This window comes from Gemmatimonadales bacterium (assembly GCA_019637315.1).
Taxonomy (GTDB): domain Bacteria; phylum Gemmatimonadota; class Gemmatimonadetes; order Gemmatimonadales; family GWC2-71-9; genus SHZU01.
The window spans coordinates 115,058-220,529 of record JAHBVU010000006.1 but is presented as its reverse complement, the minus strand read 5'-3'; the positions used below and the strand labels follow the sequence as shown (position 1 = coordinate 220,529).

The following is a 105,472-nucleotide window of genomic DNA, read 5'->3' as shown; positions in this document are numbered from 1 at the left end:
AAGTAGCCCCAGGCCTCGTCCAGGTCCTGAGTCGCCAGGGCAGCCTCATCATACCCGCCGCCTCGCAGGATATTCCTGATCTGCATCCCCGGCCCGAAGTGGTTCCTGTCCTCCCATTCACTCGGCCCGTTCTCAGCGATCGCCTCGATCAGGCCGGCACGGTCAGCGGGCTAGATGAACTTCCGGAGATGCGCCACGGCGGCGTCCCACTGGTCGCGATTGACCCGTTCCCAGGCAAGAATGCGGTCGAGCAGGTTCCAGTCCATAGGGCAGTCCGTCAGAAGTCGCCCTGATCGTACCATGGACGCGCGTCGTACTAAAGCTTCTTCAATGTCCGCTCTGCGCCGCGTGGCAACCGGGGCCCTCTGTGGCGGTTGGAGTAGCGAGGTCGTCGTGTCGTGTCGCCGAACGCCGTTTCGCGTATAGCGACCACCGTTCCGAATGGTGTGGGCCTCGTTGCGAGTTGCCTGACTGACGTTTCCGGTCGTGTGACAGGCAAAACGGCTCGTGTAACCGACGTTTTCGGGCTCTGTGACAACGATTTCGGTCGCGTGACACTCGTTGAGAGTCGCCTGACCCTCGGTGCGGATGGCCGAGGATGCCGTTCGGGTGGCCTGACGGGTCTGTCCGTTTTTTTTGTGTGTGAGGCCGGGACACCGGTCTCAGCCCTCCACCAGAAACCGGTCGCCAAACAGCACGGCGAGATGCGGCAGCGCGGCTTGCCACGGCATCGAGGGCGCCTTCCACTTCGTGATGATATTCCGCAACGCGAGGTAGAGCAACTTGGTGGCCGCCTCGTCGCTGGGGAAATGCCCGCGGGTCTTGATAATCTTCCGCAGCTGCATGTGCAGACTTTCGATCGCATTCGTCGTGTACAGCAAGCGGCGGATCGCCGGCGGATAGGCGAACACCGGCCGGATGTGCGCCCAGTGACGGCGCCACATCGTCGCGATGGGTGGGTAACGTTCCCCCGCCGGACTGTGGGCGAACGCGTCCAACGCGGCCGTGGCGGCCGCCTCGGTGGGGGCGCGGTAGATCGCCCGCAGCTCGGCCGCGACGGCGCGGCGAGTGCCCCACGGCACGTAGCTCAAACTGCCGCGGACCAAGTGCACCATACAGTGATGGACCTGGGTCTGGGGAAAGACCGTCGTGATCGCCTCGGGAAAGCCGGCCAAGCCATCGATCAGCGCGATCAGGATGTCGTCGACGCCGCGGCTCTTCAGTCCCGTCATCACCCGCAACCAGAAGGCGGCCCCCTCGGTCTGTTCGAGCCAGAGCCCCAGCACGTCCTTCGTGCCGTCGCGGGCGACACCAATGGCGAGGTAGGCCGCCTTGTTTGCGAACGACACCTTCGTCGCGAATTTTGACCCGGAAGGCGTCGAGAATCACCACGGGGTACATCCGGTCCAGCGGGCGCTGCTGCCACGCCGTGACTTCGTCGAGGACCGCATCCGTGACCGTGCTGATCACGTCCGGCGCGATCGCGATCTGATAGAGGTCCTCGAGGTGGCCTTGGATCTCCCGAACGGTCAGCCCCCGGGCATACAGCGAGAGCACCTTGGCGTCGAAGCCCGGCAACCGGCGCACATGTTTCGGCACCAACTGCGGCGCAAACGTCCCCGCCCGATCCCGGGGGATCTCCAGAGGCAAGGCCCCGTCGTCGGTCAGGACCGTCTTGGGCGTCGACCCATTGCGATGATTCGCTTGCCCGGCCGGCTTCTCCTCCCCAGGGGCGTAGCCCAGATGGTGCGTCAACTCCGCTCCCAGCATCCGCTCCACGATGTGCTTCTTCATCACCCGGAACAGGGCCTCGAGCTCGTCCGCCGTCCGGCGCTCCCCGATCAGGGCATCCAGCGCGTCCGGTGCGAACACGGGCTCGGGCAAGGCCGGCGGTCTCTTCTTCGGTCGGGCCATCACTCCTCCTCCTCCAAGAGTATGGCCTCACACACAGAATTCCAGACAGGTCCGGCCTGACCGCCGGCTTCGGGCGTGTCACAACAGCTTCCGGCCAGCGAACGCCGTTTCGACCGGGGTGACCGCCGCAACGCGCGCCGTGACACCCGTTGCAGGTCGGGTGACCGCCCGAATCCGCACCCTGACCGCGGCTTTGAGTCGCGTGATTGTCCTAACGTGCACGCTGAACGCCGTATCACGCGGCCTCACCGTCCGTTCGAGACTCCGAAATAGCATTTCCGCTGTCTGACCGCCGTTACGGGCCACCTGACCGACGTTGCGAGCCAACGCCCAGGACATTCCCGTTGGTCCATGAGTCGGTTAATTGTGCCGTAAGAAATCGATCTTGAAGTAGCGGGGTGTTAGCGGTACCCGTCAGAATCGCAGCCATTCATATCCGGCGGTCAACTGCAGAGCCTGATTGCTGATTCGCTTCACACTAGTCGCGCGAAGCTCCATGACGACCCGGGAACGCGCCGAAACGCGGTACCGAACCCCACCCATCGCGGCAATCGACACCCCACTCTCAAAGGCGCCAGCCATACGAGCGCCATAGCCGCCTGCGGCCCCGACGTAGGGTTGGACGGTCGCGCCTGGATTCTGAACTGTCACGCCGACATTGAGCAGAAGTGCGTCTATCCCATCCGGCTGGAAGAACGTGGCTACGACCTGAGGACTGACGACCTGGTTCGTGGAGTATCGCAGGACGCCGCCGAAGACGAGCGCGTCCCGTTCGCCTCTGATGTATCGATCGAAGTCGAACCGCGAAATGCCCAGATATGCCATGGTACTGGCGCGCGGCGGCGTGTCCCGGTCCTGCGCGGCGAGAGATACGGCCGGGGCGGTCAGCCATAGCATCAGGCCAATGAGTTGGTGGCGCACGGTTGTCTCCCATGGCGTGGGTACCCCGATAGTACCTCCCAACCTCCAGAGTCGATACCCGGGCAGAAAGGTCCGTGCTGCGCAGCGGCGGGGAGTTGTCCACGAACAGACACCGGTGTCCACTGTTGACACCCTGATAGTGACACTGGTCGATCGGTGGCCCGCAAGTTGTGCTAACCTTTCGATGGCGGTCCGGCCACTCCAGTCGCTGATCTAACCTCCTAATCAGTCAGCGACTTACGCACGCACCTACCCATCTTGCGCGGTGGCCGGATTCCGCCATGACCGAAATTGTGGCACCGGAAATCCGGTAGGGCCTGCCCGTCGGAGGCGTACACGACGCCGGTTGCGGCGAAGGAGGACACCATGCTGTCGCGCTTCCGAAGAATCGTTGGATCCCGGTCGCGGCCGAGATGATGAACCTCCTCCGTCGACTCGATGGGCTCAATCGCCATCGCTACGCCGACGATTCAGCTCGGCTCACCGCCTGGCTGAGCGGTTCCTGGTCAGCCGCGCCGGCAAGTACTCGCTCGGCCGCGCCAGCTTGCCGCCGAGCACCACCCAGCTGATCCGCCGCGTGTTGCGGATGTCGGCAATCGGGTCGGCATCGAGCACCACCAGGTCCGCTCGCTTACCCACCGCGATCGTTCCGATCTCCGACGTCAGGCCCAGCGCCAGCGCACCGTTCCGGGTCGCCATCCGCAGCACCGCATCGTTCGGTATTCCCGCTCCCGCCAGCAGTTCCATCTCGTGATGAAACATCCACGGATTGGCATGGTCGACCCCAACCGTCAGCGGAACGCCAGCCTGGTGTAGCCGCCGAGCCAGCTCCTGCATCCGGGGAAACTGCTGCCGCGCATTGGCATACTCGGCCGCTGTCCACCCGCGCATGCTGTTCATCGATGCCCACTTGGCAAGAAAGCTCGGCGGCACGAAGGTGTCCGCTTCCTTCGGATAGTGATCCGGCTGGTCCCACCAGGCCGTGCCCTCGAACGCCACCAGCGTCGGGTCGATCGAGATCCGCTTGTCCACCAGCGTGCGAATCATCTCGGTAATTTCGGGCCCGTCGAAGTCGACCAGGCGAAACCAGTCGAACATGAACTGACCGTTGAGGTACGTCTTCCGGTACTCTTCCCGCTTGGCCGCGGGCAGCAGACGCTCGTTGTTGACGATGATGTGGGTGATGCCGTCGATCCCGATTCGCGCCGCGTCGGTCCAGGACGTCTGCCAGAGATGCCCAACAACCGGAACGCCATGCTTGTGCGCCTGATCGACCACGGCGCGGATCAGAGTCGAGTCGAGACTGGAGTAGACCTTGATGAAGTCGACGCCCGCCGCGACCTGCCCATCGACCGCAGCACGCGCTTGCTCTGGTGTTCCGGCGCCATCCACCGCGGTGTTGGGACCGGGCGCATCGATCGGCGCCCCCGAGGTGATGATCCGCGGACCAATCAGGTCGCCACGTCGGACCCGATTTCTGAGATCCACGTTCTCCCTCGTGAGCCCGGCGGGATTTCTGACTGTGGTGATGCCGAAGGCAAGCTGGCTCTTGGTCAGCTCCTGACTTGCCGGCTCGTCGTAGGCGTAGACGAGCTGCCGCTTCGGGCCGCTCGAGTCCACTTCCCACGCACCGATACCGACATGGCCGTGCATCTCGATGAATCCGGGCAGCAGGTAGCGTCCACTCAGGTCGACGACGCGCGCACCGGCAGGGACCCGGGTGTCCTTGGCATTACCAACCGCCGTGATCCATCCGTTCCGGATGACTACGACCGCGTCAGGTTGCGGCGGGCGTTCGGTGCCGTCGATCAGGGTGGCGCCTTTGAGAACCAGCGTCTGCGCCGCGGCTGCTGCCGGGGTTCCCAGCGTGAGCAGCAGCAGGGCGGGGAGTAGCGGAGATACGAGGGTTCTCATCGAGCCGGGTTCGGTTGGTTTGGAAGGCAGTCACACCGACCGGCAGAAACCTTACAACGATCGACTACGGCAGATTCGCGAAGAGTCGGGCCAGATCGATCACCACCTCGGGTTGGCCAGGGGCGACGCGCTTGTCAGGGAGTTGTCGCGCTGGACAGCCGGCGCATCACCGTGTTCCAAAACTCCAGCGCGTCGAAGAACGATCGGACCGGAACCCGCTCGTCGAGCCCGTGGGCAAACTGGTCGCTGTCCTTTATGAAGACACCCATGATCCCGTAGGTGGGAATCCCCGCCGCGCGGATTTCCTTCCCGTCAGTGCCGTACGGCGCCATGTAGGGAATGATCGGGGTCCCCGGCCGGATCCGCGCCACGCCCTGCGCCACCGCGTCCCAGACATCATCACGGATGGGAGAGGCGGGGCTGGCCATCGGGTCACCCAGTACGGTCAGCTGGACCTCGGGGTCGCCAGCTACGCGGATCAGCGTTTCGCGCACCTCCGCCACCGCCACACCCGGAAAGATCCGACAGTTCACCGTGGCCGTCGCTGACTGGGGCAGGGCATTCTCGGCGTGACCGGCCCGCAGCATGGTCGCTACGCAAGTCGTGCGGGTGATTCCGACGTGCTCCGGCTCATGCCACAGCACCTCGGCTGCTGCGGAGTCGCTCGGATTGCGTGCCAGGCGTCCCATCGCATCGCCAACCTTGCCCGGGCTGAGCTTTGACACCGCCTCGAAGTAGGCGCGCGTGGCCTCGTTGACCTGCACCGGGAATCGGTGCGCCTCGATCCGCTTGAGCACCGAGGCCAGCTGATAGATGGCGTTGTCCGTCCGGGGCGTGGAGGAGTGCCCGCCGGGGTTGGTGACCGTCAGCTCGAACGTGGCGTAGGTCTTCTCCGAGGTCTGCACCAAGTAGCGTTCTGGCTCCCCGGCCTCGTTCAGTACCCCGCCGCCCCCGTCTGCGTTCAGGGCAAACTCCGCGTCCGTCAGCGCCCGATGCGTGGTGACCAGGGCGCGGGTCGAGAGCATGCCTGTCTCCTCGTCCCCCGAGAAGGCGATGATCAGATCGCGATTCGGCACGTAGCCGGACCGCTTGAGGCGGAGGAAGGTGGTGGTCAGCGTGGTGATCCCGAACTTGTCGTCGAGAATGCCACGGCCGTAGAAGTAGCCGTTCTCCTCAGTGAGCTTGAAGGGGTCCCGCTTCCAGTCCTTGGGCAACGCATCCACCACGTCCATATGGGCAGTGAAGAGAATGGGCTTGGCCCTGGACGACGGCTCGCCGCGGTAGCGGACGATCAGGACGGCCGTCCTTTCGCCGTTGGGGAGCGCCATCGGAATCACGTGGACGTCGGAGGCCGGGAACCCGCCGGCCTTGAACTGTTCCGCCAGGTACCCGGCGACCTCCGGAACCTTGCCATGACCCTCGGCGCTGCGATGCGTGATGATGTTCCGGAAGATCTCCAGCGCCTGTCGCTGGTAGGGCTCCTTGTAGTCGTCGCTCGAGGTCTGTGCGGTCAGCGCCGGGGCCAGGGCCAGCAGGGCGAGAGGGATCAGGACTTTGGCGGACACAGGCGGACCTCGGGTCGGTGGACGGGGGACAGAGCTCCAATATCCTGGATTGTGACCGCGAGGGAAGAGGTGCCGTTCCGGACCCTTGCGGCAGACGCTTTAGGATCGGACCCACGTGACCGCATCTCGTGGCTCCGCTAAACGCCGACAGCCGATTCGTTCGCGATCATGCGGAGCTGCTGGAGCGGCGGATTGGATTCCAGCTCCCGTTTGAGTGGTTCCCACCAGATGCGGTCAGCCGCAGTCTCCGCGGCTTGCTCGTCTGCCAGAGCCCGCTCGATCTCGTCCGTTGCCCCGCGGCGTGCCGCGTGAACCGCCGTGCGCTGCGAGGCGCTGGCTGCTGCAGGCTCCGACGCTGCCAGCTCGATCAGCAGGGAGGGGCTTCGGAGCTCCTCGAGCCAGAACGCGACTCGTGCCGCCGTCGGATCCGAGCGATGGGCGAAATAGTCCGCCTCGACGCCGGCGGCAGCGCAGCGAAGATGCGCGGCGTGGCCCCTGGAGAGGTAGTCAATGGAAAGGGGTGGGACGGCAATGGGCGACGCCTCGAGTTCCGCCATTGCTTCCCGGAGCCGAGTCAGGTTGTCCGGCTCGGCGAGCAGCGCGAGATCGATGTCGCGGCTAAACTCCGCCGCGCCGTACAACACGCAGGCCTGGCCGCCCATCAGCAGGGCCCGGACCTGGTGCCGTCGGATCGAAGAAAGGACTTTGGGTATCGGGCTCGGGATCAAGGGAACCTCCGAGTGCCAGATATGCCGACCATAGCCTGCAGCTTTCTACCCACCGCTCGGCAGGCGTCTTTCGGTACCATTCGGCCCACTCCGGGTCGCAGTACTCCTCGAGCACAAGGGGCTTCGTCGGCGCCATGAGAGCAAGGTAGCGTGAGCGGCGACCGATCTCCAAGACGCAGCCAAGCTTGCCTGTACCGACACTCAGCGGGGACGGGACCCGTTTACCGGTACGGCAACCCGGTCCGCGAGCGATCGCGCCTCGAGCGCCGCTGACGCGCGCAGCGTGGCATCGTGCAGGTCCACGCCGATTTCCTCGAACAGATCGCCGTACGCCTCGGCCAGGAGCGGCAGGAACTCCTGCAGCTTGGTCGCCTGCACCCGCCCCGCTCGACTCAAGCGCACCACTCTGACCCGCCGGTCATCGGCGTGTGAGGCACTCGTCACGAAGCCTGCCCGCACCAGCCAGTTGACGCGTTGCGATGCAAGTTGGTGAGACAGCTTCAATTCCTGCGCAAGATCCGAGATCGACTGCGGCCCGCCGTGGTACAGGGTCTGGACGATGCTCGTGGTGTAGCCCGGCAGCTCGATGCCGTGCGCCGCCAGGCAGGCGTCCATGCCGTCGTACAGCGAGGTCGCGAGCTGCCCGACCCGCATCGCGAAGGCCGAGGTCGTTGCGAAAAAGGGAATCTCGTTCAAGGGGCGCGTCCTCTTCGTCGGAGCCGATTTGCCAAACCTCAGGTGGTATTATACAATCAATTGCGCAATTGATGGAAGTTGCGGGCTTCTGACAGGAGGTACCCATGCGTCGCACGTTCTCCGTTGCCGGCTTGGTGTCACTGGTGTTTGCCGCTCCCGGAGCGGCACAGGCGGGCCCTCAGGGGCCGCCCGATGCCGTGGCGCTCGGGGCTCTCGACTCGGTCGTCGCGTCGTACGTTGCCCAGGGGCTGGCGCTCGGCGGCGAGCTGCTGGTGCTGCACCATGGCAAGGTCCTGTTGCACCGGGCTCACGGCCTGGCCGACCGCGAGGCGGGCCGACCCTGGACCGTGGGTACGATTGCCAACATCCGGTCGATGACCAAGACGCTGACCGGTGCGGCCGTGGAGCTCCTGATCGACCGGGGGAAACTCTCGCTCGATGACCGGGTCAGCAAGTACCTGCCGAGTTTCGACAATGACCGTTCCCGCGCGATCACGGTGCGGCAGATCCTGACACACCGGGCCGGTTTGCCGCTGACCAACATCGAGCGCCTCGATCAGTACCCCAACCTGATGGCCCAGGTAGACGCCGTCGGCGAAAAGGGGCCCGCTCACGCCCCGGACAGCAAATTCTGGTACAGCGACGCCGGCACCGACGTCGCGGCCGCCCTAGTCCAGACCGCCGGCGGAAAGCCCTTTGCTGAGTTTGTGCGTACCGAACTGATCGAGCCGCTGGGCATGACGGACACCTTCTTCGGCATCGATGCGAGCGACTCCCGCTGGCCGCGGATTGCGAGCGCCTACTACGGATCTGGCGGGTCGTGGACTCGCTTCTGGAATCCGGCGGATGGCAAGCCGCTTTACCCCTTTGCCTGGGGCTCGCAGACGCTCTACTCGACCCCGCGGGACTACGCCCGCTTTCTCCAGCTCTGGCTCGACGAGGGGCGGGTCGGGGGCCGGCAGCTCCTGTCGAAGGAGGCTGTCCTGCGGCAGACGACGCCGGCATCGCCGATGTCGATGCTCGGCAGCGATGCGCGAGTACCGACGGGGTTCCGCGGGCTCGAAGTCTGGTACGGACAGATGTCCGTGCTGCACGTCGAGACCGCGCATCCGACTCGCGTCCGCATTCTGGGGCACAGCGGGTCGGACGGTACCAACGCCTGGGCCTGGCCCGACCGTGATCTGATCGTGCTCTACTTCACCCAGTCGCGGGGCGGCACCACACCGCTCCGGTTCGAGGAGGCGCTCGAACGCTTCGTCGTCAATCCCGGCACGGCTGCCGAGCCGGCGCCGGTTGCGTACCAGGGACTCGTCGGTCGCTACGTGGCCAACTTCGGGCCTTTCACGAACGAAGTCTTCGAGGTGCTCTGGCGGAACGGCAAGCTCGTGCTCGACGTGCCGAGCCGGCTCGCGTTCGATCTCGTGTGGTTGGAGGACGCTAAGCGCTGGGGTGCCGAGATCGCGCGTGAAGGGTTGCAAGTTGCTTTCGAACCGAGCGAAGGTGCGCCGGCTGCCAAGCTGGTCTTCTATCAGGCGGACAAGGCGTATGACGTTCCACGGGTTGGCACGCCGCTGGCCGATTCGCTCCGGATCGATCGCGCTGTGGCCCCGTCTGAGCTTGCGGACGCTGCTGGTCGCTACGAGGTCACCGGCTCCCAAAACGAGATCGAGATCATCGTTCACGAGGGCGGGCTCGCCATTCGCGGGCCCGATGGCAGCGTCAATCGCCTTCGACCCTCCCGACAGGCAGGCCTTTGGCATGTTCGCGATGCGCCGAACGTCGGCATCGTGTTCAACCGTGACGCTTCGGGCCAAGTCGTCTCGATGACGCGCCGGACCCGCACGGACGTGACCTGGCCCAGGCGGCGCGCGGACGACCCCGCACCGCGCTGAGCCGCGTGCCTGCCCGATGACCCTAGCTCGAGGTCTGGGCGACCGGGCGAACTGGCAGCTTCGATTCCGTTCGGTACGCTGCGCCGCGGGTCATCGCCCCGCGGTACTGCCGCACCAGTTCATCGTCTACCGCAGCCCACGTCCGCGTCTCTGCCGTCGCGCGACCGCCAGCCGCCAGGTGCCGGCGTGCGCGTTCGTCGATCAGTAGCTCGTCCAGCGCAGGCAGCAGCGAAGCCTCGGGCGACACCAGGCGCACGTTGTCGCCGTTCCGGCCGTAGTCGAGCACGCCGCCGGCTGCCATGGCGATCGAGGCTGCCCCCGAGGCCATGGCCTCCAGGAGGACGTTGCCGAAGGTCTCGGTCGTCGACGGCAGGACAAAGACATCGGCGGACGCATACGCGGTTGCGAGCTCGGCCCCCCGCCGGACGCCGGTCAGGTGGGTTCGCGGCAGACCTCGCTCGGCAATGGCCTGTTCGAGCGCGCCGGATCCGGTAAAAGCAAGGTGCGCACGAGGGTGCCGCGCGCTCAACGCTGCCCATGCGTCGAGCAGTCGATCGACGCCCTTCTCTGGCGCCAGCCGACCGACGTACGCCACGAGGAGGTCGCCCGGAGCGATGCCCAGCGACTGCCGGTACGCCTCCGAGCGGTGGCGCGGATGAAAGCGATCGGTATCGATGCCTCGGCTCCAGACCCCGGTATGCCGAACCCCCCGACGCTGCAACTGTTCCTGATACGCCCGGCTCGGCGCCAGCACGACCTCGGCATGGCGGTAGAACCGGCGCAGGTAGATCCAGCCCGGCGTCACGGCCCAGCCGAAGCCGTACCGTGCTGCGTAGCTCTCGTAATCGGTGTGCGCCGACGCGACGATCGGGACCCGGAGCCGGCGCGCGGCTTTGAGGCCCGCTCGACCCATTGGAAACTCGGTGGCCAGGTGCACCACGTCGGGACCGAACGCCGCTAGGTCTGCGGTAATCTCCGCCTGCCGCGGCCGGGCCCATTCCACCTCGGGCGAGAGGGCAAACGGCCGGGCCGGCGACCGGTGCGCCTCGGGGCGGTCGGTGACACCAGCGGGCAAGGCGTAACGCGCACTGTAGACTCGAACCGAATGACCTCGGCTGATGAGCGCCTGTACCGTTCGATCGAGAGTCTGGGCCACCCCGCTGATCATCGGCCAGTAGACTTCCGAGAAGATCGCAATCCGCATCGGCTACCTCCTGCGCTCAAGTCTCGCAGTCGGTCGCCCCGATGGGATCACGCTGGCGTCAACACTCGGTAAAGGCGGGTTCGTGGCATTGGTACAATCCGGCGTGGGCCGGGTGACGCACCAGTCGGCGCCACCCGGGATGCCGCGGGGCTTACTGCGGCAGCCGCGCGGTCACCTTGCCGTTGGCGTCGAGAAACTCGAGGCTCGGATTGCCGAGTGAGTCGACCTGGATCAGAATGCGTGGCTTGCCGTTCGGATCGGCCAGCCGGAGCACTGACGCCTTTTGCACGTTGCGGCCGAGATAGGCGCGCTCGGCGTACATCGGAACGCCGTTTCGCGGCTCGGCAAACGCCTTCTGCGCCGCTTCCTTGGCAGGTCCGTCCGGCATGGCCCGGATCTTCTCCAGGTCTTCAACGAGGTCGATGATCGGGATCGGGGCCCGCTCAGCGAACGTGATACCGGTTCGTTTGGTGTCCGTGTCGTCCTGGTAGTTGAGGACCATGACCTGGTCCTGGTTGTACTGATCGAACGACATATGCAGGCTCGACTGGTAGCGGCCGTTCGCGTCGGTCTTGCCGGTGAAGGTCAGGCCGCCGTTCTCGGTGCCCTCATCGTTGAAGAAGATGATGCCCGGCCGAGTGCCGCCCGGATAGCCGAAGGGCTTGCCTTTGAAGATCGGGCCGATCGAGCGCGGCCGGTTGGCAATCACCATCCGGTAGCTGCCGTCGGGCTCGACAACGTTGATGCGCTCGACGTCGATCTCGGTAAAGCGGACCTTGTCGGGCTGCGATTGAAAGGCGCTCAGGCTGAACCAGGTAAGCAGCAGGGTGGCCATCAGGCCGTAGACCCGCAGGATGCGCAGCTCGCGGCGCTCAGAACTAGACATGGATCGATTCCCTCGTCGGGGTGAAACGGCTATCGGGTTGCAGGAGTGTTGGCCTCGACCGCTGCGGCAAAGCGCCGCACCAGTTCGGCCCATGGGTACGGATGCCAGCTGTGGCCCTTCATCGGCCGCCCGTAGATGAACTCCGCGTCACTCGCGGGCTGGGCGCGTTTCAGGAAGTCCTCGAACCGGTACATCGCGACATTGAGATAGAAGTCGTCCATGTCCGGCAGGAAGAAGCGGAGCTTGCCGCGCAGCTTCGGCTCCAGGGTCGCCCAGTTGCGCTCGGCGTAGTCGCGGAGGTCGTAGTCGTTGTCCCTCCAATAGGCCGCGACCGACTTGTCGATCACCCCGGTCAGCGGATCCCAGAGTGCCTTCGGATAGCCCTCGCTGTCGGTCGGGCCGTAGACCGCTTCCCAGGCGTTGAACTGAAAACCCGAGCGGCCCTTCGAACCGAGCACCGCCTCGAAGCGGCTCAGCTGGCGGACGCTCCAGATCGGCTGCCCTTCGACCGTACGGCGCATCGGGCGCTCTGCCGTGATGAATTGACCGATCGGAATCGAAAAGGCATTCTCGTCCTTGTAGATGTCGACGAGCTGATGGCGGCTGAAATCGATCGGGTCGGGCTGGAAGATCCACGCACCGCCAAAGTAGTCGGGATAGCGGAGCTGGAGGGCGAGACTCTGCCAGCCGCTCGTCGAGGCGCCCTCCAGGTGCCGCGCATGCGGGGCCGCAATGATTCGGAAGCGGCGTTCGAGCTCCGGAATGATCTCTTCGACGATCGCGTCGCCGTAGGGACCGTTGTTGGCCGAGTTGGTCGAGTACGAATCAGGGAAGTACGGGGTCTGCTGCTCGAGTGAAATCGCAATCACCCGGGGGAAATCGGGCGCGTTCCACGCCTTGTAGAAGTCGAAGCCGGTCTCAACGCCCGTGACTGGATTGATCTCACCGATGCCCCGGCCGACCGAATCGGTGCGAAACTGGAACGGAACACTGTGGCCCAAGGTGTAGATCGCAGGATACTGCCGACTCGTTTCCGTTGCGTAGCCTCGAGGCAGCAGGATCGTCGCATGGACGTAGATCGGCCGGCCCCAGAACGCCGTCAGCGTCTTGCTCTGGAGAGTGACGCGCTTGACCCAGTCCGTGTCGGCGGGGCGGGGCGGTTCCGGCAGCGTCCGGGTCAGGGTAATGGCGACCCGCGCGCTGCTGTCGATGCGCACCTGCTGAACCTCGCTGACCAGCGAGCCGGGCGTGTTGTTGAACGGCGCAATCCGGCCGTCGTTCATTGGCAGCCAGAGGGTCTTGCCGTCGGCGCGCCGAACCTGCGAGTACACCCGAACGAGCGCCTGGACCCAGTACTCGCCTGGCGGAAGCGAGTCGAGGCTCGTCGGGTAACCGATGGCGCGACTGTCGACCGTCACGGCGCGACCGGGCGCCACTCCTTCCAGGTCTACCCCGAAGATCGCCGGCCCCGACGGCGAGATCAGCAATCGAGGCTCGGCCGGATTGGTCTTCGAAACGGCCACGATCAACCGACCGGTCAGCGGACCGCGGTGCGCCGATGCTGCGACGGTCACGTCGAATCGCGGTCCCGTCTGAGCGGTCGCGACATTCGGCGCAGCAACCAGCGCAAGGACGAGTACGAATCGCAGGTTCAGGAGCAACGGTGTAGTCTCCGCCTAAGAGGGATCCTTCATGATGACACCGTGCTTCATCACGAAGGTGACGTCTTTCAGGGTGGCAATCTCGCTCAGCGGCGAGACGCGAGTGGCAATCAGGTCGGCGTAATAACCAGGACGGATCAGGCCGCGCTCGCGCTCCATGCCAAGCAGGGCGGCTGCATCGCTCGTCATGGCACGAAGAATATCGCGCGCCGGAATCCCGGCCTCGACCCAGGCGTCGACGACCGACATCGTTACGACGCCTCGCGAGACGTCCGAGGGCGCCCGGATGATGTCGGTGCCGAACGCCAGCTTGGCGCCAGTCTTGTGCGCGCGTCGGAGCCGCTCGATGGTGCGGCTGTCATGCTCGGTCCGCCCAAACCGCTGCATGAACACGCCAGGCGACTCGGTGCCCACCAGGACGATGCCACGGTCGCGCGAGAGTGCCAGTGTTTCGTCGCTCATGACGTAGCCGTGTTCGATCGATGCGACGCCGCCATCGATGGCAATCCGCGCTCCGGCATCCGTGACGCAGTGCGCCGTGACCCGCGCACCTGCCGCCGCGGCCTCGGCGACTACAAAGCGCACATCGTCGACGGTGTAGCGGTACGGATAGTCGTCGATCGTGATCTTGATCCAGGTGGCGCCGTGGTGCACGTTCTCGCGAATGGCACGCCGTAGCTCGTCGCGCGTGTCGGCGTAGGCGTAGTCCTGCCGGCCGATGTCGGGATGCTCTGGCGAAAGCTGGAACTGGCCGCCGTAGGGCGTCACGATCTTACCCGAATAGACGATCGTCGGGCCCACGACCTTGCGGCCGAACAGTCGGGTATTGGCGAGAGAGGCGCCGCCGTAGACCGCAGCGCGCCGACGGTCGCCGCCCCCGAAGAACATCGCGAGCGCCGCGTCTGCATGGTTGCCGGCGTTGCCGAGGTCGCGCACGGTCGTGAAACCCGACTCCAGCATCTGCCACGCGTTGGCAACACCCTGCAGGGCGCGTTCGGCAGTCGAGACCGAGACGGTATACTCGCGGAGCCGCGTGGCGCCTGGTTCATAGGCAGCGGCAAGGTGCGTGTGGGTGTCGATCAGGCCTGGCGACACGATGGCGCCCGACAGGTCGACGACCTCGGCGCCGGCAGGAATCGGGAGGTTGGGTCCGACCGCCGTGATCTGGTCGCCGGCGACAATGATGACGGCGGGGCCGCTCGTCGTGCCGGTGCTCGGGTCGGCGATGCCGCCGGCGCGGATGGCAATCGTTTGGGCGGAGAGGGAAGCGGTCGCCGCAAAGAGCAGAAACACGCCAGCCGCCGCTCGACGCCAGGCCCGTGCTGTTGTGGATGGACGTGGCGTTGGCAAGAGGACCGCCTCCGATTCAGGTGTTCGCAGACTTCCAGATCCCTTCCGCCTGCCAGAGGTGCCGGTGCTGGTGGCGGGGCAGAATGCTGAAACACGAGTACAGGTTGTAGGTCCGACCCGGCGCAAAGGGCGACGCCACATGGATCTCGCTGATCGGCTTGCCATCCACCGCTCGCAGCAGATCGACCTGCGCAGTTTGCAGGCGATCGAACTCCTCGAGCAGCGTTGCGGGCGGCAGGTCGGCTGCCGGTACGAAAGCGGCGGGTGTCGCGATCGCAAAGCGAACCGGCGGCCCCATGGTGCGCCAGAGCAGCCAGCCAAAAACGTCGCGCCGGTAACGCACCTGTGGCGGACTCGACATTGCCTGCGCCTGCTCGACTGCCGCGGTGAGCAGGGGCAGGAACGCTTCACTCGTCACATTGAGGTGCGCCACACACTCGGCGACAGACCACCGCTCCGGGTTGCGCCGCTTCGGCCATTGCTCGAGAGGAATCTGCGCCGAGAGCGCCTGCAGCCGGGTGCTGGCAGAGGCGAACTCATCGAGGATGGCCTGGAGCTTGGGATGCATGGCGATCTGGCTGACGCCCCCCGGTTCGAGTCTTCAGGCGGTCTCGCGTTGCAACAACGTGATCAGGTCCGCCGGTGTTTCAAGCCAATAGTCCGGTTGAGTTCGCGTCAGATCGCTCTGACTGAACGGTCCCCATAGTGCAGCTGCCGTTCGCATTCCTGCCGCTCGGCCGCTCTCCATATCATGGACGCTGTCGCCGACGTAGATGGCGCTCCGCGGGTCGACCGCAAGATGGTCCGCTGCCTTGATCAGCGGCTCCGGGTGCGGTTTCGGATTGACCACATCGTCCGCGCCGACCAGGACGTCCATTGCCGCATCCAAGCCGAGCAGGCGAAGGCCGCGTTCGGCCCCGGCCCGCTGTTTACTCGTGACCAGGCCGGTCCTGAGGCCGCGGTTGCGGATGGCCTGCACCATCTCCACGGCACCCGGATAGCCGCAGCAACGGGCGTCATGGTTCGAAATGTTGTATTCGCGATAGGTCGCGACGAGCGCGTCGAACAACGCCGGGTCGTGGGCCCAGTCGCGAAACTGGACCCGGAGCGGCGTGCCGATGCCGGCGAGCCATTCCGCATCGCTCCGCGCGGGCAGGCCATGGGTGGCCAGACTGTGGTGGTAACTGTCGATGATCAGCTGGATCGAATCGAGCAGGGTGCCGTCGAGGTCGAATAGTACAGTGGTAGTGCGAATCATACGCTGAAGGTAGCGACGTCATCGGACGGTCTGTAGGTCGCCTGATCCGGGATGGCCGCCGAGCGCGGCACGGCCAGCACCAGCAGCTCGGCGAGCAGGGTGTCCTGCTCGCTCTCCCTGGCCCCGATTCGCCCGGCCAGATCGAACGCGGCGGGGTCGCCCCTCGCGATCCGGTCGACCAGGGCCGCCTCGGCCGCCGAGTGGCCGCGCCGGAGAAAACGCAGCGCTCCCTCGCACCGAGTCAGGCCCGCCACGTTCCGAGTGCGACGGCAGCGGGCCGCTTCGGTGCGAAGGTAGTGCAGGGCTGCCGCCTCGATCTGAAGGTCGCCAAGGCGGGCCGCGCCGATCCGCTCGACGGCCTGACGTACCGGATCTGCCAGTGACACGAGGATATCCGGTATGGCGTCGGGGCAGGGTAGTCCGCCCCCGATGAAGTTCATCGGCGGCAGAGGATCGTTCTCAGCCTGATGCCAGCCGGTGTCGGCGGTGCGGACCAGAACGAGCAAGCCGGTTGCTCCGGATGCGAGGCTCCGAAGTCGGAACACTGCGACTGATTGATCTCCGGTCACCAAGCACCACCCGGCGCCAACTCCGTCCGCGGCTGGCTGTCCGATTGGCGCCAGGTTCGAGACTTCCCGCTTGCGCGCCAGGATACTCTCCACCCCGATCCGCGCCTCGATCGGGGCCGGCAGTTCGAAACGCACGACCTCGATATCGGGATGCAGTGATCCGGGGCGAAGAGCTCGCCCGTCGCGCTGCTCGAGCCGGATCGGGGTCCAGGGGAGATCATAGTGAACGATCCTGGCTGCGCTGCGGAGGTTGAGTCCCTCGGCGGCAACGTCGGTCGCGAGCAGCACCGTCGTGACCGGCAGCTGCCGGCCGTGGCGTGCCGCCGGGTCGAAGGAGAGGAGGACGAGCGATCGCGGCATTCGCCGCCCCTGGTAGCCGGCATCGCTGCCCGTCAGCCAGGCCACCCCCGTTCCGGTCAGGCGTCGACGAAGGTGCTGTACCGTTGCGGTGAACGTCGTGAACACGAGCGTTGGCTTGCCATCTGCCAGGATTGCGGCCAGACGGGCGGCCTTGGCGTCTCCCACCTGAATCCAGCGGCGGGTGGTGTCGGACAGGCGCTCCACCAATCCAAGGTCGCCAATCGCAAGGTCCGCTGCGGTCTCACCGTGATCGATCAGATCCCACATCACCAGTTGGTCGATGTCGCCGGCCACGATCGACTGGATCGCCGAGCGGTTGAGCGGGTGCCCCGCCCGACGAGCGTCGGCTGCGTGGCCGAGCAAACGGCGGTAGCCCTCGAGTGAGGCCAGCAGCGCACTGGGGCTCGATGCCAGCGCGCGGAGCAGGCTGCCGCGAATCAGCGTAGCAATCGAGTTGCTTCGTGACAACCGGAGTCGGTCGATCCGTGCCACGGTCCGAGCAAACCCGGTGTCGCCATCGTGCCAGCTCCGCACGGTGGTGTCGCGGCGGGGCGGTCGATCCGGCGGAGCCGCACTCTGTACGATCAGCGGTGTCAGGCGGATACCTGGGTCGATCTCGACCCGTTGGCGGAGCGAGGGGGTCCCATACAGCGCCAGGGCGTCGTCGCGGACGGCCAAGGCAAGTTGCGCGGCCAAGTCCTGCCGTCGATTGACGATCGGCGTTGCCGTGAGCAGCACGACCCGCCGCCCGAGCAACTGGGGCGCCAGCTCGCGATAGCGTCGGGTTGCCTGGTTTCGAAAGCGGTGGGACTCGTCGATCAGTACCGGCCCAGCTCCGTCGATTCGGCCGCCGCGACTGATCATCTCATGACTCGTTACTCGACCGCACGCGCCGAGCTCCGTGGCGATCCGCCCCCACTGGGGGAGCAGGATGGCGGGTGCCACGATGTCGATTGAGCCTCCAGGGTCGAGCGCACGGCAAACCGCCAGCCCGACATACGTCTTTCCGGAGCCGACCGGCGTCGCGATCATGACGCCTCCGAACGCCCGCGCGATGCCCAGGGCGGCGCGAAAGATCCCGACTTGATCTGGACGGAGCCAGGGTGGCGGTGCGTCTGCCGCCGCGCCTGGACCAGCGGCGCAGCTCAACGCCATAGCTGCGCACTGCGGGGTGATCTGGGAGAACCCTTCTGGTACTGTGAAGTCGAGTTGTCCGGCGTCACACCCCACGCGGTGGCGGCTACCACCCGCCCCGACGCCCCCGACGATGGTCACGCGCTGCCGTTGTTGAGCAGATCGAGGACGCGCTCGGCCAGTGCGGCCTCGTCGATCGGCATGCCCTGGTGTCCCGCCTTCCCGATCGCGATCAGCGCCGCGTCATTCAGGACGCCGGTCGGCAACGGCAGCGCGCCAACCAGCGAGGCGTTGAAGCGGAAGTAGCCCGAGGCGGCCACGGTCGCCTGCTGGCGCGCCAACCGACGGATTGGCTGGCTGTTGAGCCACGCGGTCAGCGCAAGGGCCGACTCGAGGGTCGGCGCAGCCAGCCAGTAGCAGGTGTTGAGCGGTGCCGTCCGCTGCTCAGCTTGTGAGAGCAGTGCGGTGGCGGAAAGCTGCCGGGCCAGGTCGGCCCAGACGACCCGGAACAGCGGACCGACCGCGTCGGTGCGGAACACCGCCCAGAGCGGACCGCTCCGGAAGTCGGCTCGCCGTTCGAGGAGCGGCCGATGCCGGCCGATCCAGGCACCGGCCAAGGGGGGCAAGCGGTCGAGCGGATGGCCGCGTCGGTCGTAGGCCCAGAGCAATCGGACCGAGGCGACTGTTCGAAAGGGTCGAATGTCGCGCCCGCGGAGGGCCGGCCGCAGCAACTCGGGCTCACAGACGTCCTTGGGGTCGACGAATACGGCATCAGCACCGGTTTTGACACCGAGCCCGATCCGAAACTGGTGACCGAGCCGAGGGGCGACGGCGGTCTGGCGGATCAGGGCGCTGTCATCGCCGCTGCGGATGGTACTCCACGGAGCACCCGACAGGCTGTCCTGCGGTACGAAGCGGCCGCCCCCGTTGAAGGTCGTGGCGGTCAGGTGCCCCGCTGCCGCCTCTCCGCGCCCGACGATCAGGGCGAGCGGATAGACCAGCGCGTCGAACCCGGCGGCCGCCTCGGGCAGGTCCGCAGCAAGGTGGATCGTATGGCGTTCGGCCAGGCGGTGGCGGGCCAGGGTGCCATACTGGGCGGTCAGCAGCTTGGCAGGCAGGAGCAGGCCGACCACGCCAGTCGGGTGCGCCAGCTCGAGGCTCCGTTGCAGGAACGCTACCGCCAGGTCTGCGACGGGCGCAAAGCCCCGACGCGAGGACGGCCGGGCCCGGAACCACTCGTAGCGTCGCTTGAGCCCTTCCCGCTCCCGAGGCGAAAGGCTCTCGGCGCGGACCCAGGGCGGGTTGCCGACGATCAGATCGAAACCGCCACGCCCCATCAGGTCGGCAAACTGTGACCCGAAGTGAAACCAGGGAAGAATCCCGTTCGACACGAGCCGGCGGCGGGCGGCCCGCAGACGGGATCGCTCGGTGCGGAGGCGGCGGAGCTCCGTTCGACCCGCGCGCGACAGGGTCGAGGCGTCGCCGAAGAGGGATTGCCCGGTTCCACTGGCGACGAGATCTCGGATCCGTCGCTCCAGGCTTTCGATGGCAGCCTCCAGCGCGCGGTCCATCGCATCGTGTTCAGCCCGCCGGAGCGCCCGAACCGCGGCGCGTTTCGCTTCGCCGGTGGCGGTCAGCACTCGATTGCGCAACTCCCCAAGCCGGTCGGTGCCGGAACTGCGGAGCGCTACCGGGAGGTCGTGGCGCTCCAGCACACTGTCGCCCTGGCGGATCAGGGCATCGAGGTTGGGCAGCGGGGGTATCGCTTCCGGTGGCGCATCGCGATCCGCTCGAATCACCTCGAGCCAGAGTCGCAGCTCGGCCAGGTGCACCGCGTTGGGGTTGATGTCGACGCCGAAGAGATTGCTGGCAATCACGCTGCGTGTGGCGGTCGCAGCGTCCTCCCCGTTGCGGACCCGGAGCCTGACGAGCAGGCGGAGCGCGCCGAGCAGGAAGGCGCCACTCCCGGCCGCGGGGTCGAGAACGGTCACCCCCCGCAGTGCTTCGAGTGCCCTCGGCGTGAGCTCGGTCAGTTCGGTGCGGGCTTCGTCGATCGGGCAGCCGAGCTTTCCCGCAAGCCAGGCTTCGAAGGAGGAACGGATCAGCGTGTCGACGAGCGCGCTCGGTGTGTAGAAAGCGCCGGTGTCCTTGCGGGTGTCGGGGTCCATTACACCTTCGAAAACGCGCCCGAGCATGTCGGGGCCGATCGCGGCACGCGGGCCGGCCTCGGACCCGATGGTAAAGTGATAGCGTTCGAACAGCTGCTCGAACGCGTCGACCCAGAAACCGTCCAACAGGTCTGCCTGCCACCGACGCTCCAGGGGGTGCGGCTCGAAAAGCCCGCCGTTGAGGAAGGGAATCTGCCCGAAGTGACGGGCTGCGGCGGAACGTCGCTCGATCGGTCGGTTGAGGGTGCCGAAGAACAGCGGGCGCAGCAAACGACGCGCGACCCCGCCCCCGCTCTGGAGCACCCGATCGAGCTCTTCAGCCAGGAATCGGGGCCGGCCGTCGAGCCAGCCGCGCTCTTGAACGAAGTAGAGAAAGAGGATGCGAGTCAGGTCGAGCAGTGCCAAAGCGTGCCGATCCCGTCCTGGAATTCGGCTGGGGAGCTCTGCTACGGCGGCAGATAGGGTGGCGCGGAACTGCCGGAAGAAACGCTGATCGAGGGTTCGGCCCGCGAGCGCGTCGGCCCAGGTCAGACAGCGCGACAGCGCCAGACCCTCATCGTGGCTCGAGCCGCGCTCGAGGATTCGGATATCCACCGGGCGCAGGCGGGTCGTCGTCATCACCGCGACCGGAGCGTCAGCCACGCTCGCTGCGAAGGCGAGACGCCGCCTGAGCGGATCGAAGCTCGCAATCAGCGCCAACAGACCGCGCTGCGACGTGGACCTGGCCAGCCGTTGTACCGCTGCTTCGGGCTGGCCGGACTGCGCAGCGATCAGCTGCAGACCGCCCTGACGACCCACCAGGGCGAGGCGGGGAACGGAGGTGTCGTCCAATCCGAAGCTGGCAGGACCGATTTCATGCCAGGTCGGATCGAATCGCAGCTCCAGCGCCAGGCCCGGCAGGTCTTCGAGCCTGGCTATCGATTCCAGCGTGTCGATCAGAGTCACAAGGTCCTAGTGCGAAGCGGGACGCTTCACACTAGGACCGATGAGTTGGAGTGGGACAACCGAAGAACTGCGAGGCGGAGCGTTTCTATGCCTCGACGCGGGCAAACGGCTTGACGATCTCCTCGAGTTCACGCCGGAGCGCGCTCACGCTGCCCAGGCGATCGGCGTCCGGCACCGAGTCGGCGCCATCGCCGTCGGGTCCGGGAATCAGGGTGGCAACCATCGCGTCGGTGTAACCCACCACCGCATGCGCGACACCTTTGTCGACCAGGCGGTTGAGCCGCAGCAGGAGCGCCATGCCCTGACGCGGCCGCAGCGCGGCAATGGCCGGAGCGAGATAGCGAATCAGGAGCTCACGCAGGTACTGCAACTCTTCGACGACCTCGCCGGCCGCAAGTCCGCGCGCGGCCGCGTGACGGCCATAGCGCTCGGTCACCCTGGTCCAGAGTGGGCGAACCTCACGGCGAAGCGGGCCAACCATGGCGCCGAAGACATCGAGGATCAGGGCAAACTCCACTTCGACGGCTTCGCGCGAAGTGGCGGATGTCCAGGTGGCACGATCACCCAGCCAGGTGATCCACCGCGAAACCATTGCGTCGCGCTGCTCGATGATAGCTCGGCTCGCGGCGACCAGGGTAGGATGGGATGCGCGCAGTGGGCGAGTCTCCCGTTTGAAGCGTGAGGCCGAACCGACCCGGACAGACGGCGTTCAGCGTGCTGACGATCACTGGCGATGCATTACCACTCCGGACACATTATGTCGATGGCAACTCCGATCCTGACCAAAAGTGTGGTGCCCGGCGCCCTGGGCGACCTTCTCATCGATGTGCGCTCCACCGAACGCGAGGCGCCCGGTCCTGCTGTAATTATCGTCCATGGCTTCAAAGGCTTCAAGGACTGGGGCTCTTTTCCGTTCTTTGCCGAACGACTGGCCCGAGCCGGCTTCTCGGCCGTGTCGGTCAATCTGAGCGGCTCGGGGTACGATGACAACGGCGACTTTGCCTGGCCCGACCGATTCGGTCATAACTCGTTCTCGGCCGAACAGTACGACATCGATCGGGTGCTCGAAGCTCTCGACCGCGGCGGGTTGTCGCTGGCGCCGCCCACGCAGGTCGCGCTGCTCGGCCACTCGCGCGGCGGCGGCGCGGCCATCCTCGCGGCTGCGCGGCTCGAACGCATCAGCGCGCTGGTTACCTGGGCCGCCATTGCCAGCGTAAGGCGATGGTCGCCGGCCGACATGGCCAGGTGGCGCGAACGCGGCCAGATCGACGTGCTCAACACCCGGACCGGTGTGACGTCGCCGATCTTTCTGGAGGCGCTGGAGGATATCGAGGCCAACGCCGGCGGGTCCCTCGACATTGAGGCGGCAGCGGCCCGAGTCACGGTCCCCTGGCTCCTGGTCCACGGCGATGCTGATCCGACGGTCCCCATCGAGGAAGCGGATCGCCTGGCCCGGGCGGCCGAGGGCCGGTCGACCGTCGAGCGATTCAATGTCCAGGGGGCCAACCACACGTTCGGCGCCGTCCATCCATATCTGGGTGCGCCGGCCGCGCTCGAGCTCGTCTTTGACCGCACGGTACGCTTTCTGTCCCGGGTGTTCTAGTCTGCGCGCCTTGCCATGAGTCGGATCGACCAGTTGGCCCAGGCGCTCCAGGCCCGCCCACCAGTGCTGGCTGACCCTACTGGCCGAGCCCGCGCAGCAGTGGCCATAGTGCTGGCCCCGCATCCGGATGCCATCCTGCTGATTCGGCGTGCCGAGCGCGCCGGCGACCGCTGGTCAGGACAGATGGCATTTCCTGGAGGCCGGTGGGCCGCCGAAGACCCCGACTTGCTGACGACCGCCAAGCGAGAAACCAGTGAAGAGGTTGGCCTCGACCTGACCCGAGCCCGAGTCCTGGGCCAGTTCGACGACTCCGCGCCGCGCTCCCCATCGCTCCCACCCGTGGTCGTGACACCCTACCTGTTCGCCGTCGATCGTGCCGAACCCCTCAATCCCAATCTCGAGGTGGCGGCAGCAGGGTGGGTACCCCTCGACGAGCTGTTGCGGGGCGAGGTGTACCGCCCGTTCGAGTATCGGGCCGAAGGTACCCGGTACCTCTTCCCTGGCTACCATCTCAACCTCGGTGTTGTCTGGGGCATGACCGAGCGGATCCTGACCCCTGTCCTGTCGCTACTCCGCTGACATCCTCATTGTAACGCGTTGTAAATAAATCGTTTATGGTACATTCGACGACGGGAGCCCTCGCGAAGGAGCCAGGGTTGCGCCCTGTCGAAGTCAGCGTTGCGGTTTGACAAATTAGAAAATTAGGTTATCCTAAATCGTTGATTCGGACTACCGTGATAATTCTCCTTCGCTGAGTTGTCGCATGGTTTCGCCTCTCGAGGCTCTCGCCTGGTTCGCCGGTCTTCTCGTTGTCGTTGCCGCGATTGCGTGGCCGCGCCGCGGTCTGGTTGCCCAGTGGGTTCGTTTTCGGCGAACCACGGAACGGGTGCGGATCGAGGATGCGCTCAAGCATCTCGTCAATTGCGAGCTGAGCGAGCGGCCGGCGTCGCTGGCCAGCTTGGCAGGGATGCTGGAGATCTCGACGAGTAAGGCCCATCTCCTGATTGCGCGCCTGGCAGGCCTCGATCTGGCGCGTTCCGAACCGACCGGCATCGTCCTGACCGAGAGCGGACGTGCCTACGCGTTGCGAATTCTGCGGACACACCGTCTGTTGGAACGCTACTACGCCGACCGGACCGGTGCGTCACCGGCCGATTGGCACGACCTTGCTGAGACGGCCGAGCATGTGCTGTCGGAAGATGACGTAGAGGCGCTCGCTGCCCGGATGGGTCACCCCGTCTACGATCCCCACGGCGATCCGATTCCGACCGCTGCGGGAACCCTGCCGCCCAACGAGGGGGTGGCTTTGGTGACGCTGCAGCCCGGTCAGACCGGCACCGTGGTGCACGTTGAAGATGAGCCCGTGTCTGTCTATCGAGAGCTTCTCAGCCTGGGCATCGACGTCGCCGTGCCCATTACGCTGGTCCGCAGCGAACCGAACCGGGTCGAGATCCTGGTTGCCGGCGAGCCGCGACAGATCGATCCGCTGATGGCCTCGGCCGTTTCCGTGGTTCACCGCGCAGCTGACGACGCCCAGTCGAGCTTCGAGCGACTCGATACCTTGCGCCCCGGCGAAGCGGCCGAGGTGGTTCAGATTGCCGCGGCGGTCCAGGGCCCCCAGCGACGGCGCTTGCTCGACTTGGGCCTGCTTCCGGGAACGGCCGTCACGGCGGAGTTGCGGAGCGCCGCAGGCGACCCGACTGCGTACCGGATTCGCGGCGCACTGATCGCGCTCAGACGAGCCCAGGCGCATGCGGTCTTCATCCGCCGTGTCGGGGAGGCTGCGCAATGAGTTCGCTGACGGCGATCAAGAAGCGCCTGGCCCCGTCGCTTCGCCGCGGAGAGCTGGTCCAGCTCGGCGGTCTCTCCGGCAAGTGGGACTATCTCGTCGCGCTCGCCGGCAATCCCAATACCGGCAAGAGCACCGTTTTCAACGCGGTGACCGGCTTGCGCCAGCATACCGGGAACTGGCCGGGCAAGACCGTGACCCGTGCCGAAGGAACCTTCGAGAACCATGGCAAGCGGGTTCGGATCATCGATCTGCCAGGAACCTATTCGCTGCAGGCCGGCAGCACCGACGAAGAGGTTGCCCGCGACTTCCTCCTGTTCGGTCGCCCCGATGTCACCATCGTCGTGCTTGACGCGACCCGGCTCGAACGGAACCTCAATCTGACCCTGCAGGTACTCGAGATCACCGACCGCGTCGTTGTCTGCCTCAACCTGATGGACGAGGCCCGCCGGCACGGTATTGCGGTCGATCCGGCCAAGCTCGAAGCCGAGCTGGGCGTGCCCGTCGTGCCAACATCCGCCCGTCGTGGCGAGGGCATCGACGCCCTGCTCGAGGCGGTGCATCAGGTTGCCTCGGGAGCTCGACGGACCTCACCGTTTCGGATTCAGCAGCATCCGCCCCAGGTCGAGGCGGCCATTAGTGCGCTGGTTCCGCTCATTTCCGCCGCGTTCCCGTCGCTGCCCAACATCCGCTGGGTTGCGCTTCGCCTCTTGAACGCCGACCAGCGGGTTCTGGACGCGGTCCGATCCGGCGAAATCGGTGCCCTGGCCAGCGGCGAGTGGCGCGCAACCTCGGCGCTGCCAGACGTCGTTCCTGACGAGCTTTCGGAAGCGCAGCAGCACCTGCTCGATGCGGTTGCCGCGGAGCGTTGGCGGTTGAGTCCGGACTTCCACGATGCGGTAACGGCCAGCGTCTATGACGCGGCGGAGAGTATCACATCGCGGGCGGTCCTGACCGGCGGCAAGAAGGCCAAGTTCAACATCGATCGGACCCTGGACTACCTGCTGACCAGCCGCTGGTTCGGCTTTCCCATGATGCTGGCGATCCTGATGGTCGTCTTCTGGCTGACCATCAGCGGCTCGAATGTGCCCTCGCAGGCACTGGCAACGCTGCTGATCGATGGCGGGCATCCCTGGATCAAGGGCTTGATGGAGGGGATTGCCGCTCCATGGTGGCTGACCGGGTTTCTGGTCGATGGCGTCTACCTGGCAACCGCCTGGGTCGTCAGCGTCATGCTACCGCCGATGGCCATCTTCTTTCCGCTGTTTACGCTGCTCGAAGACTTCGGCTACCTGCCGAGAGTGGCCTTCAACCTCGATCGCTACTTTCACCGAGCCGGTGCGCACGGTAAGCAGGCGCTGACCATGTGCATGGGCTTCGGCTGCAATGCGGCGGGCGTGGTCGCGACTCGGATCATCGACAGCCCGCGCGAGCGCCTGGTCGCCATTCTGACCAATAATTTCTCACTCTGCAACGGGCGCTGGCCCACCCAGATCCTGATCGCGTCGATCTTTCTCGGCGCTCTTGCTCCAGCGCACTTGGCGGGCCTGGTCTCCGCGTCGGCGGTGGTCGGCATCGCGCTGCTCGGAATCTTCTTCATGTTCCTGGCCTCGTGGTTGCTCACCCGTACCGTGCTCAAAGGCGAAGCAACCACCTTCAGTCTCGAGTTACCGCCGTACCGCCCGCCGCGGCTGCTCCAGACCCTGTACACCTCGCTGATCGATCGCACCCTGATCGTGCTGTGGCGGGCCGTCCTGTTTGCGGCGCCTGCGGGTGCCGTGATCTGGCTGATCTCGAACCTCCAGATCGGTGGCGAGAGCATTGCCTCGCATCTGGTGACCGGGCTCGATCCGTTCGGACTCCTGATTGGTTTGAACGGTGTCATTCTGCTGGCGTACATCGTGGCGGTACCCGCAAACGAAATCGTGATTCCGAGCATCCTGATGCTCACCGTCCTGACCGGGAAGATGGTCGGCCTCGGCGCTGGCGATGGCGTCATGTTCGAGCTGGAGAATCCGGGCGAGGTCGGCGACCTGCTGCGTGCGGCGGGTTGGACCACGCTGACCGGTCTCAACGTGATGCTGTTCTCACTGCTCCATAATCCCTGCTCGACCACCATTTATACGATCTACAAGGAAACGCGCAGCTGGCAGTGGACCGCCCTGGCCGCGCTGCTGCCGCTGATGCTCGGTTTCACCGTCTGCTTCCTGGTCGCCCAGATCTGGCGACTGGTGAGCTGAGGAGGACACCATGACCGCTGCCGACGCGCGAGAACCGCTGACCCGCTCGATCGAAGACTATCTCAAGGCGATCTACAGCCTGTCCTCGGCCGACGCCTCGGTGGGCACCAACGACCTGGCGTCTCATCTCAACCTGACCCCGGCCTCCGTCAGTGGCATGATCAAACGGCTGTCGGGGCAGGGGCTGGTAGAACATCTGCCCTACCGCGGTGCCAGGCTGACTGACGAGGGCCGCCTGCTGGCGTTACGCATGCTGCGCAGGCATCGACTCATCGAGGCCTATCTCGTGGCGTTTCTCGGCTACACCTGGGACACGGTGCACGAGGAGGCCGAGCGGCTCGAGCACGCCGTCAGCGACGAGCTGGTCGAGCGGATGGCGCATGCCCTCGGCAATCCGCGGGTCGATCCCCACGGCGACCCGATTCCCGACGCCGATGGCACCATCGCCGACTTCATCCATGTGCCCCTGGTCGACATCGAACCTGGCGAAACAGTCACGATCGCGCGAGTCGACAGCCGGGATGAGGGTCGTCTTCGTTTTCTGGCAGTCGAGGGCCTGGTGCCAGGTACGGAGCTGACGGTAGTCGACTGCTATCCCTACGGCGGGCCGGTGGCCGTACGAATCGGTACGGATGAGCGGATGGTCGGGCGGGAGCTGGCTGGGATGATCCTCTGTACCCGGGACGTCGAGGGTGAGGGTCGTGTCCGGTAGCCGATTGTTTTCCGGGCTGCTGTTTGCCGCGTCGCTGGGCGTCGGTGTGCTGGCCGCGCAGGAAGAGGGTGGAATGCCTCCCTCGATCGGCGCCGAGGGCTACGGCTGGCAGCTGACGACCACGGCCGGAACCGTCGTCAGCCTCGAGGCGTGGCGCGGTCGCGTCGTGGTTCTCAACCTCTGGGCTACCTGGTGCCGGCCGTGTGTCACCGAGCTGCCGTCGCTCATGGCGCTGCGAGACTCGCTTGCCGAGACCGACGTTGTCTTTGCCGCAGTGTCGGCGGAGGCTCCGGCAACCGTCCAGCGGTTTGTGCGGGCACAACGAATCGACCTGCCGATCTACCTGGAACGAAGTCGAATGCCGGAGTCGCTCAGTGTGCTGGCGCTGCCCACCACGCTGGTGATCGATCGTGAGGGACGCATCGTGCTTCACCGCCGCGGTGCCGCAGAATGGAACAAGCCGTCGGTGGTGCAGTTCGTCCGGGAGATTGCCCGGCGGGGCTCGTGAGGAGGATGCGGTGAAGGGCGTGTGGTGGAGTGCATTGCTGTGGGCGGGCTTGGCGCTTGGATCTCTCGAGGCGCAGTCGATCGTGGCTGGCGTGGTCCGGTCGAAAGGGCTCCCAGTCGAAGGCGCAGGTGTGTCGATCGGTACGACCCGGGTCGTGACCGACGCAACGGGGCGATTTCGCCTGACCGTACTCGTGTCGGGTCCGGTGTCGCTGCGGGTTGCCGCGATCGGCTACAAGTCGACGGTTCGGTCCCTCACGATCGGCACCGCGACCGACGCCCTGGTGATCGAGCTCGAGGAGAACGCCCGTGAGCTCGACCCCGTGGTGGTCACCGGCACGCGACGCGAAACGCGGCTCTCGGAGTCTCCTGTCAAGGTCGAGGTCGTCTCGGCCCGATTTCTCGAGCGAAACCTGACCAACAATCTGATGGAGTCGCTGCAGACGCTGACCGGCATTTCCCAGCAGATCGACTGCGGCGTCTGCTACACCAACAGCATCCGCATCAACGGGATGGAAGGGCCGTACACGGCGGTACTGATCGACGGTGCGCCGATCATGAGCTCCCTCGCAACGGTCTACGGTCTCAACGGCATTCACCCGGCCCTGGTCGAACAGGTCGAGATCATTCGCGGTCCGGCCTCGACCCTGTACGGCAGCGAGGCCATGGGTGGCGTCATCAACGTGATTACCAAGGACCCGCGCTTTGCGCCCCGGTCGAGCCTGACGCTCAGTGCCAGCACGGATCGCGAACTCAGCACCGACTTTGCGGTGTCATCCCACCGCGGTGAGGTGCGCACCTTGCTGAGCGGAAGCGTAGCGCACAACCGGTACCGCTTCGATCGGAATGCCGACGGGTTTACCGATATTCCGGTGATGAGCCGTATTGCGCTCTTCAACAAGTGGTCGTTCGGCCCCGCCAGCTACCGCAAGGCCGATCTGGCGGCCAAGCTGTACTTCGAGGATCGCTTCGGCGGGCAGCTCGACTGGGCCCGGCGCGACCGCGGGGGCAGCCGGATCTACGGTGAACAGGTCGATACCAGGCGAGTAGAACTGATTGGTGCGGTGCATCCTGCCTTGCTGGGCCAGGGTCTGCGCTTCGACTGGTCCGGAAGCTGGCACGACCAGGACAGCTACTACGGCACGATGCCGTATCGTGCCTCGCAACTCACCGGGTTCGGGCAGCTGCAGTACGCCCGGGCCGTCGGTGAGCAGGCAAACCTGGTTGCCGGCGCAGGGGTGCGCTACCTCCGCTACGACGACGAGACCCCTGCGACTTTGGAGGCGGATGTCCGGGTCGTGCCCGGCGTCTTTGCTCAGCTCGAGCAGCCCCTTGGAAACGTGACCCTCCTGGGTGGTCTCCGGGTGGATCGGCATGGTGCGCATGGCCTGATACTGTCGCCTCGCGCCAGCGCCAAGCTGGACCTTGGTGACGCATCGGCCCTTCGCCTCAACCTGGCCACCGGGTTTCGGGTCGTCAACCTCTTTACCGAAGATCACGCGGCGCTGACGGGCGCGCGCACGGTCGTCATTGCGGAGCAGCTCGATCCGGAGCGGAGTGCGACCGGAACCCTCAGCGCCACCCACACCGCGGCGGTGGGGGACTATGCGGTCACCCTCGACTTAGATGCGTTCTACACCAGGTTCAGCAATCGGATTCTGCCGGACTACGACAGCGATCCGGACCTGATTCTGTACCGCAACCTTCGCGGACACGCGGTCACCCGCGGCATCTCCGCGACCGTCACCTTCGCTCCCGGCGAGGTTTTTCCCCTTTCGTTCAAACTCGGCGGGACTGCGATGGACGCCTTCGAGGAGAACGAGCGGGTCCGCAGCGACCTCGTCTTTGCCCCATCGTTCAAGGGCGAGGCAACCGTTTCCGGTGAGATCGCACCGATCAGGCTCACGCTCGACTGGACTGCCCGGCTGGTGGGGCCGATGGCGTTACCGTCCTTTCCTGATCGCCCCGACCGGTCGCCCTGGTACTCGGAGCACAACGTTCAGCTGACCCGGGCGGTCGGGCTCAACTCGTTCCTGCTGTTCGGAATTCGCAATCTGCTTGGCTATCGGCAGCCCAGTCCGCTGGTACGGCCAGACGACCCGTTCGGCCCGGATTTCGATACCAGCTACGTCTATGGCCCGATTCAGGGCCGCCGCGCCTGGATGGCCGTTCAGTGGAACGTGCCTCGGTGACGTCAGGATTCGCTGCTGAAGAACTGCTGCAGTACGGACCAGGCGGGGTCTAGCGGTCCGAAGGGCGGGGAGTCCAACTCGCAACCCGAGCCATCACGATCTGGCGCTCCATCGGACTCATGCTGAGCCAGCGCCGGACTTCATCGAGCGACCGGCCACAACCGTCGCAATGATTGTCGCGGCCCAGAACGCAGATCTGACGGCAGGGAGACGGAATCACTCCCTTACTCCGGTACGGCCGTGGTACGGAAGTCGGCAAAGACGAAACCGTCTCGTTCGACGATCTCGCCCGGTATCAGCGGTACCGGACTCGCAAACATTGGCCCGTCGGAAACGACGGTGTGAAACTCGCCGTTCTCTCCGCACGGGTCCACCTCGGGCGGCAGCGCATCCAGGAAGGAGCGATCGATAGCCCAGCCGGCAAACCGGCTCGGCACCTTCGCAGGGTCGAGGGACACCACATTGGCAACGACACCCGCCCGGATCATGTTGCGCATCAGCAGATCGGTGCGCATGCCCCAGAGGGGAAAGAGGGGCTCCAGCCCGTGGGGCGCCAACAGGCGCTCGCGGTAGATGCGTACGTCTGCCAGGAACAGGTCGCCGAACGCAACGGCCGAAATGTCCTCGCGCTCCTTGAGACGGGCCAGGGCCGCCCCCATCGCAAACTCGTACAGGTCATTGGAGCACGGCCAGGGAAGCTCGACCTCGAGGAGGGGCAGGTCGACCCGGGCCGCCTGCTGCCGCAGCACGCTGCGACGTACCCCATGGATGGCCACCCGGTCGAAATCCCGGGTGACCGTCGTAATCAGCATCGACACGTCGTGGCCCTGCTGCCTCAGCAGATGCAGGGCCCACGCCGCGTCCTTTCCACTGCTCCACGACAGCGCAATGCTCATCGGCTCCGATCGAGGGAGATGCCGATAGTGGCCCGCCTCCCCAATGTCGGATAACCAAACGCTTCCTCGTACCGCTTGTCAAACAGGTTCTCGACCCGGCCCCGGACCGCGATTCCGGAGGTTGCCCGCCACTCCGCATAGACGCGGCCGTTCAGATAGTTCCCCGGATCCACCCGCACCGAGGGAAACGTGCTGAAGTCGGTGTCCTCACGGTCGAGCGCGCCGGACGCTCCCGCTCCGACCGTCAGCGCGCCAGGCGACCACGCCAGATCGAAGCCGATCGCATGCTTCGGTCGCCGGATCAGTCGCTTCTCAGCCTCGGCCACGCCTTCCGACATGTTTTCGGCCGTGAGCATGGTGTAGCTCGCCCGGACATCGATCGGGCCGACCGTCGCGCGCCCGCCGAACTCGAGGCCCGAGGTCTCTGCCTGATTCAGGTTGATCAGGCGGCCCACCCAGTCGGGCGGCCCGCCGGATTCGTAGGCCAGCAGGTCGGTCAGCTCGTTGCTGAAGTAGGTCAGACTCACCATGGCCCGCCCGGCCGCCAGGAACTGGTCGACTCCGACATCGAAGCCCTTCGACTTCTCGGGTCGGAGATCCGGATTGGCGCGGTAGAACGCCCCGCCGAAACGCGCCACCAGCTGGGGAGGCAGGAAGCCGGTGCCGTAGGTCGCGCGCAGCTTGGTCTGTGCCGCCGGAATGTACAGCCCCGCTGCGATCCGTCCGGTGGTCCGCGCCCCGAACGTGGTATAGTCGTCGTGCCGCAAGCCGCCAGAGAGGGTCAGGTTGCCTGTCGGGGTAACCAGTACCTCGGCGTAGCCGGCCCGCTGCTCTTCGTCGAGCTGGTTGCCGCCGTCCGTGACATCCGTCCACTCGGCCACCGCGCCGGCAATCAACGCCAGCTCGGGCACCAAGGAAAAACGGTGCTGCCAATCTGCAGTCCACCGATCGACCTTGAGATTCGAGACCGATTCGGGGCCACCGTTGAACTGGCTTCGGTTCCGGATGAAGTAGCCCTGGCCGCCCAGCGTCAATCGGGTCGACCAGACCGAGCCGGAGCGCCCGTCGACGAAGAAGGTGCCCAGGGTGTGATCGAAATCTGCATAACCGACCGGGGTTGTGTTGCTGGTCCGCAGGTCGCCGGGGCCGGTATAGGACTGCTGCAAGCCACGCAGCGACCCGCCCACCGTCAGCGCGGGCGAGGCGTAGTATTCGACCCGGATATGCTCGGTGCGCTGATCATACTGGTTGAATGGCCGCTGATTGTCGGTTTCGGTCGCGGTAATCGAACCGGTGATGCCTAGCTTCTCGGTGCGCACAGAGCCGTATGCCCGTCCACGGAACGTGCTGAACGCACCCGCCTCGGCTTCGAGTCCGAGCCGGCTGGCCTGGACCGGAACCCGCCCGCCAACGGCAATCACGCCGCCCATGGCGCCCCCGCCGAAGGAGGTGCTCTGCGGGCCGCGTGCCACCTCGAGACGATCGCCGAGCGAAAACTCGAAACCGCCCAGGAAGGACGACGGATCGGCGTTGGCGTCGTTGACCCGGATCCCGTCGATCAGCAGCAGGGTCTGATTGGAGTTGACCCCCCGCATGAACGAGGCGGTCGTTCCGCCAAGGCCGCCCGTGCCGACGAGCCCGGCAGCCGGAATCAGCCTGAGGGCATCGCTCAGGCGGCGCACCTGACGACGCTCGAGCTCATCGGCATCGAGCACATCGGCGGCCGATGCCCTGACCCGCGCCGAGGTGGCCTCTCGGCTCACCTGAACCACGATCTCATCGAGACGGACGGAGTCGCGCGCTTGTTGCGCATGGAGAGTGGCCGGCGCTACCAGCGCCAGCAGGATGGAACCAGCGAAAAGCCTCGACATGAGGAACGTTCCTGCACGGAAGTTCCACACGACAAGCGCCACCGGCGACGGTGACTCTGGCAGGGCTGGGAGGCTACGGCTGGCGAAACCCCGGCACGCCCCGCTCCCTCCCCCGAGGGAATCGTGCGGGCGAGACGAGGGCCGGTCTCCTGACTCGAGGATCCGGTACGAGCCTTCCCACGGACTCCAGCGTCCGCAGTGGCGTGATTCGTATCGGAACAGACTCCTCTTACAGTGGCGGGGCCGCGCCGGCTTTGCACCGGACTTCCGGGAGGCCCTGTCTCCTGATCTGTTCGGTCTCCAAGGTGTGGAAACCTGGCACAACGCTAAGGGATCGCTCCCCTTCCGGCAAGCAGGGCGGCACCGCAGCCCAAGCAATCCCCCGGGCCGATTAGCTTCCGGCCCATGCTGTCACTGGCTCTCGCGCTGCTCGTGGTCGTCGCCGATTCGATGCCGACGCTTCCTGGCGTTGCCGTCGAGCGTCGTCTGGCCGAACGCTTTGCGCTCTCGGTCGGCGACACCGTTGCCCTGACAGCCGAGCCGGGTGCGCCGGTTCGGCGGTTCGTGGTGGCCGCCGTCTACCAGCCGCGGCCAGATCCTGCTACGGCACTCCGCGGCGAATACAACGTCCGCTTTCACCTGCCCGACCTGGCGGATCTGCTCGGCCACCCGGATCGGATCGACCGGATGGGCGTCGCCGCAGTGCCGGGCATTGCGCCCGACAGTGTGGCTGCCCGGCTCAACCAGCGGGCCTTCGGATACCGGGCCTATGCCTCCGAGGCCATCGCGGCCGAGTCATCGAGAACCTTTGCGGTCGTGAGCCGATTCCATCGTGCCATTGGCGTCATTGCCATCGTGGCGAGCGCGGTCTTCTTGCTGTGCATCATGCTGCTCAAGGTCGAAGAACGGAGGCTCGATGCTGCCGTGATGCGCTTGATCGGCATCAGTCGCGCCACGGTCATCCGCGCCTTCGTGCTCGAGGCCATGCTCGTTTCCGCGGTAGGGTCGCTGCTCGGGGTGGGTCTTGCCGCGCTGGCGGGCCTGCTGACGAACCTGGGTTATCAGCGTCGCTTCGACACCAGCCTCGTGTTCTCCTACCTGACCTTCGACATCATTGCTCTCGGCGTCGGTCTCTCGCTCCTCCTGGGTGTTGGCGCGGGGCAGATCGCGGCGCGTCGGCTGGTGCAGGCCACACCCCTGGCCCTCTGGCGTCGGGCCGCATGACCGGGGCACTCGTCTTCCGCAACTTGGCGCGCCATCCGATTCGAACCGGCCTGGCCGTGCTCGGGATTGCCATTGCGGCCGCGCTGCTCCTGGACATGGTGATGCTGGCGGGTGGCATGGAGCGCTCGTTTACCCGGATGCTCCTCAGCCGAGGCTACCAGATCAGACTGTCGCCGCAAGGTACGCTTCCCTTCGATTCCGAGGCCGTCATTCCGGGGGCAACCCCTCTCGTCGTCAGCTTGCGGGCGGACCCTGATATCGAATCCGTCGGGCCGGTTGTCGCCGCGGCCGTGCATGTCGGAGTCGAAGGGTCGACCCTGAGCGTGGTGGCGTACGGCATCGATCCGGAGGGCCAGGGCCTTTACGAGTTGGAACGCGGCGCGGATCTGGCCCCGGGCGACACCACCGGGCTCTTGATCAGCGAACCTGCTGCTCGAGCCGCAGGCTGGGCCATCGGTGATACGGTGACCGTCTTCGGTCAGCTCGACCCGCAGTCGGCCGAGCCAGGCACCCAGCGGCAGCTGACGGTGCGTGGTGTCGTGCGATTTCTCTACGATGCGCGCGACCAGCGCTCGGTTGGGGCCGCATTCCGCGTCGTGCAGGGGCTGGGCACCCTGGCCGAGCGAGACCCGGCCTCGGTCGTGATGGTCAAAGTTCGGGACGATGCGCTGGTCGAGGCGGTCGCCGCCCGGATCGCGACATCTCATCCGAACGTCGAAGTCAACAGCATTGCCATGCTGGTGTCCCAGTTCCGCGGCCGACTGGCCTACTTCCAGCAGCTGTCGCTGATCCTGGCCACGATCAGCCTCGTCGTCGCCGTGCTGCTGGTCGGAACCATCCTGTCGATCACGGTTGGTGAGCGCATGGGTGAGTTTGCGGTCCTTCGCGGTATCGGGGTTCGCCAGAGCCGGATCGTTCGCATGGTGATCGTCGAGGGCGCCGCGCTGACCGGGATCGGGGTGGCCTTCGGGCTGGCACTCGGACTCGTAACGGCTCGTCATCTCGATAGCATCCTGACCTCGTTTCCCGGCCTCCCGGCCGCGATTTCGTTCTTCGTGGCCGATCGAGCCAGCCTGATTCGCGCGGGAGCAACGGTTCTCGCGGCAGGTACGCTTGCCGCAGCGTACCCGGCCTGGCTCGCGGCCCGAGCGCCGATTGCCCTGACGCTTCGCTCGGAGGCGGAATGACCGCTGTTCCCGTAGTCGTAGGTCGCGACCTGACGCGCACCTTCATGGTCAACCAGCAGTCGGTGGCTGCGCTCAGGGGCGTCTCGATCCAAGTCGACCAGGGCGAGTACCTGGCGTTTACCGGACCATCAGGCAGCGGCAAGTCGACCCTGTTGCAGCTGCTCGGGGGGCTCGACACGCCGACGTCTGGCACGCTCGAGCTGCTGGGCCGGTCGCTCGACGGGATGTCCGATGCGGCGCTCACCGATCTTCGGCTCCACCGGATCGGCTTTGTCTTTCAGCGGTTTCACCTGCTGCCGGTGCTGACTGCGCAGGAAAATGTCGAGTTGCCGATGGCCGAAGCCGGGCTCGGGCGGGCCCAGCGCGCCGCCAAAGCAAGGGATCTGCTCGAGTACGTCGGTCTGGGAGCCAGGGCCGGCCACCGCGCTACGCAACTGTCAGGTGGCGAGATGCAGCGAGTTGCCGTGGCGCGCGCGCTCGCGAATGATCCGGCGCTTCTGCTTGCCGACGAGCCGACAGGCGAACTGGACGTCGAAACCGGCAACCAGGTGCTCGATCTGTTCGATCGGCTCCATGCCGACGGAAGGACCCTGATCGTCGTGACGCATGACGAACGCCTCGCCAGCCGCGCTCGGCGTCGGGTTCGACTTCGCGATGGACGCGTGGTTGCCGATGAATCGATGGACCAGAGCTGATTTTCGCACCGTTCTGGTGCTTGCCTTCCGCCACCTCGTGGTCAAGCGGGGTCGGGCGGCGTTGCTGCTGTTCGGCTACGCCGTCGGCGCGGCGGTCATGATGGTGCTCTTGTCGGTCGGCGAGGCGATGCTGATTCAATCCCGCGACGTTCGACTGGTCGGGGGCGGCGAGGTCACCCTGCTGCCCGAAGGGATCGACCTGGAAGGGCTGCGCACCGGCTCGATGGGCGGCATGTTCTTCGGAATCGATCGGGCCCGTTTTCTCGATCGCCAGCTCGCCGGCGGACCACGACTCGACGACGTGGTGGCGGCCACCTCGCCGCTGATCGAACAGAAGCTGGTCTATCTCGTGACAGACGGGGCGTTGCACCCGCTCCGCGCAGGCGGCGAGATCCCGAGCGCTGCCGCCGCAGTCGGGTCGGCGCTCAACCTGCTCGCCGGCCGCTGGGAGGATTCGGACGCGGACCGCCGTTTCAAAGCGCCAACGCCGTCGCAGCTCCTCGATGAGATCGACCACTTTCACACCCCGATGGCCGACTCGACTTGGGCCGAGTGGCACTACTTCAATGTGGCGCCCAGCCCCGATGAGTGGTGGTACATCACCTTCCTGATCGGCGGACCGCTCTACCAGGGCAAGGGCGGGGGACAGTTGCTGGTCACTCGGCACCGCGAAGGAAGGCCGCCGGCGCGCTACGAGAGCTACGCCGGGCAGGATGCGATTCGATACGACACCAGCCGGGCCGATCTCGCGATCGGACCGCATACCGTCACTCAGCGTGACGGAGCCTATCGGATCCAGGGCGCGGCTGGGGGCGTGCGGTTCGATCTCGAAATCGTACCCGAGCGGCATGCCTACTTTCCGCCCCTCGAGCTGCGTGGCGACCGGTTCCGGTCCGGCTACGTGGTGCCCGTCCTTCGCGGTCTGGCATCCGGCACCATCTGCGAAGGAGGCGTCTGTCGCGCGATCGAGCGCGCTGCGGCCTACCACGATCACAACTGGGGCGTCTGGCGCGAAACGACTTGGAACTGGGGCCAGGCGCGCGGTCGGGACCTGACCTTCGTCTACGGCGGAGTCCTGACCGGCGACTCGCTCGCCGCGCCCTCCTCGTCACCCTACTTCATGGCCGTGGTCGATTCACTCGGCGTTCGCCAGGTACTCCGCTTTGCCGCGATCGATTATCACGGGGCGCGAACCATCATCGGAGCTCGAGGGAGCACGGCCCCCGAGCGATTCAACTTCCGGGCCGCTCGCCTCACGGATACGGTCGATGTCGCGGTTACCGTCCGCCATGCGCAGGCCACACCGGCGGCGCAAGCGGGTGGGCGCATCTTTCTCCAGATGCGCGGCGAGTTCACCCTGCGCGGCACCCTGCTGGGCCGGCCAGTGGCCGACTCCGGGCTTGGATTCTTCGAGACCTTCGTGGCCCCGAACGCCGACCGCCGTTAGGCAGGGTAGGTCGGGCTCTGCTTGATGCGCTCGATCTGCAGCACGTGCCGCTCACTGTGCAGCGCCAGGAAGTAGGCCCAGTCGAGGCCGTGAATCGGGCCGAAACGCGGGTGCGGGGCAACATACCGGGTCAGGTCAAGCGAAGTACCCTCGATGAAATCGATCGTTGCCGCTCGATTCTCTTCGAAGACCGCGAGCATCTCCTCCGCCGACTGCCAGCGCCCCTTCGGGAGAACTCGCTCTGGCGCCTGAAACGGCCCGCCCTCAGGGCCCAGCCGTGCCTCGATCCGCGCCGTCCCATCCTCGGCCTGTGCCAGCAATGCGGCATCCGCCTCGCTTTCGGTGAGCTTGGTACGGATCAGCTTGCCGGAGCCGAGTTCGACGATGGTGACGTGCTCGACGGTTTCCGCGATCGACCACTGGTTCGGCCCGGGCTTGGCAAAGAACTGCTTTGGCGCGAGTGCGCGAAACGCGTTGGTAAACACCGCACCGGAACGCGCAAGGTGGTCGAGGATTGCTGCCTTGTCCGGCATGAATGGCTCGGCGTGGGGCGCCCCAAGGGCGCGACGAGGGGTAAAGACGCTATTTTCCCGGCATGACTTCGCCATCTGAAAGTACTACGGATACCCGTCAGTTGGGCCGGCAGCTGATCGACACCTTCATCAAGGGGTGGTCCAAGGCCGACGTCAATCTGATCATGTCGGTCTTCTCTGAGGCCGCCGTGTTCCTCGAGACACCTTTCTCCGAGCCCCTCTCCACGCCGGAAGGGATCCGGCGCTATTGGGCCGACGTACCATATAATCAGTCCGAGATAACCGCGACCTCCGGCGAGGTCTATGTGGCGGGTCCCTGGTTTTCGACCGAGTTCAAGGTGGTGTTCCGGCGCCGGCGGACCGGGGAGTGGATCGAGGCTCGCGGTGCCGTTTTCTGTGAAACGACCGGAGACAAGATCTCCGAAATGCGGATGTACTGGCAGCGCAACGTCTGACCCCGGAGTGTCCCCGATTGTGTCGCCCGTTGAGAGCAGGTGTCACCCGGGGAGGACACAGGGCGGTTCCTTTTGGATGTCGGTAAGTCTTTTGTCGTGAACGACTTGCGTTGATGGTCGACGTGGCACGAAACTGGAGGTCCAGAGACCTGTCTCCGGGAGGGTCCCATGATCTCATTGACGTTGTTGGCGCTTGCCTTAAACCCGACAGCCGGTCCTCGGCTCGAACTCGTTCAGATCGAACGGACCGCCGACCTCGCAGCGAGCGACGGACCGATCCGTCTCTGGCTCGACAACGGTCGCCAGTACCGCGAAGGAGATCGGGCCCGAGCACAGGTCGAATCCCGGGACGACGGGTATCTGATCGTTTTCAATTACGACACAGAAGGTCGCCTGCGGGTCCTGTTTCCGGTCGATCCGGGCGACGACAACTTTGTCCGGGGCGGCCGGCGCTACGAGATCCGCGGGCGCGGCGACCGTGAGTCATTCCTGGTTGGTCGGGACGGCGTCGGTCTGGTCTACGCAGCCGTGTCGGCTGATCCATTCCGTTTTGGCGGATTGGAGCAGGCCGGCAACTGGGACTATGCCCGCGTCAGCATCCCCGAGCGCTCCAGCGACCCGGAAGCCGACATCACCGACCTGCTCGAGTCAATGGCGAGCAATCGCGGCTTCGATTACGACGTGGTGCAATATCAGGTCTACGGTGTGACCCGCCGGTACATCGTGGCCAATATGTGGGATCCTTATTGGGACGACTACTATTGCCACCCCTACTATCGGCCCAGCCTGTTCGGCTGCCGCCCCTACGGCGGGTGGTACTTCGGGGTCGGATACTCGCCGTACCGTTACGGTTACTACGGCTATCCCTATCGGTACGGCTACCGGTACCCGGTCTACTACGGCGGCGGGTCGGTGCGGCGCAACTACCCGGTCGTCGTCGGCCGGCCGCGCAGCTACACCATCGTGCGGCAAGGTAACCCGCCTTCCTCGCGGGTGGGCAGCCGCCCGGGCAGCTCGGTCGGCAATCCGCGGCCAATGCCGTCTCGCCCCCGCGATGCGTCGCGTCCGCGGCCCCAGGCTCGTCCTTCGAACGATCGTCCCGCAGCGAGCCCGTCCACCGGCGAGCGTCCGCGGCAGCCCGATGCGGCGCGTCCGCGGGGTCGGCGTTCGACTGCACCTGCGGCGATTCCGACTATCGAGCGTGAACGGGCCGGCGGTCGGCCGTCAGTCGACCTGACTGACCGCAGGGAAACCGGCCGACCCTCAGAATCGGAAGGTCGGGCCCGGCGCGCCGCCCCGCGCGACGATTCTCCGCGGGTCGAGCGGTCGGAACCCCGCAGTGAGACGCCACGCCGCGTCGATCCGTCTGAGCCGCGGGCCGACGGTCCCCGCCGAGTCGAGCGGTCGGAGCCCCGGACCGAGAGCCCGCGGGTCGAGCGCGCGCCCGATCGGCCACGCGGGGAGGGTCGCCCGAGCTCGTCGGCCCAGGACGCGCCGAGACGCGAAGCGCCGCGGGCGGAGGCACCGCGTCGTCAAGAAGCGCCTCGAGCGCAGTCGGCGCCACAGCGCTCGAGTCCGCCGCCCAGTGCAGCCCCGGCTCGGAGCGGAGGTAACGATCGCGGCTCGAGCAGTTCCTCGCCGCGGCGGCCGCGCGGCGGCTGAGCACACCGCAAGACGGAAACAACAACCGCCGGAGACCTCTCAGTCACCGGCGGTTTTCCGTTCTCCCAGCCCTCAGCTCAAACGGGGTGTGGCGTATCCAAGGCCCCACTCCAGCACCTCGCGACTCCGGAGGCCGAGCTGAATGGCACGCTCGGTTGCCTCATCCGCAGACAACCCGTGGTCGAGCATCAGGTAGGCAACCATTGGTCCGCCGACGCGATTGGCGCTGGCGCAGTGCAGCAGCACTTCCCGATCGGGGTTGGCTCGCAGCAGGTCGAGGATCCCGTCCATGGTGCTGTCGGTCATCGTCTCCGGAGTCACCGGCACATTGTGGTACGCCATTCCGAGCCCGGTCACCAGCTTTGCCTCGTCGAACGGGCGAGGCTCGGATCGGTCGCGCAGGTCGAGCACCACGGCGCCACCGGCAGAGCGGAGCGCCTCGAAGTGTGCCGGACTCGGCTGACCGGCGGTGGTCAGTCTCGGAAGCGCCTGCGCGGCATTGGGAACGCCGGCCAGCGCGTCAAGTGGAGTTGGCATGCCTGAAAGGTACCTCGATCGCGGCTCCCAGCTACCTTTCAGCATGCTTCGGCTTGCCATCGCACAGTTTCGCCCCCGCAAAGCAGCCTACCGCGCCAACCTCGAGCAGGTCGGGCAGCTCTTTCGCGACCTCGCTCGGAGTCCTGAGCCGGTTGACGTTCTGGTTCTACCCGAAACCGCGCTGACGGGGTATTTCGTCGAAGGCGGCGTTCGCGAGCTCGCCGTGTCGGCGGAGCAGCTTTATGCCGATCTGTCCGAGGTGCACGCCGCAAGCGGCGCGGCACCGGTCGACGTCATCGTCGGGTTCTACGAACTCTGGAATACCCGACTGTACAATTCAGGCCTCGCTGCGCGGCTGGGCGGCAGCGAGGCCGGGATCTGCCACGTACACCGCAAAGTCTTTCTCCCGACCTACGGCGTGTTCGATGAGGAGCGCTTCGTCGAGCCGGGGCGTTCGGTGCAGGCCTTCGACCTTGCCTGGGGGCGGGCGGCAATCGTCGTGTGTGAGGACGCCTGGCATTCGATCGTTCCGACCATGGCCGCGCTCGACGGTGCCCAGGTTGTCGTGGTGCTGTCTGCCAGCCCCGCCCGCGGCGTTCAGCCGGGCGAGAACGGAGACGGGCGGCCCGCCAGCACGGTTCGATGGGAGCGGGTGGCCCAGGCGATTGCTGCGGAGCATGGGCTGTTTGTCGTGGTGGCCCACCTGGTTGGCTTCGAGGGCGGCAAGGCATTTCCCGGAGGCTCGCTGGTGGTCGATCCGCGGGGCGGGGTCGTGGCCCGCGCCCCGATTTTCGAGGATGGCCTGACAGTCGTGACCGTGGATCTCGATGAGGTGCCCCGGACCCGTGCCGAGGAACCGATGCTGTCGGACCTCGAGACCCATCTCCCGCATCTGCTCGATGCGCTGACCGCGCGCCGTCAGGCCATCGCTGCGGGCGATCCGTCCACCGGCGACCGGGCCGCCAGCACGGTCGTCAAGCGCGCGGGCGCCGTCCCGCCGCCAGCCGGGCAGAAGCCGCTCGAGATCGATCCCGAGCTGACCGAACGCTGGCTGGTCGAGTTCCTCAAGGATGAAGTGAACCGGCGGCGCGGATTCGAACGGGTGGTACTTGGCCTGTCCGGCGGCGTCGACAGCGCCGTCGTGGCGTACCTGGCGGCTCGCGCCTTTGGGCCGACCAACGTCACCGCCGTTCGAATGCCCTACCGAACCTCGAGTCCCGCCAGTCTGAACGATGCGCAGCTGGTTATCGACGCCCTGGGCCTGGCTGCACGCACCGTGGATATCAGCGCCGGGGTTGACGGCCTGGTGGGCGAACTCGATCCGCCGACCCCGGGCCGGCTGGGCAACGTGATGGCACGGATGCGGATGATCACGCTGTTCGATCTTGCCGCGTCGCTCAACGGGATTCCGCTCGGCACCGGCAACAAGACCGAGCGTCTGTTCGGCTACTTTACCTGGCACGCCGACGACTCGCCACCGGTCAACCCGATCGGCGATCTCTTCAAGACACAGGTCTGGGCCCTGGCCCGGCACTTGGGCGTTCCACTCGAAATCGTCGACAAGCCGCCGACGGCCGATCTGGTTGCAGGCCAGACCGACGAAGGCGACTTCGGCATCAGCTACGCCAAGGCCGACCAGATTCTTCACTGGACCCTCTCCGGCTATCCCGCCGAGGCAATCGAGTCGCTCGGATTCTCGGCCGCCGAGATTGCGCTGGTTCGCCGGCGTTTGGACTCGACCCACTGGAAACGCAAGCTGCCCACGGTCGCGATGCTGAGCCCGACCGCCATCGGCGAGTTTTACTTGAGGCCAGTCGACTACTGACGACGGGTCCCTCAGGGTCCTCCTGCCTTATCTTGAGCTTATGACACCCGATTCCCGTCCGATGTCGTTCTCCCGCGGTGAGATCACCACCTTCGTGATGCCGCACATGCAGAACGTCCTCGGCGACCTCTTTGGCGGCGACCTGATGGCGCTGGTCGACCAGGCGGCCGCCGTGGCGGCCATGCGACATGCCGGCGGCCCGGCCGTCACCAAGTCGATCGACCGCCTCGACTTTCATCACGCCATCCCGGTTGGTGCGCTGGTAACGTGCACCGCCGAGGTCGATTACGTCGGCCGCAGTTCGATGTACATCACGGTCGAGGTGATCTCAGAGCACATCGCGACCGGAGCGCGCCAGCGGACCCATACCGCCCATCTCGTGTTCGTCGCGATCGACCTCGACCGGAAGCCGCGTCGAGTGCCCCGTCTGGTGCCCGGCTCCGACGTGGAGCGCGAGCGGTATGACGCGGCTGAGGCCCGCTACCTGGCTCGGAAAGGCTGATGGCTCCTCGGATTACCCTGGTGCTGTCCGGCGGGGGCGCCAAGACCGCGGCCCAGCTTGGTGCGCTCGAGGTACTGGGTCAGGCCGGCCTCGTGCCGACTCGGATCATCGGCACCTCGATGGGTGCGGTCATCGGTGCCGGGCTGGCGGCGGGTGTGCCGCTGGCAGAGGTCACGGCGCAGTTGCGCACCGTCGATCGAGCCGCCGTGGCCGCGCTCGATCGGACCGCGTTCATTCGGGGTCTCTTTGCGCCATCGCTGTTCAAGGGGCAGCGCCTCCGCGACACCCTGGGCTCCTTGTTGCCCGTCGACCGCTTCGACCAGCTGCGCACGCCCCTGTCCGTGACGGCCGCCGATCTCGACACCGGCGAGCTCGTCGTTTTCGGGGACGGCGGGGTCGATGCTCCACTGGCCGACGCGCTTTTTGCTTCGTGCGCACTGCCCGTGTTCTACCCCCCCGTGCAACTGCTCGGCCGGCGCCTGGCTGATGGCGGACTTCGCGCGGTGGTGCCGCTCGACGTGGCGGCACGGTTCCCGGCCGATCGGGTCGTGGCAATCGACGTTGGGCCGGGGTTCGACTCGGAACCCTCGCGTGAGCGGCCCCCCCCAGCCTTGATTCGGGCCCACAGCGACACCCAGTTCGTCCTGATGGCGAGCAACACGGCCCTGCAGGTCGCACTCTGGCGGGCGACCCCCGGTCGGGTGCCGCTCACCTACATCCGGCCTCGCGTCAACCGCGGGGAGACATTTGCGGTCGATCAGCTCGATGCGTATCTGGAAGCCGGGCGGACAGCCGCTCGAGCGGCACTCGAATCCGGTGCTTGACCGGACCCCGGTCTCGGGCCGATGTTCTCCGAGCGCGGGTCGCCCGAAACGGGCCTCATTGTCCGGCAGGGGGTGCCATGGCCGAGGTGCGGATCTTCAGTCTGGAAGAAGCGGAGAGGACACTTCCGCTGGTGCGGCGGATTCTCAGCGACCTCCAGGGGGAGTACGATGTCTGGCGCCATGCCATGGCGGACTACGAGCTGCTGGCCGCCGGGGCTCGGGCCGATACCGGGGAGACACCGGAGCTGGTGTCGGCGCGGAACGTCGTGACCGTTGCGGCCGACCGCGTCAACGAGCTGCTCCTGGAACTCGAGGGGATCGGCTGTGTCTTCAAAGGCATCGATGAAGGGCTGGTTGACTTCTACGCCCTGCGCGACGACCGACTCGTGTTCCTCTGCTGGCGGCTCGGTGAGGAACGGATATCCCACTGGCATGAGGTCGATTCCGGATTTGCCGGCCGGCAAGAGATCGACCCGTCCCTCTTCAGTGAAATTGTCCCATGATTCGATTCTGGGTTTTCGTTCATCTCCTGGGCATGGTCCTCTGGCTGGGTGGCGCCGCGGGGGCCATGGCGGTCAGTATTGCCGGCCGCCGAGAAGCCCGCGAGCAGCTCGCGACCGTGGCGCGCCTGCTGCGGACGATCTACAACTCGGCCGTCTTTCCCGGCAGCCTCGCAGTGGTGGTCTCCGGCCTGGTGCTGACGCTCACGATGTACGGCAGTCCGGGCGCCATGGCGGCCATCACACACCAGTTGATGACGATGCAGGTGGCGGGGTTGGCTGCTGCGCTGATCACCCTGATCGTGCTGGTGCCGAATTCCAGCCGGCTGGCCCGGCTCGATCCGGTTTCCCATGCCGCGCAGTTCGACCACCTGCGTAAGAAGCAGGCGCGCCTCGGCATGATCTCAGGCCTGCTTGGTCTGCTTGCCCTTATTTCGGCGGTGATGGGCTGGCGTTGAGCGGGTCCGTCGCTTGCCGGTCGAACAGTCGGTTCGAACCGGGCAGGCGGGACAGAGTGCCTTGCGTGCGGTGCAGACCGTGGCACCCAGTTCCATGATGCCCTGATTGAAGGCCCAGGCGGCCGGGCCGGGCGCGGGAACCAGGGCTCGCGCGGTTCGCCAGAGTTTCTCCTGATCCGGAGCCTTCGTGCCGGCCCGAGGGTGGAAAGCCCGCCGAACCACCCGGGCGACGTTGGTGTCGACGCAGGGCTCGGCCGCCTCGAACGCAAAGGTCGCAACGGCGCCCGCCGTGTACCGCCCGACGCCCGGTAGGGCCCGAAGTGCCTCGATGTCCTGCGGAATGGTGCCGTCCAGCTCGCCGACGACAACCTGTGCCAGCCGGTGCAGGTTGTCGGCCCGCCGATAATAACCCAGCCCCTGCCAGCTTTCCCGAACCGTGCCAGGACTGGCCGCCGCAAGCGTCTTCAGGTCGGGGTACTGCTCCAGGAATCGGGCGTAGTAGCCCTCGACCCGGCTGACCTGGGTCTGCTGGAGCATGAATTCCGATACCAGGATCCGATACGGGTCACGGGTCTGCCGCCATGGCAGGTCTCGGCCGTGTTTTCGGAACCATTTGACGATCCGGCGCCTGAAGCTGGTCAGGGTGGACTTCGACGGCATGGGGGGGCAAGATACAGACATGGCCAATGCCGTGCTCGGTTTTCCACGTCTCATCGGTAGGGTAGTTCTCGGGGCCCTGGCCCATTTCGGCCGCTTCAGCCTGATGTGCCTCGAAATCATTCGCGGCTTCCGCGATGTGCGCGGGTGGCTTCCCCGCACGATCTCGGAGGCAGCTACCATTGGTGGTGGCAGCCTTCCCATCGTGGTGGTGATTGCCGCCTTCGCCGGCGCGGTGACGGCTTTTCAGTCGGGGTACCAGTGGCAGACCAGTCTGCCCATCTACGTCCTCGGTACCCTGATCGTCTCGACCGTCGTTCTCGAACTCGGGCCGGTCCTGGTCGGACTCGTGCTGGCCGGCCGGATCGGCGCAAGCTACGCAGCCGAGCTCGGCTCGATGCGGGTGACCGAGCAGATCGATGCGCTCGAGAGTCTGGGCCGGTCGCCCGCTTCGCACCTGATCATTCCGAAGGTGCTGGCCGGCTTCATCATGGTTCCTATCCTCGTTATCGTCGCCGACGTGATAGCGGTGCTGGCCGGCTGGTATGGGGTCAAGCAGGTCCTGCCGATGACCAACGAGGACTTCGCATATGGTGCGCAGTACTACTATCGGGCCTTCGATGGATACTACTCGGTCATCAAAGCCTTCTTCTTCGGCGGCGCGATTGCGCTGATTTCCTGCTACATGGGCTTCAACGCCAAACAGGGGGCGCAGGGCGTCGGCCAGGCAACCACGGCGGCGGTCGTCACCAGTTCCGTGGTGATTCTGCTGCTCAACGTCGTGCTCGCAAAAGTCTTGCTGAACTAGATGATCGAGCTACGCGGCGTCAAGAAGCGCTTCGGCGAGCAGGTGGTGCTTGCCGGTGTTGATTTCACCGTGAATGACGGCGAAACGGTGGCCCTGCTCGGTCCGTCGGGCACCGGCAAAAGCGTGCTGCTCAAGCATATCAACGGCTTGATTCACCCGGACGAGGGCGCCGTGCTCGTCGACGGCAAGAATGTCGGGCTGCTCAAGCGCGAAGAGTTAGCCAAATTGCGCACCACCATCGGCTACGTGTTTCAGAACGGCGCTTTGTTCGACTCGATGAATGTATTCGAGAACATCCGGCTAGGTATCGTCAACCCGGAGCAGTTCCGCGACCTCGAGTACTGCGAGCAGCGGGTGGACGAATGCCTTCGCTTGGTCAATCTGGCGCCTGAGACCCTGCGCAAGTTTCCGGCGCAGCTTTCCGGCGGGATGCGCAAGCGTGTCGGAATCGCACGGGCCATTGCGGGAGCGCCGAAGTACCTGTTGTACGACGAGCCAACCTCCGGACTCGATCCGGTCAACTCCGACGTGATCGACAAGCTGGTCAAGCGGCTCTCGGACGATCTGGGCGTGACCAGTGTGATGGTGACTCACGACGTGCGGGGCGCATTTCGCGTGGCGGACCGGGTCGCCTTGTTGAGTGACGGGCGAATCCTCTTGCAGGGCACCCCCGCCGAGTTTCGGGAGTCCGACAACGAGAAGGTGCGCGCCTTTCTGGAACGGGATTTCGAAACCCAAGACGCTGGGTAGGCGGCTATATGGATCTTCATCGCAAGCAGGAAGTCACGGTCGGCGTACTGGTGCTGGCCGGCATCGGGCTGTTTCTCGCCGGGACCATGTGGCTTCAGGGCAAGAGCTTCGGCCGCGGCCATTCGGCGGTTCAGGTCTCCTTCGCGGATGTCGGAACGCTGAAGCGCGGATCGGCGGTGCGCGTTTCGGGTGTCAATCTGGGGTCGGTGGAAGAGATCGACTTCCGGGGCGTCGGTGACGTCGTCATCACGCTCTCACTCTCGCCGCGAGTAGAGCCGCGTATCGACGCGAGTGCGGAGCTTGCGACAGTCGGGCTGGTGGCCGATGCCGTGATCAACTTCAACCCCGGGCGTGCGGCAGAACCGCTGCCGGCGGGGCAGGTCATCCAGGGCTCGGTTGCGCTGGGTCTGATGGATATGGGGAGTGACCTCGGAGCCTCTGCCAAGGAAGCGCTCGGGGGCATCAACGAGATTGCCAACCGTCGCTTGGCCGACAATCTCAATGCGACGCTCGAGGCAATGCAGCGGCTGGCCTCGGTGTTCTCCAACACCCGGACTGGTCCAGCCGCGGAGCTGACGGCGACCATGGCCTCGCTGCAGCAGCTCTCTGCCCGCCTGGATACCACGCTGGCGCAGGTGGAGCTGGCCACCACGCTCCGCAAGAGCGATACGCTCCTGACCAACCTGGCGCTCACCAGCAGCGGCTTTACTGCCACCAGTGCCCGGCTCGACACCCTGCTTCAGAAGATCAACCGGGGCGACGGGACCATGGGTAAACTGGTCAACGATACATTGCTCTATCATGACCTGCGCCGTGTGTCGATTGCTCTCGAGGAACTGGTCAACGAGATCAAGAAGAACCCCGGCAAGATCACCATCCAGATCAAGGCATTCTGATCCGGCACGTGGGGGCTGGGGCTGTTAGTTTTGCGCCATGCTTGCCCTCACGTTTCTTGGTACCGGCGCCGCGTGTCCCACGGTCGACCGCAACGTCACCAGTATAGCCCTTGCTCGCGAAGGCGAGACGCTCCTCTTCGATTGTGGCGAGGGTACGCAGCGGCAGATGATGCGGTACGGCGTCGGGTTCACCTTTACCGAGATCTTCTTTTCGCACTACCACTCGGATCACATGCTCGGTGTGATCGGGCTCTTTCGTACCATGGGGCTGATGGACCGGCGCGAAGGTGTGACGCTCTACGGACCTCGGCCCGCCCGTCGGATCCTGGAACATGCCCTGTCGGTCGGGATCGAGCGAACCAAGTTTCCCGTCGAGATCATCGAAGTCAAACCCGGCGACCGACTCAAGCGGGCCGAGTACGACATCCTGGTCTTTCCGACGGAGCATCGGATGGATACCGTTGGCTACGCATTGGTCGAGCAGGACCGCCTTGGCCGCTTCGATCCGGAAGTCGCCCGCCAGCTCGGCGTGCCGGAAGGCCCGCTCTGGGGCCAGATTCACCGCGGCAAGGCTGTGACGCTGCCGGACGGCCGGATCGTGACGCCTGAGGGCATCGTGGGGCCGACCCGCCCGGGGCGTACCGTGGTCTATAGCGGCGACACTCGACCTTGTGCCGGCGTTCGCGAGGTATCCCGCGGTGCCGACCTGCTGGTGCACGAGGCCACCTTCGGCGAGGACGAGCGTGCCCGTGCCGCCGAGACCGGTCATTCGACTGCGCGGGAGGCGGCGCTGCTCGCGCGCGAGGTCGGTGCCCGCCGCCTGGTCCTGACCCATATCAGCGCCCGCTACAGCCGTGATGCCCCCGAACTGCTGGCCGAGGCAAGCGCCGTCTTTCCGGCCGTGAGGATCGCCCGCGACGGCATGACCGTCGACGTACCATTTCCCGACTGAACCTTTCAGCCGCGTGCCGCGGTCGCGGCCGCCTTCGGTGCCGGGGGTACGCCGGTCGGCAGGGATCCTGACAATCCGAGTGCCCGACCGGCACGAATCCTCCGGCGCCAGCTCATCAGTTCGTCGGCACTCTCGAGTGCGATGATATCGCCCCCCGATTCCCAGACAACACCGCTCTGCGACAACCCGGCCAGTCGAGCTTCCTGCGCAACCGCGGCTCGGAACCACGCCAGGCTCAGTTCGAGGTCGGCGGGGCTCAGGCAGTGCACCACCGCGCGGAAACGATCGGGCAGGATGGCGAACTCGTCGATGGTGAGCTCCCGGAAGGCCGAGGCGAGCTGTCCCCAGCGCTCGAGGACGAGGCGGCCCAGCAGACTCACCGCTACCCCGCGCCGGTCGAAACTGACCAGGGTTGGCATTCGGCCTGCGGTCCACAGTGTGACGGCGTAGATACCCGAGCTGGCCCCCATACGACTCCTCGATAAGGTTCCTCCGAAGCTGGGGTGCACCCTGTCTGCGGTGATAACCCAACCGACGCAGGCGGTGCAATTTTGAACGCAGTATTTCAGGCCGGGTTCGGCGGGTCGGCGTGCCGGTCGGGCCAGGCTCGTTCGTCCTCGTGGTCAGGAGACCTTACCTGACCAGGAGGCATCGTTGAGTCCCAGCGCGTCGAGTAGCGGCCCCCTTCGGGGGGCGCGGACAGGGCAGTTTCAGATCGCGATCGTCGCCCTCGTTGGCACCTTCCTGGTGCTGGCAGTCGGTGCCCTCAGGGTCGCGGCACCCCTGCTGGTGCCGATTGCGGTGGCCTGGCTATTGAGCCAGCTCTTTGCCCCGATGGTTCGCGGGCTTTGCCGATTTCGGATTCGTCCTCCTATTGCGGCGGCAATTGCGGTGTTCGGCTTTACCACCATTACGCTGGCGGGCGTCGTCCTCCTTGCCACCCCTGCGGCGGCCTGGGTTGCCAGGGCACCGGAGACCCTGTCGCGGGTCGAGCGTAAGGTTCGCAACCTGATTCAGCCGATTCAGCGTCTCGAGCGAGCTGCGCAGAAAGTCGAAGCGGCCACGGGCGGCGGCGCGGCACAAACAGTAGCTGTGCAAAAGCCGGGAATGGTCCAGCGTCTTTCCGGAACCACCGCGAGTATGACTGGAGCTGGCCTGAGCGTCATCTTTCTGACCTACTTTCTGTTGGCCTATGCGCCCCTGTTCCGCAGCAAGCTTGCCGACCTGCTGCCCAAGCGGGTCGAACGGGCCAAGGTCGAGGGCGCCCTGCAGGAAATCGAAGTGCAGATGTCGCGCTATCTCCTTCTCAATACCGTTGTGTCCGTCATGGTCGGACTCGCGACGTGGCTGGTGCTGCTCGCGATTGGCATGCCGAACGCCGCGCTCTGGGCCGTTCTGGCCGGCGTGCTCAACTTCATTCCCTACCTCGGGGCTGTGGTCACCATCATCGTGATCGGGCTCGCGGCACTGGTGTCCTTCGACACGCTCCGGGAGCCGATGCTCGCGGTCGGTGGATTTGCGGTGATCAACATGCTCGAGGGTAATCTGCTGACGCCGTTGCTTCTGGGTGCCAAGCTGCCGCTCAATCCGGTGGCGCTGTTCGTCGGCTTCCTCTTCTGGAGTTGGGTCTGGGGCATTCCGGGGGCCATTCTGGCGGTGCCGATGACCGTGCTGATCAAGGTCGCCTGTGATCGGATCGAAGCGACCAGGTCCTTTGCGCTGCTGCTCGATAACTAGGCCGAGTGCCGTATTGACGGCCGGGTGCACCAGCCGAAGAGGCCGTACTACACGGCGCTGGGGATTTCGGGCCGGATGGCAGTGAGATATCTCTTTGCCCGGAAATGAGTTAACGGATCCGGCCTGTCCTAGCCTTCGCCGGGAGGTCCTGGCTCGGGAATTGCTTTGCTATGGGTCAGCAATCAGCAGCGAGCGATGAGCAGGGTGCTGGCGACGGGGCTATAGGACTGAGTTCCCCCCGTCTCGGCTGCCTCTCATCGCTCGCTACCTCTTTCTGCCATGCCATAGGTGATTGATTTGCAATGAGATAGGGCCACGCAGGTTCGGGCGCGGCTGGTTGACGCGAGCCTGGCGGGCCACTACTTTAGTCCGCCTGCTCGGGGCTGTAGCTCAGCTGGGAGAGCGCTGCAATCGCACTGCAGAGGTCAGGGGTTCGATCCCCCTCAGCTCCATCTGGTGCCCCTTGGTGTAACTGGCAACACGTCTGACTCTGGATCAGAAGAGTCCTGGTTCGAGCCCAGGAGGGGCAACTTTGAAAGCCGCCGCGAGGCGGCTTTCTAGTTGTCCCTCCTGGGCTCCGTCCCTTGGCTCCGCCTGCGGGGTCGAGCCCCGGGCCTCCGACTCGCCGCCGCGAGGCGGCTTTCTAGTTGTCCCTCCTGGGCTCCGTCCCTTGGCTCCGCCTGCGGGGTCGAGCCCCGAGGCTCCTGGGCGCCGTCCCTTGGTTAGCGCTGAAACGACTCGTGTTCGTGGGCGAGTCCCCAGCGGCCGTTGCGGCGTTCGAAGACACCCGTCCAGCTGCCGCGCAGGGTGTCTGCCGCAGTGCCGGTCGGGGTTCCAGGAGCCAGACGGAGCCGGCCGGTGACCAGCACGGCATTCGGGCCCAGAGGTTGGTACCGCAGGCCGTCGAACGCCAGGAAGGTTCCCTTGGTCCGAGTCGAATCCCAGGCCAGGTAGATCGCGTGGAGTGAGTCGCGCTTCGTGATGAACATGGCGTGGCTGCTGAAGATCAGCGGATCCTCGAGCACATACACGCTCGTCATCAAGGGGCCATCCTGCCGTTTGACCGCATCGGTGAGCCGTTGCATCAAGGCTTCGATCTCTCGAACCGGCGCGGTCTGCTGGGCTGAAACAGTCCCGATCGGGATCACAACGAGCGCGGCTACCGCCAGCCATCGAATCATCGTTCTCGTCCTGGGCTTCCGGGTTGGTGAAGCAGGCTACGCCCCAAGGGTATCATCGCAGGGAGGCGGAGGCTAGCGAGGGTTGGCATTCGGGACGACCCGCGGCTGTTGCTGAAAACCACGGACACGGCTGTCGGCGCCATGGCTACCTCCCCGCTGCGGCGTTGCCGGCCACACCCGGGCCCTCGCGATCGGACTGCTGCGTCGTACCTGACTCTGTCTGGCGCGCGATAAAAATAGAATCTAGATTCTATTTCACGATCGGAGGGGTTCGCGAGAGAACGCCCCCGAGCGGGACCCACTTCAAGGAGCATGGATGACGGAGCCGTCGCTCGCAGCAGTGGAAACGGAGCTGCTATCGGCCTACCAGGCGCGAACCCCGCGTTCCCGCGCCCTGTACCAGCAGGCGCTCGCCCGACTGCCGGGCGGCGATACCAGAAGTTCCTCGTTCTTCCTGCCGTACCCCCTGTTCCTGGCCAAAGGAGTCGGTTGCCGAGTCTTTGACGAAGACGGCAACGGCTATCTCGACTTTCTCAACAACTTCACCTCGCTGATCCACGGTCACGCCCACCCGGCGACGACTGCGGCCATCCAGGCGCAGGCGGCGCTCGGCACCGCGTACGGCGGAGCGTGCGAGCTGCAGCTGCGCCTTGCCGAGCTGATTCAGCGGCGCTTTCCCTCGATCGAGTTGCTCCGCTTCTGCAACTCCGGTACCGAGGCAACGCTCGGCGCAATCCGCACGGCTCGCGCCTACACCGGTCGCGCCAAGATTCTCAAGATGGAGGGCGCCTATCATGGTGCGCACGACAGCGTCCAGGTCGGGGTGGACGCGCCGTATCGAGGCGGCCTCGAACTCGGACTGACGCCGGGCGTGCGGAGCGAGGTCGTGGTGGGGCGCTTCAACGACCTGCCGGCCACCCTCGATCTCTTGCGCGAGCACCGCAACGAGCTGGCGGCCGTGATCGTGGAGCCGTTTACCGGCGCCGGAGGAGGCATTCCCGCCGATCGGGACTTTCTCGAGGGACTGCGCGAGGCAACCCGTGAGTATGGTGTCGTGCTGATCTTCGACGAAGTCGTGAGCTTCCGATTCGCGCCGGGGGGCGGGCAGGAGTATTTCGGCGTTCGCCCTGATCTGACGGCGTTCGGAAAGGTGATCGGAGGCGGTCTGCCGGTGGGGGCCTACGGTGGCCGCGCCGATCTGATGGCAACGGGCGACCCGACCAAGCCCGTCAGCTTCGCACAGTCCGGCACCTACAACGGCAACCCGCTGACCATGGCGGCGGGCCTCGCCACCCTGGAGGCGCTCGATGCCGATGGCATTCGTCGCCTCAACGCTCTGGGCGACGCGCTCCGCGCAACGCTCCAGACCAGCTGCGATCGCGCCGGCCTCCCCGCCACCGTGACGGGCCTCGGCTCGATCATGAAGCTCCATCTGGGCGTCAGCCAGGTGCGCACCTCGGCCGATGCCGCGGCGGCCGATCAGCGGCTCGGTCGACTGATGCACTGGGCCTTGCTCGATGCCGGGATCTACACCCCCTCCCGGCAGATGTACGTGCTCTCGACCCCGATGACCGAATCGGAGACGGCCGCGTTCGCCGACGCCTTCGGGCAGGCGATCGACCGGATCCGGCCAGGCATCGATCGGGCGGCCTGAAGCAGGGTGGCAGTCGCCGCACGTCGTGCGCCTCGACAGGACCGCAGCCGAGACACGCTGAATCGCTTGCTCGAGGCGGGGAAGGCGGTTGCTGCGGAGCGTGGATTCGAAGGCGTCGTCCTGGCCGAGGTGCTGACGAGGGCCCGGACCTCGGTCGGGTCCTTCTATGCGCGGTTTGCGAGTCGTGAGGCCTTCCTCGAGGCGGTCTGCCTTCGCGTTGCCGACGAACGCGCTGCAGAGATCGATCGCTTTTTCGATCCGGTCGCATGGCAAGGGGTAGACGCCGCCGCGATCGTCGCTACCCTGGTGACCAATACGGTGCGCTGGCATCGCAAGGGGCGGACCTTGCTGGGTGCCGTGCTCGGCTATACGAGGCAGCAGGGCGCCCGCGGCCCGTTGCAGCAGGCCAGAGAAGCGCTAAATCGGCAGATTGCTGACCGGATCACGACGTTGCTCCTGGCGCAGCGTACCACGATAGATCACCCGAACCCGGAGCGGGCAGTCCGATTTGCCCTCCATCTGCTCTGGCACACGGTTCGGGAGCATATCGTCTTTGCCGAGCAGCTCGATGGTCGTCCGGCGCCGTCCGACGAGGACCTTGCCGAAGAGCTGACTCTCACGCTGACCCGTTACCTTGGAATCGTTCCCGGGCACCGTCGGGGCGCCGTCCGTCTGCGGCCGGGACGGCGGTCGCAGCGCTCGAAACGCTGAGCGGTGGTGCTGGCGGCACATCGGGGTAAATTGGATACCGATACGGATGCAATCCGTCCGATCGTCTCCCACGTCATCCTACATCCCCGGAGTCTCCGCTCGATGTCCACCTTTCGCACCTCCGTGGTACCGTCCCTGGTCGCGCTGCTCGCGGTCACGGCCTGTCAACCGCCCGGGAAGCCCGCCGAGACCCGCGGTGGCAACTATGACCTGATCATCGAAGGGGGCCGAGTCGTCGACGGTACCGGCGCCGCGTGGTTCTATGGCGATGTTGCCATTCGGGGCGACCGGATTGCCCGCATCGTACCGGCCGGTGCGCTGGCCGATGCCAACGCGACCAACCGCCTCGATGCGCGCGGCATGGTGGTGGCGCCAGGCTTCATCGATATCCAGAGCCATTCCCGTGGCCCATTGCTCCGCGGCGATGGACGGATCGTCAGCAAGGTGACGCAGGGCATCACGACCGAAATCATGGGCGAGGGTTCGACCAACGCGCCGGCCAACGCCAAGACCCTGGCCGGCGCCGACATTACGGATCCCGAACTCCAGAAACTCTCGGAATCGTTCCAGGGTGAGGGTGGCTTCGGTCGCTGGCTCGACGCCATGGTCGCCAACGGCCCGTCCGCCAATGTCGGGTCCTTCGTCGGTGCGACCACCATTCGCGTCTACGGTATGGGCGAAGCGATGGGGGCGCCCGATGCCGCGGCGCTCGACTCGATGCGCAAGGCGGTGCGGTGGGCCATGGAAGACGGAGCCTTCGGGATTGCGTCGGCTCTGATCTATCCGCCGGGCAATTTTGCCTCGACCGAGGAGTTGATCGAGATCAGTAAGGCGATGGCGCCATACGGTGGCGTGTACATCACCCATATGCGGTCGGAAGCGGACCAGGTGCTCGAGGGCATCGACGAGGCGATCCGGATCGGCAAAGAGGCGGGTGTGCCCGTCGAGATCTACCACCTCAAGGCCGCGGGCAAGCGGAATCACTACAAGATGCCGCTGATGATCGCCAAGATCGACTCTGCTCGCCGCGCAGGGCTCGATGTTCAGGCCGATATGTATCCGTACATTGCGGGTGGCACCGGTCTCTCCGCCTGCATGCCGCCATCCGCCTCGGAAGGTGGCAAGCTGTACGAGCGGCTTCGGGATCCGGCCGAGCGAGCCAAGATCCGGGCCGAGATCCTCGCGCCCGGGATGAAGGACTGGGAAAATCTCTGCGAGCTCTCGACCCCGGAAAACGTGCTGGTGCTCGGCTTCCGGAAGGACGAGAACAAAAAGTGGTCGGGTGAGCGGCTCTCGGAAGTCGCCAAGGAGATGGGGACCGACTGGGTTACGGCCGCCATGGACCTGCTGGCGTCGGAAGATCAGCGCATCGGGACCATCTACTTCATGATGAGTGAAGAGAACGTCAGGCTTGGCCTGCAGGCGCCCTGGATGAAGTTCGGCACGGATGCCGGCGGTATGGACCCGGACTCCTCGAGCGGCCTGGCCCACCCGCGCACCTACGGTACGTATACGCGGATTCTCGGCAAGTACGTTCGCGACGAGGGCGTGCTCAGCCTCGAGGATGCCATCCGCAAGATGTCGTCCGCGGTCGCCACCCGCCTCTCGATACCGGATCGCGGCTTGCTTCGGCCGGGGATGTACGCCGACATCGTCGTCTTCGACCCCGCCACAGTGGCGGATCGTTCCACCTTTGAAGATCCGCACCAGCTGTCCGTCGGGATGAACCACGTCTTCGTGAACGGTGTCGCGGTGGTGCGGGATGGGGTGCACACTGGCGCCAAACCGGGTCGGGCCGTGCACGGTCCCGGATACCGTCAGCGCAGTCGGTAGGGAGCGCCGTTGCAGGGAAGACTGGAGCCGGGCGGAGGTCACCGCCCGGCTCTTGTCTTTGAGGCGGGGCTTGGCCCCAGGTGACGGCCGAGCGTCGGATTTCACGTAATCAGGAGGCACGACTGCACCAGACGGTGTAACCGTTCACTCGGCGAGGGCTCTATGCTCAGGCAATTGATCCGTGTCGTTGTGGTGTTCCTGGTGGTTTCGCTTCAAGCTCCTGCTCTTCGTGCTCAGCCCGCCGCGCAGCTCGCCAGCCTCTTCAAACAGTACCTGGGCCTCGGCCTGCCAGCTGATTGGCGCGGGATCGAGGGGTTGAGCGGCGTTTCGTGGGCGCCCTTACCTCCGACTTCACTGCAGAACTGCCTTCCCAATGGCGACTGCTACGCACGGCAGGGCACAGTCACGATCGACGGCGCCCGGCTGGCGGTGGTGGCGAGCGGGGCGCGAACCATGGTTATGACGCTCTTCGTCCGAGCTGCATCGGGCGGAGTCGGCGACTCGGCGATGGTGCTCGGACTGCGCGAGGCGGGCATTGCGGCCGCGCTGGCGCGCTGTCCGGTCCGGGAGGGTGTTGGAGGAACTCGCTGGTATCGGCTTACCGGGGGCGCCGAGGCGGGATTCCTCTCGATCCAGCCTCCCGGCCCGGGCCGCCCCGGGGCAGGATACATCCTCACCTTTGGCGATGAGTTGCCTTCGCTCCAGCCCAACCAGCTCGCGGCCTACACGGAACAATGCGGGCCGGGAGAAACTCGTGCGCCTGTGTCCACCGTACTTCCGCATCAGCGGCTCGCTGTCATGCTGGTTCAGTTCCTGGTTCCTGCGAGTGGCGCTCCGCTCTACGACTGGAAGACGCTGCGGGAGCTGCCAACTGAGATCAGTTGGAATGCTGAGACCCCGGTCGCGGCCAACCTGTCGGCCCTGGGCGATCCCAATCCGATGATGCTGAGCGGCAACGTAGCTTACGCTGGCCGAAAATTTTCGGTCAGGGCCAGTGGGACAGCTACGCAGGTCAAGTTGGTCGCGTTCGATGAACAGGGATTGCACCCCAAAGGGGAACACCTGCTGGGTGTGGTGTACGAGCAGGGAATTGCAGTCCGATTGGTGCGCTGCGGCCCGATCTACACCGAGGCGACCAACAACTGGTACAGTCTGATCAGTGCGCGAACTCGACCGGCGCACGTCCGGCAGTCGATTCGATACGAGGGCAATCTGGTTCAGGACAGCTACGAGCTTCGGCTCGACGGATCCCTGCCGCCTCGCGATCCCCGCGACAGGAATCCAGGCACCAACGGTTGTTGAGTGCCCCTTTTGGGGCGGAGCCGACCTAGTCGGCCCGCCCCGGGACAGTCAGGCTCGGGTTACGTTGACGCTGCCGTTGCCGGTCCTGAGGACGAGACGCCCGCCTCCTGAGCCGATTCGGCCCCGAACGCTGGATTTTCGGACACGGCCCACCACCTCGAGGGGCAGGTCGACGGTCACCCGCCCGCTTCCAGAGCTCGACACCAGCTCGGCGCCAAAGCCCTCGGGAACGCGGACCGTGATTCGTCCGTTGCCGGTGGTGAAGCGCATGTCGGGTGAACCCTGGACCCGGTCCATCGTGACGTCAATGGAACCGTTGCCGGTGGTCGCGTCCACCGGGCCCATGGCGGTCGCGATTCGGATCGCGCCGTTGCCTGTCGATGCGTCGACGGCGCCTTTGGCCGAGGTGATCGTCACCCGCCCGTTGCCGCTGTGAGCCTCGACTTCGCCCTCGGTATTGGAGATGTCGATGTTGCCGTTGCCGGTCGAGGCCAGGACGGTCGGGCCCGCGCCCTCGATGGTGATATCGCCGTTGCCGCTTCCGGCTTTGACTCTGGCGTTGGACGGAATCGAGACTGTGAAGTCGGTCCGAACCTGAGGAGAGTTGGGCCATGACCGCCGATTGCGACTCCGATAGCTGCCGTCATTGCCGCACTCCGCTTCATCCTCGTAGACCGCGCAGACCGTGACCCCATCGCCGGTGCGCCTGACCACGAAGCCGACATCGTCGATTGATCCGCGCCGGACTGTCTTTTCTGCGCGGATCCGAACCTCTGAACCGGTGGTCTGCACGATGCGGATGGTTCCGTTGGGCGAAGCGATTCTGACCCAGTTGCCGCTGCTGAGCTGGTGTGCCACGGCAAAGGTGCTTTCGTTGCGCCCGACGACCTGGGCCAAGGCATTGGCGGGTATGAGGATAGCTGCGGCGACCAGGATAGTGCGATGCATTTGTCCGAGCCTGTGTTCAGGGTGGTGAAGGTTCGATACCTGAACCGGTTCCTGCGTTGGATCGGCGGATGGGCTGGACCCGGAAGGTGCCCCTGACCCGGACGGCCTTGCGCTGTCCACGAGTGGGTATATCTTAGTTCTAAGATTCTTACGATGGGATTGAAATGGGCAGGCCTCGTCGGCAGGACACCGCGCTCAAACTCTGGGTCGTCCTGGCTCGGGCTCATCGGGCCATCGAGGAGCATGCTCGGATTCAGGTGGCACGGCATGACCTGACGTTACCGGAGTTCGGGGTGCTCGAGGCGCTGCTTCACAAGGGCCCGTTGCTGCTCGGTGAGCTGCAGCGGAAGATCCTGGTGTCGAGCGGGGGAATCACCTATGTGGTGGATCGGCTCGAGGGGAAAGGGCTGGTCGAGCGCCAGCCGTGTCCCGACGATCGGCGGGCCCGCTACGTGGCGCTGACGGCTTCGGGGGTCCGGCTGATCGAGTCGGTGTTTGCCGAGCATGCCGAGACCATCGAGCTGGCCATGCGAGGGCTCGGCGAGACCGAACAGCGCGCCCTGGCCGATCGGCTCCGGACGCTGGGCACCTATGCGGCCGGCCGGCTGGGGGTGCCGCTCGACCCGGTCTGACCGGTTCTGACCTGACCATTGTCTTAGTTCTAAGATTCTTTATATTGTGATAACGCCGCGTCGGGTGCGCGGCCCCAGAGTGAAGGAGCCAGAGTATGACCACCAACGACACGGTAACCGGCCTGCACCACATCACGGTGATTGCGGGAGATCCCCAGGAGAATCTCGATTTCTACGTTGGCGTGATGGGAATGCGCTTCGTGAAGAAGTCGGTCAACCAGGACGTACCAGGGACCTACCACCTGTTTTACGCGGACGGCGAGGCGCACGCCGGTACGGATCTCACCTTCTTCCCCTGGCCGGATATGGGGCCTGGCGTCTCTGGTGCGGGCCAGACGATCGAAGTCGCGCTGGCCATTCCGAAGGGAAGTCTGCCGTACTGGACTGAGCGACTGGCCCGCGCGGGCGTCGCGATCAGCGGCCCGGTTACCCGGTTCGGCGAGGCGCTGATCACCTTTCAGGATCCGCACGGCCTCAGCCTCGCACTGGTGGAAACGGCCGATGTCCGGGAGTTCACACCGTGGGCCGAGAGCCCGGTCCCGGCCGATCGGCAGGTGCTGGGTCTGCACGGTGCACGGCTCCTGGTGCGGGCTGCGGAGCCATCGGTCCAGTTTCTGACCGATGGATTGGGCTTTCAGGAGGTCGGCACCGAGGATGGCTGGCGGCGGTTTGCCGTCGGTGCGGGCGGGTCCGGTCGGGTGCTCGATCTTGCGGAGCGACCGGATGAGCGCCGTGGCGCCTGGGGGCGCGGCAGTGTGCACCACATTGCCTGGCGGGTTCCTGACGACGACAGTCATGTCGCGGTTCAGCGGCGGGTGGCGAACACTCGGCAGTCGCCGACGGAAGTGATCGACCGTTTCTGGTTCAAGTCGATCTACTTCAAGGAGCCGGGCGGGGCGCTCTTCGAGGTTGCGACCGATGGCCCTGGATTCACGGTCGATGAGCCGCTGGAGTCGCTGGGTGAGAGCCTGGTCCTGCCGCCCTGGCTCGAGTCGCGTCGGGGCGCCATCGAGGCGGGCCTCCAGCCCCTGCGCGAGCCGAAACTGCTCGAGGGAGGAGTGTCCCAGTGACGGGGCTGCACCTGGGCCAGCCGGTCCGCACGGCTGGCGTGCCGCTCGGTGAGGCCAAAGCGGCCGTGGTGATGATCCACGGTCGCGGCGCTACCGCCGAGAGTATTCTGACGCTGGAATCCGTCATCGACCGGCCTGAGATTGCCTACCTGGCGCCGCAAGCTGCGGGCAACACCTGGTACCCGTTCAGCTTTCTGATGCCGCTCGAGCAGAACGAGCCGGGGATATCCTCGGCAATGGCGGCGCTGGAGCAGTTGCTGGCGACGATTGCGGCTGAAGGCGTCCCGGCGGAACGGACCGTGCTGCTGGGATTCTCTCAGGGTGCTTGCCTGGCGGGCGAGTTCGCAGCCAGGCATGCGCGGCGGTATGGCGGGGTGGTGATGCTGAGCGGTGGGCTGATCGGCCCTGACGGTACGCCGCGCGACTATCCCGGATCGCTCGACGGTACCCCGGTTTTTCTCGGCTGCAGCGATGTCGACCCGCACATCCCGGCCGATCGGGTCCGTCACTCGGCCGAGGTCTTGCGGCGGCTGCATGGCAACGTGACGATGAAGCTCTATCCCGGGATGGGGCACCTCGTCAACGAAGACGAGATTGCCGCGATTCGGGACGTTCTCGCCGGGGTCATTTGACCGCTCACGCCTGCCGACCGGTCTTTCCGCTGTCCGCGCATCGGCGGGCTCAGGGGTTCAACAGCGCCTTGAGCCCGCCGATCAGCATCTGCACCGCCACCATCACGAGCAGCATGCCCATCAGCCGTTCCATGGCGATCAGGCCCCGTTCGCGCAGGATTCGGTAGAAGAAGGTCGACGAGAGCAGGATCACGGCACTGAGTGCCCAGGCCACGGTCATGGCGCCCAGTAGCGCGAGGGTCGACCCCTGCGCCGATCGCTGCAGCAGCAGGACGGCCGCAAGGGTCGAGGGCCCGGCAATCAGCGGGATGGCCAGCGGAACGACAAAGGGTTCGCCTTCCGGCGTGTCTCCCAGCATGCCGCCCTGAGGGGGAAATACCATACGCAGCGCAATCAGGAACAGCACGATGCCGCCGGCAATGCTGATGGTTTCCTCTTCCAGGTGCAGCAGTCGGAGCAGGTGCTCTCCCAGAAAGAAGAAGACCAGCAGTACGACGTAGGCAATCAGGATTTCCCGGATCAGGATCGTTCGTCGCCGAGCGGGGTCGACCGGCTGAAGCACCGACAGGAAGACCGGGATGTTCCCGAGCGGGTCCATGATCAGGAACAGGGTGATGACCGCGGCGAAGATCTCCATGGCCGGGAAGATACCGAATTCGTCCGGGTTTCGATCGGGCCGGTCTAAGATCAGGCCGAGCCTATAGTATCTTCCAGGGATGGCCAGTGTTCCAGTCGCCAAGCCCCCAAGACTATCGGGAGTGGTTCCGTGACCAAACGGTGCGAGGCTGTCTCGGACCCGAGCCGGCGCGACTTCGTCAGGCAGGCTGCCTTCGCGAGCGCGGGAATCATGGCAGTCGACGCCGAAGCTGCGATGGCGGCGGCCCGAGCCCCGCAACCACGCCAGTCCCGAATCGACTGCCTGGCCATCGACTCCCCCCGGTTCGATGCCGGACGGGCGCTGGGCGGAGGCTTTACCAGTCTCGTCATCGACCTGCAGATGTACCCCCGTACCATGCCGGCGGCGTTCGAGGCGCTGGGCGGGTGGAGCGCCGCGGTCAGCGATCCGGCCAGTCGATTTCACCTGATTCGTCGCGGCGCGGATTTCGATGCAGCCGCGGCGTCCGGGAAGCTGGGGATCGTGCTGACCTGTCAGGATGCGGCCATCCTGGGGTCGCCGTCACGGTCGGTCAACGATGCGAACCTGGCGACCCTGCGGAGTTTCCATGGCGTCGGGCTCCGGATGCTTCAGCTGGCGCACAACGATCGCAACGGGGTGGGCGACTCCTATCAGGAGCGCAGCGACGCCGGCCTCAGCCGTCTCGGCGAGGATGTGGTGGCCGAGATGAATCGGCTCGGGATGGGGATCGATCTTTCGCACTGCAGTGATCGCACGCTGCGCGAGGCGGTGGCACGCTCGTCCAAGCCCTGTCTGGTGACGCATGCGGGCTGTCGCGCTCTATATCCGACCCTGCGCTGCAAGGACGATCCGGAGATTCGGCTGCTGGCGGACCGAGGTGGCTTCTTCGGGGTCTTCTCGATGTCGCTTTGGCTGACGCGCGAGCCGACAGCGTCGGTCGACACGGTGATCCGGCACATCGATCATGCGGTCAAGACGGCGGGCGTCGATCAGGTCGGGTTTGCCAGTGATGGCCCGGTGCTCGGCGTGCCATCGCTGGATCAGGAACTCGCGGGGATGCGGCGCTACATGGAGAACAACCGCGATCGGCCGGGGTCGGAGCAGATCCCGACTCACATCAGGCCGGCCGAGCTCAACGGGCCCGATCGAATGCTGGTGCTGGCCGAGGGGCTGCGCAAGCGGGGATATTCAGCGGATCAGGTCGACAAGATTATTGGGCGCAATTTCGAGCGGGTGCTTACGGAGATATTGGGATGACGGAACTGGCATCGACACTGCGGTACGCGAGCCGGATGGATGGGGTCGGTCCTTCGATCCTGCGCGAGTTTGCTCGAGTCACGCTGCGCCCCGGCATGATCTCGTTTGCCGGTGGTTTACCGGCGGCGGAACTGTTTCCGGTAGCTGAGCTTCAGGCTGCAGCGGTCCAGACCCTCGAGAAGTACGGTCGTTCTGCCCTGCAGTACAACGACACAGCCGGCAATCCGGCGCTTCGGGCCAAGATTGCTGCGCGTATGACCGCGGCGGGCGCTCCGACTCAGGGCGACAACATCCTGGTCCTGAGCGGGTCGCAGCAGGGGCTCGAGTTTGCGGCCAAGCTCTTTCTCGATCCGGGTGATGTCGTGGTCTGTGAGCGTCCGACCTATCTCGGCGCCACGGCCGCGTTCAACTCGTTTCAGGCCCGCTTTGCCGATGTCGCAATGGACGACGATGGGATGGTGATCGACGAGCTGGTGGGGGTGCTGGAGCGCAACCCCCGCAGTCGGATCATCTACGTGGTGCCGGACTTCCAGAATCCGACCGGCAAGACCTGGTCGCTCGAGCGGCGCCAGGCCCTGGTGGATGTTGCCAATCGCTTCGACGCGATCGTTGTCGAGGATAGCCCCTACGGTGCCCTGCGTTTCGAGGGCAATCACGTACCGCCGATCAAGGCGTTCGATACCGAAGGTCGGGTGCTGTTTCTCGGCACCTTCTCGAAGATCTTCTGTCCGGGCTTTCGGATCGGTTGGCTCGCAGCGAGCGACGAGGTGGTGGCCCGGTTCAACATCCTCAAGGGCAACGCCGACTTGCACACCAATTCGCTGGCCCAGGCCGAGCTCAACGAGTACCTCGAGATGTATAGCATCGAGGAGCACATTGCCCGGATTCGTTCGCTGTACCGAAGCCGGCGGGACCTGATGCTCGGGATCATGGCGGAGAAGTTTCCCAAGTCGATCAAGTACAACCGGCCGGCGGGCGGCATGTTCACCTGGGCCGAGTTGCCCCAGGGTGTCGATACGCGGGTGCTGATGGATCGGGCGCTTGCCCGAAACGTTGCGTTCGTGCCCGGTGCGCCGTTCCATGCGGCGGGTGGCGGCGAGAATACGATGCGGCTCAACTACTCGAGCATGCCGGAAGACCGAATCGTGACCGGGCTCGACATCCTGGCAGAGGTCTTGACCGCTGAACTTTCCGGCTGAGGCAGTCGCAGGCCGAACCTTCGGAGTTTCTGATATGGCCACTCGTGTTCGCGCCCGTCTGGATACCTTCCTGGCGCGGCCGGTGCTGCTGCTCATCGGCCTTGGTATGGCAGGCGGTTCGACTGCCCTGCCGGCGCAGTCGTCGCTGGGGGGACGGTACCAGTCACGCGGCGTGATGATGGATCTGAGTGAAGGTCGTGCGGCGTTTTCCGGGGTGGGTTTGACTCGGTCCGCAGCTCGGATCCGGGTTGCGGGCGACACGGTCAGCATCGATGGGGCGGCGTTCGGTTGCTTCGCCGGCCCGGGCACCTACCGGTCGTTGGTCCGGGGCGACCAATTGAGTCTCGAGCTCGTCTCAGATCCCTGTCCGGGCCGGCGCGCCGTACTTGCGTCGGTCTGGGGCCGGGTCGCACCTGTGCTGGCGCTTACCGGAGCAACCGTGATCGATGGAACCGGAGCAGAGCCCCGGCCGGGTATGACGGTGGTGATCCGGGACGGCAGGATCGCTGCTGTGCATCCGGACGGTGCCGAGCCGTTGCCGGCGGGTGCCCAGGTTCGGGATCTGACGGGGCGTTGGATTCTGCCCGGCTTGATCGACGCTCATGTCCACCTCGCGACGGATCCGAGCGATGGCGATCGGCGTGATCGGACCGAGCGGCGGCTTCGCAACGCCTTGCTGGGCGGGGTGGTGGCGGTGCGCGACATGGGCGGAGATGGGCGCGCCCTGAACCTGCTCGCTCGCGACGCCGCGGTGGGCGACATCATCGCTCCGGTGGTTCGATACTCGGCGATTCTGGCAGGGCCGGAGTTTTTCGCGGATCCGCGGGTGCGGGCGAGCAGCGCAGGTGTCGAGATCGGTACTGCGGCCTGGGCTCGCTCGATCGATAGCAAGACCGATTTGCGTCAGGCAATGATCGAGGCGCGGGGCGCCGGTGTGACCGGGGTCAAGCTCTATGCGGCTCTCGACGGATCGACTGCTGCGAAGATTTCGCGGGAAGCGAAGCGACAGGGACTCAAGGTGTGGTCGCATGTGACGCTTCTGCCGGCTCGTCCGACGGAACTGGCCGCGGCTGGAGTCGAGGTCCTGTCACATGCGCCTTTGCTGGCCTGGGCTGCGGTAGCCGAGCTGCCTGCGTACACCAGCCGAGCGCAGATCGATACGGGCATCGGCCCCGAACACCCGGCTGTGAGCGATGCCCTGGTTCGGATGCGGACTCGTGGCGTCATTCTCGAGCCGACGCTCTGGGTCTATCACATTGGGGCTGGCGTTCGCGATACGGCCGAGGCACGGCGGCGGAGCGATCGTGCCCGGGACTTTACCCGCGCAGCGCATCGAGCGGGTGTGCGGGTAGCTGCCGGCACTGACTTTATCGGGACAGATGTCGAGGGTGACCTGCCCAACTTGCATGAGGAGCTGGTGCTGCTGGTGCAGGCGGGGCTTTCGCCGAGTGAGGCGCTGGTATCCGCCACGCGGATCAACGCCGAGTTGCTGGGCCTGGAAGCGACCCACGGGACGGTCTCGGTTGGCAAGGCAGCCGATCTGCTGGTGTTGGAGGCGGATCCGCTGGCGGACATCCGGAACACGCGACAGATCAGTTTCGTGGTTCATCGGGGTGTGGTGCGTTATCGACAGTGATCGGCAGGCCAAGTCGAAGGGGCCGACACAAACTGAGACCGTAGTCCGTAAAGGAGAGATTACCCCACACTTCACGGAGGCAGTGCATGGCGTGGACACGCCGACAGTTCTTGAATACCTCGCTCGGTGCAACGGCCGGAGCGCTTGCTATCCCGCACGTTCGACCGCTTGCGGCTGAAGCGAGGCCGTGGGTCCCGCAGCCGAGCGCATCGAAGTCGCTCCGGCTCCTGTTCCTGGGTGGAACGGGATTCATCGGGCCACACATGGTCCGGTACGCGATGTACCGCGGGCATCAGGTCACCCTCTTCAATCGGGGACGCAGCAACGTGGACCTGTTTCCGGGTGCCGAGCTGCTGACGGGCGACCGGGACGGCAACCTCGAGTCGCTCAAGGGCAAGAAATGGGACGCTGTGATCGACAACAGCGGCTACGTCCCGCGGCATGTCAACGACTCGGCCAAGCTGCTGGATCAGGCGGTCGGGCGGTACTTGTTCATCTCGACCGGGTCGGTGTATGCCCCGGATCAGGATGCGCTGCCCGAAGATGCCAAGCTGCTGCAACTGACCGAGCCTGGCAGCGAGGACGTCAACAAGCACTACGGCGCGCTCAAGGTTCTCTGTGAGAACGCCGTGATGGACCGCTTCAAGTCGCGCGGTACCGTTCTGCGCCTCCACATCGTCGCAGGTCCCGGCGACCCGACCAACCGCTTTACCTACTGGCCGGTTCGGATCAACACCGGTGGTGAGATCATCGCTCCCGGGCCGCAGTCGGCGCCGGTTCAGTTCATCGACGTGCGCGACCTGGCCGAGTTCACGATTCACTCGATCGAGCGGAACAATTCCGGGATCTATAACACGGCCGGCCCCACCCTCGACCCCACCTCGATGGCAGAGTTCGTCTATGGCATCCGGGCCACGACTCAGGCGCGGACCTCCTTCCATTGGATCGATGAGCCGTTTCTGACCGAGCACAAGGCTCGGTATCAGATGGTGGTGCCGCCGACCGGTCCGGCGCGGGGCCTGATGAATGTGAGGTCGCACAAGGCGGTGGCGGCGGGCCTCACGTTCCGTCCGCTCGCGGTGACGGCGGTCGACACGCTCGAGTGGTTTCAGGCGCTGCCACAGGCCGAGCGTGACAAGCTGCCGCTCAACCTCGAGCGCGACGCCAAGATCATCGCGGCCTGGAAGGCGCGAGCCGGCAAGTAGTCGCTGAGGCGCAGTCTGCTTCCCACCAAGCGCAACGCCCCCCTCGAAGCTCGAGGAGGGCGTTGGTTTCTTTCAGAGTGGCCGGGGCCCAGTCTTACCGCCGGAGTGCGCGGCTCTCGTTGGCGGCTGCGGCCGCTGCCACAGGCTTGCGTCAGGGCGCCTTGCCGGGACCGTACAGTACCATACCCGACCGGACCCCGGTGTGCTTGCCCCCCTCGGCCGCGATCTGGCCGTTGACGAGGACGTAGTCGATGCCGGTCGGGAGCCGGGTCGGCTCTTCCCAGGTGGCCATGTCCTGGATCTTGTCGTAGTCGAAGATCACCACATCAGCCCAGTTGCCCACTACCAGCGAGCCGCGATTGGGCAGCTTCATTCGGGTCGCGGGCCAGGACGTCATCTTCCGAATCGCATCGGGCAGCGTCAGGACTTTGTCATCTCGGACGTACTTTGCGATGATCCGCGGGTGGGTGCCGTATCCGCGCGGGTGTGCCAAGCCGGCGGCCTCGGTTGCGCCGAGTGAGAGCGAGGCGCCAGCATCGCTGCCGATGCTGACCCAGGGAAAGCGGAGTGCGGTCTTGACGTCCTCTTCGCTCATCATGTGGTAGACTGCCATGACTCGTCCCTGTCCGGCAAGGACCATGTCCCACGCAACATCAGCGGGATCCTTGCCCAGTTCCTTCGCAATGGCCGAGATGCTCTTGCCCTGGTATTTCTCGTACTCCTGGCTCCGTGCCGCCGTCAGTACGACGCCATCCCAGCTGCCGGCCGCCTCGATGATGTTCCACCATCCCGGTGAGCCCGTCTTCAGCTCATTCTTCAATCGGGCCCGAATCTGCGGGTTGGTCAGCCGGGCCCGAAGCGAGTCGCGCCCGCCTTCGAATGCCCAGGAGGGAATCGTGGCTTCGAGCCCGGTGCCTCCCGCAGTGTACGGGTACTGGTCGGCCGCCACGTCGACGCCGCGGGCGCGGGCGGCCTCGATCAGCTCGTAGGCGCCCTGCATCAGTGTACCCCACCCCGGCTGGTACGCGGCCTTGAGATGGAAGATTTCCACTGGGACGCCGGCCTTCTCTCCGATCTCGATAGCCTCGCCGATGGCCTCGAGCAACTCGGCGCCTTCGCCCCGGATATGACTGGCGTAGGTGCCGCCGTACGGCGCAAGGGCTTTGGCGCTCTCGATCAGCTCCGGGGTCGTGGTGTAGCTGCTGGGCGGGTAGATCAGGGCCGTCGTCATGCCCATCGCGCCGGCGCGCATGGCGGAATCGATCGAGGCGCGAATCCGAATCATCTCCGCAGCTGTCGGCGCTCGGCGGGTCGAGCCGCCGAGCACGGGGGTGCGGGCCTGCGTCTGGCTGTAGTAGGAGCCGAAATTGATGCTGATGCCCTGGGTCTCCAGGGTCTGGAAGTACTTCGGAATCTCGCTGGCCGAAACCGGGAAGCCACCTTCACCGCCAATGGCGGTGGTAACGCCCTGGAGGACTTTGTTTTCAGCCAGGCCGTTGCGGAGGAGGACGCTGCCAGATTGGTCCATCATGTCGATCCAGCCCGGGGTGACGTATTTCCCGGCAGCGTCGATTTCCCGGGCGCCCTTGGCGGTGATCAGGCCGATTGCCGCGATCTTGCCGCCCTTGATGGCGATATCGGCCCGAATCCAGGGATTGCCCATCCCATCGAGGACTCGGCCATTGCGAATGACGATGTCGTACGATTGCGCACTGAGCCCGGCCGGGGCGGCGAGCAGCAGGGCCGCGACGAGACGGGTAGCGAGCGTTCGGATGCGACGCATGAGGTCAACCTCGATCCGGAGTTTGGATGCCAAATTGTATACAGACCCGGATGGTAACCCGAATCGGGCCCGGTGTCGATGACTTAGGGGGTGCAACGCGGAGCTAGGACCCGTCGCGGGTCCAGAGCAGGAGGACGCCGCAGACGGTCCCGGTCATCTGGTACTGCGTCGGCGTCTCGGCTGCGCCGCGGTAGGCCTCGATGCCCTGCATGCTGTGAACCTGGAGGCTGTTGATGTCGGGCGGCGGCCGCCCGCCCGGGGCCCAGTACCTGACGCCATCGAGGTAGAGCGTGAAGTAGCAGGCCGGTTCGACCTTTGGTCCGTTCGGGTTGCATTCCATCCAGCGTTCCGATCGGACGACGCCTCCGCGTCCCGTTGCGACGGCAAAGCCGCCGCCACAGGCGTCGGGGCGACGAATCAGCCGCAGCCCCGGTGTCATTCGCAACACGTCAGCCATGGTCGAGTGCTCCCGTACCGCGAGCATGTCTCGGGTGTAGAACCGGCCAATGCCGGTGCGCCGACGTTCCTCGAACGCGGACATCTTGCCCCGTACGGCAACCCCCGGAGCCTCGACGCTGATCGCGTCGAGCTGCTGAGCAACCGGATCGAGCGTGAAGTCGCTCGTGACGGTGTCGTTGTTGACGACGAGGACGTTACGGCCAGCGGGAAAGAATCCCACGGCACGTACCGAGATGCGGATGACCCCGCCTTTGGCCGCGGTGAGTCGATAGGCTCCCGACGAGTCGGTGCGGATCGAAGCTCCGTCCGGGTCGAGGCGTACGTCGGCCCCCGGGAGGGGGCGTCCGCCGCCGCGAACAGAGCCCTGGATCAGGGTTTGGGCCGCACCCTGCTCAGCAGCGGCAGTGACAGCTGCAATCAGCAGTGCGTAGCTGCTGACGATCCTGCCCAGCCTTGGAGCGAGCATGGACGCCTGGTGGAGGGCCTGTGGAGCCATATTCGCACTCGGCGAATCGAGGGGCAAGAGGTGGTTGGACTCTGGATGGCGCCCTCCGGGCGCGGAGAGGTAGCCTCGGGCCAGACTCGCCGGCTGGGATCGAGGGTATCGGTGTCCCTCGACGGCCTCCGGTGCCGTTGCTAACATTCGCGCGCAGTCTCTCCCCAACACATGGTTTCAGATGAAAACTCGGCTGCTGCTCTCGGTCCTCGGATTCTCGAGTCTGGTACTCGTTCAGGGAAGTCCCGTCGTGGCTCAGGCCTCACCCTCCGCCCGGAAGGCGGTCCTGGTTACCGGGGCAAGCTCCGGGATCGGTCGGGCTATTACGGAACGCCTCGCCGGTAAGGGCTATTTCGTCTACGCGGGGGCACGATCGCCGGAGGACATCAGGGCTTTGGATTCGATCCCAAATGTCAAAGGCCTTCGCCTCGATGTGACGCGTCAGGCGGAGATCGATGCGGCCGTGGAAATGGTCCGGCGGGAAGGGCGTGGCCTGCATGGTGTGGTGAACAACGCGGGCGTGGCAATCTTTGCCCCGATGATCGAAGCCGATCTGAGCGATCTGCAGTTCCAGTTCGACGTCAACGTGTATGGTCCGGTCCGGATCAACAAGGCGTTTGCCCCATTGATCATCGAGGGCAAAGGGCGGATGGTCACGATCGGTTCCATCAACGGGATCGTGGCCGGGGCGTTCTCGGGTCCCTATGCCATGAGCAAGCACGCCATGGAAGGGTTCACGGATGCTCTCGCCGCAGAGATGGGGCCGCTCGGCGTCGGTGTCAGCATCGTGGAGCCGGGCCGCTACCGCTCCAGCATGTCGGCCAACGTGATGCAGCGCTGGCGCGAGCAGAACAAGACCACCGCCGGATCGCGGTTCGAGAGTCAGTACCAGCGGATGGTCCAGGGCTTCGATCCTGCCGGTGAGTCGCGCTATCCTGAGCCCACTGAAGTTGCTGAAGCGGTCGAACACGCCCTGGCCGATCCTGCGCCCAAGCTGCGCTATCTCGTTGCCCCGACAGCCACGCAGACCCACCGCGCGGTCCGTCGAGCGCTCGAGCGCGCGGTGGAGATGAATCAGGACCAGCGGCATACCCTGGATCGTGCCGGGTTGGTTGCTTTGCTCGATTCGGTGCTGGCACGGGCGAAATGACGGCTGCCGAGCCGGTGCGGGTCGAGACGCCGCACGGAGGCGTCAGCGCCCTGTGGCTCGACCCGCCGGGAGCGGATCGCGTCTACCTCCTGGCACACGGAGCCGGGGCGGGGATGACCCACTCGTTCATGGCCGCGATGGCGCTGGCGTTTGCCGAAGCGGGTGTCGCGACGCTTCGGTATCAGCTTCCCTACATGGAGGCACGCTCCGGTCGGCCCGATTCGCCCGCCGTAGCGACTGCGGCGGTGCGCGCGGCTGCCGGGGTTGCGGAGCGACTGGCGGCCGGCCGGCCGCTCTTTGCGGGCGGCAAATCCTTTGGCGGGCGAATGACATCCACGGCCCAGGCCGAGATGCCGCTGGCTGGTTGCTTGGGACTGGTATTCCTTGGGTTTCCCCTGCATCCCGCCAAACGGCCAGCGACCAGTCGCGCGCAGCACCTCCGTCAGGTCCGGGTGCCGATGCTGTTCCTCCAGGGCACCCGCGATGAACTGGCGGAGACCGATCTGATTCGCGGGGTCGTTGCCGGGCTGCCGGAGACGGCAACGCTCCACGAGATCGACGGCGCCGACCATGCCTTTGCCGTCCTCAAGCGGACCGGCCGAACCGGTCAGGAAATCATCGTCGAACTGGCCCGGGTTGCGTCGGATTGGATGCGATCGGTGGCGGGAGGATCTGCTAGATTGCCGGTGTGACGTCTGATCCGATGGTGCCATCCGCTGCGCAATTGAGCGCTATCGAGGCGGGGCTCGGGCCCCAGCTCGTACTCGCGGGCCCCGGGGCTGGCAAGACGTACTGCCTGATCGAGCGGATTCGCTACCTGATCCAGCACCACGGCATTGCCCCGGATCGGATCTGCGCGGTCACCTTCACGAATAAGGCCGCCGAAGAGGTGGCCTCCCGCCTGACGCGTGAAATGGGCGACTCCGCCGAAGCCGTGACGCGCTCGACGATTCACTCGCTCTGTGTTGCCATTCTGCGGAAGCATGGCAGCGTGCTCGGTCTGGAGCGAGGCTTCGGGATTGCCGACGAGGATTATCAGAAGGCCGTCCTTGGCCGTCTCCAGATCCCGCCGCGGATGCGTGGTTCGGTGCTGGCGCGGTTTGGGCTGCATCGGATGACGAGTCAGGAACTCTCGCCGGAAGACCAGTCGTTGTACCTCAGATATCGCGAGCGGTTGGACCGGTCCAGGATGGTGGACTTCGACGACCTCGTCGTGCTGACCGCCGGGTTGCTCACCGACCACGCCGAGGTACGCCGAGAGGTTGCGGGGCAGTGGGACTACCTCCTGGTCGACGAGTTCCAGGATCTCAACACACCACAGTACACCGTCATTCGCCGGCTGGCCGAAGCACATCGGAACATCTTCGCGGTAGGCGACGACGAACAGTCGATCTTCTCGTGGACCGGGGCCGACCCTCAGGTCATTCTCCGCTTCATGAACGACTTTGGCGTGACGCGCTATGTCGTGCTCGATGAGAATCGGCGGACGGCGCGGCAGATCTTCGAGTTTGCGCGCGCGCTGGTAGCCTGCAACGCGCCGCTGCTCGAGGAGAAGCGGGTCGTTGCCAGCCGTGAAACGGCGCATCCCGTCGAAGCCCGGTCGTTCGGCGAGGATCTGACCGAGTTGCGCTGGTTGCTGGCCGATCTCAAGCGGGATCGCGCCGAGGCCGGCTTGCCGTGGGGAGAGTATGCCGTCCTCTATCGCAAGCACGCGATCGGCGACTATCTCGAGGGTGCGCTGATGCGGGCCGGTGTGCCGTGCCGGATGGCGCATGGGCGGGCTCTCTCCGACGATCCTGTGGTCGGCTACCTGATTGCTGCGCTCGGCGTGGTGGCCTATCCGGGTGACTCGGTCATGAGCGAGCTGTTCATTCGTCGGGTCCTTCCGGGCGCGCTGCTCGACATGCTCAGGAAGCAGGCGGATGCTGCCTCGGTCGACCTGGTAACGCACCTGCGCCGTAGGGCGACCGAGCTGCCGCCGACGGACGAAGAGGGCCGCAAGATCCGGCGGGCCCTGGCGACCATGAGCAATCTCGCGAGCTTGCCGCGCCGTCATGAGGAGCTGACTGGGCTGGTCGATGAGGTGCTGTCGCAGCGGGTTGGGGAGTATCAAACGCTGCTCGAGGAGAACGCTGATCAGCTCAGCGATCCTGTCGCGTCGGGTGCCGTGCGCCGTCTGGCGGAGGCACTCCTCGCGGTCCGCGCCGAGCGGCGGCGGGTGCTGCTGCCCGCAATGCAGGGGCTCGAGATCGGTTTGGCAGGCTTGCTGGGCGCAGCAGGGTTTCGCTGGGTCGATTACCTGTCGCTGATCGGCACCCCTGCACCCGGCGACTTCGTACTCGATCCGTCGCTTGGCGGGGAGCTCGGCTTTGCGCTCACCGTTTTCAAAGCGTTGCAGCTCGTTCAAGTCCGGTCGAGCGATTCGTTCCGGGACTTCACTGTGGTCGACCTCGAGACAACAGACAAGGATGCGGCGACCGCGGAGATCGTCGAGGTGGCGGCGCTGCGGGTTCGAAACTGGGTGGGTGTTGAAGAGTTCCACCGCCTGGTCAAGCCGAGGGTCCCGGTGGCACCGGGGGCCGCGCGGACTCACGGGTACTCCGAGCAGGATCTGGCGGCGGCTCCATACTTCGAAGAGATCTGGCCGGCGCTTCGCGATTTTTTAGGCGAGGATGTCCTGGTGGCACACAACGGGTACAGCTTCGACTTCCCGATTCTCAGGCGGATGTCAGGCGCCGAGTTCGCGACGTACGACACGCTGCCGCTGGCCCGCGCGCTCCGGGTCGGGAGTGCCAGGCTCGAGCACCTGGCCGAACGGTTCGGCATCGATCCGGGCGATCCGCACAAGGCCCTGTGGGACGTACGGACTCTGGCCAAGGTCTTCCGGAAACTCGAAGAGGAGCGGGTCTCGCGGCAGCGGCGGGTCACGCTGTCGAATGCGCTCGACTATCTCGGCCTGGTACTGGCGCTGGTCGACCCCGAAGCGCTGACCCCAGAGGCTGCGATGCTCAAGCAGCAGACCGCGGTCTATGCGCTGGGCCGGTATACCACCTGTCTCGATTTCTACCGCAGCGAGCGAGAGCGGGCCCGTGCCGTCCAGGCGCCGACCCTGGATGAGGTCATCGAACGCCTGGGCGGGCAGCAGCGGATGTTACGGATTCGCGCCGAGCGGAGCTCGGAACAGCGCTATCCGGCGGCGATGTCCCGGGTCAAGCGGCTGCTGGAGGGATTGGAAGCGATCGGGCTGGACCAGCAGATCACGGAGTTTCTCGCGCTTGTCGCGTTGTCACGCAGTGATGGGACCCAGGCCGATCCGGAGCGAGTCAACCTGCTCACCTTGCACTCGACCAAAGGGCTCGAATTTTCGCGAGTCTACATCGTGGGCGTCGAAGACACTGAGATGCCGGGAGGCCCTTCAGGCCGCCCGCCGAGTCTGGCAGAGATCGAGGAGGCGCGGCGGGTGCTGTATGTCGGAATGACGCGGGCCAAGGATCGGCTCGTGATGACGCGGGTCGAAGCGCGCGAGGGGAAGGTGACCGGGGGGCATCGGTTCTTCGATGAGATGGGTCTCGTGCCCGACCGCCTCCTGTTGAACTAGGCCAGCTTGGCCAGGCGCGCAATCATCGCCTCGGCAACGAGTGGCCCTGAGCCGGGTGTGTGGTCGTGCTTGAAGACCACGTAAGCTTCCGACCAGCCGAAGCCGCTCAGACGGCGGCTCCAATCCGACAGTTCGTCCTCGGTGTAATCGAAGCGGTGGAGTCGCGCATACCCCCACGTGGTGGTGGCGATTTGCGGGGTTTGCCAGTCGGGCTGGTCCGACAGGCAGAGCGCCACACCGTGATATCGCAGCAGCTCGCTGGCGCGGTCGTCGTCGAACCAGCTCTGGTGCCGGAACTCGACGGTAACGGCCCAGTGTTTCGGCAGCTCGGTCAGGAACCGCTCGAGACGGTCGAGGTCGCGCTTGAGATGCGGCGGAAGCTGGAACAGTGTGGGGCCAAGTCGAGGACCCAGCACGGCCACGGTCCGGGCCAGAAAGGCGACCGTCTCGCCGGTGTCTCGCAACTGGGCGTAGTGGGTAATCCGCTGGTTCGCCTTGACTGCAAACCGAAACTCCTCCGGTACCTGCGCCGCCCAGGCCAGCAGGCTCTTTTCCTGTGGCATCCGGTAGAAGGTGTTGTTGAGCTCCACCATCGGCAGTCGGCTCGCGTAGGCCGATAGCATCTCGGCATCTTTGAGCTTGACCGGGTAGAACGGGCCCTTCCACTCCTTGAAGGCAAAGCCGCTGGTGCCGACGCGCCAGACTGTCACGAAGCCTGGCGCTTCTTGCCGCGCTTCTTGTCGCCTTCGTCCGACTCGTCGTCGGCTCCGCGGGCCAGGCTGGCTTTGAGCGCCTCCATCAGGTCGATGATCTTGCCGCCCGCGTCCTGCGCGGGTTCGGCGGTGATCTCGTGGCCCTCGACCTTCTTCTGGATCGCCTCTAGGACCCGGTTTCGCACTTCGTCCTTGTAACGGTCAGGATGGAACTCGTCCGTAGCTGCCTGCTCGATCAGCTGCTTGGCCAATTTGAGCTCCGCTGCCTTGACCTCGCCCTCGCCAAGGGGAACCTCGGTCGCTGGTTTGAGCTCTTCGGCGTAGTGGAGCTGCTCCATCAGGAGCACTCCATCGAGCGGGCGGAGCAGGACCAGGTGCTGGCGACCGCGTGCTGCGTACTGACCGAGGGCGGCTCGACCGGTTTCTTCCAGGGCTTTGCCGAGCAGGCGGTAAGCTCGGTCGCCGCCTTTGTCGGGGCCCAGGTAGTACGACTTGTCGAGGTAGCGGCGATCGACCTGGTCGAGCGGCACGAACTCGAGGATGTCGATCGTGTTGGTGGCTTTCTCGTCGAGCGCCTTGATTTCTTCCGGGGTAAAGACGGCGTACTGGTCCTTGGCAAACTCGTAGCCCTTGACCATCTGATCCCGGGGGACGACTTCCTCGTCTTTCGGGCAGATGTACTGCTGCTTGAGCCGGGTGCCGCACTTCTTGTGGAGCAGGTTGAACGAGATCCCAGCCGAGGATTCCGAGGATGAATAGATGTGGATCGGAACCGAGACGAGGCCGAACGAAATCGTGGCAGTGCCAATGGATCGGGCTGGCATAACGTCCTCACACACGTTTGGACTTGGAAGCTACTGGGGTTTGCCCCGCTTTGAAAACTGCAGGGGCCGTGCGCCCGGACCCCGAGCCGGGAACGCGAAACGAGGGGCCGGTTGATTACCGGCCCCTCGTTTTCAGACCCCCCCAACTCCTGGCTACGCCCCGTTGGACTCCTTGGTGGGGTGCGGCCAACAGGTGGTCTGGCCGTAGGGGCGGGCGGTGAACGGATTCGATACCTGAGTCGAGCCGTTGGCGCCCTTCCAGGGCAACTGTCTGCGGAGCAGGTCGGCCAGCCGATGTCCGCCTTCGAAGGCCAGTTCCATTTTCCGCTCGTTCATGACGTGGGCAATGGCCTGGGCCTGGGTCGAAGCAGAAAGCGGGGCAAGGCTAACCTCGGCACGACGGTCGTTGAGGATCGTCATGGCCGCGCTGACCTGATTTTGCTCTGCCAGGGCCTCGGCCCGAATCAGCTGTGCCTCGCGATAGCTTGCCAGGCGGATTGGCGTCTGGAGTGCGGTGTACTTGTTGCTCACCCAGAGAGCGATGGTCGGGTTGAAGGCGCCGCGGTTGGCGTCAACGACCTGCAGTCGCGGGTCTCCCGTGTTGCGGTACGACAGCGCGACCGTGTACGCGCCAAGGTCGTTGCCGTTCCGGTAGATGTCATTCCACCGCCGGGTGTTTTCAGCGCCGCGGTCGGCGTCCTTGACATATCCTGCCGGCACTTGCTGAGCTATGGTGGCGGCTTCTCCGTACTTCTTGAGCATCAGCTTGGCGCGCGCGAGGCCGACGCGGGACATGTTGACGATGTCGGTGTTCCCGGCTTGCTGCGCGATGGTAATTGCTTCCGTGAACCGCTGTTCTGCGAGCGTCAGGGCGGCTGCGGGTGCCTGAGCCGCCGCGCCATCGAACGCCACCTGGCACCAGGTTTCTCCCATGAATTGATAAGCGTAGCCACCGAAGGCCCTGACCTGGGCCATCAGCGACCTGCGGTTGGGGACATCGGTATCGCTCCAAGCCTCCAGCCGCCGGTAGATGTCCTCCGACTGGAACCGGGCGGTCTGGAGCGTCAGCTGCATTCCGAAGCCGCCGTCATCACAGGAGGATACGACGTAGTTGTCCTCGTCCGCCCCGATGGTCCGCTCGCCCCAGTTGGCGAGCGGGACGTTGGAGTTGGCGGTTTCCCACTCGTCGGAATGGAAGGACGATCCGGCCGAGTGGTTGCTGTAGGCGCACTCCAGATCGCTGATAACGCTCCGTGCCAGCACGTTGGCAAGGGCGGCGTTATCGATTTGTCCGCTCGGAATTCGGCCGGGATACTCGACCTCGAGCAGGTTGTCGCAGGCTCCGAGTGCCAGGACGGTTCCCAGGGCAATGGCGGTGGCCGCACCCTTGCCCAGGCGCCCGGACCGAGCCTCGAATGACGATGACGATTGCATGTCAGGCATCTCCCGATCGCGGGTCAGAAAGTGAACCGAATGGTGGTCCGGAACCGGGCCAGCTGCGGCCAGGATTCCTGGGTGTACCCGAAGTTGCCGGTATTGTCGAAGGTCCGGTTGCCCATGATCTCCGAGTCGACGAACTTGACGCCGAAGACTTCGCTCTGGGCCCGCCAAAGTGTCAGCAGGTTTTCACCCGAGACGGTGATGGCGCCCCGCGAAGCGCCCAGCCACCGGTTCACGCTGGGAGGCAGGTCGTAGGTGGCGGATAGGATGCGCAGCTTGGCGAACCCGCCCTTCATCATGCCCAGCACACCGACGCTGTTCGGGTCGCCAAGCAGGAACTGTGTACCCAGGTAGCCCGAGACGATTTCACTGGTCCCTTTGAGCACCGCTTCCGAACTCAGGAAGAAGGCGTGGATCGCGGCGACGTCGCCGACCAGGGCATGGTTGCCGCCCAGATAGTCGACCATGCCCAGCAGCCTGAGCCGCTGACCGAGTCGGACGTTCGCGCTGACACTGCCGTTCCACGATGGGGTTGGGCGACCGTGGAAGAGACGTGGCGCATTGGCGCAGGGAACCACTGATCCGTCGCCCTCTCCCAGCTCGGTTCCGCCCTCGCACATCGGGTCGAATCCCACCGGAAGCGGGATCCCGATGTTGAGGGGTTGGATATTCGAGCTCACCACCCGCTTGAAGAAGTACGACGATGGGGCGAAGCCCTCCACGTTCCACTGCTGGATGAAGCCGCTGCCCACGAATGCGGGCGGAGTGCCGCCCATATCCGTGATCTTGCTGTCGTTGGTGGCGAAGGTCGCCCGGAGGTCGAGCCCAACATTTCGAGAGTTGAGCACGGTCCCGTCCACGGCCAGCTCGATGCCCTTGTTGCGGGTCTCGCCGATGTTGAGGAACTGGCTGCCGGGGAATCCGCGCGACGGCCGGAGCGGCAGCGAGAGAATCGCGTCCTTGACCTTCTTGTCGTAGTAGGTGAACTCGATGCCCAGACGCTGGTTGAAGAATCCGGCGTCGAATCCGAACTCGGTTTCCTGCCCGATTTCAGGCTTGAGGTCCGGGTTGCCGAAGTTCTGCGGAGTCACACCGCCCTGTCCGCCCGTGCCCAGCGCCGGAGCGTAGGTCTGAATCGCGGAGAAGACGTCGGGCTGCTGCCCCGCCTTGCCCCACGCTCCGCGGACTTTGAGTTGAGAGAATAGCCCGCTGTTGGCAAGGAACGGCTCTTCCGACAACACCCACGAGACGCTGAACTTCGGATAGTACACGGCATTGAAGTTCTCGCCGAAGGCGCTGTTGTCGTCGCCCCGGACAGCGGCCGTGAAGAAGAACCGGTTGTTGAAGGCCAACTGCTCCTGTACATAGGCTCCGAACGTCTTGTTCTCCAGGAACTGCTCCTCGGCCGTGATCGTCGAGCCGCCGCTGATGTCGGACGGGCCGGGGATCGCGAAGTTGGTGCCCGAACCCGACACGATATCGAACTGCTTGTAGTAGTACTGCACACCTGCCGAGGTCGTTGCCACGAGCTTGCCGAGGGTTACGTCGGCCGAGGCGCCGTAATCCAGGGTCAGGAAGGTGGAGCGGTTCTGGAGCACACTTCGCTCTCCGTTGCTCGCCGTGAAGAACGGGCGCCGTGCAGTGGGGTGCTGCTCTACCAGCAGCGACGACTTGTTGTTGACGAAGTCGGGGCCCAGGGTCAGCCGGTGCCGGAGCCAGCTGAACGGCCGGTGGTTGAGCTGGAGCGAGAACGTGGTCCGGTCCACGTTGTCGAGTCCCTGCACTTCGTCGTAGTCTTCGGGCCGGTAGAACTGGAAGCCGCCGCCCCCGTCGTTCCAGCCGGTATTGTTCGGGCTGGCCGGGTCGGGTTCGCAGCCCGGGAAGTTGCAGGCCCAGATGATCGAGGTCGTGATCGGCTGAAAGCCTGAGGCACCGCGGAGCCGGGAACGGATAGCGCCCAGGCTCAGGTCGACTTTGAACTTGTCGTTCGGCGCGGAGTAGGTCAGGTTGGCTCGGGCCGAGTACTTGTTCTGCCAGTTGTAGTCGACCGGGCCTTCGTCCCGGTTGAAGTCACTCGAGAAGAAGTAGCGCAGCTGGTCGGTGCCGCCGCTCAAGCTGGCGCCGAAGCCAACCGGACTGCCGGTTCGGAAGATGGCAGGATAGCCGTTCTCCCGACGCCAGTTCAGGACGTTGAATTCTTCCACCGTCCCGGCCCGGGAGTAGTAGTAGTTGGACGGGTAACGGCCCTCGGGATTCGCCAGCCAGGCGGCACCGGCATCGGCCCGGACTTCGAAGGTGGGCCGCCCCGCTTTGCCTCGCTTGGTAATGATCTGGATCACCCCGTTCGAGGCCTCGGTGCCATAGATCGTTGCTGCCGAGGGCCCTTTCAGGACCTCGATCGACTCGATCTCTTCGGGGTTGATGTCATTGATTCGAGATGGCGCCTCCTGGCCGTTGAAGGCGAGGCTTCTGGCGGCCGCCTGGTTGCTGACGCGGACGCCGTCGACATAGACCAGCGGCTCGTTCGAAAGACTCAGGCTGCCTGAGCCTCGAATCCGGGTTACCCCGCCGCTTCCGACCGCCCCGCTGGCGCGGATGACTCTCACGCCGGGCACGTTGACCGACATCATGTCCTGGAGCTTGGCGGGCGGGCCGGCTAAGGCCAGGGTATTGGCCACGTCGATGCTGCCCACCACGTTGCCCAGGGACCGCTTCTGCGCTTCGCCAGCGGTCCCGGTAACGATGACCTCATCCAGCTTCACCACCATCTCGGTGAGTTGGACCTCGATCGGTGCCCCCCCAACCGGAGCGTCGGCGTTGGTAGCCTGGTAGCCGATGCGGGTGATCCGGAGCCGAGCGGTCGTACCGCTCAACCCGGTCAGCCGGAAGTCGCCGCGGACGCCAGTCCGCGCGACCTGCCCCCCTCCGTCGACAGCGACCCGGGCGTCTGCCAGTGGTCGTCCGCTCTTCGAGTCAACGACAGTACCTGAGACAGTGCCAGCTTGGGCATGGACCGGCGCACCAAAAGCCCCCACCGTGGCGAGGCCAAAGGCCGCGCCCAGGAAGAGGGACGAGGTACGCCGGACTGCCCACACGAATGGATGGACCATGGGTCCTCCGCGAGGGTTGGGCGAACTGCTGGATTGGGATTCGGAACTGTACACAACACTGCACACAGAACTGAAAAGCGCAAGAGGGGGGTGTTGCCGACCCTTCTGCACTGGTCGGTTAGTCACGTGCCGAGCCGAGTGCTCGGCCGCGGCCGCGGCGCCCGGCCGGGCCCTATATTTCGCCTATGGCCGACGACGACCAGTCCTCACCTTCGCCCGCTGAGCAGCTGGCCGCATACCGGGCCAAACGCTCGGCCGATCGCACGCCGGAACCGTTTGGCGGCGCCGCGGTTCCGGCCCGCGCCAAGGCCGGCGGCCTGTTCGTGGTGCACAAGCACGCCGCGCGGCAGACCCATTTCGATTTTCGCTTCGAGATGGACGGGGTACTCAAATCGTGGGCGGTTCCTCGCGGCCCCTCGTACAGCCTCTCCGACAAGCGCCTCGCGGTGCGGGTGGAAGACCATCCGCTCGAGTATGGTGATTTCGAGGGCATGATTCCCGAGGGGAACTACGGCGCCGGCGCCGTGATCGTGTGGGATCGCGGCGAATGGGTGCCGCTCGAAGACCCGCGGGCCGGAATGGAAAAGGGCAAGCTGCTGTTCGAGTTCCGGGGCTACAAGCTGCGCGGGCGCTGGACGCTCGTCAAAATCAAGAAGAGCGAGCGTGACTGGCTGCTCATCAAGGAGCGGGACGCCTGGGTCAAGGACCCGGGGGAGGACTTTCCTCAGGAATCGGTCCTGTCAGGACTCACGGTCGAAGACTGGATGGCTGGACGGACCCCGGCCGACGTGCTGCGCAACGAACTGCTTCGCCTCGATGCGCCGCGCGGTGTGGTGGATGATACGGTCGGCGTGATGCTGGCCGAACCGGCGGACGACGCCTTCACCAAAGACGGCTGGCTCTTCGAACTCAAGCTGGATGGGTATCGGCTGATTGCCTGCCATCGGGGAGGCGAGTCCATTCTGCGCACCAGGAGCGGTGGTGACTACACCGCGACATTTCCCGAAGTGGCTCGCGCCGTTCGAGCCCTGCCCCTGAGCCACGTCGTTCTCGACGGTGAGGTCGTGGTGCTCGATGGCAAAGGGCGTCCCAGCTTTGCGCTGCTGCAGCGCCGTGGGTTGCTCAGCCGGCCGCTCGACGTACGTCGGGCAGAGGTCGAGCTGCCGGCAACCTATTACGCCTTCGACCTGCTCGGTTTCGAGGACTTCGACCTGCGCCCGCTGCCGCTGCTGGAGCGGAAGCGCCTGCTTCGGATGATCCTGCCGCCGCTCGGTCCGATCCGGTACCTCGATCACATCGAGCGCGAGGGCGATGCGGTGCTTGCCCAGGTGCCGACGTTGGGGGTCGAGGGCATCATTGCCAAGAAGGCTGACGCGCCCTACCGGGCAGGGCGCACCTCGGCCTGGCGGAAGATCAAGGCCGAGCAGACCGGCGACTTCGTGGTTGTCGGCTTTACCGCCCCCAATGGATCGCGCGGTGGGTTCGGTGCTCTGCAGCTGGCGGATCGGGTCGACGGACAGCTCGTCTATGCCGGTCGGGCGGGGACGGGGTTCTCCGAAGCGCAGCTGGCAGAATACCACGCCGAGCTGGTGCCGCTGATTCGCGCGACCCCCGCCTGCCTCGGTCCGGTTGCTCTACCGGGCGCGGTTCCGCTCGCCGCCGATGAGATACCTGGCACGAAAACAACGACGTGGGTGGAGCCACGGTTGGTGGCAGAGGTGCGGTACCGGGAATGGACGCCGGATGGCTTGCTCCGGCACCCCGCGTTTCTGCGGATGCGCAACGACAAGACGCCCGAGCAGTGCGATCGGCAGGGTTGGTCGAGTGCACCCCCGGAGGAAGCGACCGATCCGGTGCAGGCCGCCTCGGACGAGATCAAGGAGGCGCCGGTTGCCAAGACGGTCGCCTTCTCGAATCTGAAAAAAATCTTCTGGCCGGAGGAGGGATACACCAAAGGCGACCTGGTCGACTACTACCGGGCCATTGCACCGTGGCTCTTGCCCTACCTCAAGGATCGGCCCGTCGTGCTGACACGGTATCCTGACGGGATTGCGGGAAAGTCGTTCTATCAGAAAGACGCACCGGAGTTTGCGCCGGCCTGGATTCAGACCGTGCCGATCTGGAGCGAAGATACCCAGCGTGATGTGCGCTACTTCGTGGCCAATGACGAGGAGACGCTGCTCTACCTCGCCAATTCCGCAGCCATTCCGCTGCATATCTGGGCCAGCCGGGTTGCCTCGCTGGAACAGCCGGACTGGTGTGTGATCGATCTCGATCCGAAGGAAGCGCCGTTTCTCGAGGTTGTGGCGATTGCGCGAACGCTCTATCGAATCTGCACCGACGCCGGGCTGCCGAGTTACGTCAAGACGACGGGTAAGACCGGCCTCCACATCCTGGTTCCGCTGGGTCGTCAGCTCACCTATGAGCAGTCGCGCACCCTGGGTGAGCTCTTGTCCCGGCTGGTGGCGCGCGAGCATCGTGATACCTCGACGATCGTTCGCCAGGTTACCAAACGGGGTGACAAAGTCTATCTCGACTATCTCCAGAACCGCCGGGGACAACTGATCGTGGCACCTTACAGCGTCCGCCCTCTTCCCGGTGCGACGGTTTCGATGCCGCTCGAGTGGGACGAAGTCAACGATGACCTGGAGGCGCGGCGTCGGACCTTCACGATCAAGACTGCGGTGGCACGAATGGAGACGCTGGGCTACGACCCGGTGCGTCCGGTCCTCGATCAGCGACCCGACCTTTCCAAGGTGCTCGAGCGGCTGGCACTGCAACTCGGCGCCGGTTGAAACGGGCACAACAGATTGCGACCTCGCTAGATTGTCGCGATGCTGATCGCGACCTGGAATGTCAATTCGATCCGAGCCCGGCTCGATCGCCTCGTGGCCTGGCTTCGGCGGACCGGGCCCGACATCGTCTGTCTTCAGGAACTCAAAGTGCCGGACGACGATTTTCCAATCGAGGTGCTGGCCGCCGAGGGCTACAACTCGGTGTTCCACGGCCAGCGCACCTACAACGGCGTGGCGATCCTGAGTCGGCACCCGCTTGCCGATGTGACGATGGGCATGGGCCCTGGGACCGACGACCCGCAGGCTCGACTGATCTCGGCTACCGTTCAAGGGGTGCGGATCATCTCCGCATACTTCCCGAACGGGCAGACGGTTGGCAGCGACAAGTGGCTGTACAAGCTGGCCTGGATCGCAAGGCTTCGGGACCATCTGGCCGCGACGTATCGCCCGACGGACGAGCTGCTCCTCTGTGGCGATTACAACGTGGCGCCGGATGAACGCGACGTTGCGCGACCGGAGGAATGGCGTGCCAGCGTGCTCTGCCACGACGATGCGCGGCTGGCGTTGAAGACTCTCAGTGACTGGGGCTTGATCGACACGATGCGTCTGCACGATCCGGGTCCGGGACCGTACACCTGGTGGGACTATCGGCTGCTGGCGTTTCCCAAGGGGAACGGTCTTCGGATCGACCACATCTTTGCGACTCCGTCGGCTGCCGAGAGAACCCGCCGGGCCTGGGTCGATCGGGACGAGCGCAAGGGGAAGCTGCCCTCCGATCATGCCCCCGTCCTGATCGAGACTGACTCTGCCGGCTGAGCATCACAGACACTCATTCAACGACTGCCCATGCTGACCACTCTATTCGCATTTGCTCTGGCTCTGGCGCCTGACACCGCTCGCTACGTTGTCCTGAATCATGGGCGTCCGGCCGGCGAGATGGTCGTCGTCACCGGCGGCGATTCGGCCGCGGTGCGTTTCGTCTACCAGGATCGGCAGCGGGGCCCGCGGGTGCAGGTGCGCTATCGGTTTGGGTCCGACGGCACGTTGCTGCTGCGGGAAGCGGCGGGCCTGAGTGCCGCAGCCCAGCCAGTCAGTGTCGCCGAGCGGTTTGAGCTGAGCGGCGGCGAGGCGCGCTGGAGCGGGGGCGGTGAAAACGCCCGGGCGCGGGCGGAAGCGGGTGCTTTCTATCTGCCGAGGGGTGGGACTCCGTACGATCGAGCCCTGCTCGCGGCGCATCTGCTCAGGCAGCCGAATCGGTCTGCCCGGCTGCTCCCGGTCGGTACGGCTTCTGTCGAGATCGTGGCTGATACGGTAGTCCGCCTCGGCGCGCGGAGCGCTCGGGTTCGGCTTGCCGCGATTCGTGGTCTCGGGTTCGACGATGCCGCTGTCTGGCTCGACGAGGGGAACCGATTCTTCGCGAGCGACGCCGCCTGGTTCATTACCGTGCCGGTCGAGGCCGTACCCGTGTTACCGGCCTTGCGGGCCGTCGAGAAAGCCTGGCGGGCCCGGCAGTCTCAGGCGGTTGCGGCGCGGCTGGCGCCGGCGGCGTCGAACGCGCTCGTGATCCGGAATGGTGATGTTTTCGATGCGGAACGTGGCCTGATGCGTCCGCGCACGACGGTAGTCGTCGAGCATGATCGCATCACCGCCGTAGGACCGGCCGACTCGATCCGGGTTCCGGCCGGCGCGCGGGTGATCGATGCAACCGGAAAGACGGTGATTCCGGGGCTCTGGGACATGCACACACACCTGATGCTGGGCAGCGAAAGCAATGGGTTGCTGCACCTCGCAGCGGGAATCACCACGGTGCGTGATGTTGCGGCCGATTTCGGTATCGCGGTCGATCAGCGGGCCAGGACCGAGGCAGGGTCTTTGCTTGGTGCGCGGATTCTGCTGGCAGGCTTTCTGGAAGGTCCCGGGCACTGGGCCGGCCCGTCCGACGCGCTGGCCGGCTCGGTCGAGGAAGCCCGGACCTGGATTGCCCGCTACGACTCGGCCGGGTACCGCCAGATCAAGCTGTATAATCTGATTCATCCCGACCTGCTGCCAGCGATTGCGCAGGAAGCCAAGCGTCGCGGCATACGGTTGTCGGGCCATATTCCTCGAGGGCTTTCGGTGCCGGCGGCCGTTGCGCTCGGCTACGATGAAGTCCAGCACGCGGCGAGTCTGATCTCTACCTTCTACCAGGATTCGCTCTACGTTCCCTCGATGCGTGCGTATTCCCAGGTGGCAGCAGCCGTCGCACCGACCTTCGATGCGAACTCAGTCGAGATGACTCGGTTGATCGATCTGCTCAGGAATCGCGGCACCGTGGTGGATGGCACCTTCAATCTCTGGCAGGATCGGTCCCGACTGCTGCCGGATGGCAACGATCCCGTCTTCGGCCCGACGATCGACTGGTTGCCACCCGTGCTGCAACGCAGCTACCGTGCAGGGGGTGGCGGGTCGCCGGAGGAGGTCGGGCGCGCCCAGGCGGCGAGTGCCACCTATCGGGCGATTCTCAAGCGACTCTTCGACGGTGGGGTAACGCTGGTGCCCGGTACCGACAACCTTGCCGGGTTTTCGCTGCATGGCGAGCTCGAGATCTACGAGCGGGCTGGGATTCCGGCGGCCAACGTCCTGCAGATTGCCACGCTGGTTTCTGCCCGGGTCATGAAGGAGGATCGCGACTACGGCAGCATCGAGGTCGGTAAGATCGCGGACATCGCAATCGTGGCCGGGCGGCCCGCCGAGCGGATCACGGATCTCCGCCGGGTGGAGCAGGTGATCCGGGCGGGGCGGCACTACACGGTGGCGGATTTGCACCGGCAGATCGGCGTCACGTCCAAGCGCTAGAGTCCCGACGTACGGGATCGGGTCTTGGGTTCAATGCATCGCGCAGAGGGAGGCGAGCGCTCACTACCTGGGATCGGCCTAAGCTGCCGGGGGCTGGGAAAGGGGGTATCTTTCGGATTCTCCTGCATCTGAGGTTTCCGTGTCCCGTTTCGCTCGTCGCGCGGCGCCCCTCGCTCTGCTGCTGGCGCTGGTCCCGCTAGTCCCTGCTTCTGCTCAGCGAACCGTCAAACCGGTTCTGCACGGTCGTCACTGGGTTGCCATTACCGGCAAGCCTCTTGGGGCAACGGCCGGCGCCATGATTTTTCAGCGGGGTGGCAATGCGGTCGACGCCGCCTGCGCCATGCTTGCGGCGGTCTCCACCATGTGGGACGTGCTGAGCTGGGGCGGTGAGACGCAGGCTCTGATCTACCACCCCGAGCTCAAGAAGGTCATCGGCATCAACGCCCTCGGCGTGGCGCCCACCGGTGCGACGGTCGACTTCTATCGCAGCAAGGGGCATCAGAACTACCCGCCAGAGTTCGGACCGCTCGCCGCGGTGACGCCCGGGACACCGGGCGGAATCATCACCATGCTGGCCGAGTATGGCACCATGAGCCTCAAAGACGTGCTGGCACCCGCGATCGAGATGGCAGACGGGTATCCGATCGAGGCGCAGACGGTGGCCAGCATCGAGAGCCGGACCAAGATGCTGGAGCAGTGGCCCTACTCGAAGGCCGTGTTTCTGATCAACGATGGCAAAGGTCCCAATGCCGGTCAGATCTTCCGCCAGCCTGACCTGGCCGCGACCCTCCGGAAACTGGTCGAAGCGGAGCAGCAGGCCCTCAAGCGGGGCAGGAGCCGTAAAGAGGCGATCTACGCAGCATACGACCGCTTCTACAAGGGAGACATCGCGGCCGAGATCGCGCGGAGCACTCAGGAACAGGGTGGCCTGATTACGACCCAGGATCTGGCCAACTGGAAGGTCAAGATCGAGGAACCGCTGTCCGTGTCGTACAAGGGCATTGACGTCTACAAGCTGCAGGAGTGGCAGCAAGGGCCGGCCCTGCTCCAGGCGCTCAATATTCTCGAGAACGTCGACGTCAAGTCGATGGGGTATAACTCGACGCGGTACATCCACACCATCTATCAGGCGATGAGCCTGGCGTTCGCGGATCGGGATTTCTACTACGGCGATCCGTCGTTCGACCCGCGCCCGCCGATCAAGGGGCTGCTCTCGAAGGACTACGCCAAGCAGCGCTTCGGCACCATCAACTGGGAGCGGAACGACTCGACCATCAAGCCGGGCGACCCCTATCCCTTCCAGGGGGGCAGCAACCCGTTCACCTCGATTCTTTCCCGGTGGCCTCCCAAGCCCAAGACGCCGCCGGCCAGCACGGACCAGAGTGGCTCGAGCGGGCTGGCTCAGATGACGTACGATGAGGCCTTCCGGGCCGGAACGACGTCGATCCAGGCTGCGGATGCGAAGGGCTGGGTCGTCTCGATTACGCCGAGCGGCGGCTGGATTCCGGCGGTCATTGCCGGGAAGACGGGTATTGGGCTGAGTCAGCGGGCTCAGAGCTTCGTGTTCGATCCGGAGGAGAGCCCCTTCAATGTGATCGAGCCGGGTCGTCGCCCGCGGGTCACCCTCACGCCCACCCTGGCGCTCAAGGAGGGGCGTCCCTTCGTCTCATTCGCGGTGCAGGGGGGCGACACCCAGGATCAGAACCTGCTTCAGTTCTTCCTCAACATGGTCGAGTTCGGAATGAACGTGCAGCAGGCAGCTGAGGCGGCCAACATTGCGAGCTACCAGATGCGGAGCTCGTTCGGTTCGCATGAGTCGCGGCCGGGCCGGATCACGCTGAATGATGCGGTGCCCGGTTGGGTGCGGGCGGACCTGCAGAAGATGGGGTACAACCTGAACTTCGCGCCGCGCACCTCGGGTCCCATCAACGCGATCTTCTTCGACTGGAAGCACGGCAGTTTTTGGGGCGGTTCCAGCCACGACGGCGAGGATTACGGCATCGCATGGTAGCTGGGGATCGCTGCCGTATTCGCTGCATCCTGTCCTGCTTCTGCTGCGCTCACGTCGTCAGGTGGATCCGCCTGACGACGTGAGCGTTTTCAGCAGGCGATACCAGGAGGTCGAGGCTCGATGAAATGCCTCGACACCCGCTCGTTCTGCCCGTGCGCTCTGCGGTCGTTGATGTCCTGGAAGATTGCGCTGATGCCATGTCCGGGATGTCGGCATTGCGGACGTAAAGGCGGTCGATGGTTGTTGCGCGCCGTCAGCTCGGAGGTAGCAGACGCCATCTCGGCCGCCTGCTCCGCAAAGGCTGTCGCCTTTCCGTCAACCAGGGAGCCGCCACCGCATCGCGTTGCTGTCGGTCTCCACGCTGGCAGTGAGGAACCTTGTGGTCAAGCCAGACGGCGGCTCCGGCGCCCGGAAAGCCGCTGGCGAATCCAGACCTGATGGCGATGGGCCCAGCTCAGGACCCGCATGACCCAGACCAGCCAGTCCGGTGCGGGGCGTACTGGCCCTGAGGGGATTCCGGCGAAGCCCTGGGCAATGGCCCACTGGCGAACCGGTTCCCAGTCGAAGCGCCAGATGTCGTCGAGCCAGAATTTTCGGGACCCATGCGTCTGAAAGGCGCGCAACACCTCGACATCGTACCAGTGATACTCCGGGTCGTCGACCGTCTGCATGTCGATACCGTCGACTTCCCAGCGGTCGAACCAGCCTGCCTGGGAGGCCTCGATCCGACCTTCCCAGGTAAAGTCGACATGGTTGAGGTAGCGCAGCCGGCGCTTGAACACCGGGGGACAGCTGCCCAGGACGTTCTCCATTACGCTGTACCAGCGCAGCTTCGACGCCATGGCGGTGGTGCGAAGCGGGGCGTAATGGAGCAGCTTGATGCTGTTGAGTTTGAGCCGCGGCGCACCTGCCGGCAGGGGGATTCGACCGCTGTGGATCAGTCGTCCCTGGTGCGGCGCGCCGTCGTCGACGTAGCCGAACGGCCGCCAGCGATCGTGGCGCATGCAGCGATCAGGCGTCAGCAGCAGATCGATCAGCTCGAAGCAGAGGACGGTCCCCGGCGCGGCGTGCCGCATGGTCTGCCAGCCGAGCGAGGTGGGCGCATCGGCGGCGATGATCTCGTCCGCATCGAGCGCCAGCAGGACCTTGGGACCTGGAACGAGGCGGCGCGCCTCGTCGATCAGGAGCCCCTGCCGGGTGGCTTCGCTGAACCCGGTATCCGGGTTGGCAATGACCGTGACGTTCGGATACCGTGCGGCAATAGTGCGACTCTCGTCGGTCGATCCCTGGTCGGCGAGGATGACCTGGTCGGCCAGTCGGGTGGTTACGGCAAGAAACCGGTCGAGAATCCACCCCTCGTTTCGGATCGGTGTCAGGACGACGAGAGGAAGTGGAGAAGGGGGCATGGAACCTGGTGACCGGGGAACGCGCTGGTGCTGCCAACTTAAGGTTCAGCAGGGGGCGGCAGCAAGCAGCCTGGTCACGAGGCGGGTGGGAACAACGAGAGGGGCAACCGGTTGGCTGCCCCTCTCGAACGTTCAGCGGCTTGGTACCCGCGTTAGTTCTCGACCAGGATCAGGAATTTCGAGTTGGTCCAGAACTGCTCGGGGTTCGAGATCTGCAGTGTCCCGCGCACTCGGCCGTTATTGTCCTGACTGACGTTGGCGTAGGCAATGTTCTGATTCGTCACCACCCGGTACTGCTTGTCCGGGCGCGGCAGCGGAATCTCGGACGTCTGGCGCCGGTCGATGGCCGTGAACATCGACGGGTCGAGGTTGTCCGCCGGCTTCAGGGTCTCGCCGGTGCGGGTGACCAGGAGGAAGCGGGTGCCGCCGACCTCTTTGATGATGCCGCGGTCCTTGAGTTCCTGCTTGGTGCCGATGACGTAGTAGACGGTGTTCTCGCGCGTGGTCATGGCGGAGACGGTGTCCTGCAGGACCGTCTTTTCCTCGGTGAGCGCGACGACCTGGGCCCGGCTGGTGTTGAGCTCGGACTCGAGGTTGGCGATGGTGCTCTTCTGATTGTCGACCATCGAGTTGAGGCCGTCAATGGTGGTCTGGAAGTCGGCCAGCACGACGCGGAAGCTGTCGGACTCGGCGGTCAGGGCCCGGATCCGACGCTGGCTGGTGGCCAGCCGGCTTTCGCTGTTCTTGACGCGGGCGGTAAGATCCTTGACCTTCTTGAGCACCAGGGCCCGGTCGCTGGGCGAAGCAGCCAGCTGGCTTTCGGGCGACACGACGGGCTCGACAGCCCGATTGCCGGTCCGGACGGTGGCAAGTTCGGTGTTGATGTCGGCGAGCAGCTTGGTCGTTTCCGCGAGGTCGCGGAACAGGCTGTCCTTGGTTGCCGACAGGGTGGTCATCTGTTGCACCTGAGTCCGGAAGAACTCGGTCGAATCCGACGGAATCGACTGCACCAGCTGCCCTCTCGGACCCGCGTTGCACGCGACAAGACCGGTCACTGCGACTAGGGCTACGAGACTGCGCTTCATATAATCCCCTCCTGGGATAACCGGCGGGACGATCCCGCCTGACGCGAACCGGGAAACATGCTTTAGTCGATGGTCAAAGCAAAGGGACGCCTGAGTGGCCGACCCTTGCACACACCCGGTCGGGTGCGTCGCCTTGACACCCCCCCCCGGGTGATTCCGATCTTCTTGAAGGACAAGGGTTTGTCGTTTCAGGTGATGCTTGGTCCGGTCAGTCCCGCTTTCACTGAGGTTTCCCTATGACCCGCTCCTGTATGTGGTTGCTGGTGGTGTCTCTGGTCGCGGGCTCGAGCGCCCTGTCGGCCCAAACGGGCTCGATAACTGGCCGAGTGTCGGACAGCACCAGGGGTGATGGCCTCGTCGCAGCCCAGATTCAGGTTCGTGATGTTTCGGGTCGAAACGTCGGCCAGGCGTCGACGGGTGCCAATGGTGTCTATCGGATCGACGGCCTCGTGGCCGGCACCTATGCAGTACTGGCCACGATGATTCCGTACTCGCCTCGGCAGGTGCGAGGGGTCGTGGTTGCGGCGGGCGGTACCGTCACCGTGGACTTCGCCCTTTCGAGCCAGGTTTACAACCTCTCAGAGGTGATGGTTACCTCGGTGTCCAAGGTGCCGGAAAAGCTGACCGACGCTCCGGCCAGCGTGACTGTGATCCCGGCGGTTCAGGTCCAGGAGCGTCCAGCCCTCACGGTACTCGATCACCTCAAGGCTGCCCCGGGCATCTCGTACTCCGAGGGTGGCCTGGTGCAGTCCAACATCGTGTCCCGCGGCTTCAACAATACGTTTTCCGGCTCGCTGCTGACGCTGATCGACAATCGGATGGCGGCGGTTCCGTCGCTCAAGGTCAATGTGGCCGGGTTCTTCCCGAATACGAACGAGGATATCGAGCAGATCGAGTTCGTGCTCGGACCAGGGGCGGCCCTCTACGGTCCGAATGTGACGAGTGGCGTGCTCAACATCATTACCAAATCGCCGATCACGTCGGCGGGCACGACGGTTTCGCTCGAGAGCGGCTTCCGCTCGAGTTCCAAGTGGGCGGAGGGCACCAACGCCTCTGACAACGGCGGGGGCTTGCTCCGGTTCGGATTCCGGCACGCGACGAGGCTCTCGGCCAAGGCGGGCTTCAAGGTGTCGGGTGAGTACCTGACCGGCAGCGACTGGCGCTACGCTGATCCGGGCGACACGCTGCGGACCCGGTCGAGGGATGATAACACCAAGATCAGCTGTACCCGGACGGCGACGGGGTGCCGGAATTTCGATATCCGGAAATGGAACGGCGAGTTCCGCTTCGATGTGCGGCCGGATGAGAACACGGAGTGGATCACCAGCTACGGACACAGCGAGGCCGTCAACCTGATCGAGCTCACCGGGCTTGGCGCCGGCCAGGCGCGCGACTGGCGCTATCAGAGCTTGCAGACGCGGTTCCGTCACAAGGACCTTTTCGCGCAGGTCTACGGAAACTTCAGCAACTCCGGTGGCACCTTCCTCCTGCGGGATGGTCAGCAGATTCTCGACAGCTCGCGCACCATGGCTGCGCAGATCCAGCACGGCTACAGTCTGGGCTCGCGGCAGACCTTCATTTACGGCGTCGACTATATCTTCACGGACGCGCGCACCGGCGGCACCATCAACGGGGCCAACGAGGCTGACGACGACATCAAGGAGGTGGGCGGCTACCTGCACAGTGTGACGCACCTGAGCCCGCGGGTCGACGTCGTGGCGGCGCTCCGGGTCGACAAGCACAGTCGACTGGATGATGCGGTCTGGTCGCCGCGGGTGGCGCTGGTACTCAAGCCGAACGAGACCAACAACGTCCGACTCACCTACAACCGCGCGTTCTCGACGCCGAGCAACAACAACCTGTTCCTGGACATCGCGGGCGGCGCCGCCGGGCCGTACACGGTTCGTGCTCTGGGGGTGCCACAGGGTGGCTTCCAGTTCCGGGCCGGGGGCGGGTGCGCTGGCGGGCTCAGCAGCCTCTGTATGCGGGCCATTCCGCTGCCGGGGAGCCCCACCCAGATTCTGCCGGCCAATGCCGCGGCGCTCTGGCCATTGGCGGTGGCGGTAATTTCACAGAACGCGGCTGTTCCTGCCCAGCTGCGTCAGCTCCTGGCCGCGGTGCCGGCCCCGACGACCCAGGTCGGCACGCAGCTTCGGCGGCTCAACACCACGACCGCCACCTTCCTCGATATCGATCCGGCCCAGGTTCAGGATATCGAGACCCTCAAGCCGAGCATCAGCAACACGTTCGAAGTCGGCTATAAAGGGAACATCGGCAACAAGGCACGGCTGGCCGTCGACTTCTACTACGAGCGCCGCGAAAACTTCGTCGGGCCGCTGATCGTCGAGTCGCCCAATGTGTTCTTTGACCGGACGTCGCTGATCGGGTACTTGACCGCGGCGTTCACGCCGACGCTGGGCGCGCAGGCCGCAGCGCAGGCCGCAGCGCAGCTCGGCACCGCCATGGCGGGTATCTCGGGCACCACAGGCGCTACGGGCACCCAGGGTATTCCCCTCGGTACCGTGGTGCCGAATAACTCGGCGCTTACCAACCGTCCGGACATCTTCCTGACCTACCGGAACTTCGGCGAGGTGGATCTCTTCGGCGCGGACATGGCGTTCGACTACATCGCCGATGACCGCTGGTCGATGGCGGCGACCTGGTCGGTGGTCAACAAGGACTTCTTCACGGCGGAGGAAGTCGGTGGCCCGACGCCGATTGCGCTCAACGGCTCGAAGAATCGGGGCACCGCGACGCTCAGGTACCGGAATGATCCGGCGGGATGGGCGGTCGAGGCTCGGGGTCGGTACACCAAGGGATTCCCGGTCAACTCAGGCGTGTACGTCAGTCCGCAGCGGTCGGACGGCAGCTTCGAGCCAACCGATTCGTACGCGCTGCTCGACCTCCAGGGCAGCATCCGTCCGCGGTTTTCCAAGAGGAACATGCTGATCGCTGTCGGGATCAACAACGTCTTCAATAAGGGCTACGCGACCTTCGTCGGCGTGCCGACGCTGGGACGGCTCGTGACCTCCAAGATCTCGTACACTTTCTAACTGGTCGGGGGTTACGGTCGGCGGGGCGGGCTTCGGTTCGCCTCGCCGACCTGTTTTCAGAATGGAGGTGCTTCTGAGCGTGTTGGAACGGTATCCGTCACTGCGGTACATCCTGCCGTTTGCCGTTTTCATGCTCTGGCTCGCCGTTGGACCGGCGCTGCCGGTGTCGCCGCGGGTCGAAGCGATCATCCGGACCGCAGTGCTCCTGGGCGTCATTCTCCTGGTGGCCCGGCCGGTGCTCAGCTTCCGGATGGAACGTCCGATTGCCACGGTGCTGGTTGGCATCGGGGTGTTCGTGCTGTGGATCCTGCCCGATCAACTCATGCCTGGCTATCGGGAGAGCGTGCTGTTCCAAAACGGGATTACCGGACGGGTGGAGAGCTCGATGGCGATCGAGGCGCGAACCGACCTCCTCGTGATCCTGCTGCGTTTTCTTCGGGCCGCGCTGATCGTGCCGATCGTCGAAGAACTCTTCTGGCGCGGATGGTTGCCCCGCTGGATCGACGCTTCGGACGACTTCCGGCGGCGTCCGCTCGGCGCGTTCACGACCTTCTCGTTCGTGGCTACCGTGATCCTGTTCGGGATGGAACATGGCCCGTTCTGGGATGTTGGAATGGCGGCCGGGATCGTCTACAACTGGTGGATGCTCAAGACGCGGAGTCTGGGCGACCTGATCTGGTGTCACGCCGTGACTAATGCGTGTCTGTCCGGCTGGGTATTGCTGGCTGGGCAGTGGCAGTACTGGTAGGGTCGAACGGGTCCTGCGGAGGGTCAGTCGCCGGAGGGTGTCGCCACGATGTTGGGCGTGAAGTGCAAGGCGCTGTCGGCTTCGATGAAGATCCGGCGGACACCCTTCCAGTAGGTGCTCTTGGTGCGGGCCAACTCGGTTTCGATGACGCCCTTACGGCGGTTGGCCGCATGGACGTACACCCCGTCGCCGACGTAAATGCCGATGTGGTCGACCGCGCGACCCCGTCCGAAGAAGAGGAGATCGCCGGGGAGGAGCTGGTCAGGATCCTTCGGGATGGCAATGCCGACGTTGGCTTGCTGGGCTGCTGTCCGCGGGAGGTCTCGTCCGAACAGACCCGCGACCCACTGGACCAGCGCGCTGCAGTCGAACGCCTTGCCAGGCTCTTTGGCGCCGAGGCGGTAGCGAAGTCCGACCTGATCCCGGGTCACCTTGACCAGCGAGTCACGCCCGGCCAGGAGGGTTCGGCTCAACTCGGCAAATGGCTTGGCTGTCTGGGCCTGGACCGGGAGGGTCAAGGTCAGCAGCAGCGCCATTGTGGCGAGGGAGAGCCGTTTCAACATAGCAGGAATATTTAGCCCCGACACGGCCCGATGTCCACCGTAGATAATCCGAACAAGGGGGTCGAGCGGCGATCTGTCGAGGGGTTCTTTGCGGCTGTATCTTGCGACGACCATCGTCCTTACGCACGATCCGCGGCCAGGGAATCCCGATGCTCAAGACGACTCCGTTTCACGAGCGGACGGCACCGCTCGTTACCGGCCAGGCATGGCGGCGCTGGGCGGGGCACGCCGTAGCAAGCGCCTACGACATGGCCCCTGATCGGGAGTATGCGGCCGTGCGCAACGCCGCGGCCCTTTTTGACGTTTCTCCGCTTCACAAGTACCTGATCCAGGGTCGCGATGCCGGCCGGCTGCTCGATCGGATGGTAACGCGCCAGGTGGCGTCTGCCGCCGTCGGTCAGGTGATGTATACGACCTGGTGCGATGCTCGGGGCAAAGTGGTCGATGACGGAACCGTGAGTCGGCTGGACGACGAGACCTACCGGCTGACCTCGGCCGAGCCAAGCCTCCGGTGGTTGCATCGGAACGCATTCGGGATGCAGGTCGACATCGCCGACCTGTCGGATCAGGTCGGTGCGCTGGCGTTGCAGGGACCGCTCTCGCGGGACATCCTCAACCGGGTGGCGGATCGCCCGATCGACGACCTGCGGTACTTTCGGACGACCTCCCGTCGGATTGCCGGGGTTCCTGTCGACCTGTCGCGGACGGGATACACCGGCGACCTCGGATACGAGCTGTGGGTACCTGCGCACGGTGCGCTGGCAGTCTGGGACGCGCTGATGGCGGAGGGATTTGCGTTCGGGATCACCCCTGCGGGCATCTGGGCGCTCGATACGGCCCGGATCGAAGCTGGGCTCGTCATGCTCGACGTCGACTATCACTCGGCCGAGCGGGCCTTGATCGAGCCTCAGAAGTCGACCCCGTTCGAGTTGTCGCTCGATTGGACTGTGAGCTTCGAGAAAGGCCCGTTCAACGGTCGGCGGGCGCTGGCGACCGAGCGGGTCCGCGGTGCGGCCTGGCGCTTCGTCGGAATCGAAGTCGAGTGGGAGTCGCTGGAGGCGCTGTACGCGTCGGTTGGTCTTCCGCCCGCGTTGCCCTCGGTCGCGTGGCGGGCCAGCGTACCGGTCTATCGCGACGGGCGACAGATCGGCTACGCCTCGAGCGGCTGCTGGTCGCCGCTGCTCAAGAAATATCTAGCTCTGGCGCACCTCCAGGCCGCCCATGCCGCGCCTGAGACGCGGGTCGAGATGGAAGTGACCGTCGAACACCATCGTCGCCGGGCGCACGCTCGGGTAACGGCACTTCCTTTCTTCGATCCGCCCCGAAAGAAGGCGGTTGCGTGAGCTACGATGCCATCGTCATCGGCGGCGGGCACAACGGTCTGGTCACGGCTGCGTACCTGGCCCGTGCCGGCCGGAAGGTCCTGGTGCTCGAGCGTCGGCATCTGATTGGTGGAGCAGCGGTGAGCGAGGAGGTATTTCCCGGCTTCACCTTCTCCGTCTTCTCGTACGTTGTCAGCCTGCTGCGTCCGGAGATCATCCGTGAGCTCGACCTGCCGGGGCACGGGCTTCAGATCCTGCCGCTCGAGAGTACGGTCACACCACTCGACAACGGCGACTATCTCGCCGGGTGGGCCGATCCGGACCAGACCAGGCGGGAAATCGCCCGGCATTCGCCGCTCGATGCGGAGGCAACGGTCGAGTTCGGGCGGATGATGCACCACATGGCCATGGCTGTTCGACCGATCCTGGGCATGATGCCGCCGGACCCGGCGTCGCTTGCCCCCAGCGATCTGCGCGGCATGCTCAAGCTGGGCAGGCACATGCGATCGCTCGGTGCGGATCGGTTCCACGCCTTGTACAAACTCATGACCATGAGCTCCGCCGACTACCTCGGCGAGTGGTTCGAGTTCGATCCGCTCAAGGCCACCAAGTCGGCCAGCGGGATCATCGGTACCTTTCTGGGGCCGCGCTCTCCGGGGTCGGCCTATGTGCTGTTGCACCACTACATGGGCGAAATCGACGGGGCGTTTCGGGCCTGGGGTTTTGCCAAGGGCGGCACCGGGTCGATCAGTAACGCCATCGGCCGCGCGGCGGAGTCGTTCGGGGCCACGATCCGGACCAACGCCGCAGTGGCCAAAGTCCTGACCCAGGGCGACCGGGCGACCGGGGTCGTGCTCGACAGCGGGGAAGAGATCAGGGCGCCGCTGGTGGTGAGCGGCCTCGATCCGCGCCGGACCTTTCTCGAGCTCGTCGATCCCGCCGCGTTGCCCACCGACCTCGTCGATGCGGTCCGGCGCTTCAAGTTCCGCGGCTCGTCCGGCAAAGTGAACCTGGCGCTCTCCGAACTGCCGAACTTCAGTTGCATGCCGGGCATCGGCCCGCAGCACCGGGGAGCGTTTTCCATCAGCCCGAGCCTCGACTACCTGGAACGGGCGTATGATGATGCCAAGTACGGCGAGTTCTCCCGCAGTCCATATATGGACATCGTGATCCCCTCCATGATCGACCCGGGCATGGCGCCGCCTGGTAAGCATGTAATGAGCATCTTCGTACAGTATGCCCCGTACCACCTGAACGGCGGCTGGACGGACGCGAAGCGGGAGGCGTTCGGGGACGCCGTGGTCGATACGTTGACCCGGTACGCGCCGAACCTGAAGAGTGCGATCCTCCATCGACAGGTCCTGACGCCGGTCGACATCGAGCGGATCACCGGGCTGTCGGAGGGCAACATCTTTGCGGGCGAGCTGGCGTTGCAGCAGCTCTTCTTCCTCAGGCCGGCGGCGGCGTGGTCCCGGTACCGAACTCCCATCCGTGGCTACTACCAGTGCGGCGCGGGCACCCACCCGGGAGGCGGCATCATGGGCGCCTCCGGTCGGCTTGCTGCGCTCAGGATTCTGGCGGACCAATGAGCGTTCCGACGGTCGTGATCGGCGGCGGTTCGAGCGGGCTCGTTGCCGCCATCGGGCTGGCCCGGGCGGGTACCAAGGTCATGCTGCTCGAGGCGGGGTCGGACTTCGGCGGGGTACTCCGCCCGATCGAGTTTGTGCCTGGCTATCGTGCGCTCCCCATGGCGGGTGATCCGGGGTGGTTTCCGCCCGAGGTGGCCCGCGGGATCGGGCTCGGCTTTCCGGCGGCTCAGGACCCGGTCGCGCGGATTGCCGCCCCCGTCGACGGCAAGGAATGGCTCGAAGTCCATGCTGACCCAGGGGAGACAGCGGCGAGTCTGCGCCGCTACGCTCCGGATGATGCGGCAGCCTGGCCGGCCTTCGCGGGGCGGCTGCACCGGTTGGCCGGATTGCTCCGGACTTTGTATGTCTCGGCTGCGCCGCGGGTCGATGCGGACAGTGTGGGCGAGATGGTCGGCTTGCTCAAGCTTGGGCGTAAGCTGCGCAGTCTCGGTCGTGCGGAGATGGTCGAAGTGCTGCGGGTCGTGCCGATGGCTGTTGCCGAGTTGCTGGACGAGCAATTTCAGTTCGATCCCCTCAAGGGCATCGTCGCGGCGGACGCCGTCACCGACTTGTGCCAGGGGCCATGCTCGGGCGGGACAACGTTTGCGCTGCTTCACCGCCAGGTGGGCAGCGAGCCAGGTGGCTATCGGATCCGTGGGGGCACCGACCCGTCGGCGCTGATCACCGCGCTGGTCGCCCAGGCCCGGCGGGTTGGTGTCGATCTGAGGGCGGATGCGCGGGTTGCTCACCTCAGGATCGACGACTATCGGGTCCGCGGCGTGGTGCTGTCCTCCGGTGAGGAGCTTGCCTGCGAGGAAGTCGTTTCCACGCTGGACCCCTACCGCACGCTCCTCGAGGTCGTGGATCCGGTCTGGCTCGACCCGGAGGTGATTCAGGCGGTACGGAACATCCGGTACCGGGGCGCGGTGTCCAAGGTGATGGTCGCCCTCGACGGTCTGCCGCCGCTGCCGCCCGGGTTCGACGGACGGATTGCGTTGGCTCCGTCGGTTCCGTATCTCGAGCGCGCGTATGACGCGGTCAAGTACGGGCGGATGTCGGACGCGCCCTATGTGGAGGTCCGATTCCCCACCATAGCCCATCCTGATTTTGCTCCTGCGGGGAAGCATGTAGCGGTGCTGCACGTCCAGTTCACGCCGTATCAGCTTCGAGAAGGCAACTGGGACGCGCTGCGCGATACAGTCGGTGATCTGGCCCTCCGCGTCGCCGGCGACCGGATTCCCGGCTTTGCAGCGCTGGTTCGGGATCGTGCTGTGCTCACGCCGCTCGACATCGAGCGAGATTTCGGACTGCGGGAGGGCGCCTTGAGTCAGGGTGAGATGATGCTCGACCAGATTCTGTTCATGCGCCCGATTCCAGGATGGTCGCAGCATGCCACGCCCGTGACCGGACTCTATCTCGCCGGATCCGGTACCCATCCGGGGGGAGGTATCGTCGGGGCTTCTGCCTGGCTTGCCGCACAGGCGGTGCTGGGTGGGCGAAGCTAGCACATCAGGGCAGGGAGCTCGATGCTCGATGACGACAGAGATGAACCAGTTTCACCGAACCACGACCACGTTCCGGCAGGGGTCGTTCACCATGCCGGCGGCGTATTACCTGTCGCCCGAGATCTTTGCCGAGGAGTCCGAGCGGATCGGCCTGACACAATGGCACTGCGTCGGTCGGGCGGACCGGGTTGCCGAGCCGGGAGACTACTACCTCTGCAGCATAGCGGGCGAATCTCTGATCATCGTTCGCGATCGGAGCGGCGACGTGCGGGCGCACTTCAATGTGTGCCGGCATCGCGGTACTCGACTCTGCTCGGCAGAGGCCGGGCGTTTCTCTGGGTCGATTCAGTGCCCGTACCACGCCTGGACCTTCGGTGTCGACGGCCGGCTGCTTGGTGCGCCGCACATGCAGGATGTCGAAGGCTTCGTCAAGTCTGACTATGGGTTGCACAGTGCGAGGGTGGCCACGTGGGAAGGGTTCCTCTTCGTCAACCTCGACTCGGAGGCGCAACCATTCGAGGTGATGGCCGCGCCGCTGGTCGGGCGGCTCAGTCGGTTCGGCCTCGATCGGCTTCGGAGCGGACACCGCGTTCGCTACGAGATCCGATCCAACTGGAAACTGATCTATCAGAACTATTCCGAGTGCCTCCATTGTCCGATGATTCATCCGGAACTGTCCTGTCGCCTGCCGTACCAGAGTGGTGCCAACGATCTCGTGGAGGGCCCGTACCTGGGCGGCTATATGGAGATCGTGGATGGGGCCGAGAGCGTGACGACCTCGGGTCGCTACGCGGCGAGGCTGATTGCCGACTTATCGCCGGACGATAGGCGGCGAGCCTACTACTACACTGTGATGCCCAATCTGATGCTGAGCATTCACCCCGACTACGTCAACTACTACACCGTCTGGCCGGTCTCGGCCGAGCAGACCGTGGTCGAGAGCGAGTGGCTCTTTCACCCCGAGGCATTTGACGCCCCAGACTTTCATCCGGAGGATGCCATTGCGATGTGGGATGTTACCAACCGCCAGGACTGGCAGATTACCGAGGAAAGCCTGCTGGGCATCAAGTCCCGGCGCTACCAGCCTGGGCCGTACTCAGCGCGCGAGAGCATGCCGGCGGCGTGGGACCGCGCCTATCTCGACTTGATGGGACGGGCGGCATGAGGCGACCCATCGGCCTGGTTCTGCTGCTGGCAGTTCTCTCGGGGATCCGGGCAGATCTTGCCGCGCAGCAGCGACCGTTCGGAACCGTTCGTGAACAGGCCGAGCGGCAGCAAGCCTGGCTTGCGAAGCGACTGGAGACGATCCTGCCACCGCTGATGCGAGCCTACGGGGTCGACATGTGGGTGATCCCGACCCAGGAGTACAACGAGGATCCGGTCTTTACGAGCCTGGTCTCGCCGACCACCTTTGCGGCCCGACGCCGGACCATCTACGTCTTCTTCGATCGCGGCCCTGAGCGCGGGGTCGAGCGGATTGCGCTCGGCGGGTCGTCGCAAGGTGGGCTCTACGAGGCGGTCCGCTCCACGCGAGCGGTCGAGGGCGCTATTGCAGGGCAACAGGCCGAACTCTGGGGCGACCAGCAGTGGCTGGTGCTCAAGGATGTGATCGAGGCGCGGCAGCCCAAGGTCATCGGCATCAACACCTCGCGAACCTTTGCCTTTGCCGATGGCCTCTCATCGGGCGAGCTGGCCGGAATGTCGGAGGCGCTGGGCCCGGAATGGACGAGTCGCTTCCGGCCGGCGGAGGGTCTGGCGGTGGACTTCATCGCCTCCCGGTTGCCCGAGGAGGAAGTGTTCTTCCGCGAGCTCACTGCGCTCGTCTGGTCGATGATCGAGGAGATGTTTTCCTCCCGGACCATCACGCCGGGCGTAACCCGGACCAGTGACCTCGTCTGGTGGTGGCGGCAGCGGGTTGCCGATCTCGGAATCGGGACCTGGTTTCAGCCGTCGGTTGCTGTGCAGAGGCGGGGTGCCACTGCCGACCAGTTGGGAGCAGACCCGGTAATCGAGCGGGGCGACCTGATCTGGTGTGATGTCGGCTTGACGGCGCTCAGGCTCAATACGGATACGCAACACAATGCGTACGTCCTTCGCGAGGGCGAAACCGATGCTCCCGAGGGACTGAAGCGTGCCTTGTCGCGCGCGAACCGGGCCCAGGATATCCTGTTCGAAGAGGTCCGGCCGGGGCGAACCGGCAACGAGATTCTCCGTGCGGTTCGTGCGACGATGGATCGTGAGGGGCTCGATGGCACGATGTACAGCCATCCGGTCGGGATGCATGGTCATGGGGCCGGGCCGCTGATTGGCCTCTGGGACCGCCAGGAAGGGGTCCCTGGCCGGGGCGACCACAAGGTGATTCCCGGGATGTGGTATTCGAGCGAATTGCAGGTGACCACGCCGGTGCCCGAGTGGGGCGGGCAGCGAGTCCGGATTGCGCAGGAGGAGGACTTCTTTGTCGGGCGCGACGGTCGGCCCAGCTGGGTACTCAAGCGCCAGGACCGCTTCCATCTGATCCGCTAGGGTGATTTCCGAGGTGCGAAGAGCCCGCCGCGACCGCGGCGGGCTCTTCTGCTTACGGTTGGGTCGTAACGTCTCGTGCGTTGTCCCTTGGATCGCGATCGATCAGCTTGTTGTAGGGATCAATTCCGGCTCGTCGCGGTGCCGACTCGACGATGACCGTGATGGTGGTATCGCGACTTCGGATCCAGTGTTTGGCCCGGTAGAGGGCGGGGCCCAGCTTGCTCCCGGGTTCGGCAGCTCCGAAAACACCGATGTCGATCAGATCGTTGACTGGAATCTCGGTCTGATTGCCGACGCTGTCCGCCCGGAACTTGAGCGAACGAATCGCGAGACTCACGTCGTACCTGCCGTCCTCTCTGGGGGTGGCCCGGACGGACTCGACGCTGTTGTCCCAGAGCGTAATGGTGCGGAACAGATCCTCGAGTACGTACTGCAGCGAGTCAGGCGTTTCCGCCTCGAGGTACCCTATGAACTCGCGGCTGGTCGTAAACGGGGGCGCCTGGAACGCCTTGTCCGCGAGGAAGCGGCTCAGGGCGCGATTCATGGCGTCTTCACCGATGTAGTCGCGGAGCGCGTAGAGCGCGAGGGAGCCCTTGTTGTAGTGGATATAGGGCTGGTTCTCGACTCGCAGCAGGGGCATTTCCCGTTTGGTCTCAGTGGCCCGTCCGGCGAGGTACCGGTCGAGTTCCTCGGAGAGGAACTGCTGCAGCTTCTCCGTACCGAGCTCCTTTTCCATCACCGTCAGCGCAGAGTAGTTCGCCAGGCCCTCCGAGAAGAGGGTTGAGCCCTGCAGATTGCCGCCAATGACCTGATGCGCCCACCACTGGTGGCCGACCTCGTGGGCGGTGACATAGAACGGGATATCGAGGTCGTCCTTTCGGTCGGCGCGCAGGATGAAACCGATCCGTTCCGAGTAGGGAACGGTATTGGGAAAGGCCTGGGCAAAGCCGGCGTAGCGCGGGAACTCGAGGATGCGAACCTGCCGAAACTGGTAGGGGCTGAAGTGAGTTGAGAAGTACTCCAGCGACGTTTTCATCGACGCCATCATCCGGTCGAGGTTGTACTCGTGCCCGGGGTGGTAGTAGATCTCGAGTGCTACATCATTCCATCGATCGCGGCGGACTTCGTAGCGGGCCGAGAGGAACGAGAAGAAGGCCAGCATCGGGCGGTCCATTTCGTACTCGAAAACCCGACGTCCGTTCTCCTCGTACTCGCGCACCAGGTATCCCGGGGCAATGGCGATCTGGTCCGGGGCCGTGCTGACGGTGGCGCGGAAGCTGATCCAATCGGCGTTGACACCGAGATAGGTATCCTGGCGCGCGTGCTCGTCCTCGAGAGGCGCCATCCGGTCCTTGGGCGGCAGTTTCTCTTTTCGGCGGTCCTCGTCGGAGGCCAACTCGCCGCTCGCCTGATAGCCCAGAACGGGGTAGTACGACGAGTTGATGAAACTCCCGTTTGCGACAATAGCCGTCGACGGTCCTGAGTTGGGGAACCCTCGCTGCGCAAAACTGGCTCGATAGCGCAGCTGGATGGTGTCGCCGGGTGCCAGCGGCTCCTCGAGCCGGAAAATTCGGGTGCCTTTCGCGCTGTCGCTGACCAGGATACTGGCCGCTCGGCTCCATGCGAGCGTATCGATTGCCAGGTCGATGACGCTCGACGTAACGACAATGGAGTCGATCGGACGTTCGGCGCGATTGAGGTATGTTAGCGTTCCGGTCAGGGCAAACGCCTGTCGCTCCGGTTCCAGGTCGGCTCGGACATCGGCCGCAATCAGACGCGGTTGGGGCAGACTGGCAAGCGACTTGTAGGTCCGCTCATAGTCTGCTCGTTGGCTTCGTGTTTCAGCCCTCGTCGTGTAGGGGTTGAGCACGTTGGTGTTGTAGAAGATCACGCCGCCGCCAAAGACCGCGACGAGGGCAGCGGCCACTGTCACGACCCGGACTGGTCCCTGCCACCGTCGTCCGGCAACGGCAAGCCGGGCACGCCAGGGCATGGCCGTACCTCGAATCCAGAACAGGTGTGCCAGCACACCGACGAGACCCGCGACGCCGCTCCAGTAGACGAGCGACCAGGTCAGATTCGGAACGAATGGACCGAAGCCGTTCATGTCCGAATAGGTGAAGCCAGGCAGGCTGCCGTAGGCGAACAGCTGATGCTCGAGGCCGAGTTCGGAGAGCACGCTTCGCACGATCCAGAACAGAATCATGATCACATGGCCCACGAATTTCTGGTTCACGAGCACGTGGACCAGGACGGCCAGGACCGTGACGAAAATCAGCTGCGGCAGGGTCGTTCCGAACAGGTAGGTCAGGTAGAGACCCGGTTCGTAGTTGGTATAACCCTTGAGCGTCTGGACCGCCATTCCCGACGCCATCATCACGAAGAGCAGCAGGATGTGCACCAGGATCAGGCCGGACAGTTTGCCCAGGAGTGACACGCTCGAGCGTGTCGGCAACGCGTCGGTGATCTGGTCCATGTGCAGCTGGCGCTCGCGCCAGACTGCCTCGCCTGCGTAGATCGTGATCAGGATGATGAAGAAGATCAGGAAGGCGCCCTCGACGACCTCCAGCATGTTGTACGTGACGGGCCAGGTCTTGGCGCCGAAGATCGTGTCGGCGTAATGGGCGGACATGGCCAGGTTGATGACGCCGACCGTCACGATGGCCAGAAACGGGACTTGTCGAACGATGCTCCAGAACGAAAGTCGGGTCGTGCTGAACCACTGGCGGAGCCAGGCGGAGGCTCCGTACTGCTGTCGTGCGGAGGCGGTCAGCACCGCTCCGCCGCTGAACGCCTCACCCGATTCCTCGACCAGCTTGCGACTGCGCCGCAACGTGGGCGGGGCGCTGCGGAAACGGAATACGGCAAAGGTTATCGCGACGATGGCCGCGGCGATTCCGGTCCAGAGCAAGCGGTTGCTGAGGATGATGCCGCTCAGTGGTACCGGCAAGGTGTTACGTTCAGCGACGGTCCAGTAGCGTGTCAGCCACCCGAACGCCTGCAGTCCGAAGGGTTCGAGCAGGGCCGCCAGGTCCCGATTGTCCAGGTCGTTGAAGAGTTGGCCTGCAATGCTCCAGGCCACCAGCAGGAAGATGCCCTGGGTGTAGATCGCAAAGAGACTCCGGGTCAGCGCGCCGACCGCGAAGAAGATCGCGCTGAGCAGGAAGACCGATGGGAGTACGAGGACGAGGAACGGGCGAAGATAGCCAACGGTGCGGACCGGCAGCAGTTGCTCCGGGTCGATCCACGGCATCAGGGAGCCGAACCAGAGGCCCAGCGGAATCCCCAGATGAACCAGGACCATGACGAGAAAGGCCCCGGAGAAGCGCCCGCCGAGATAGGCGAAACGGGTAATCGGGGTGGTAAAGAGCAGCTCGTGAGTCCGATACTGGTAGTCGCGCAGCACTGCGGTGCCAACCAGGCCGGTGACGATGACCTGGCCAATGGCTACCAGGATCATCATGGTATTGGCGACGAAGAAGGGCGCGTTGCGTTTGACCTGGCCGCCTGCTCCGGACACCGTTGCGACATCGGTCGAAACGATGAAGAACGCCAGCAGGAAGAAGACCGTGAAATAGAGGTACGTGACCGGCCGGGTCAGGTGGTAGCGGACCTCGAACGCCATGACATTGCGCAGCATCGATCAGGCCGCCTCTCGCCGGCCGGCGAGTTCGAGCTGATGGAAATAGACGTCCTCCAGGCCGGGCTCGACCGGCGTAAAATCGTCTCCGGGCGAGGTCTCCGAGTAGACGTGGACGACCGGTGTGCCTGCCAGCAATCGGCTCGAGATCACATGATGGGCAGCTTTGACGGTATCGAGGTCCTGCTTGGCAACCGTTCGCCGCCAGATTCTGCCGCGCAGCGCCTCGATGACGGCGCGTGGATCTCCCGACAGGACCACACT

Annotated in this window: 86 protein-coding genes, 2 tRNA genes, 1 pseudogene and 1 riboswitch (1 of these 90 only partly in view); of the genes and pseudogenes, 51 read left to right on the top strand and 38 right to left on the bottom strand. The window is 65.3% G+C overall.

The annotated features are described in order from the left end of the window. Positions 1–662 precede the first annotated feature (662 nt). The 8 genes and pseudogenes from KF785_08040 to KF785_08005 all read right to left on the bottom strand — a co-directional run bounded on the left by KF785_08040 (position 663) and on the right by KF785_08005 (position 7,738). Positions 663–1,349, bottom strand: a complete 687-nt coding sequence (locus KF785_08040; GenBank protein MBX3146710.1) for an IS256 family transposase — start codon at positions 1,347–1,349, stop codon at positions 663–665. Further along, positions 1,333–1,914, bottom strand: a pseudogene (locus KF785_08035) (transposase). Before KF785_08035 ends, KF785_08040 begins: the two are co-directional and overlap by 17 nt. 78 nt (positions 1,915–1,992) lie before the next feature. Further along, positions 1,993–2,253: a hypothetical protein gene (locus tag KF785_08030; protein MBX3146709.1), complete on the bottom strand. Its 261-nt coding sequence runs from the start codon at positions 2,251–2,253 to the stop codon at positions 1,993–1,995. A gap of 75 nt (positions 2,254–2,328) precedes the next feature. Next, positions 2,329–2,835 (bottom strand): hypothetical protein, encoded by a 507-nt coding sequence (locus KF785_08025; protein ID MBX3146708.1) that lies wholly within the window; start codon positions 2,833–2,835, stop codon positions 2,329–2,331. A 480-nt stretch (positions 2,836–3,315) separates the two neighbouring features. Next, positions 3,316–4,749, bottom strand: coding sequence for an amidohydrolase family protein (locus tag KF785_08020; protein MBX3146707.1), 1,434 nt, complete (start codon positions 4,747–4,749; stop codon positions 3,316–3,318). A gap of 134 nt (positions 4,750–4,883) precedes the next feature. Further along, positions 4,884–6,314: a M20/M25/M40 family metallo-hydrolase gene (locus KF785_08015; protein ID MBX3146706.1), complete on the bottom strand. Its 1,431-nt coding sequence runs from the start codon at positions 6,312–6,314 to the stop codon at positions 4,884–4,886. 137 nt (positions 6,315–6,451) lie between these two features. Then, positions 6,452–7,042, bottom strand: a complete 591-nt coding sequence (locus KF785_08010; GenBank protein ID MBX3146705.1) for a hypothetical protein — start codon at positions 7,040–7,042, stop codon at positions 6,452–6,454. 201 nt (positions 7,043–7,243) lie between these two features. Continuing rightward, a complete protein-coding gene (locus tag KF785_08005) occupies positions 7,244–7,738 on the bottom strand; it encodes a MarR family transcriptional regulator (GenBank protein ID MBX3146704.1) in 495 nt (164 codons plus the stop codon). Between the two features lie 104 nt (positions 7,739–7,842). Here KF785_08005 and KF785_08000 point away from each other — a divergent pair, with 104 nt between their 5' ends. Next, the gene (locus tag KF785_08000) at positions 7,843–9,630 is read left to right on the top strand and encodes a beta-lactamase family protein (protein ID MBX3146703.1); all 1,788 of its coding nucleotides are present in this window, start codon (positions 7,843–7,845) and stop codon (positions 9,628–9,630) included. Positions 9,631–9,652: 22 nt separating this feature from the next. Here the strand turns inward: KF785_08000 and KF785_07995 are convergent, their stop codons facing one another. The 9 genes from KF785_07995 to KF785_07955 form a co-directional block, all read right to left on the bottom strand. After that, complete coding sequence (locus KF785_07995; protein ID MBX3146702.1) at positions 9,653–10,834, bottom strand: glycosyltransferase family 1 protein; 1,182 nt, start codon at positions 10,832–10,834, stop codon at positions 9,653–9,655. A 151-nt stretch (positions 10,835–10,985) separates the two neighbouring features. Next, positions 10,986–11,720, bottom strand: coding sequence for a hypothetical protein (locus KF785_07990; protein MBX3146701.1), 735 nt, complete (start codon positions 11,718–11,720; stop codon positions 10,986–10,988). A gap of 29 nt (positions 11,721–11,749) precedes the next feature. Beyond that, the gene (locus KF785_07985; protein MBX3146700.1) at positions 11,750–13,381 is read right to left on the bottom strand and encodes a hypothetical protein; all 1,632 of its coding nucleotides are present in this window, start codon (positions 13,379–13,381) and stop codon (positions 11,750–11,752) included. Positions 13,382–13,396: 15 nt separating this feature from the next. Beyond that, the gene (locus tag KF785_07980) at positions 13,397–14,731 is read right to left on the bottom strand and encodes an amidohydrolase family protein (GenBank protein ID MBX3146699.1); all 1,335 of its coding nucleotides are present in this window, start codon (positions 14,729–14,731) and stop codon (positions 13,397–13,399) included. 16 nt (positions 14,732–14,747) lie between these two features. Next, complete coding sequence (locus tag KF785_07975; protein ID MBX3146698.1) at positions 14,748–15,299, bottom strand: DinB family protein; 552 nt, start codon at positions 15,297–15,299, stop codon at positions 14,748–14,750. Positions 15,300–15,332: 33 nt separating this feature from the next. Beyond that, positions 15,333–15,989, bottom strand: a complete 657-nt coding sequence (locus tag KF785_07970) for an HAD-IA family hydrolase (GenBank protein MBX3146697.1) — start codon at positions 15,987–15,989, stop codon at positions 15,333–15,335. Continuing rightward, positions 15,986–18,073, bottom strand: a complete 2,088-nt coding sequence (locus tag KF785_07965) for a hypothetical protein (protein MBX3146696.1) — start codon at positions 18,071–18,073, stop codon at positions 15,986–15,988. Before KF785_07965 ends, KF785_07970 begins: the two co-directional genes overlap by 4 nt. A gap of 116 nt (positions 18,074–18,189) precedes the next feature. Continuing rightward, complete coding sequence (locus tag KF785_07960) at positions 18,190–21,165, bottom strand: N-6 DNA methylase (protein MBX3146695.1); 2,976 nt, start codon at positions 21,163–21,165, stop codon at positions 18,190–18,192. Between the two features lie 85 nt (positions 21,166–21,250). Further along, entirely contained in the window at positions 21,251–21,757 is a 507-nt protein-coding gene (locus KF785_07955; protein ID MBX3146694.1) for a hypothetical protein, read from the bottom strand. Positions 21,758–21,928: 171 nt separating this feature from the next. On the opposite strand from KF785_07955, the gene KF785_07950 reads away from it, so the two are divergent. The 7 genes from KF785_07950 (at position 21,929) to KF785_07920 (ending at position 30,208) form a co-directional block, all read left to right on the top strand. After that, positions 21,929–22,768 (top strand): alpha/beta fold hydrolase, encoded by an 840-nt coding sequence (locus tag KF785_07950; GenBank protein ID MBX3146693.1) that lies wholly within the window; start codon positions 21,929–21,931, stop codon positions 22,766–22,768. Between the two features lie 15 nt (positions 22,769–22,783). Next, a complete protein-coding gene (locus KF785_07945; GenBank protein MBX3146692.1) occupies positions 22,784–23,347 on the top strand; it encodes a CoA pyrophosphatase in 564 nt (187 codons plus the stop codon). A gap of 184 nt (positions 23,348–23,531) precedes the next feature. Beyond that, the gene (locus KF785_07940) at positions 23,532–24,560 is read left to right on the top strand and encodes a metal-dependent transcriptional regulator (GenBank protein MBX3146691.1); all 1,029 of its coding nucleotides are present in this window, start codon (positions 23,532–23,534) and stop codon (positions 24,558–24,560) included. Continuing rightward, positions 24,557–26,797, top strand: a complete 2,241-nt coding sequence (gene feoB / locus KF785_07935) for a ferrous iron transport protein B (GenBank protein ID MBX3146690.1) — start codon at positions 24,557–24,559, stop codon at positions 26,795–26,797. The genes KF785_07940 and feoB overlap by 4 nt, the downstream gene beginning before the upstream one ends. A 10-nt stretch (positions 26,798–26,807) precedes the next feature. Next, positions 26,808–27,509, top strand: coding sequence for a metal-dependent transcriptional regulator (locus KF785_07930; protein ID MBX3146689.1), 702 nt, complete (start codon positions 26,808–26,810; stop codon positions 27,507–27,509). Then, a complete protein-coding gene (locus tag KF785_07925; protein MBX3146688.1) occupies positions 27,499–28,017 on the top strand; it encodes a TlpA family protein disulfide reductase in 519 nt (172 codons plus the stop codon). Before KF785_07930 ends, KF785_07925 begins: the two co-directional genes overlap by 11 nt. A 10-nt stretch (positions 28,018–28,027) precedes the next feature. Further along, entirely contained in the window at positions 28,028–30,208 is a 2,181-nt protein-coding gene (locus tag KF785_07920) for a TonB-dependent receptor (GenBank protein ID MBX3146687.1), read from the top strand. 49 nt (positions 30,209–30,257) lie between these two features. On the opposite strand, the gene KF785_07915 is transcribed toward KF785_07920, so the two are convergent. From KF785_07915 to KF785_07905, 3 genes are read right to left on the bottom strand one after another with little or no spacing between them, the layout of a single operon-like run. After that, entirely contained in the window at positions 30,258–30,428 is a 171-nt protein-coding gene (locus KF785_07915) for a DUF1289 domain-containing protein (protein ID MBX3146686.1), read from the bottom strand. Positions 30,429–30,432: 4 nt separating this feature from the next. Further along, positions 30,433–31,104 carry an adenine nucleotide alpha hydrolase gene (locus KF785_07910; protein MBX3146685.1) on the bottom strand — a complete coding sequence of 224 codons (672 nt, stop codon included), beginning with the start codon at positions 31,102–31,104 and terminating at the stop codon, positions 30,433–30,435. Then, on the bottom strand, positions 31,101–32,975 hold the full coding sequence (locus KF785_07905; protein ID MBX3146684.1) for a TonB-dependent receptor: 1,875 nt from the start codon (positions 32,973–32,975) through the stop codon (positions 31,101–31,103). Before KF785_07905 ends, KF785_07910 begins: the two co-directional genes overlap by 4 nt. Positions 32,976–33,119: 144 nt before the next feature. Next, positions 33,120–33,244: riboswitch (cobalamin riboswitch) on the bottom strand. 136 nt (positions 33,245–33,380) lie between these two features. On the opposite strand from KF785_07905, the gene KF785_07900 reads away from it, so the two are divergent. The 4 genes from KF785_07900 to KF785_07885 are packed head-to-tail and all read left to right on the top strand — an operon-like array spanning position 33,381 to position 37,528. Next, positions 33,381–34,199 carry an ABC transporter permease gene (locus tag KF785_07900; protein ID MBX3146683.1) on the top strand — a complete coding sequence of 273 codons (819 nt, stop codon included), beginning with the start codon at positions 33,381–33,383 and terminating at the stop codon, positions 34,197–34,199. After that, the gene (locus KF785_07895) at positions 34,196–35,386 is read left to right on the top strand and encodes an ABC transporter permease (protein ID MBX3146682.1); all 1,191 of its coding nucleotides are present in this window, start codon (positions 34,196–34,198) and stop codon (positions 35,384–35,386) included. Before KF785_07900 ends, KF785_07895 begins: the two co-directional genes overlap by 4 nt. Beyond that, on the top strand, positions 35,383–36,081 hold the full coding sequence (locus KF785_07890) for an ABC transporter ATP-binding protein (protein ID MBX3146681.1): 699 nt from the start codon (positions 35,383–35,385) through the stop codon (positions 36,079–36,081). Before KF785_07895 ends, KF785_07890 begins: the two co-directional genes overlap by 4 nt. Continuing rightward, positions 35,993–37,528, top strand: a complete 1,536-nt coding sequence (locus KF785_07885; protein MBX3146680.1) for a hypothetical protein — start codon at positions 35,993–35,995, stop codon at positions 37,526–37,528. The genes KF785_07890 and KF785_07885 overlap by 89 nt, the downstream gene beginning before the upstream one ends. On the opposite strand, the gene KF785_07880 is transcribed toward KF785_07885, so the two are convergent. Then, positions 37,525–38,061 (bottom strand): DinB family protein, encoded by a 537-nt coding sequence (locus tag KF785_07880; protein MBX3146679.1) that lies wholly within the window; start codon positions 38,059–38,061, stop codon positions 37,525–37,527. The genes KF785_07885 and KF785_07880 overlap by 4 nt on opposite strands. 62 nt (positions 38,062–38,123) lie before the next feature. On the opposite strand from KF785_07880, the gene KF785_07875 reads away from it, so the two are divergent. Together KF785_07875 and KF785_07870 are read left to right on the top strand one after the other, a co-directional pair. Continuing rightward, positions 38,124–38,516, top strand: coding sequence for a nuclear transport factor 2 family protein (locus KF785_07875; protein ID MBX3146678.1), 393 nt, complete (start codon positions 38,124–38,126; stop codon positions 38,514–38,516). Positions 38,517–38,684: 168 nt separating this feature from the next. Beyond that, a complete protein-coding gene (locus tag KF785_07870; protein ID MBX3146677.1) occupies positions 38,685–40,178 on the top strand; it encodes a DUF4384 domain-containing protein in 1,494 nt (497 codons plus the stop codon). 72 nt (positions 40,179–40,250) lie between these two features. Here KF785_07870 and KF785_07865 read toward each other — a convergent pair whose 3' ends face one another. Then, on the bottom strand, positions 40,251–40,715 hold the full coding sequence (locus tag KF785_07865; GenBank protein MBX3146676.1) for a hypothetical protein: 465 nt from the start codon (positions 40,713–40,715) through the stop codon (positions 40,251–40,253). Between the two features lie 43 nt (positions 40,716–40,758). Here KF785_07865 and KF785_07860 point away from each other — a divergent pair, with 43 nt between their 5' ends. The 5 genes from KF785_07860 (at position 40,759) to KF785_07840 (ending at position 44,824) form a co-directional block, all read left to right on the top strand. Then, positions 40,759–42,540: an NAD+ synthase gene (locus KF785_07860; GenBank protein ID MBX3146675.1), complete on the top strand. Its 1,782-nt coding sequence runs from the start codon at positions 40,759–40,761 to the stop codon at positions 42,538–42,540. Positions 42,541–42,601: 61 nt separating this feature from the next. Further along, on the top strand, positions 42,602–43,042 hold the full coding sequence (locus KF785_07855; GenBank protein ID MBX3146674.1) for an acyl-CoA thioesterase: 441 nt from the start codon (positions 42,602–42,604) through the stop codon (positions 43,040–43,042). Further along, positions 43,042–43,866, top strand: coding sequence for a patatin-like phospholipase family protein (locus KF785_07850; protein ID MBX3146673.1), 825 nt, complete (start codon positions 43,042–43,044; stop codon positions 43,864–43,866). The genes KF785_07855 and KF785_07850 overlap by 1 nt, the downstream gene beginning before the upstream one ends. Positions 43,867–43,943: 77 nt before the next feature. Beyond that, on the top strand, positions 43,944–44,369 hold the full coding sequence (locus tag KF785_07845; protein ID MBX3146672.1) for a DUF2203 domain-containing protein: 426 nt from the start codon (positions 43,944–43,946) through the stop codon (positions 44,367–44,369). Continuing rightward, positions 44,366–44,824: a hypothetical protein gene (locus tag KF785_07840; GenBank protein MBX3146671.1), complete on the top strand. Its 459-nt coding sequence runs from the start codon at positions 44,366–44,368 to the stop codon at positions 44,822–44,824. Before KF785_07845 ends, KF785_07840 begins: the two co-directional genes overlap by 4 nt. Here the strand turns inward: KF785_07840 and KF785_07835 are convergent. After that, positions 44,771–45,484: an A/G-specific adenine glycosylase gene (locus KF785_07835; protein ID MBX3146670.1), complete on the bottom strand. Its 714-nt coding sequence runs from the start codon at positions 45,482–45,484 to the stop codon at positions 44,771–44,773. The two genes, KF785_07840 and KF785_07835, sit on opposite strands and share 54 nt — an antisense overlap. 19 nt (positions 45,485–45,503) lie before the next feature. Here KF785_07835 and KF785_07830 point away from each other — a divergent pair, with 19 nt between their 5' ends. From KF785_07830 to rnz, 4 genes are read left to right on the top strand one after another with little or no spacing between them, the layout of a single operon-like run. After that, positions 45,504–46,289, top strand: a complete 786-nt coding sequence (locus KF785_07830; protein MBX3146669.1) for an ABC transporter permease — start codon at positions 45,504–45,506, stop codon at positions 46,287–46,289. Then, a complete protein-coding gene (locus tag KF785_07825; protein MBX3146668.1) occupies positions 46,290–47,039 on the top strand; it encodes an ATP-binding cassette domain-containing protein in 750 nt (249 codons plus the stop codon). A gap of 8 nt (positions 47,040–47,047) precedes the next feature. After that, entirely contained in the window at positions 47,048–47,935 is an 888-nt protein-coding gene (locus KF785_07820; protein MBX3146667.1) for an MCE family protein, read from the top strand. A gap of 37 nt (positions 47,936–47,972) precedes the next feature. Continuing rightward, on the top strand, positions 47,973–48,887 hold the full coding sequence (gene rnz / locus KF785_07815) for a ribonuclease Z (GenBank protein ID MBX3146666.1): 915 nt from the start codon (positions 47,973–47,975) through the stop codon (positions 48,885–48,887). Positions 48,888–48,892: 5 nt separating this feature from the next. On the opposite strand, the gene KF785_07810 is transcribed toward rnz, so the two are convergent. Then, positions 48,893–49,357, bottom strand: a complete 465-nt coding sequence (locus KF785_07810; GenBank protein MBX3146665.1) for a hypothetical protein — start codon at positions 49,355–49,357, stop codon at positions 48,893–48,895. 184 nt (positions 49,358–49,541) lie between these two features. Here KF785_07810 and KF785_07805 point away from each other — a divergent pair, with 184 nt between their 5' ends. The 3 genes from KF785_07805 (at position 49,542) to KF785_07795 (ending at position 51,154) form a co-directional block, all read left to right on the top strand. After that, the gene (locus tag KF785_07805) at positions 49,542–50,624 is read left to right on the top strand and encodes an AI-2E family transporter (GenBank protein MBX3146664.1); all 1,083 of its coding nucleotides are present in this window, start codon (positions 49,542–49,544) and stop codon (positions 50,622–50,624) included. Between the two features lie 379 nt (positions 50,625–51,003). Beyond that, positions 51,004–51,076: transfer RNA gene (locus KF785_07800), tRNA-Ala, on the top strand. A gap of 5 nt (positions 51,077–51,081) precedes the next feature. Then, positions 51,082–51,154, top strand: a tRNA-Gln gene (locus tag KF785_07795). Positions 51,155–51,346: 192 nt separating this feature from the next. Here KF785_07795 and KF785_07790 read toward each other — a convergent pair. Continuing rightward, positions 51,347–51,805, bottom strand: coding sequence for a DUF4440 domain-containing protein (locus tag KF785_07790; protein ID MBX3146663.1), 459 nt, complete (start codon positions 51,803–51,805; stop codon positions 51,347–51,349). Positions 51,806–52,121: 316 nt separating this feature from the next. On the opposite strand from KF785_07790, the gene KF785_07785 reads away from it, so the two are divergent. The 4 genes from KF785_07785 to KF785_07770 all read left to right on the top strand — a co-directional run bounded on the left by KF785_07785 (position 52,122) and on the right by KF785_07770 (position 57,305). Further along, positions 52,122–53,459 (top strand): aspartate aminotransferase family protein, encoded by a 1,338-nt coding sequence (locus KF785_07785; GenBank protein ID MBX3146662.1) that lies wholly within the window; start codon positions 52,122–52,124, stop codon positions 53,457–53,459. Positions 53,460–53,465: 6 nt separating this feature from the next. After that, a complete protein-coding gene (locus KF785_07780; GenBank protein ID MBX3146661.1) occupies positions 53,466–54,170 on the top strand; it encodes a TetR/AcrR family transcriptional regulator in 705 nt (234 codons plus the stop codon). A 102-nt stretch (positions 54,171–54,272) separates the two neighbouring features. Continuing rightward, positions 54,273–56,003 carry a D-aminoacylase gene (locus KF785_07775; GenBank protein ID MBX3146660.1) on the top strand — a complete coding sequence of 577 codons (1,731 nt, stop codon included), beginning with the start codon at positions 54,273–54,275 and terminating at the stop codon, positions 56,001–56,003. A 162-nt stretch (positions 56,004–56,165) separates the two neighbouring features. Then, positions 56,166–57,305 carry a hypothetical protein gene (locus tag KF785_07770; protein MBX3146659.1) on the top strand — a complete coding sequence of 380 codons (1,140 nt, stop codon included), beginning with the start codon at positions 56,166–56,168 and terminating at the stop codon, positions 57,303–57,305. Positions 57,306–57,353: 48 nt separating this feature from the next. On the opposite strand, the gene KF785_07765 is transcribed toward KF785_07770, so the two are convergent. Next, positions 57,354–58,253, bottom strand: a complete 900-nt coding sequence (locus KF785_07765; GenBank protein MBX3146658.1) for a DUF4097 family beta strand repeat protein — start codon at positions 58,251–58,253, stop codon at positions 57,354–57,356. Between the two features lie 164 nt (positions 58,254–58,417). Between KF785_07765 and KF785_07760 the strand changes: the two genes are divergently transcribed. The 3 genes from KF785_07760 (at position 58,418) to KF785_07750 (ending at position 60,587) form a co-directional block, all read left to right on the top strand. Continuing rightward, complete coding sequence (locus tag KF785_07760) at positions 58,418–58,885, top strand: MarR family transcriptional regulator (GenBank protein MBX3146657.1); 468 nt, start codon at positions 58,418–58,420, stop codon at positions 58,883–58,885. A gap of 95 nt (positions 58,886–58,980) precedes the next feature. After that, a complete protein-coding gene (locus KF785_07755) occupies positions 58,981–59,955 on the top strand; it encodes a ring-cleaving dioxygenase (protein MBX3146656.1) in 975 nt (324 codons plus the stop codon). Then, a complete protein-coding gene (locus KF785_07750) occupies positions 59,952–60,587 on the top strand; it encodes a dienelactone hydrolase family protein (protein ID MBX3146655.1) in 636 nt (211 codons plus the stop codon). The genes KF785_07755 and KF785_07750 overlap by 4 nt, the downstream gene beginning before the upstream one ends. A 49-nt stretch (positions 60,588–60,636) precedes the next feature. Here KF785_07750 and KF785_07745 read toward each other — a convergent pair whose 3' ends face one another. Next, on the bottom strand, positions 60,637–61,224 hold the full coding sequence (locus KF785_07745; GenBank protein MBX3146654.1) for a YhgN family NAAT transporter: 588 nt from the start codon (positions 61,222–61,224) through the stop codon (positions 60,637–60,639). Positions 61,225–61,353: 129 nt separating this feature from the next. Here KF785_07745 and KF785_07740 point away from each other — a divergent pair, with 129 nt between their 5' ends. The 4 genes from KF785_07740 (at position 61,354) to KF785_07725 (ending at position 66,521) form a co-directional block, all read left to right on the top strand. Next, complete coding sequence (locus tag KF785_07740; GenBank protein ID MBX3146653.1) at positions 61,354–62,481, top strand: membrane dipeptidase; 1,128 nt, start codon at positions 61,354–61,356, stop codon at positions 62,479–62,481. After that, positions 62,478–63,680, top strand: a complete 1,203-nt coding sequence (locus tag KF785_07735; GenBank protein MBX3146652.1) for a PLP-dependent aminotransferase family protein — start codon at positions 62,478–62,480, stop codon at positions 63,678–63,680. The genes KF785_07740 and KF785_07735 overlap by 4 nt, the downstream gene beginning before the upstream one ends. Positions 63,681–63,714: 34 nt before the next feature. Next, positions 63,715–65,316 carry an amidohydrolase family protein gene (locus KF785_07730; GenBank protein MBX3146651.1) on the top strand — a complete coding sequence of 534 codons (1,602 nt, stop codon included), beginning with the start codon at positions 63,715–63,717 and terminating at the stop codon, positions 65,314–65,316. An 86-nt stretch (positions 65,317–65,402) separates the two neighbouring features. Continuing rightward, complete coding sequence (locus tag KF785_07725; protein ID MBX3146650.1) at positions 65,403–66,521, top strand: NAD-dependent epimerase/dehydratase family protein; 1,119 nt, start codon at positions 65,403–65,405, stop codon at positions 66,519–66,521. 151 nt (positions 66,522–66,672) lie between these two features. Here the strand turns inward: KF785_07725 and KF785_07720 are convergent, their stop codons facing one another. Next, a complete protein-coding gene (locus KF785_07720) occupies positions 66,673–68,304 on the bottom strand; it encodes a D-aminoacylase (GenBank protein ID MBX3146649.1) in 1,632 nt (543 codons plus the stop codon). A gap of 103 nt (positions 68,305–68,407) precedes the next feature. Next, complete coding sequence (locus KF785_07715; GenBank protein ID MBX3146648.1) at positions 68,408–69,229, bottom strand: carboxypeptidase regulatory-like domain-containing protein; 822 nt, start codon at positions 69,227–69,229, stop codon at positions 68,408–68,410. Positions 69,230–69,440: 211 nt separating this feature from the next. On the opposite strand from KF785_07715, the gene KF785_07710 reads away from it, so the two are divergent. Genes KF785_07710 through KF785_07700 form a run of 3 tightly spaced genes read left to right on the top strand, consistent with a single transcriptional unit; the run spans position 69,441 to position 74,007 of the window. Further along, complete coding sequence (locus KF785_07710; GenBank protein ID MBX3146647.1) at positions 69,441–70,409, top strand: SDR family oxidoreductase; 969 nt, start codon at positions 69,441–69,443, stop codon at positions 70,407–70,409. Continuing rightward, positions 70,406–71,101, top strand: coding sequence for a hypothetical protein (locus KF785_07705; GenBank protein ID MBX3146646.1), 696 nt, complete (start codon positions 70,406–70,408; stop codon positions 71,099–71,101). Before KF785_07710 ends, KF785_07705 begins: the two co-directional genes overlap by 4 nt. Next, positions 71,098–74,007 carry a UvrD-helicase domain-containing protein gene (locus KF785_07700; GenBank protein ID MBX3146645.1) on the top strand — a complete coding sequence of 970 codons (2,910 nt, stop codon included), beginning with the start codon at positions 71,098–71,100 and terminating at the stop codon, positions 74,005–74,007. Before KF785_07705 ends, KF785_07700 begins: the two co-directional genes overlap by 4 nt. On the opposite strand, the gene KF785_07695 is transcribed toward KF785_07700, so the two are convergent. The 4 genes from KF785_07695 to KF785_07680 all read right to left on the bottom strand — a co-directional run bounded on the left by KF785_07695 (position 74,004) and on the right by KF785_07680 (position 80,094). Then, positions 74,004–74,717 carry a DUF72 domain-containing protein gene (locus tag KF785_07695; GenBank protein ID MBX3146644.1) on the bottom strand — a complete coding sequence of 238 codons (714 nt, stop codon included), beginning with the start codon at positions 74,715–74,717 and terminating at the stop codon, positions 74,004–74,006. The two genes, KF785_07700 and KF785_07695, sit on opposite strands and share 4 nt — an antisense overlap. Further along, positions 74,714–75,544 (bottom strand): Ku protein, encoded by an 831-nt coding sequence (locus tag KF785_07690; GenBank protein ID MBX3146643.1) that lies wholly within the window; start codon positions 75,542–75,544, stop codon positions 74,714–74,716. Before KF785_07690 ends, KF785_07695 begins: the two co-directional genes overlap by 4 nt. Positions 75,545–75,697: 153 nt before the next feature. Then, positions 75,698–76,978, bottom strand: a complete 1,281-nt coding sequence (locus KF785_07685; GenBank protein ID MBX3146642.1) for a RagB/SusD family nutrient uptake outer membrane protein — start codon at positions 76,976–76,978, stop codon at positions 75,698–75,700. Between the two features lie 23 nt (positions 76,979–77,001). Beyond that, complete coding sequence (locus KF785_07680; protein ID MBX3146641.1) at positions 77,002–80,094, bottom strand: SusC/RagA family TonB-linked outer membrane protein; 3,093 nt, start codon at positions 80,092–80,094, stop codon at positions 77,002–77,004. 185 nt (positions 80,095–80,279) lie between these two features. Between KF785_07680 and ligD the strand changes: the two genes are divergently transcribed. From ligD to KF785_07660, 4 genes are all read left to right on the top strand, one after another. Further along, entirely contained in the window at positions 80,280–82,889 is a 2,610-nt protein-coding gene (gene ligD / locus KF785_07675; GenBank protein ID MBX3146640.1) for a DNA ligase D, read from the top strand. Between the two features lie 39 nt (positions 82,890–82,928). Continuing rightward, a complete protein-coding gene (xth, locus tag KF785_07670) occupies positions 82,929–83,705 on the top strand; it encodes an exodeoxyribonuclease III (GenBank protein MBX3146639.1) in 777 nt (258 codons plus the stop codon). Between the two features lie 30 nt (positions 83,706–83,735). Then, the gene (locus KF785_07665) at positions 83,736–85,724 is read left to right on the top strand and encodes an amidohydrolase family protein (protein ID MBX3146638.1); all 1,989 of its coding nucleotides are present in this window, start codon (positions 83,736–83,738) and stop codon (positions 85,722–85,724) included. 139 nt (positions 85,725–85,863) lie between these two features. Then, positions 85,864–87,735, top strand: a complete 1,872-nt coding sequence (locus KF785_07660) for a gamma-glutamyltransferase (protein MBX3146637.1) — start codon at positions 85,864–85,866, stop codon at positions 87,733–87,735. Between the two features lie 383 nt (positions 87,736–88,118). Here the strand turns inward: KF785_07660 and KF785_07655 are convergent, their stop codons facing one another. Together KF785_07655 and KF785_07650 are read right to left on the bottom strand one after the other, a co-directional pair. After that, positions 88,119–89,141: a glycosyltransferase family 2 protein gene (locus KF785_07655; protein ID MBX3146636.1), complete on the bottom strand. Its 1,023-nt coding sequence runs from the start codon at positions 89,139–89,141 to the stop codon at positions 88,119–88,121. 152 nt (positions 89,142–89,293) lie between these two features. Further along, positions 89,294–90,226, bottom strand: a complete 933-nt coding sequence (locus KF785_07650) for a hypothetical protein (GenBank protein ID MBX3146635.1) — start codon at positions 90,224–90,226, stop codon at positions 89,294–89,296. Between the two features lie 236 nt (positions 90,227–90,462). Here KF785_07650 and KF785_07645 point away from each other — a divergent pair, with 236 nt between their 5' ends. Continuing rightward, the gene (locus KF785_07645) at positions 90,463–93,279 is read left to right on the top strand and encodes a TonB-dependent receptor (protein MBX3146634.1); all 2,817 of its coding nucleotides are present in this window, start codon (positions 90,463–90,465) and stop codon (positions 93,277–93,279) included. A gap of 61 nt (positions 93,280–93,340) precedes the next feature. Further along, on the top strand, positions 93,341–94,027 hold the full coding sequence (locus KF785_07640; protein ID MBX3146633.1) for a CAAX prenyl protease-related protein: 687 nt from the start codon (positions 93,341–93,343) through the stop codon (positions 94,025–94,027). 23 nt (positions 94,028–94,050) lie between these two features. Here the strand turns inward: KF785_07640 and KF785_07635 are convergent, their stop codons facing one another. Then, on the bottom strand, positions 94,051–94,590 hold the full coding sequence (locus tag KF785_07635; GenBank protein ID MBX3146632.1) for a C40 family peptidase: 540 nt from the start codon (positions 94,588–94,590) through the stop codon (positions 94,051–94,053). Positions 94,591–94,739: 149 nt separating this feature from the next. Here KF785_07635 and KF785_07630 point away from each other — a divergent pair, with 149 nt between their 5' ends. Genes KF785_07630 through KF785_07610 form a run of 5 tightly spaced genes read left to right on the top strand, consistent with a single transcriptional unit; the run spans position 94,740 to position 101,568 of the window. Then, positions 94,740–95,933: an aminomethyltransferase family protein gene (locus KF785_07630; GenBank protein MBX3146631.1), complete on the top strand. Its 1,194-nt coding sequence runs from the start codon at positions 94,740–94,742 to the stop codon at positions 95,931–95,933. Next, positions 95,930–97,501 carry an NAD(P)/FAD-dependent oxidoreductase gene (locus KF785_07625; protein ID MBX3146630.1) on the top strand — a complete coding sequence of 524 codons (1,572 nt, stop codon included), beginning with the start codon at positions 95,930–95,932 and terminating at the stop codon, positions 97,499–97,501. Before KF785_07630 ends, KF785_07625 begins: the two co-directional genes overlap by 4 nt. Further along, complete coding sequence (locus KF785_07620; protein ID MBX3146629.1) at positions 97,498–99,045, top strand: NAD(P)/FAD-dependent oxidoreductase; 1,548 nt, start codon at positions 97,498–97,500, stop codon at positions 99,043–99,045. The genes KF785_07625 and KF785_07620 overlap by 4 nt, the downstream gene beginning before the upstream one ends. A 28-nt stretch (positions 99,046–99,073) precedes the next feature. Next, on the top strand, positions 99,074–100,210 hold the full coding sequence (locus KF785_07615) for an aromatic ring-hydroxylating dioxygenase subunit alpha (GenBank protein MBX3146628.1): 1,137 nt from the start codon (positions 99,074–99,076) through the stop codon (positions 100,208–100,210). Beyond that, the gene (locus KF785_07610; GenBank protein ID MBX3146627.1) at positions 100,207–101,568 is read left to right on the top strand and encodes an aminopeptidase P family protein; all 1,362 of its coding nucleotides are present in this window, start codon (positions 100,207–100,209) and stop codon (positions 101,566–101,568) included. Before KF785_07615 ends, KF785_07610 begins: the two co-directional genes overlap by 4 nt. 52 nt (positions 101,569–101,620) lie before the next feature. On the opposite strand, the gene KF785_07605 is transcribed toward KF785_07610, so the two are convergent. Together KF785_07605 and KF785_07600 are read right to left on the bottom strand one after the other, a co-directional pair. Beyond that, positions 101,621–105,208 carry a hypothetical protein gene (locus tag KF785_07605; GenBank protein MBX3146626.1) on the bottom strand — a complete coding sequence of 1,196 codons (3,588 nt, stop codon included), beginning with the start codon at positions 105,206–105,208 and terminating at the stop codon, positions 101,621–101,623. A gap of 3 nt (positions 105,209–105,211) precedes the next feature. Continuing rightward, positions 105,212–105,472, bottom strand: partial view of an ABC transporter ATP-binding protein gene (locus tag KF785_07600; GenBank protein ID MBX3146625.1) — the end only. 627 nt of this gene lie beyond the right edge of the window; only the last 261 of its 888 coding nucleotides appear in the window; its start codon lies off the right edge, out of view — the gene reads right to left on this strand; it ends in the stop codon at positions 105,212–105,214.

Bases quoted from the DNA above. Each gene is read 5' to 3' on its own strand.
- KF785_07940 (MBX3146691.1), top strand. From the start codon at position 23,532: ATGGTTTCGCCTCTCGAGGCTCTCGCCTGGTTCGCCGGTCTTCTCGTT.
- KF785_07735 (MBX3146652.1), top strand. From the start codon at position 62,478: ATGACGGAACTGGCATCGACACTGCGGTACGCGAGCCGGATGGATGGG.
- KF785_07655 (MBX3146636.1), bottom strand. From the start codon at position 89,141: ATGCCCCCTTCTCCACTTCCTCTCGTCGTCCTGACACCGATCCGAAAC.
- KF785_07680 (MBX3146641.1), bottom strand. From the start codon at position 80,094: ATGGTCCATCCATTCGTGTGGGCAGTCCGGCGTACCTCGTCCCTCTTC.
- KF785_07765 (MBX3146658.1), bottom strand. From the start codon at position 58,253: ATGCATCGCACTATCCTGGTCGCCGCAGCTATCCTCATACCCGCCAAT.
- KF785_07860 (MBX3146675.1), top strand. From the start codon at position 40,759: ATGCTTCGGCTTGCCATCGCACAGTTTCGCCCCCGCAAAGCAGCCTAC.
- KF785_07840 (MBX3146671.1), top strand. From the start codon at position 44,366: ATGATTCGATTCTGGGTTTTCGTTCATCTCCTGGGCATGGTCCTCTGG.
- KF785_07640 (MBX3146633.1), top strand. From the start codon at position 93,341: ATGGAGGTGCTTCTGAGCGTGTTGGAACGGTATCCGTCACTGCGGTAC.
- KF785_07645 (MBX3146634.1), top strand. From the start codon at position 90,463: ATGACCCGCTCCTGTATGTGGTTGCTGGTGGTGTCTCTGGTCGCGGGC.
- KF785_07650 (MBX3146635.1), bottom strand. From the start codon at position 90,226: ATGAAGCGCAGTCTCGTAGCCCTAGTCGCAGTGACCGGTCTTGTCGCG.
- KF785_07690 (MBX3146643.1), bottom strand. From the start codon at position 75,544: ATGCCAGCCCGATCCATTGGCACTGCCACGATTTCGTTCGGCCTCGTC.
- KF785_07610 (MBX3146627.1), top strand. From the start codon at position 100,207: ATGAGGCGACCCATCGGCCTGGTTCTGCTGCTGGCAGTTCTCTCGGGG.
- KF785_07900 (MBX3146683.1), top strand. From the start codon at position 33,381: ATGCTGTCACTGGCTCTCGCGCTGCTCGTGGTCGTCGCCGATTCGATG.
- KF785_07720 (MBX3146649.1), bottom strand. From the start codon at position 68,304: ATGCGTCGCATCCGAACGCTCGCTACCCGTCTCGTCGCGGCCCTGCTG.
- KF785_07885 (MBX3146680.1), top strand. From the start codon at position 35,993: ATGACGAACGCCTCGCCAGCCGCGCTCGGCGTCGGGTTCGACTTCGCG.
- KF785_07880 (MBX3146679.1), bottom strand. From the start codon at position 38,061: ATGCCGGACAAGGCAGCAATCCTCGACCACCTTGCGCGTTCCGGTGCG.
- KF785_07875 (MBX3146678.1), top strand. From the start codon at position 38,124: ATGACTTCGCCATCTGAAAGTACTACGGATACCCGTCAGTTGGGCCGG.
- feoB (MBX3146690.1), top strand. From the start codon at position 24,557: ATGAGTTCGCTGACGGCGATCAAGAAGCGCCTGGCCCCGTCGCTTCGC.
- KF785_07975 (MBX3146698.1), bottom strand. From the start codon at position 15,299: ATGCATCCCAAGCTCCAGGCCATCCTCGATGAGTTCGCCTCTGCCAGC.
- KF785_07955 (MBX3146694.1), bottom strand. From the start codon at position 21,757: ATGGTTTCGCGGTGGATCACCTGGCTGGGTGATCGTGCCACCTGGACA.
- KF785_07615 (MBX3146628.1), top strand. From the start codon at position 99,074: ATGACGACAGAGATGAACCAGTTTCACCGAACCACGACCACGTTCCGG.
- KF785_07710 (MBX3146647.1), top strand. From the start codon at position 69,441: ATGAAAACTCGGCTGCTGCTCTCGGTCCTCGGATTCTCGAGTCTGGTA.
- KF785_07685 (MBX3146642.1), bottom strand. From the start codon at position 76,978: ATGCAATCGTCATCGTCATTCGAGGCTCGGTCCGGGCGCCTGGGCAAG.
- KF785_07635 (MBX3146632.1), bottom strand. From the start codon at position 94,590: ATGTTGAAACGGCTCTCCCTCGCCACAATGGCGCTGCTGCTGACCTTG.
- KF785_07865 (MBX3146676.1), bottom strand. From the start codon at position 40,715: ATGCCAACTCCACTTGACGCGCTGGCCGGCGTTCCCAATGCCGCGCAG.
- KF785_07820 (MBX3146667.1), top strand. From the start codon at position 47,048: ATGGATCTTCATCGCAAGCAGGAAGTCACGGTCGGCGTACTGGTGCTG.
- KF785_07910 (MBX3146685.1), bottom strand. From the start codon at position 31,104: ATGAGCATTGCGCTGTCGTGGAGCAGTGGAAAGGACGCGGCGTGGGCC.
- KF785_07845 (MBX3146672.1), top strand. From the start codon at position 43,944: ATGGCCGAGGTGCGGATCTTCAGTCTGGAAGAAGCGGAGAGGACACTT.
- KF785_07630 (MBX3146631.1), top strand. From the start codon at position 94,740: ATGCTCAAGACGACTCCGTTTCACGAGCGGACGGCACCGCTCGTTACC.
- KF785_07790 (MBX3146663.1), bottom strand. From the start codon at position 51,805: ATGATTCGATGGCTGGCGGTAGCCGCGCTCGTTGTGATCCCGATCGGG.
- KF785_07965 (MBX3146696.1), bottom strand. From the start codon at position 18,073: ATGGCGTTGAGCTGCGCCGCTGGTCCAGGCGCGGCGGCAGACGCACCG.
- KF785_07620 (MBX3146629.1), top strand. From the start codon at position 97,498: ATGAGCGTTCCGACGGTCGTGATCGGCGGCGGTTCGAGCGGGCTCGTT.
- KF785_07715 (MBX3146648.1), bottom strand. From the start codon at position 69,229: ATGCTCGCTCCAAGGCTGGGCAGGATCGTCAGCAGCTACGCACTGCTG.
- KF785_07890 (MBX3146681.1), top strand. From the start codon at position 35,383: ATGACCGCTGTTCCCGTAGTCGTAGGTCGCGACCTGACGCGCACCTTC.
- KF785_08020 (MBX3146707.1), bottom strand. From the start codon at position 4,749: ATGAGAACCCTCGTATCTCCGCTACTCCCCGCCCTGCTGCTGCTCACG.
- KF785_07970 (MBX3146697.1), bottom strand. From the start codon at position 15,989: ATGATTCGCACTACCACTGTACTATTCGACCTCGACGGCACCCTGCTC.
- KF785_07745 (MBX3146654.1), bottom strand. From the start codon at position 61,224: ATGGAGATCTTCGCCGCGGTCATCACCCTGTTCCTGATCATGGACCCG.
- KF785_07990 (MBX3146701.1), bottom strand. From the start codon at position 11,720: ATGTCTAGTTCTGAGCGCCGCGAGCTGCGCATCCTGCGGGTCTACGGC.
- KF785_08000 (MBX3146703.1), top strand. From the start codon at position 7,843: ATGCGTCGCACGTTCTCCGTTGCCGGCTTGGTGTCACTGGTGTTTGCC.
- KF785_07850 (MBX3146673.1), top strand. From the start codon at position 43,042: ATGGCTCCTCGGATTACCCTGGTGCTGTCCGGCGGGGGCGCCAAGACC.
- KF785_07705 (MBX3146646.1), top strand. From the start codon at position 70,406: ATGACGGCTGCCGAGCCGGTGCGGGTCGAGACGCCGCACGGAGGCGTC.
- KF785_07775 (MBX3146660.1), top strand. From the start codon at position 54,273: ATGTCCACCTTTCGCACCTCCGTGGTACCGTCCCTGGTCGCGCTGCTC.
- KF785_07605 (MBX3146626.1), bottom strand. From the start codon at position 105,208: ATGCTGCGCAATGTCATGGCGTTCGAGGTCCGCTACCACCTGACCCGG.
- KF785_07825 (MBX3146668.1), top strand. From the start codon at position 46,290: ATGATCGAGCTACGCGGCGTCAAGAAGCGCTTCGGCGAGCAGGTGGTG.
- KF785_07810 (MBX3146665.1), bottom strand. From the start codon at position 49,357: ATGGGGGCCAGCTCGGGTATCTACGCCGTCACACTGTGGACCGCAGGC.
- KF785_07930 (MBX3146689.1), top strand. From the start codon at position 26,808: ATGACCGCTGCCGACGCGCGAGAACCGCTGACCCGCTCGATCGAAGAC.
- KF785_07755 (MBX3146656.1), top strand. From the start codon at position 58,981: ATGACCACCAACGACACGGTAACCGGCCTGCACCACATCACGGTGATT.
- KF785_07945 (MBX3146692.1), top strand. From the start codon at position 22,784: ATGAGTCGGATCGACCAGTTGGCCCAGGCGCTCCAGGCCCGCCCACCA.
- KF785_07855 (MBX3146674.1), top strand. From the start codon at position 42,602: ATGTCGTTCTCCCGCGGTGAGATCACCACCTTCGTGATGCCGCACATG.
- KF785_07830 (MBX3146669.1), top strand. From the start codon at position 45,504: ATGGCCAATGCCGTGCTCGGTTTTCCACGTCTCATCGGTAGGGTAGTT.
- KF785_07770 (MBX3146659.1), top strand. From the start codon at position 56,166: ATGCTCAGGCAATTGATCCGTGTCGTTGTGGTGTTCCTGGTGGTTTCG.
- KF785_08030 (MBX3146709.1), bottom strand. From the start codon at position 2,253: ATGTCCTGGGCGTTGGCTCGCAACGTCGGTCAGGTGGCCCGTAACGGC.
- ligD (MBX3146640.1), top strand. From the start codon at position 80,280: ATGGCCGACGACGACCAGTCCTCACCTTCGCCCGCTGAGCAGCTGGCC.
- xth (MBX3146639.1), top strand. From the start codon at position 82,929: ATGCTGATCGCGACCTGGAATGTCAATTCGATCCGAGCCCGGCTCGAT.
- KF785_07870 (MBX3146677.1), top strand. From the start codon at position 38,685: ATGATCTCATTGACGTTGTTGGCGCTTGCCTTAAACCCGACAGCCGGT.
- KF785_07760 (MBX3146657.1), top strand. From the start codon at position 58,418: ATGGGCAGGCCTCGTCGGCAGGACACCGCGCTCAAACTCTGGGTCGTC.
- KF785_07725 (MBX3146650.1), top strand. From the start codon at position 65,403: ATGGCGTGGACACGCCGACAGTTCTTGAATACCTCGCTCGGTGCAACG.
- rnz (MBX3146666.1), top strand. From the start codon at position 47,973: ATGCTTGCCCTCACGTTTCTTGGTACCGGCGCCGCGTGTCCCACGGTC.
- KF785_07895 (MBX3146682.1), top strand. From the start codon at position 34,196: ATGACCGGGGCACTCGTCTTCCGCAACTTGGCGCGCCATCCGATTCGA.
- KF785_07835 (MBX3146670.1), bottom strand. From the start codon at position 45,484: ATGCCGTCGAAGTCCACCCTGACCAGCTTCAGGCGCCGGATCGTCAAA.
- KF785_07905 (MBX3146684.1), bottom strand. From the start codon at position 32,975: ATGTCGAGGCTTTTCGCTGGTTCCATCCTGCTGGCGCTGGTAGCGCCG.
- KF785_07730 (MBX3146651.1), top strand. From the start codon at position 63,715: ATGGCCACTCGTGTTCGCGCCCGTCTGGATACCTTCCTGGCGCGGCCG.
- KF785_07785 (MBX3146662.1), top strand. From the start codon at position 52,122: ATGACGGAGCCGTCGCTCGCAGCAGTGGAAACGGAGCTGCTATCGGCC.
- KF785_07950 (MBX3146693.1), top strand. From the start codon at position 21,929: ATGGCAACTCCGATCCTGACCAAAAGTGTGGTGCCCGGCGCCCTGGGC.
- KF785_07665 (MBX3146638.1), top strand. From the start codon at position 83,736: ATGCTGACCACTCTATTCGCATTTGCTCTGGCTCTGGCGCCTGACACC.
- KF785_07995 (MBX3146702.1), bottom strand. From the start codon at position 10,834: ATGCGGATTGCGATCTTCTCGGAAGTCTACTGGCCGATGATCAGCGGG.